Consider the following 115,343-nt stretch of genomic DNA (forward strand, 5'->3'; position numbering starts at 1 on the left):
GGTTTCGTCGTATTCGGCACGCTTGGCGTCGTCGGTCAGAACTTCCTTGGCTTCGGTCGCTGCTTTGTAGCGATCCTCGGCTGCCGGGTTGTTCGGGTTGCGGTCCGGATGGTTGTCGGCCAGCACCTTGCGCGCGGCGCGCTTGATCTCATCCTTGGTGGCGTCAGAGGTGACGCCGAGTTCCTTGTAGAAGTCCTTCTCGACCCATTCCCGTTGAGCCATGTCGCGTCACCTCCTCAGCGTCGCTCGGTTATTCGTTTGATTGTGGTTTCTGTTCAGTCGCAGCGGTGGCATTGGCGGGCGTGTCGGGCGCATCAGCTGCGGGTTCGGCGTCGACGACACCGACCATCGCGTGCCGCAGCACCTGCTCACCGAGCTTGTAACCGCGACGCATGACGGTGCCCAACACCGGGTTGGAGCCGTCGCCCTCGTGCTGAACGGCCTCGTGCAGCGACGGGTCGAACTCGTCGCCCTCGGCGCCGAACGCCGAAAGACCGAGGCTGTCGAGCGCGCCGGAAAGCTTGTCCGCCACCGACTTCAGCGGCCCGGACTCCAGATCTCCGTGGGCGCGAGCCCGCTCGAGATCGTCGAGCACCGGCAAGAACTGCTGCACGACAATGCCTTTGGCCCGTTCGGCCGCGGCCTGCTCCTGACGGATCGCCCGCTTGCGGTAGTTGTCGTACTCAGCCTTGAGTCGCTGCAGGTCGGCCTTGAGCTCTGCGGCTTCGTCGGACACCGGAGCCTCGGCTTCCTCAGCGGAGGCCGGGGCCTCCGGCGTCGACCCCTCAGGGGCCGACGCCGGAGCGCCCTCACGCTTTTCGCCGGTTTCCGGATCGATGCGCCGCTTGTCGGTGATGGTCACCGGCTCGTGCGAATCGTCTTGGCTCACTTGTGCTCCTGATCGTCCTCGACGACCTCGGCGTCCACGACGTTGTCGTCGGCAGCGGCGGCACCGGGAGCGCCCGCACCCGCGCCGGCGGCCTGCTCGGCCTGGGTGGCCTCGTAGATCGCCTGGCCCAGGGCCTGGCTCTCGACGCCCAGCTTCTCCATGGCCGTCTTGATGGCGGCGATGTCGGTGCCGGCGAGCGCGGTCTTGGCCTCGGCGATGGCACCATCGACCTTGGTCAAGGTGTCCTCGGGAACCTTCGAGCCACCCTCGGCTTCGCGCTGATCCTTGACGAACTTCTCCGTCTGGTAGACGAGCGACTCGGCCTGGTTGCGGACGTCAGCCTCTTCGCGACGCTTCTTGTCCTCTTCGGCGTGCGCCTCGGCGTCCTTGATCATCCGGTCGATCTCGTCCTGCGACAGGCCCGAGCCTTCCTGGATCTTGATCGTGTTTTCCTTGCCCGTGCCCTTGTCCTTGGCGGTCACGTGCACGATGCCGTTGACGTCGATGTCGAAGGTGACCTCGATCTGCGGCACGCCACGCGGGGCCGGCGGGATGCCGGTCAGCTCGAAGCTGCCGAGCAGCTTGTTGTGCGCAGCGATCTCGCGCTCACCCTGGAAGACCTGAATCTGCACCGACGGCTGGTTGTCGTCGGCCGTGGTGAAGGTCTCGGACCGCTTGGTCGGGATGGTGGTGTTGCGCTCGATCAGCTTGGTCATCACGCCACCCTTGGTTTCGATACCGAGGGACAGCGGGGTGACGTCAAGCAGCAGAACGTCTTTCACCTCACCCTTGAGCACACCGGCCTGCAGCGCGGCACCGACGGCCACGACCTCGTCCGGGTTGACGCCCTTGTTGGGCTCCTTGCCACCGGTCAGTTCCTTGACCAGTTCGGTGACGGCGGGCATACGGGTCGAACCACCGACGAGGACCACGTGGTCGATGTCGGAGACCGAGATACCGGCGTCCTTGATCACGGACTGGAAGGGCTGGCGGGTCCGGTCGAGCAGGTCCTGGGTGATGCGCTGGAACTCGGCACGGGTCAGCTGCTCGTCGAGGAACAGCGGGTTCTTGTCGGCGTCGACGGTGATGTACGGCAGGTTGATCGAGGTGCTCTGGCTCGAGCTCAGTTCGATCTTGGCCTTCTCCGCAGCCTCACGCAGACGCTGCATCGCCATCTTGTCCTTGGTCAGGTCGATGCCACTGGTGGCCTTGAACTTGTCGACCAGCCACTGCACGATGCGCTCGTCCCAGTCGTCACCACCGAGGTGGTTGTCACCGGAGGTCGCCTTGACCTCGACGACGCCCTCGCCGATTTCCAGCAGCGAGACGTCGAAGGTGCCACCACCGAGGTCGAAGACCAGGATGGTCTGTTCCTTCTCGCCCTTGTCCAGGCCGTAGGCCAGGGCGGCCGCGGTCGGCTCGTTGACGATGCGCAGCACATTGAGGCCAGCGATCTGGCCGGCTTCCTTGGTGGCCTGACGCTGAGCGTCGTTGAAGTAGGCCGGGACGGTGATCACGGCGTCGGTGATGTCCTCACCGAGGTACGCCTCCGCGTCACGCTTCAGCTTCTGCAGCGTGCGCGCGCTGATCTCCTGCGAGGTGTAGTTCTTGCCGTCGATCTCGACGGTCCAGTCAGTGCCGATATGACGCTTGACCGAACGGATGGTCCGGTCGACGTTGGTCACTGCCTGGTTCTTCGCGGGCTGGCCGACCAGCACCTCGCCGTTACGCGCGAACGCGACGACCGACGGGGTGGTCCGGGAGCCCTCAGAGTTGGCTACGACGACGGGGTCGCCGCCCTCCAGCACCGAGACGCAAGAGTTGGTGGTCCCGAGGTCGATACCGACCGCACGAGCCATAGTGATGCCTCCTGATAGACATTGTTGGGTGATCTGAGCGAACTGCGCTCAAGCTTGCTATCGGACGGGGCCGTCTGTCAAGCCGAACTTGAGCCTGGTGCACTCAACTTGTTGTCGGTGAGTCCAACCGAGGCAGTTCTCGATCTATTCCCGAGGTGCGGGTATGACGTGCGGCACACCTACCCTTTCGCGAAACTGATCACCTGATCTAATATCAAATCATGCGATCAGAAGGCGTCAAGCCGGCAACGTTCACCCAGTCGGCGCGACGGGCGCAGATCATCGACGAGGCAATTGAGGTGATCGCTGAGATCGGGTGGGCCCAGACGTCGATCCGCAAGATCGCCGAGCGGGTGGGTGTGGCGATGAGTGCGGTGCTGTATCACTTTGGGAACAAAGACAATCTGGTCGAGGCGATCATCGAGCGGATGTACCGGACGGCGCTGTCGGTCATCGTGCCCGCGATCGTTTCGGAGTCGACCGCGACGGACAAGTTGGCCGCCTACATCAGGGGCAGCGTCGCGTACTTCGATACGCACCGTTCGTATTTGGCGGCCCTGACACAGCTCAGCGCCGGGTACCAGCCGAGCGGCGGCCGCCGTTTCGACGAACTCGGCCTGACCCCGGACCTACAAGCAGAGCTGGCCGCTCTGGACCCGACCGCGATCTTGACCGCGGGGCAACAGGATCGCGAATTCGGGGATTTCCCGATCGCGTCGATGGCGCTCGCCATTCGCGGCTCGGTCAATGCGGTGGTGGAGAAGATCCTGCGCGACCCCGATTTCGACGCCCGGGCCTACGGCGAGGACCTGGTCGCGATCTTCAGTGGTGCCGTGGCGGTGACCAAATGAGCCGGGTCACAATCGTCGCAGTCGGTAGCCGCGGCGACGTCGCGCCGCTGACCGGGGTGGGAACGGCCCTGCAGCAGGCCGGCCACGAGGTCACCGTCACCGCCTACACGCCGTTCGAGGGCATGATCATCAACTGCGGCTTGCGGTTTCGCGAACTGCCCGCCGTTTCCCAACCCGCCACCGACGATGCCGACGTGTCCCCGGCAAAAGGCCTGGCAGCTTTCGCTTCACCGGCGGGCATGCGAGCCCTGGGCAACGACATCATCACCGCAGTCGCCGACGATTCTGCCGACATCCTGATGCTGTCGCCGTTCGCCGAGATGGTCGGGCACCCGTTGGCGGAAGCGAAAAACATTCCTTCACTGGGGGTTCGGCTGCAGCCACTGTCGCAGACGGCGTCATACCCGCCATCGATCATGGGCGCCTGGTCAGCCGGGACCATCGGCAACCGTGCCGCTGCCGCGGCGGGCGCCGCGCTCATCGACCGCCTCTACGGCGGCGTCGTGGCCGGTTTCCGCCGACAGCTCGAGTTGCCTCGGGTGCCGGCCCGCCGCCTACGCCAACAACGAACGGCCCGGCAATGGCCTGTCCTGCACGGATATTCGCCAATCGTGGCTCCCCGACCCATCGATTGGCGCCCCGGTCTCGATGTCACCGGGTATTGGTGGCCGACGAACACCGGCGCCTGGGAGCCGCCGTCAGACCTTCAGATGTTCCTCGACGCGGGACCCGCCCCGGTATTCGTCGGGTTCGGCAGCATGATGACCACCCCGGCGCGCGCAGAACGTCTCTCCGACACGATCCGGCGCGCTGCGCAGCTGGCCGGGGTGCGCGTCATCGTGCAGGCCGGCTGGACGAACCTGCACGTCGTCGGTGACGAAATGCTGACCATCGGGGACACCCCACACGACTGGCTATTTCCTCGGGTCGCCGCCGTGGCCCACCATTGCGGTGCCGGCACCACCGCGGCAGGTATCCGCGCCGGAGTCCCCACTATCGCACTGCCGACCTACGGCGATGGACCGTTCTGGGCCCACCGCCTCGCTGCGCTCGGTGTCTGCGCGGGTTCGATCAATCAACGGAAGCTCTCCCCTGAACGCCTTTCCCAGGCGATGCACACTGCTGTCAGCGATGCACAACTGGGCGACAACGCTCGTCAGCTCAGCAGGCGTATCTGCGCCGAGGACGGTGCTGGACAGGTTGTTTCACGCGTCAGTTCGCTCATCGGCCAATCCGCACCCGATCACTGACCTCCCCCGACGACCATCGCCCGCACCGACTCCGGCAACTCCGCCGTCGACCACTCCGCCCGCTGCGGTGCGCCGTAGGTGACAGAGAACGGCACGATGCCCGCCCAGGCGGTGGTTTCCTCGTCCGGTTCCTCGACCGGGCCGCCGTTGACCTTGTACACCCAGTCGCCGTCGACGATCGGCAGGGAGATGACGTTGGTCGCCGCAATCTCCTTGGGCAACATCGCACGCACCTCCGCTGTGCGTCCGGGGATCAGCAGCTCGCTGAACCGCTCGAGCAGGGCTTCGCGATCCTCGCGGCCGGCGGGTTCCGCCTCGCCGTACAGCACCGCCGAGCGATAGTGCACCGAGGAGTCAAAGGTGCTGTGCGCCACCACAAGTGCATCCATGGCCGTCACACAGAAGGCGACGGAGGCTGGCTTACCGTTGACCCCCAGCGCGCCCGCGCCGGTCGAACCGTGAATGAGAATCCGGTCCTCGTGACGGACGTACAGCGTCGGCACGGCGAGCGGCCTGACCTTGCCGTTCGGACGGGCCACTGCGCCGACGTTCAGCACGCCCCACCACTGTTCGTCGAGGAACTCTTCGAGAGCGGCGCGGGCCGTGGACTGCCGACCGTACTTGCGCGTGAGCTTTTCCATGATTCAAGATCACCATGATTGCGGACTGGTTGGAATAGCCGGAAACGCAATTTTCGAGAGGCCACTATTCTGGCGGGATGGCCCGCCACACCCGGGCGGTGCACCTGCCGCTCGACACCACCGACCTGAGCGCCAGAGCGATCGCGAGTCAGCTGGTGGCTCTGATCGCCGCCGGACAGGTCGGCGACGGGGACTGGCTGCCGTCGACCCGTGCGTTTGCCCACGAGCTCGGGGCCTCACGAACCATGGTCGCTGCCGCCTACGACGAGCTGGTCGCTGCCGGATTCCTCGAAGGTGTGCCCGGCGCCGGAACGCGGACGACGGCCGGCGCCACCGCGGCCGCCAGGGCCGGGCTGTCCAGCCGCGCGCCCCGCCTCGACGAGAGTGTCGGGCCGGCACCTCCTACCCCGGCGCACCAGACCGACTCCGTCGTTGATCTGCGCCCCGGCTCCCCGGACACCGGGCTCATCGACATGCGGGCCTGGACCCGCGCGTGGCGGACCGCGGCTTCGTCCCAACCCACGACGCTGTCCCCGTGGCAGGGCGCCGACGACGCCTTCACCGCCGCCATGTCCCACCATCTCCGCATCAGCCGCGGCATCGACACCGACACGGTTTTCGATGTTCCCGGGTCGACTGCCGCGTTTCAGACGCTGGCCGCCGTGAGCGGTCTGAACCGCTGCTATCTCGAGTCGCCCTGCTACCCCGCCGCAGCGGAGGAGTTCACCCGCGCCGGCCTGCACCCGATCTTCGTACCTGTCGACCACGACGGGCTGTGCGTCGACAGCCTCGGCGACGAGGCCGGCATCGTCTACACGACACCGGCACACCAGTACCCGCTCGGGCACCGGCTCTCGGTGAATCGCCGCGCCGAGTTGGTCGCGTGGGCCAAGCGGACCGGGTCGATCGTCATCGAAGACGACTACGACGGCGAGTTTCGCTACGGCGTTGCTCCCTTGCCTGCCATCCGGTCGATACCGGGCGCCGGGGAACACGTCGCCTACGTCGGCACCGCGTCGAAGATCCTCGCACCGAGCCTGGGCGCCGCCTGGTTGGTGCCGCCACTGCCCCTGCGCGACGCGGTTCAGACCTACCTCCGCGATCACCGGATCGCGGTATCCGCCATCACGCGCGGCGCCCTCACGGAGTTGATCACCGTCGGTGAACTGCAACGGCACCTGGCCCGGGCCGGTCGCGAATACCGTTGCCGCCGAGACATTCTGATCACCGAACTCGAAGCACGCTGCCCGCACCTCGAGGTGCTCGGCGTTCAGGCTGGTCTGCATGTCGCCATCCTGCTGCCGGGTGACCGTCGCGACCACGACGTGGCCGGGCGGCTCGGGGCCGACGGCCTCCTCGTCGCGCCGCTGTCAGACTTTCCCCAGCGGGCCGACTCCGTGATCAATGGCCTCGCGGTCAGCTTCGCGCAGATCGACCGATCGACTGCGAAGCGCTTTGCTGATTCCGTCGCCGCGGCGCTCAACTAGGGCGCACCATGGGCAGATGAATGCCGAACTGAGCACGGCAGTCGACGAGATTGCCCCCGATATCTACCGGCTATCCACCTGGATTCCCGGCATCACCGAGAACGGCTTCACGTTCAACCAATTCCTCCTGACCGGCGACGAGCCATTCCTCTTCCATTGCGGCCAACGGCAGCTGTTCCCGATGGTGTCGGAGGCGATCAGCCAGGTCATCCCGCTACCCAAGCTGCGCTGGATCTCGTTCGGACATCTCGAGGCCGACGAGTGCGGCGCGATGAACCTGCTGCTGGCCGCCGCCCCGCACGCCGAGGTTGTGCACGGCGGGCTCGCGTTGATGCTGTCACTGGTCGACATGTGCGACCGCCCACCCGTCGCCGCCCCTGGTGACACGCTGGATATCGGCGGACACCGGCTGCGATTCATCGCCACCCCGCACGTTCCCCACAATTGGGAGGCGGGCCTGTGGTTCGACGAGACCACCTCCACGCTGCTCGCCGGCGACCTCCTGACGCACACCGGCCGATGCCCGGCGTTGACCGAATCCGATTGCGTGGCACCGGCCTTGGAGGCCGAATCCATCTTCCACGCCACCGGGCTGACGACGAACCTGGCGCCAACACTCGAGCAGCTCGCCGCGCTGAATCCGTCGACCCTGGCGCTCATGCACGGCTCGTCCTATACCGGCGACGGCGCCGCCCAATTGCGGGCGCTCGCCGAGGGCTACGCCGAAATGGCAGCGACCACCTAGAACGGCACCGGTTCATCCCATTCCTCTGCGGCTAAGGCCATTTCGAGTTCACGACACCGGCGCCATTCCTCGGAGGCGATGCGTTCTTCGTTGACCATCCGGGCTTCGTTCGCCCATTGTTGGCGTTCCTGGGCTCGGGTGCGTTTGCGCTTGGGCATGCAGTATCCCCGCCCCGGTTTACGCACCGGCTCCCCAGTGATTTCGGGGGTTCCGGTCGGCTTGCCGAGTTGCGGGTACCAGTGCGCACCTTCAGGTTTGGTGACGTAGGTGTGCCCGGTCGGGGCGGTCCACACCACGGTCCCGTCCGGGAATTGGTGATCGGTCCAACCGTGGAACGTCTTGAGCAAGTGGTGAAACCGGCACAGGCACTTGAGGTTTGACGGGTGCGTCGGCCCAGCTGGGTAGGGCACGGTGTGGTCGATGTCGCAGGCCTCAGCCGGCCGGTCACAGTCCGGGAATCGGCACGTCAGGTCACGGCAGCGCACGAAGTCCGCGAGCTTGGCCGACGGCCGGTACCGCGGTTCGATGACATCCGGCGGGATGTGCACCTGCCGCACCGTCGCACCCTCGGCCAGCTGGGTCACCTGGTCGGCGGGGATCTGCCCGTACCCGGGCAGGAATCCCGGCGCACCACCGTCGAGGGCGTCGGCGGTGGCGATCACGTGGATCACCGAGCGGGTCCCGACCGTCGGCGCCGGCAGATTCCCGGTGGCCGCAGCCTCGCAGTCGGATTGCCCGCACTGGCACTGCAGCCGGTCACCCCGGGGCAGGGCATCAATGGCGGCGGCGCGCCGTTGATCATGGCTGCGCGGATCATTGCGGCACACACTCTTGGCCAGGTCATCGAGGGCGGCGTCCAGCACGGCAGCGGTCGCCGCGTCCAGAGTGCCGCAGACGCTGGCGCATCCCGGGCCGGATGCACGAATGTCGAGGTAGCGGGCCTGCGACGGGGGTTTGGGGGCGTGCACCCCTGCTTGGTCGGAGGCGGCGATGACCGCGTCGATGCGTTGTTCCATCTTCGGTTTCGACAACCGCCCCCAGGACACCATCTTGGCCGCAAGGTCAGCGTCGACCTGCTCGGCGACGTCGTCATCGATGATCAAGTCGGTGCGCGAGACGATCATCGCGACCAGCACCGCATCAATCAGACCTTTGGCATACACCGCCGCCACTTTCGGCAGCCGGGTGCGCAGCATCACCGCCCGGTCGACCTGCGCCTGCGCCCGCTTGCGGGACACCCCCAGAGCGGCGGCGACCTCGACCACCAGCCCGGAGTACCCGTCGATCGCCCAATACCGCTTCTCCACATCATCATCAGGAGCCCGCAGGGCCCACAGGTCACCGATCGCGGCCAGCCGGCGGGCACCGGCGGCGTTCTCTTCCCGGGTGGCGAGGGTGATCGCGTCGACCGCCGCGGGCGCGGCGTGGGAATCACCATTCGATTCGAACATACGTACTGCTTATCTGCTTAAGTGGACCCGGTGGCTAGAATTCGCCAAAGGTGTTGCTAGGCAACAACTCTTGATCGATCTCCGGTAGGCGTTCAATGTCATGCAGTGGGGCGTCGGTTCCACCGATGAGATCGGTCAGCGGATGCGGGTCCGTGTTCACGGCCTGTTGCAGTAGCCGGTAAAACAACATTCCTCGGGCCTTTGACCTGCGGCGATTGAACCGGAACGTGAATTCGTCGAGGTAGTACGGCAGGTGCTCGCGTTCGACTCGATAGTGGTGGGTGCCGGCATTCCAGCGTTTGAGCAGTGATGCGATGCGATGTGGACCCGGCAGGGTCACATGACCCGGCTCTGGCGAGCTGTAGCCGGAGATGTACTCGTGTCGGTAGCCCTCGCTGGCCAGCACGCGGAACATCCGGGCGCCATCGGTGCGGATCAGCGAGCCGGGTTCAGCAGTGCTGCGAGCGAAATCCACGAGCTGTTTGGAGCCGGGCGCATCAGCGACTCCTAACCGAATCCGGCCGAGACGCAGTTTCCGATTCACTTGCGTACCAATATTTTCCACCGCAATCATCACGGGAACCTTGGACGTGGACGCACCATCACGTCCGGCTGCGCGGCCGCCGATGAACGATTCGTCGACCTCCACCACGCCGGAAAGCAGCTCACGATCGGGACGCACCATCGCGCGCCGCAGTTTGTGCAGCCAGACCCACGCGGTTTCGTAGGACCCCAGGCCGAGCATGTCATGCAGGTTCTGCGCCGAGGCTCCGTTCTTCTGCGAGGTGACCAGCCAGATCGCTGCAAACCACGTGGTCAAGGGTGTGCGGGTGCGATGAAAGATCGTCCCGGCGGTGACCGACGTCTTACGGCCACAGGCCACGCACTTCCAATGCTGCGTCGAGGTCTGCCACGCCCGATCGCCATTACACACGGGGCAGCGAAATCCTTCCGGCCAGCGCAGATTCGCCAGATACTCCAAACACGCCGCTTCATCGGGAAACCAGCTCCGAAACTCCTGGAACGTGCGCGGATAGTCGACCCCGCCGACCGGCCCACCCTCTGCAGTACCCATGCTGACCAGCATAGGTCCAATTAAGCAGATAAGCAGTACATACGTGCGATACTACTCGCGCCCACCGACAAGAACCCGCGGAAAGTGCGGTCCCACATCGGCGACGGTTAGGCCACCTAAACACAAGGGCCGCAGCGAGATTGGACAGGGACGTGGGATGGCCACGCGATCGTCGACGCTTAGGTCACCTAGCCGCCGCAGCGCCCCGTTCAGCCCTTAGCCGATCTAATCGTCGAGGGTCCGCCGACGACGCCTCCACGAGAAGAGGCCGCAGTCGGAGGACCGGCACGCGGGGTCGCGGATTACCCAGCCCACCTAAGCATCGACGGTGCAATGCCGGCCCAGCCAAACCCAGCGTGAACAGGGCGTCACGGAATTACAGTCCAGGTACACCCGCCGGGCCGGCAAAGGAGTGCCCATGACCACCATCACCGCTCCCGTTGACGTTCTGGTCATCGGCGCCGGGATCTCCGGCATCGGCATGGCCTACCACCTCAAGACTTTTCGGCCGGGTACGTCGTTCACGGTGTTGGAGGGGCGGGACGCGATCGGCGGCACCTGGAGCCTGCACCAGTACCCGGGCATCCGGTCCGACTCGGACATGCCGACCTTCGGCTTCGGCTTCAAACCCTGGACGCACCGCAAGTCGATCGCCGACGGGCACATCATCCTGGACTACCTGCAACAGACGGTCGCCGAGAACGGCCTCGCCGACCACCTCCGGTTCGGCCACCACGTCGATTCGGCGAATTTCGATTCCCACCAAGGGCTTTGGACCGTCACGACCACCCACGACGGAAAGACCGAGACCTTCACCTCACGCTTCCTTTTCCTGGGCACCGGGTACTACGACTACGAGAACCCGTACATCCCCGACTTCCCCGGCCGCGACGACTTCGAGGGCCCGGTCATCCACCCCCAGCTGTGGCCGAAGGATTTGGACTACACCGGCAAGAACGTCGTCGTCATCGGCAGCGGCGCCACGGCCGTCACGCTGATCCCGAACATGGCCGACAAGGCAGCGCACGTCACCATGCTGCAGCGCTCCCCGAGTTACGTGTTCTCGATTCCGGCGTCCGACCCGATCGCCAATGTCCTCAACAAGGTGCTCGGCCACGAACGCGCGTACAAGATCGTCCGGCGCAAGAACATCTCGCTGAACCGCGGAATGTACAAGATGTGCATGCGCTACCCCAAGGTCATGCGAAAGCTGTTGATCGCCAACGTAGCTCGGCAACTGCCCAAGAATTTCGACGTCGACACGCACTTCACACCCAAGTACAACCCGTGGCAGCAGCGGCTGGCCATGGTGCCCGACGGCGACCTGTTCAAGATGGTCGCGTCGGGTAAGGCCTCGATCGTCACCGACCACATCGACCGGTTCACCAAGAACGGCATCGTGCTGAAGTCCGGACAGGAGCTGGCCGCCGACATCATCATCTCGGCGACCGGACTGAACATGACGCCCTTCGGCAAGATCGCGCTGAGCGTCGACGGGCACTCGCTCCACCTGCCCGACCTCACCGTCTACAAGGCGATGATGCTCTCCGGGGTGCCCAATTTCGCGTTCGCGGTCGGCTACACCAATATCGCCTGGACGTTGAAGGTCGATCTGGTGTGCGAGCACTTCTGCCGGATGCTCGATTACATGGACGAGCATGGCTACGGCAAGGTCGTCCCGATCTTGGAAGACGGCACGATGGAACGAGTTCCGTTGTTGGACATGACTTCCGGTTACGTCCAGCGGGCCGTGGCGCAGTTCCCGCGCGGCGGCACGTACGGACCGTGGGCGTTCAAACATGCCTACGAAATGGATCAGGAGCGGCTGCGCAACGGGCCTATCGAAGACCCGGCTCTCGTCTTCACGCCCGCTGCCGCACCCCTGCCCGTGGTCTGACCGAAGGAGCGATCATGACAACCGACTTCTTTTTCCTCAGCCACGGCGAGCGTTGTGCTGCTTGGCATCTGACCGCTGAGAGTGATGCGCTGGCCGGACAGAGCGGGCGGCCGTGCGTGGTCATGGCCCACGGCTTCGGCGGGACCCGCGACTCGGGCCTGCTCGCGTTCGCGGAGCCCTTCGCCGCCGCCGGGATGGACGTGGTGGTGTTCGACTACCGCGGCTTCGGCGATTCCGAAGGCGAACCGCGTCAATACATCTCGGTGAAGAAACAGCGGCAGGACTACCACGCCGCCATCGACGCCGCCAGAAATCTGCCGGGCGTCGACCGGGATCGCATCGCGCTCTGGGGCACCTCGTATTCGGGAGGGCACGTCATCGCCGTCGCCGCCGAGGACCAGCGGGTAGCCGCCGTGGTGTCGCTGTGTCCGGCGACCGACGGCCTGGCCGCCCTGGTGCAGGGCTACCACGAAGCCGGCGCCGGGCCGCTGGCTCGTCTGGTCGCCCACGGTGTGCTCGACGCCGCGGGGGCGCGCCTCGGCCGCCGTTCACACAACCTGCCGCTGACGGGGCAGCACGGCGCCGCCGCGGTGCTCACCACTCCCGGCGCCGAAGAGGCCTACCTGGCCATGGCCGGCCCCACCTGGCGCAACGAATTCACCGCCCGCACGGTGCTGGAAATCGCGTTCAACCGACCGACCGTCCACGCCAGCCAGCTGGAGTGCCCGCTGCTCGTCCAAGTCGGCACCAACGACCGCATCGCGCCGCCCGACGCCGCCCGCCGCGCCGCGAAAAAGGCCGGCTACCTGGCCCATCTGTGCGAATACCCGGCCGACCATTTCGACTTCTACTCGGGGCCGTGCCACGAGGCGGCCCTCGCCGACGAGCTGACCTTCCTGACCCGCGTGCTCGATCCGATCCGCTCCACCGACGTGCATTTGCGCTCGACGAACCCGCCATCACCCAGACTGGCGGTCAAACTGCCATGGTGAGCGCGTCCGCTTGGCATGATCTGCACCGAGTGTTGATCGAAAGGGCGGACCGTGATCTTCGACAGGGTTGTGGCAACGACTCGTAACTGGCTGGAAGTGGCCCGCTACGGCGGGTTGGAAACGGGCGAAGAGCCATCGCCGTACGACGTCGTCGCCCAGGGCCGGATCCACAAGCTGCGGCGGTACCGCACCGACGGCGAGATGGGCCGGCCCCAGGTGCTGCTGGTGCCGCCGCTGATGCTGACCGCCGACGTGTTCGACGTGTCGCCGCAGGCCAGCGGGGTGCGCACGTTGATCGAGCACGGCATCGATCCGTGGATCATCGACTTCGGTTCGCCGGAGCAGGAGCCTGGCGGGCTCAAGCGCACCCTGGCCGATCACGTGCTGGCCATCGACTCGGCCATCGACGAGATCGTCGCCACCACCGGAACCAAGGTGCACCTCGCCGGGTACTCGCAGGGCGGCATGTTCTGCTACCAGGCGTCGGCGTACCGGCGCAGCGAAGGCATCGGCAGCGTCGTGACGTTCGGCAGCCCGGTGGATCTGAGCAAGACGGCCCCGATGGGCGTCCCCGCGGAACTCGCCATCCCCGGCATGGGTTTCGTCATGGAGAACGTGCTGCGCGGCCGGTCAGTCCCGGGCTGGGCGACCCGGTTGGGTTTCCAGATGCTCGACCCGGTGAAGGCGGTGACAGGGCAGCTGCAGTTCCTGTTCGCGCTGCACGACCGCGACGCGCTGTTGCCCCGTGAGGGCCAGCGTCGCTATTTGATGAACGACGGTTGGGTGGCGTGGCCCGGGCCCGCACTCGCCGAGTTCTTGCAGCAGTTTCTGGTCCACAACCGGATGTTGACCGGTGGCTTCAGCATCGCCGGACGCCCGGTCACGCTCGCCGACATCACCTCGCCGATCCTGGCCTTCGTCGGGGAAGTCGACGAAATCGCCCCTCCCGCATCGGTCCGCGGGATCGTCGGCGCCGCACCGCGCACCGAGATTTTCGAAAGCACCTTGCACGCAGGACATTTCGGGCTGGTAGTGGGTAGCACCGCGACGAACCACACCTGGCCGTTGGTGGCCGACTGGATGCGGTACGCCGACGGCCTCGGCCCGTTGCCGGAGCACGTCGTCAAGGTCGACACCACGACGACCGTCGCCGAGACAGCGCCCGCGGGACCGGCCGAGGGCGTCCAGACCCTGATCGACGCCGGCCGCACGGTCGCCGGTTCGGTGGCCCGCTCGGTAGGCAACATGCGCGGCATGTTCGGCACGGTGGCACGCCAGATGCCGCGGTTGGCCCGCATCCGCAGCCTCGACGCGAACACGCGAATCTCGTTGGCCCTCTTGTTCGATGAGCAGGCCCAGCACGCTCCCGACGACGTCAGCTTCATGTACGAGGACCGCAGCTACACCTACGGCGAGAACAAGGTCCGCATCGACGCCGTGGTGCGTGGCCTGCTCGCCGCGGGCGTGCGCGCCGGTGAGCACGTCGGCGTCATGATGGGCACCCGCCCCTCGGCGCTGGCCGTGGTGGTCGCACTCAACCGCATCGGCGCAGTCGTGGTGATGCTGCGGCCCGATGCCGACACCGCGCGGGAAGTCGAACTCGGCAAGGTGAACAGGGTGATTGCCGACCCGGAACACTCCGAGGCCGACTTCGCCGGGCGCCCGCTGCACACGTTCCTGCTCGACACGCCCTATCTGCATCGCGACCGCACCCTCACCGCGCTCGAGATCGGCGAGACGAACGCCGTGCGCATCCCGGACTGGTACCGCCCCAACCCGGGCCGCGCCGGAGAGCTCGCGTTCATCTTCTTCGGCGGGCCCGACGGCGACCCCCGACCCATCCGAGTCACCAACGGCCGCTTCGGATTGTCGGCGTACGGCACCGCGACCTCGGCGGAGTTGACCAACTCCGACACCGTCTACTGCATCAACCCGATCTACCACACCTCCGGCCTGCTCACCGGCATCGGCGGTGCCGTCGCCGGTGGTAGCCGCCTGGCCATGGCGACCGACCTCGATCCGACCACGTTCTGGACCGAAGTGCGCCGCTACGGCGTCACCATCGTCTGCTACACGTGGGCGCAACTGCGACCGTTGGTCAACGCCGCACCGCAGCCAGCCGAGCGCAACCATTCGGTCCGACTGTTCGTCGGTTCCGGTATGCCCCGCGGACTTTGGCGCCGGGTGCTGGATCGCTTCGCACCCGCCGGTGTCCTGGACTTCTGGGCCACCAGTGAGGGCGAGGCCATCCTGGCCAACATCAACCCGGCCAAGCCCGGGTCGCTCGGCCGGCCGCTGCCCGGCAGCGCGACGGTGGCGGTGGTGCGCTGGGACCCCGAAGCGCAGCAAGTCATTTCGGGTGACGACGGCTACGCGATCCGCTGCGACGACGACGAGACCGGGCTACTGCTGGTGAAGATCGGATCGGCGACCACTGCCTCCGCGCCGCCGATCCGGAACGTGTTCGACGCCGGCGACGCCTGGTTCTCCAGCGGCAGCCTGGTCAGCCGGGACGCCGACGGTGACTACTGGCTGATCGACTCCGTCGACACGCAAATCCACACCGCCGACGGCGTGGTGGCGTCCCTGGTGAGCACCGCGGCCATCGGCAAGCTGCCGGCCGTCGACCTGGTCCACACCTACGGGGTTCGGGACGGCGATGACGACATCGCGGTGACGGCACTGTCACTCGTCGACGGGCGGGACATCTCTGTCACCGACCTGAACGAGGCGCTGGCGAACCTGCCGGCCGAGCAACGGCCCGCGTTTGTCCGCGTCGTCGACGAGGTGCCGATGACGCCGTGGCACCGCCCGGTCGCCGGGCCGCTGCGCCGCGACCCCCTGCCACCCCCGGGCCGCTACTTCACCCGGACCGACGACGGCAGTTACAAGGAAAACTGACACCAGCCTGACGAATTCGTCAATAATCTCCGTAGGTCGGGGCCGACGAAGGTAGATGACATGTTGAAGTCCGCAGCTGCAGTGCTTTTCCTGCTGGCGTCCGCAGCCGTACCGGCCGTCAGCACACCGGCCGCACACGCCGATGTGTGTGGCAGTGTCGGCGGCCGGCACGTCAGTGCCGGTGGGTGCACGAACGTCGCCGGCGACGCCGCGATGGCCGCCGCCGCTCCGGAGGACGCGGCCGCCCAGGCTGCCGCGGGCCGGCCGCCGTGTTACACCCCGGCCGGGGTGCCCTACTACACACCGGGCGACTTGCCTTGTAACTGAGCTTCGCTGCGCCGAATGTGAAGTAGATCGCGAAGATTCAGCGAAATCTCGCCATCTACTTCACGTTCGACGTCGTTATGGTGAGTTCATGCATAAATCTCTGCAGCGTGCCGCCATCATCGCCGCGGCCGCCTTGGCGCCCATGGCCATCACCGCGGCGATCACCCCTGCCGTGAGTCACGCGGACTGCGACAACGGCACCTGGTGGGACCCGGTGCAGAACCGGTGCCAGGCGCCGCTGGTGCAGAACTGTCCCGGCGGCTGGTGGGACCCGAACATCAACAGCTGCCGGCCGCCGGTCTCGACGACGCCGCTCGACTGCCGCGACGGCGCCTGGTGGGACCCGATCAACAACATCTGCCGGCCGCCGGTGCTGCCTCCGCAGTAGCAGGTCCCGTCAGACCAGGTAGTACAGCTCCCCGGCGCTGCTGACGCCACCGGGGACCAGCCGCGACTCCGCGTAGCGGACCGCCTTGAGCGTTGCCGAGAACTCCTTCTCTCCTTCGGGGAAGATACGTTCGTCCGGGAACCACTTTCGCAGCCCGACGTTGCCCAGGACGTCCAGAGTGTCGGGCCGAACGCCGGCCAGCAGGACTGTGATGCCCAGCTCGGTCAGGTCATGCAGGAACCGCTCGATACGCTCGATACCGACCGCGTCAGGATTGCGGGCCCGTTTGAGACGGAGCACCACGAATTGGGTGCCTTCGGCCTTGACCCGCTCGGTGAGCGCGTCCAATGCGTGCTCGATTTCCGGTGCGGCACCGAAGAACAACTCTCCTTCGATGTCGTAGATCAGCACCGCCGGATTGTCCGGCTCGTCGCCGACCCGTTCCCGGACGACTCGTTCCGGGGTGACCACGAGCTCGGCGATCTTGAGCTTGGAGGCCCGTGGGACGAACAGCAGGATCGACAGCAGCACGCCGAGCAGCACCGCCTTGTCCAGATCGATGACCACGCCGGTGATTGCCGTGACGATCACCAACCCGGCGTCGTAGCGAGATGCCCTGACCGTGTGCACCAGTCGTTGGAAATCGACCAGGCGAACCGCGGTCACCAGCAGCAGGCCGGCCAGCGCCGCCTTCGGAATGTAACTCAGCAGCGGCGCGAACAGCAGCAGTGCGCCGGCGACCGCCACCGACGCGATGACGCCGGAAAACCTGGTGGCCGCGCCGGCCTGGAAGTTGATCGCAGACCGTGACAACGAACCCGAACCGGGCAGGCTCTGGAAGAAGCCGCCGCTGAGGTTGGCCAACCCCTCCGCCAGAATCTGCCGGTTGTAGTCGATCTTCTGCTGCGTCTGGTGCGCAATGGCTTTCGCGATCGACAGCGCCTCGATCAAGCCGATGAAAGCTACCGCCAACGCGCCCTCCGACAGATGCGGCAGCCACTCCCAATGCACCACCGGAATGTGGAAGTCGGGCAGGCTGGCGGGAATCTTCCCGGTGATCGACACCGCGGTCTTGCCCCCGTGTCCGGGTGTCGACCAGCCCGAGAAGTAGGCGATCAGGGCCGCAATGACCAAGACGGCAAGCATGTCGATCTGCGGCCAGCCGTAGCGCTGCACCAACTTTCGGAGCACCACGGCTGCGACGACAGCTGTGCCGCTCAGTACCACGGCTCGATAGTTGATCGCGTCGCCGTGGAACAGCGTGAGGTAGGTGCGGTACAGCACCTGCATGTTGCCGTTGCCCCGGTCCTTGACGCCGAGCGCATTTCCCAACTGGCCCAAGGCAAGTAGGAACGCCGCTGCCGCCATGAACCCGACGATCACGGACTCGGAGATGTAGCGGGTCAGGTCACCCAGTTTGAACACCGCGATCAGGATCTGAATGGTGCCCACCAGCACCGCGAGCAGGAACAGCGCTTCGAACAGTTCGGTGCGGTTCTCGGGATCGATGAACGCCAATGAGCTGAACACCAGTAGCGAGATGGCGCTGGTGGGTCCGTTGATCAGGTGTGACGACGAACCGAATATCGACGCGATGAGCGTCACCACGATGGCCGAGAAGACGCCGTATTTGGGGTCGACGCCGGCGATCAGGGCGTAGGCCATGCCCTGCGGCAGCGCGATGGCGGCCACCGTCAGGCCGGCAATCAGATCGCGCCGGGCGAGGGTGCGGTCGTAGTTGTGTTTCAGGTTCGAAAGCAGGCTCACGATCCCACCACCGTTCGTTGCGCAGGAAGATGAATGGTGTCGACGATTCCGTTGTCGCCGAAGAACTTTTCGGCGGCGTCATCCCAGTCCTTGGCGATCGCGGACACCGGGAACAGCGAGATGTCCGGCAACTTGGCCCGATACTTGGCCTGGATCTGCGGGTTGATCGAGCGGTAACCGTACTGCGCAATGACGTCTTGGGCAGGGTCGGTGAACAGGTAGTTCAGGTAGGCCTTCGCGTAGGCCTCGGTCTTCTTGCCGGCCACGTTCGCATCTACCCAGGCCACCGCAGGTTCGGCCTTGATGCTCACTGGTGGATACACGATCTGCAGCTCGTTGGGTGCCGCAGCCACTTCCCGGATGGCTTCGTTCTCCCACGTCAGGTGCACATCGCCGATCTTCTGCACGGCGAAGCTGGTGGCCGCGCCGCGCGCGCCCTCATCGGCGACGGCGACGTGCTTGAACAACGCCGCCAGGTAGTCGTGGGCCGCCGCCTCGGAGCCACCGCGGGTCGTCACCGAACCCCACCCGGCGAGCACGCTGAGCTTGCCGTTGCCCGACGTGCGCGGGTCCGGGGTCACCACCGAGACATCGCCCTTGACCAGATCGGGCCAGTCATGAACGTTCTTCGGGTTGTCCTTGCGGACCACGAACACGATGGTCGACGTATAGGGGACCGAGTTGTTGGGTAGCCGGTGCTGCCAGTCCTTGGCGATCAGCCCGCGCTTGGCGAGCTTGTCGACGTCACTGACCAAGGCCAGTGAGACCACACCGGCTTTCGACGTGCCGTCGATGACGTTGCGCGCCTGCCGGCCGGATCCGCCGTGCGACTGCGCGATGTCGACGGTGACGCCGGACTGCTTGCGGTACTGCGCGATGAACTGCGGGTCCAGCGCCGCGTACAGCTCGCGCGTCGGGTCGTACGACACGTTCAGCAGTGCATCCGGCGATGAACCGTGAATGTTCTTGAACCCGATCAGAACTCCGGCCACCGCGATGGCGACGACGCCGACCACACCGAGCGGGGATATGTGTTTTCTGCTCATCGCCACCTCTGTTCACTACGGAAGATCGACGTTAGGCAGCAGGACGCGCCGGGGCAGCGGTCTGGATCAGCGCGATCGGATCTCCCGTAGCCTGATGGCCGATGAACCACACACGGCTCACCATGTCTGCTACCGCTGCGCTGGCGGTCGCGCTGCTCGCGGGCTGCGACAGCACCACCCCCGGCAGCCCGAAGTCGGGACTACCCGCGGGCGAATCGTCTGCCGTGAGCACCCCGACACCATCCGAGAAGGCCATCCGCCCGGTGCCGGTCAGCCCGATCCCGGCACCGAGCGCCGCGCCGCCTACCGCGCAGGCCCTTGCTCCGCAGAACGGCTACGTCTTCGTCGCGACGAAGTCCGGCCAGACCCGGTGCCAGCTCAACACTGACGCGGTCGATTGCGAGTCGGCCTTCGCCAACGCCCCGACGATCGATGGGGAGACCGCGCGCGGCGTCCGGGTCACCGCTGCCGGCAAATTGTCTTGGGGGGTGGGCAATCTCGGGGCCATCCCGACGGTCACCCTCGACTACCAGACGTACTCGGCGGTGGGCTGGACCATCCTCGCCGGAGCCGAAGGCACCCGGTTCACCAATGCCGGTACCGGCCACGGGATGTTCGTCTCGACCGCGGGCGTGAAGGCGTTCTGATTTCATTAGGCTAGGTGGCATGGACTTCCGGGTATTCGTCGAACCGCAGCAGGGTGCCACCTACGCCGACCAGCTTGCCGTGGCGCAGGCCGCCGAAAGCCTCGACTACTCGGCGTTTTTCCGGTCCGACCATTACCTGGCCATGGCCGGTGACGGGCTGCCCGGCCCCACCGATTCGTGGGTGACACTCGGCGGCATCGCCCGCGAGACCAGCACCATCCGGTTGGGCACCATGGTCACCTCGGCGACGTTCCGGCATCCCGGCCCGCTCGCCATCGCCGTCGCGCAGGTCGACGAAATGAGCGGTGGCCGTGTGGAATTGGGCCTGGGCGCCGGCTGGTTCGCCGAGGAGCACGAGGCCTACGCCATTCCGTTCCCGCCGCTGGGCGAGCGCTTCGACCGGCTCGACGAGCAGCTGCAGATCCTCACCGGCTTCTGGGACACCCCGGTCGGCGAACACTTCGACTTCGCCGGAAAGCACTACACCGTCAAGAACTCCCCGGCCCTCCCGAAGCCGGCGCAGGCCCACCCGCCGGTGATCATCGGTGGCGGCGGCGCCAAGCGGACCCCGGCGTTGGCCGCGCGGTTCGCGTCCGAGTTCAACATTCCGTTCGTCGATATCGACACGCTCACCACCCAGTTCGGCCGGGTGCGGGCGGCCGTGGCAGCAGCGGGCCGGGCACCCGAAAGCATCACGTACTCGGCAGCTTTCGTGCTGTGCGCGGGCAAAGACGATGCGGAGATCGCCCGCCGGGCCGCCGCCATCGGCCGCGAGGTCGACGAGATGCGCAGCAACTCCCCCACGGTCGGCACCCCGGCCGAGATCGTCGACAAGCTGGCGCCGTTCGTCGCCGCCGGGGTCGAGCGCATCTACCTTCAGGTGCTGGACATGGCTGACCTCGACCACATCGACTTCTTCAGCACGGAAGTCATTCCACAGCTACGCTGACCGGCCATGACCGAGCGGCCGTGGCACGAGCGCACCCCGCACGTCGTCGGCGCCAGCATCGCGGCGGTCGCCGCGATCGCGCTGCTGTATTTCGCGGGGTCATGGCTGACGCGGCACTACAACCAGCCGCAGCCCCCGCCGGTGCCCGTCATCGTGGACGACTCGAGTCACTCGGCCACGACCACAACGGCGACGGCCTCCCCGACGTCGACCAGCTACCCGTCGACGACGCCGACGACCACCGACATCGACCTGCCGCTCACGACTGACACGACGTCGACCACGACCGCGCCGTCGGGCGACAGCACGACCACCCGCCGCACCCCGACACCAACGACGTCGACGTCGATCACCCAGTCCCGGCGCACCCACCCGACGGGGCCGCGCCCGCACTAGTGCGTGAAGAACTCGATCATCAGGACCTGGAGTTCACCGACGCAGCCACCGAGGATGGCGCCGATGGCGATCATCAACGGCTCGTCGTCCTTGAACACCGGCCGCAGAATCGACTCGTACTCCTCGTTGGAGAGCTGATTCATCTTCTCGACGATCGTGCGCTCGAGGTCGATCTGGCTCATGGCGTAGTCCTGCGCGTCCAGCAGCGTGTCCGGCAGCCGCTCGACCACCAGGTCGACGATCTTGTCCTTCAGCGCGTTGTACTTCGACGTGCCGACCGCGAACTTCACGACGGTGCCGGTCAACCCGCCGACCTCGCTGTCGATGGCGGCCTCGACCTCGCGCGCGATCATCGCGAACAGCTTGTCGGCGCCCGGACCCTTGAGGATGCCGTCGAAGAGGATGTCGGGGGCGAACAGGTCCTCGGAGAGGATGCGGGCATAGTCCGCGGTGATCTTCTCCCGCTGGGCGTGCAACAGCCCCTGGAACTTGATGAAGCCCAGGTACTTCGTCGGCTTGACCGGACGGAACAGCATGTTCAGCGCGATGTAGTCGCTGACCAGACCGATACCGAAACCGAACGCCGGCATGATCCACGGCAGTTTGAAAATGGCCCAGACGAACATCTGCGCGGTGCCGATGATCAAACCGAAGTAGATGCCACTGCGCCGCACGAACGCCATGGCGTCGTCGCTCAGGCCGCGCATCAGCTTGTTGAGCTTCTCCTTGTTGCGCACCAGCGTGGTGACCGAGAGGAACTGCAGGTCGACGAACCGGCTCAGGTCCGACTGCATCTCGTTCAGCATCTTCTCGGTGATGCGCGGGGCCTGCGAGTGAATGCGGTTCAGGATGGCCTGCCGCCCGGCCTCGGGCAACGAATTCCACAGGCCCGGGCGGATCTCTTCGGCGACGTCGCGGGCGATGTCGTTGATCGACGCCGCCAGGGGTTCGCGCAACGCCTCGACGGCCTCTTTGGCGTCGATCCGGGACAACAGCTCCTCGGGTTTGAGCAGGTTCGCGGTGAGCAGCTCGATGGTTGTGGAGCCGACCTTGCCGGCGCGCCGCGGGATGATGCCCTGCCAGCCGATGGGACCGATGCCCTTGAACTCCAGCGGCCGGTAGATCATCTCCATCGCGACGATCTTGGTGCTCCAGCCGACGAACGCGGCCACCAGCGGCATGGAGAAGTAGATGATCCAGTGCTCGCGGAAGTCGAGAAGGATCTCGGTCAAAGACATCAGTGCCACCCGTCTTGGTTGTCCTCCGCGGTGGCGGCGGCCCACAGCGATCGGCCCAGCGGCGACAACGTCAACGTCAGCTTCTCCACCTTGGCGGGCAGCGGACCCTTCGACGCGGCCTTGATCGCGTTGAGGACGATGGTCTCAGCCATCAACACCTCATACTCGGTTTTCAGCGCAGAATCCTCCGGCCCGATCTCCACGAGGCGCAGCGCCAGCAAATGCCCGACGTACTGCGGCGTCATCTGCGGGAGCGCGACGTTCGCGGTCCGGCCGACCAGTGCCGCGTTCTCCAGCACCGCCTTGCGGGTCCGGTCGAACACGTTCACCAAGGGAGAGACGGAGCCGTCGGACAGCGCTCCGACGATGCGGGCCTCGTCGGCGACCAACTGATCGAGCAGGTGGTGGTACAGCTCGGTCTGGCTGCCGGCGGTGTTCTGGTCGAGCGCCCGATTCAGCAGCTGGCTCATCTTGGAGTTGAGCGAGTCGTCGCTGTCTGCCTGTTTGGACGTATCGCCCGCCGAGACGACGTCGTCGTCGCCTTCTTCCGGTTCCAGTTCGTTGAGGCCTTTACGCAGCGCGCCGACGATCTGCTGTTCGGTCCAGCTGTAGACGTCGAGCCCGAGTCGAGCGGCGTCGACCGCGCGTCCTACCAGTCCAAAGGGGTCAAACGATTGAGCCACCCGCAAACGGTAGCTGCGCGGAGTACCAAATGGCGAACGATCTCGAATATCTCACCTTCCCTGCGCCGCGTAGTCGGCGACCAGGGCCTCGGCACTGCGCACAGCGGCCTTGCAAGCGCGTGCGGTGAAGGGGTCGTTGAGCGGATGATCGGCCCGTCGGCGCCACCGCTGCACCGCCGCGAACGCCGCCCGCGGGCCGTCATACGGTGCATCGTTGCTCAACCCCAGCCGGCTCGCCGCGTCGGTGCCCGACCCACCGATGATGCGGCGCAGTGAGGCCATCTCATCGGAGTTCAATGTGGTTGGACGGGAACGCAGTTGACCGAGCAGGCGCAGCTCTTCGAAGGCGTGGGTATCGGCCAGCAGCGGATCGATGTCGGCCAGGATGAACGGCGTCGCGTAGATGGGATTGGCTTCCACGAAGCGGCGCAGCGAGCGCAGCGCCGTGTGCGCCTTGAGCATGTCGGCGCGCTGCGCGAACTGCTGGTCGATGACGTCGCGCAGGGACACCAACCCGCTGCGTTCCAGCAGCTCGTCAGCCAGCCCTTGCGAGTCGGTGACGCCGGCGCGCAGCACCGCGATCGCGATCCGGATGCCGAACATGCCGAACCGGTCCAGCAGCGCGGCCCGGGTGATGGCGTCCACCGGCAGCGAATCATCCTGTCGGGCGAAACGATCCGCCGACAGCATGGCCTTGGTCAGGGCGGTGGCGCCGTCACCGTCCAGGGCAGCCAGCTTCTGCAGTGCCGTGAACTCACTCTGCTGCAACGTGCGCGCGGTCAGCGCCAGTAGCCCCGATACCGGGACGACGGCCTGGCAGACTCCGGTCCGGTCCAGCTCCGTTGTGAACCGGGTGGCCACCTCACGGGCCGACATCATCGCGTCGATGCGTCCGGCCCCGATCTCGTCGGCGCGCGAGGCCACCCCGATGACGCCAAGGGCACCCGAGCCGCTGCCGACGAGTTCGCCGATCTGCTTGAGCAGCGCGATGTCTGGCGCGTTGAGGGTGCGTAGCAGGAACACGACGGCGTCCACGCGCGGGACGCCGTCCCGCGGCACCAGCAGTTGCAGCGTCCGGTCGGACACGTCACGCGACAGCGACGATGTGCCCGGGGTGTCGATGATGGTGGTGTGTTCCAATTCGACTGCGGGCCACTGCACGTCGAGGTCGACGATGTCTCCCACGTTGGCGGCGCCCTGCGCCCCGGAGTACCTCGCGAGGTCGAACGTCAGGCCGTCGGCACGGGTGATCGGCACGTCGGTGCGGCGGCCGTCCCGATGGTTCGCGGTGACGCGGGGCGCCGTGCCGTGCCGGAACCAGGTGACCAGGCGGGTGGCCTCGGTGGCGTCGGTGGGCGCAATCTCCTCGCCCACAAGCGCATTCACCAGTGTCGATTTGCCGGACTTGAGGGTGCCGGCCAAGGCGATCCGGATGGGCTGATCGAGCCGACGGGCGATCCAGTCCAGTTCGGCCAGGGCCTGCGGCCGGTGCTGGAAAACGGGGTCGGATCGGTAGGCAGAGGTGACGCCGCCCAGGATGGCGCGGACGCGGGCGCTGGTGCTCACTGGGCCAGCGACGGCGTCAGTTTCACCGCATTGTCGAGGACCTGGCGCAGAATGTTCAACTGCCGCTCCAGTTCCCGCACGCGGTTGTCGCGCTCGCCCGCCTCGATCTGCGCTGAGGCGAGCATCGCCTGCAGCGATTCGTTGAGCGATCGGGTGGTCTGGTTGGCGATGCCACGGTAGTGATCACGCAAGTGGCGCTGGATGTTTCGCAGCCGGTCGCGCGACTCTTTACCGACGGCGAACGACACGTCATCGACGAACCGGCGGACGTTCATCTTCGCCTCGCCGCGCACGCGCAGCATCCGGTTCTCCATGTCTTCCTTGTATGCCTTGCGGCCCAGCACAAGTCCGGCACCCAGCGACAGCGGGTTGAACATGCCCAGCCCGGCGAACGAGGTCAGCATGCCGAACATCAGCACACCACCATACGACCCGCGCATCCCGGTGATCACCTTGTGCCCGGCCCTGATCGGCTCGGACTCCAGCCGCGCCACGGGGTTGAACTCGCCCAGGCCGGCGCCCATGTCGCGGGCCCTGACCTCGGCCAATTCCACCGAGTCCAGCCCGGCCTGGACGAAGTTGCGGGCCACCTCGGCGGCCAGCGCCTCGGCGCGTTGGTGGGCCCAGACGAAGTTGTCGCCGACGGCGGTGGCGACCACGTTCTCCAACTCGGCGCCGATCTCGGCCCAGTGCTGGGTGGGATCGCAGCCGTCGATGATGCGCTCGGTGTGCGAGGTGATGTTGCGGAACCGGTTGCGCAGGTCGTGGTCGACGTCGGCGGTCAGGTCGGCGATACCGTCGTTGAGCACCTGCTGCCACAATGCGGTCTGCTGCAACGCCTCCTGCGCTTCGTCCTTCTTGCGCTCCAGCTCGGCTTTGATCCGCTCGATCTTGTCGGGGTCGTTGATCGCGGCCAGCTCGGTGGACAACGCCAGCGTGAGATGCTCGGCGGCCGCATGGATTTCGGTGACGACCTCGTCCTTGATCCGGTCGTTTTCACGGCTCAGCACCTTGTCGGTGAGGAACTTGATGATCGCCGGGAAGTTGGACTCGTCGTTGAGTTCCTTGTCACCCAGGGCCAGCGCGTGGGTGCGCAGCGCCGAAGAAACGGGAGTCACCGGGAGCGACAAGCGCGCCCGCTGCAGGTGCGCATCGTTGGCCGCGACGATCTCCCGCCAATGCGGGTACAGGTCGGTCTTGGTGGCGACAATCGTTGCCACCGGACAGATTTCGACGGCCTGGCGGATGAACGTGAGTTCGGGGGCGGTGAACTCCTGGCTGGTGTCGCTGACCATCAGGAGGGCATCGGCGTCGGGCAGCAGTCCCAGCGTCGCCGACAGGTGGGGCTGTCCCAGCCCGCCCACACCGGGGGTGTCGACGAAGGTGAGTCCGCCTTTGAGCATCGGGCTCGGCGCCGCGACCTCGACGCGCAGCACCTGACGGCCTTGCGCTTGCGGAGCCTGACGCAGATCGGTCGACAGCTGGTTGGGCGGGATGGCGACGACGGACGGATCGCCGCCTTCCTGGGGCGAGGCCAGCACGAGTTCCGCGGCCGCCGCGTCGCCGTAGTGCACGACGGTGGTGAGCACGGTGCTCTCGTCGTCGCCGACCCGCGCGACCGGCATGTTCAGCAGCGAGTTCAGCAACTGGCTCTTGCCCTGCTTGAGCTGGCCGGCGATGACCACCCGGATCTGTGGATCGCTGATCCGGGTCTTGGCCGCCAGCAACCGCTGCGCCAGGTCGTCGCGGTCGCTGAGGCCCGCGATCCGGCTGGTGTGGTCGATCAACTCGACGATCACCGCGACCGGGCGCGGATTCGCCTCGTTCGGTTGCGTCACTGGGCTCTCCTCGACTGCATTCTCGCTGACTAACGGTATGCGCAAACGACCGGCGGGGCCTGTAAGTGGCCCCGCCGGAACGGTTTGTCGCGATCGATCAGTGCATGTGCGGATCGATGTGGGTGTTGTGGCTCATGTCGGTGGTGGTGTGGGTTTCGACCGGTGCGTAGGTGTTCATGCTGGCCTCGTGCACCGAGTTGTCGGCGACCGTGCTGTGCACGGAGTTGTCGGCGGTCAGATCGGTGTGGGTGGTGTTCCCGCTGCCGATGTTGGTGTGGGTGCTGTTGCCGCTACCGATGCTGGTGTTGGCCGTGTTCCCGCTGTTCAGGCTGGTGTTCACCGTCGAGGAGTGCGACGAGTCGTCGATGACGCTCTTGTTGCCGCTGCCCAGGTCGCCACCGACCGTGGTCTGGCTGCCACCGACGTGCGTCGACGTGGTGTTGCCGTCGTTGATGACGATGTTGCCACCGCTGCCGCCGCTGCCCGCGTTGGCGTGGCCGCCACCGATCAGGCCGCCGCCGGCGCTGGCGCTGCCGCCGTTGCCGCCACCGGTGTTGACGTCGCTGATGACCGGGCCGTGGTTACCGGCGATGACGTTGCCGCCCGCGGTGGTCGAGCTGTCGCTCGCGTGGTTGCCGGTGCCGACGATCACCGGGGAGTGGCTGCCGGTGAGGATGTCGCCGTTGGTGACGGTGTTGCCGTCGCCCTGCACCGCGCCCTTGCCGCTGGCGATGTCGCCGTGGTTGTTGCCCGCGATGTTGACGCCGCCGTCGCCCTGCTGGACGTGGCTGCCGCCGAGGGTGATGTCACCGAAGCCCAGGTTGAAGGCACCCTGCTGGGCGTTGGCACCGGCGTGCTGGTCGGGGCTCAGCACCGGGATGTCGTTGCCGCTGGCGATCGGCACGTTGTTGTGGCTCGCGAAGTCGGTCTGGTTGCGGCTGGCGAACTCGGTCTGCGGGGCGAATGCGGTCTGCGGGGAGAACGGCGAGGACATGCTGTAGTAGTCCGAGACCGCGTTCTGCAGGCCGACGACCGGGTCGCCGCCACCGAGCACCACACCGGCCGGGACGGCGCTGGCGGCGACTGCGGCGATCTGCGCGGAGGTGACACCGGCCAGGCCGGCGTCGCGCATGGTCTGCTCGGGGTTCGCGACGAACGAGCTCGCGACGGTGGGGAAGCGGAACAGGTCGATGATGAATTCGATCAGGCTGGTCATTGGAGTCCCTTTCGTTGGGGTGTTGCTCTTGAAGTTTTCTCGCCGGCTGTCCGGCGAACTGAGAACAACGTTAGGGGCCGTCAAGGGCTCTGCAAACGGGGCAACCACCCCTACCCCCAACGGAACGTAGTGGGGTGTCGCCACTCCCCCAATTAGGGGATTAGGGGATAACTAGGGTGTTTGCTGAGTATGCGGTGAGAAAACGCAAAACGCCGGTGGCCACAGTGGCCACCGGCGTTTGTCGGGTGTGAGCTGGTCAGCTGAAGAAGTCGAAGCCCTGATGGTGCTCGATGCCGGCCGACGGGTCTGCGGTGTCGATCGGATGCCAATCGAGCGCGCCAGGATCCGACAGCTGCCCGGAGTCGACGACCGGCACATCGTCGTGCAGGCCCAGGTCGTCGGACACGGCCAGGTCCGGCACGGTGTCGTGGACCGGCAGGCCCGGTCCGCCGTCGAATCCACCCAGGTCAGGATCAGAAATCACGTGCGGGGACACGACCGTCGGCACGTGGGTGTTGACGGCGTCGAAGGCGTCGAAGGCCGCGGTGGCAGCACCACTGGTCCATACGTTGACGCCCGGATCGTCGAACCCGACGGTCGGTACACCACCGGCCATGGACGACACCGTCCCCAGGGACTCGGACACCACCGGGATCAGGTGCGCGACGTCCGCCGTGGTGACGCCGCTGAGGTTGGCGTCGGCGATGGCACCGGCGGGGTCGGCGGCGTAGTGGGCTGCCACGTCGGGATCGCGGACCACCGACATGACGAAATCCAGTAGCGGATTTGCCACGGCACCTACTCCTTCCGTCGATTCGACATTTCGGGTCTCACACCAGGTAGACCCCTCGATAACTATTTTGATGCTATCGCCGATATAGCTCCTGGAGATCGGTGCTGACCCCAGCACCCGACACCTCCTGTTAGGGGCACTCCCATTAGGGATTCACCAATCGTTAGGGGATTGTGTCCCGCCCCCAGGCCGCCAGCGCATAGGGTGGCCACAGTTCGAGAGCGCGTCAAAGGAGTGGACTTCATGAGCAACGGGCTCGGTTTGTCGATCGGCCAGACCAACCTGGTGGCGGTGCCGGCCGGGCGACCGCCGGTGAGCCGTCGCGCCATCCTGGCCCTGTACCCGGATCGGCCCGCTGAAGTCGGCATCCCCACGCAGTCCGGCGGCCTGGTGCTGACCGGGTTCGTGGAGCGGGTCGGCGACCCGATCCCGCTGATCGCCCCGGACGGCTCGGCGCATCGCGGTGAAGCCGTCCTGGCCGAGGCCCTCGACTCCATGGCCCGCACCGCGGGCGGCGGCGCCCCGATCGTCATCGCCGCGCCCGCGCACTGGGGCATGTCCACCATCGGCGCACTCTCCGCGGCGCTGCGCGGCAAGCCCGGCCTGGCGGCCGCACCGGTGGTCTCCGACGCGGCCGCAGCCCTGGCCGGCCTCAAGGCCGGGTCCGGGCTGCCCGATCACGGTGTGGTGGCGCTCTGCGATTTCGGTGGCAGCGGCACCAGCGTCACCATCGCCGACGCCGCGACCCTGAGCCAGATCGGCGAGACCGTGCGCTACCCAGAGTTCTCCGGTGACCTGGTGGATCAGGCGCTGCTGAACCACGTCATCGCCGGCATCACCGAGTCGGCCGACGCCGACCCAGCCGGTACCGCGGCGGTCGGCTCGTTGTCCCAGCTGCGCGACCAGTGCCGGCAGGCCAAGGAGCGGCTGTCGTCCGAGACCGCGACGTCGGTCAACGCCAACCTGCCCGGCTTCGCGTCGGCCCTGCGCATCACCCGCCCGGAGCTGGAGCGGCTGCTCGAACCGGCCCTGGCGGGGCTGCTCGCCGTGGTCCAGGAAACCCTGCAGCGCAACCAGATTCCGGCCGGTGTCCTGACCTCCCTGGCGACCGTCGGCGGCGGTGCCTCGATTCCGATTGTCACCCAACGGCTTTCGGAGTATTTCCGGGTTCCGGTGGTGACCTCGCCGCAACCCGCGCTGACCGCGGCCGCCGGTGCCCCCCTGGTGGACCCGAGCACCATGAGCGCCGATGCACCGACGGGCATGGCTCCCACCATGGGCTGGGCGGCCGGCCCCGCGGGCTGGTCGGGTGGCCCCGCAACCATGGCCGCTCCGGTGCCGCCCGCGGACGCGAACCCGTCCTCGACCGTCGGGCCGTCCCTGGCCTGGTCTGACGACGAAGAGCCCGGTGCCGCGGTAGGTCTCCCGGACGACGGTGTCGAGCCCTACTCGGGCGGCGAATACCCGTCGGATTTCGCGACCGGCTACGCCGACGGCACCACCGCCCGGCCGGCGATGGACTTCGCGCATGAAGAAGAGGACAACCTGCCCGACGTGGCGCCGATGCCCTGGTACCGGCGCCCACCGCTGCTCTTCGGCGCGGCCGCGGCGGCGTTCCTGGTCGCCGGCGGCAGCTGGGCCGCGGTGGGGCTCACCAGCAATGACACCCCGTCCGGTCCGGTGACCGTCGACGTCACGACCACCATCACCGGCCCCGACGGCTCCATCACCACGAGCACCTACAAGGCCACGAAGTCCGTTGTGACGCAGACGAATCAGAATGGCCAGGTGGAGACGTCGACGGTGACCAACCCGGTCACCACCACTGACACACCGACCACCACGACCACCACCGATCCGTCGACCACGAGTTCGACGACCAGCTCGACGACCACCACCACCACGACTACGACGACCACCACCACCACGCCGACGACCACCACCACGACCACCACGACGCAGCCGCCCACCACGACCACCACCCAGCCGCCGACGACAACGACGCAACCGCCGACGACCACGCAGCCGCCCACCACCACGCAGCCGCCGCCGACGACGACGAAGCCGCCGACGACGCAGCCCAGCACGCAGACGCCCACGGCTGCGCCGACGACGCAGGCGCCGACCACGCAGGCCCCGGTGGAGCAAGCCCCCAAGACGGCCTCGGCATCGGTGGAAACCGGGTCGGCGCCGACAGCGTCGGTGGCCACCGCGTCAGCACCGATCACCGCGCAACCCTCGGCTTCGACCAGCCAATGACCGCGGCAGCCGGCACGTCGCTGGTGCTCGGCGGAATCGGCAGCGGCAAGACCACCGCGCTGGAAGCGGTGCGAAAGACGTTGCGGGCCAACGGCACGACGATGCTCGCTCGGGTACCGAAGTCCGGTGAAGCACCGGACGCGGCCATCGTCATCGACGACGCCCAGCTGCTCTCCCCGGCAGAACTGGATGTGCTGACCGAGCTGGCCGGCGATCCGGGCCGCACCGTGGTGGTCAGCGCCGAGCCGCTCGCGCATGAGCGCGCGCTCAACGCCCTCACCACCACGCTGAGCCGGCAGCATCCGCCGATTCAGCTGGCGCCGATGACGCCCCGCGACATCAACGAGGCGCTGGCCCGCGCCGGCGTCTCCGGCGCCCAGGTGCCCGGGCTGATCGCCGGCACCGGAGGCATCCCGCTGCTGGTGTATTCGGCGCTGTCCGCCCTGGCCGCGGGCGGCGATCCGGTCCGGGCCGCGTCTGTCGCGTTGAGCGAGCGGTTGCGCCGGCTGGACGAGCACCTGCTGGACACGTTGTTGTTGTGTTCGCTCAGCCCCGAACTGGGGGCCGACGACATCGCCGCCGCCCTGCAACTGCCCGGCGACGCGGCAGCGGTGCTGATGGACCGGGCCCGCGCGACTGGCCTGCTGTCCGCGGCGCTGCACCCGCGGTTCACCGACACGCTGCACCGGTGCCTCACCCGCCTGGTCGGCGCCGCGCGGCATCGCGAGACCGAGTCTCGGCTGCTGCGTTCACAGATCGAATCATCCACGCTGTCAACCGAATTGGCACTGAAGTTGGCGGAGCACGGCGCGGTCGACGACCTGCTGGCGGCAGACCTGATCCACCGCGCCGCGACCGCCGAGCCCCGGCAGGCAGCTCGCCTGTACCGCGCCGCGGCCCGCGCCGGCACCGCCCCGGCGGACGTCCACCTCGCTGATGCGCTGGCCGTGACCGGCGACTGCACCACCGCAGGCACCTTGGCCGACGAGCTGCTCACCGCGGCAGACGCGGGCGTCCGCGCCCAGGCCGTGCGCATCGCGGCCAGCGTCGCCATGCACGACGGTGCCGCCGCGCATGCCGCGGACCTGTTCCGGTGGCTCGGCCCTGATCCCGACCCGTTCGTCGCTGCCGCGGGTGCCGTGGTCGGTGTCGCCACGGCCGACGCGGAGCTGGCCCGGTCTTGTCTGCAGGCCGAAAACTCCATGCCACCAACGTCTTCCGCGCGTGCGGCGCGGGGCATGGCGGAGGGCCTGCTGCTGACGCTCGACCAGCCGTTCGCCGTGGCGATGGCGCGCCTGACGCAGGCCGTCGGATCCACCAACGGTGTCCACTCCGTCGCACCCGACAGCCCCGCCGCGCTGCTGAGCCTCGTCGCGCTGCACGGCGGCGACGCCGTCCGCGCGCGCAGCGTCATCGGCCGGGCGGTCCGGACCGGCACCGACCAGGGGTTCTCCGGTCTTCGTCACCGACTGCTGCTCGGCTGGATCCGGATGCTCGACGGCCAACTCGATTCCGCGGTCCCGGCATTGGGCACAGCCGAGATTGCCGACCTGCACCGCCGCGACGCCTTGTGGTTCAGCGCGCTGCAGACTGCCGTCGCACGGCGCAGCGGCGACACCGGCGCCTTGCAGAAACACTGGTACACGGCCATGGAGGTGCTGGCCGAATACTCGCTGGACCTGTTCGCGCTGCTGCCGCTGGGCGAGTTGTGGGTGGCCGCGGCCCGGCTGCAGCAGGTCGATCAGCTGCGCCAGCCCCTGGCCGAGGCGTTCGGGCTGCTGCGGGCCGCCGGCAATCCGGCACTGTGGTCGGTTCCGCTGCACTGGGCGGGCGTGCACGCCGGCATCCTGGCCAACGCGCCCGAGGCCGTCGCCCCGCACGGGCAGGCGCTGGCCGCGGCCAGCCGGGCCGAGGGCGCGCACGGCGCGTACGCCACCGCGCTGGCCGGCGCCGGTCGTGCCTGGCTGCGGGTGCTGGCCGACGGCGTCGACGCCGCGGAGGTGACGACGGCCGCCCGCGGGCTGGCCCGCTTCGGGTTGACGTGGGATGCCACGCGCCTGGCCAGTCAGGCGGCGTTGCATTCGGCGGACGGCCGGATCTCGGGTGCCATGTTGCAGCTGGCGCGTGACCTCAAGCAGGACGCAGCCCTCGAGGCCGCAGCCGACCCCGTCGAGCCTGCGGCCCCGGCTATTCCGCGTCCGAACGCAGATGTGCGCAACACCACACCACCTCCTGCCTCGGGCGACGCTCGGGCCACATCCGCCGCAACACCGGCCTGGACCCGGTTGTCCGACCGTGAACGCGAAGTCGCCGAGCTGGTGCTGCAGGGCATGCCCTACCGCGACATCGGGGCTCGTCTACTGATCTCAGCGAAGACCGTCGAACACCATGTCGCCCGCATTCGCCGCAGGTTGGGGGCCGAATCACGGTCGGAGATGTTGTCGATGCTGCGCGCGCTGCTCGTCGAAAGGGCCTGACGCCGGGCCTTATATATAGGGCCGCGAAGCGCGCGCCCGGCGAACGCCGGTTCATGGCAAAAAGCCGGCCCGAACCCGCAGCTCAAGTTAGGACAGCCTTGCTAGCGTCCGTTCTACCCAGGATGCGACTATGAGCAGGCATCTAGCTTAAGTTACCGATCAGTAACCTCAACAAGTTACCGGTTGGTAGCTACATATTTGGGAGAGGCGCGGTGGAGAATCTCGAACACACGCTCGACGTGGCCAGACTGGTCATCGGGCTGTTGGCAACGGTCATCGTCCTGGGGTTCGCCGCCAAGCGCGTCCTGTGGCTGACCAAGCTGATCAGCTCCGGGCAGAAGCTCGGCGACGAACGTGGCCGCAAGGACGATCTCGTCCGCCGGTTCCTCAACCAGAACAAGGAAGTCTTCGCCCAGTCGAAGCTCCTGAAATGGTCGATCCCCGGCATCGCGCACTTCTTCACCATGTGGGGCTTCTTCGTCCTGGCATCGGTCTACCTGGAAGCCTATGGCGTCCTGTTCGATCCGAAGTTCGCCATCCCATTCGTCGGACACTGGGCCGTCCTGGGCTTCCTGCAGGACTTCTTCGCCTTGGCCGTGCTGGCCGGCATCATCGTCTTCGCCATCATCCGGTTGACCAAGAACCCCGACAACATCGGTCGTGAGTCGCGGTTCTACGGATCGCACAACGGTGGCGCGTGGGAGATCCTCATCATGATCTTCCTGGTCATCCTGACCTACGCGATCTTCCGCGGTGCCGCCGTCAACGTCCTCGGTGAGCACTTCCCGTACCAGAACGGCGCGTTCTTCTCCGACGGCATGGCCGCCCTGCTGGCCCCGCTGGGCCACACCGCCAACGTCTGGATCGAGACCATCGCACTGATGGGCCACATCGGCGTCATGCTGGTGTTCCTGCTGATCGTGCTGCACTCCAAGCACCTGCACATCGGTCTGGCCCCGATCAACGTCACCTTCAAGCGCCTGCCCGACGGCCTCGGCCCGCTGCTGCCCATGGAATACCAGGGCGAGAACATCGACTTCGACGATCCCGCCGAGGACGCGGTGTTCGGCCGCGGCAAGATCGAGGACTTCACTTGGAAGGGCAACCTCGACTTCTCCACCTGTACCGAGTGCGGTCGTTGCCAGTCGCAGTGCCCCGCGTGGAACACCGGAAAGCCGCTGTCTCCCAAGCTCGTCATCATGAACCTGCGCGACCACCTGTTCGCCAAGGCGCCGTACATCATCGAGGGCAAGCAGATTCCCGAAGAGGGCTCGGTCGACTTCGCCGCGCTGGGCGACAGCCTGCACGGCCACGGCGTCCCCGAGGACGGCTTCGCCCGCATCGAAGGTTCCGGCCCCGAGCAGGCGCTGCGCCCGCTGGTCGGCACTGCTGAGCAGGGCGGCGTCATCGACCCCGACGTGCTGTGGTCCTGCACCAACTGTGGCGCCTGCGTCGAGCAGTGCCCGGTGGACATCGAGCACATCGACCACATCGTCGACATGCGCCGCTACCAGGTCATGGTCGAGTCCGAGTTCCCCGGCGAGCTGGGTGTGCTGTTCAAGAACCTGGAGCTCAAGGGCAACCCCTGGGGCCAGAACGCCAAGGAACGCACCACCTGGATCGACGAGCTGGACTTCGACATCCCGGTCTACGGCCAGGACGTGGAGAGCTTCGACGGCTTCGAGTACCTCTTCTGGGTCGGCTGCGCCGGCGCCTACGAGGACCGCGCCAAGAAGACCACCAAGGCCGTCGCCGAGCTGCTCGCCACCGCGGGCGTGAAGTTCCTGGTGCTCGGCACCGGCGAGACCTGTACCGGTGACTCGGCCCGCCGCGCCGGTAACGAGTTCCTGTTCCAGCAGCTCGCCGCGCAGAACGTCGAGACCATCAACGAGCTGTTCGAGGGCGTCGACCCGGCCAAGCGCAAGATCGTCGTCACCTGCCCGCACTGCTTCAACACCATCGGTCGCGAGTACCCGCAGCTGGGCGCCAACTACACCGTCGTGCACCACACGCAGCTGCTGAACCGCCTGGTGCGGGACAAGAAGCTGATCCCGGTGTCGTCGACCAGCCAAGAGGTCACCTACCACGACCCCTGCTTCCTCGGTCGCCACAACAAGGAGTACGAGGCCCCGCGCGAGCTGGTCGGCGCTGCCGGCGCGAAGCTCACCGAAATGCCTCGCCACGCCGACCGCGGCCTCTGCTGTGGTGCCGGTGGTGCCCGCATGTGGATGGAAGAGCACATCGGCAAGCGCATCAACACCGAGCGCGCCGAAGAGGCCGTCGACACCGGCGCCTCGGCGATCGCGACCGGCTGCCCGTTCTGCCGCGTGATGATGAGCGACGGCGTCGACGACGTCGCCGCGACCCGCAGCATCGAAAAGACCGAGGTGCTCGACGTCGCTCAGCTGCTGCTGAACTCGCTGGACACCAGCAAGGTGACGCTGCCCGAGAAGGGCACGGCGGCAAAGGCTTCCGCTGCACTGGCCGAGAAGAAGGCCAAGGAAGCCCCGAAGCCGGCTCCGGCTCCGGAGCCTGTCGCTGAAGCCGCTCCCGCGGCCGAGGCACCTGCCGCCCCGGCCGCCGGTGGCGCAGCCGCCAAGCCGGTGACCGGTCTCGGCATGGCCGCCAAGCGTCCGGGCGCGAAGAAGGCTGCGGCTCCGGCTGCTCCGGCTGCTCCGGCTGCTGAAGCTCCGGCCGCGGCCGCCGCTCCGGCTGCCGGTCTGGGTCTGGCTGCCGGCGCCAAGCGTCCGGGTGCCAAGAAGGCCGCTGCTCCGGCAGCTGCCCCGGCTGCTCCCGCGGCTGCTGAGCCGCCATCGACCGCCACCGAGCCTGCCTCGACTGCGGTCGAACCGGCCCCGGCGGCCGAGGCCAAGCCGGAACCGCCGGTCGTCGGACTGGGCATGAAGCCGGGCGCACGGCGCCCCGGTAAGCGGTAACGCGAAGTACACCGCAATGGCCAGCTACGACCCGCCTCCAGGAGCGTCGTAGCTGGCCATTGGCATATGTGGCCCAGATCGCAGATGGGCAAAAGAATTCGACACCGATGAGAGCATGGAAACCGTGACCACCCACCAGGTACCAGCTGACCGCACATGGCATAGCGGCCACCCTCGTAACCAGCGGACGTTTGCGCAGTCGACCAAGCTGCAGGACGTCCTCTACGAGATCCGTGGCCCGGTACACGAGCAGGCCTCCCGGCTCGAGGCCGAGGGCCACCGGATCCTCAAGCTCAACATCGGTAACCCGGCGCCGTTCGGCTTCGAGGCGCCCGACGTGATCATGCGCGACATGATCGCCGCCCTGCCCCACGCCCAGGGCTACTCCGACTCCAAGGGCATCGTGTCCGCGCGCCGCGCGGTGGTCACGCGCTACGAACTGGTCGAGGGCTTCCCCCGGTTCGACGTCGACGACGTCTTCCTCGGCAACGGCGTCTCCGAGCTCATCACCATGACGCTGCAGGCGCTGCTCGACAACGGCGACCAGGTGCTGATCCCGGCCCCGGACTACCCGCTGTGGACCGCGTCGACGGCGCTGGCCGGCGGCACCCCGGTGCACTACCTGTGCGACGAGACGCAGGGCTGGAACCCCGACATCGCCGACCTGGAATCGAAGATCACCGACCGCACCAAGGCGATCGTCGTGATCAACCCGAACAACCCCACCGGCGCGGTGTACAGCCGCGAGACGCTGGAGTCGATCGCGAACCTGGCCCGCAAGCATCAGCTGCTGCTGCTGGCCGACGAAATCTACGACAAGATCCTCTACGACGAGGCCAAGCACATCCCGATGGCGTCGGTCGCGCCGGACATGCTGTGCCTGACGTTCAACGGCCTGTCCAAGGCGTACCGCGTCGCGGGCTACCGCTCCGGCTGGCTGGCCATCACCGGCCCCAAGGAGCACGCGTCCAGCTTCCTCGAGGGCATCAGCCTGCTGTCGAACATGCGGCTATGCCCGAATGTGCCTGCGCAGCATGCCATTCAGGTGGCGCTCGGTGGACACCAGAGCATCGAGGACCTGATCCTGCCCGGCGGCCGACTGCTCGAGCAGCGCGACGTCGCATGGAACAAGCTGAACGAGATTCCCGGCGTCTCCTGCGTCAAGCCCGAAGGCGCGCTGTACGCGTTCCCCCGGCTGGACCCCGAGGTGCACGAGATCCGGGACGACGAGCAGTTGGTCCTCGACCTACTACTGCAGGAGAAGATCCTGCTCACCCAGGGCACCGGATTCAATTGGCCCACACCGGATCACCTGCGCATCGTGACGCTGCCGTGGGCCCGGGACCTGTCCAACGCCATCGAGCGGCTGGGCAACTTCCTGGCGAGCTACCGCCAGTAATCTCTGGGATTTGTGCACGATTTTCCGCGGTGCGCGCGGAAAATCGTGCACAAATCACTGTTGCAAGCCGGCGATGAAGGTCCGCAGCAGCGCGACGAGAGTGTTTTCGAGTTCGGTGCCGGGTTCGGGCTGCTTATCGGAATCGATTGCGGCCCAACCCCATACCGAGCCGACGAAGGCATGGATCGCGGCCGTGAGCAACACCAGGCGCTGCCGGTCCAACGAGAGCCGGGGCTCGAGGGTCTCGCGTAGCCGGTCTTCGATGTCGCGCGCCTGACCGCGCACCGTCTCGGCCGCCTCAGGTGTCAGCCGGTTCATCAGCACCGGGGCGGCACTGATCAGGTCGCACAGCACCGGGTGCTGGGCCAGCGTGTGCGCCAAAGCCTTTGCCAGAGTGCGTCGTTCGTCTTGTAGCTGAGTGCGCAGGTCCTCCAGCCAACCCAGGTGCTCGTGGTACATCACCAAGAGCAGCAAGGCCTCCCGCGAACCCGCGTACCGCAGTACGCCCGACTTGGCCAAGCCAGCCGCGGCCGCGATCTCACCGAGCGTCAGCTCGCTGGCCCGGGTGTCGTCCAGCAGAGTGCGGGTCACCTGGGTCAGATGACGCACCCGATCCTCGCGCTGCTGCGGGCTGCGGGCCCGCGCAAAAGGCAGCGCCACTGCGGAATCCGACAAATCCATTGCTTAATGGAACACTGTTCCGTTAGCTTGGTCAACATGACACACCGCTACGAAGTCCTGGTCACCCGGCATACACAGGCCACGCCGAGCACGCTGTTCGACGTGGTGGCGGACGGATCTCGCTGGTCCGAGTGGGCGCGACCGCTGATCAACTATTCCGTCTGGGAGACCCGCGGACCGGCCGACGACGGCGGCGTCGGGGCCATCCGCGCCGTGGGGACACCGCGTTTTCCCGCCCGGGAGCAGACGACCATCCACGAGCCCGGGCACCGGCACGGGTACACCATCATCTCGAAGACCCCGGTGCGGAACTACCAGGCGCAGGTCACTTTCACCCCAGAGCAGGACGGCACCCGCATCGACTGGCACGGCACGTTCGAAAGCCGTTGGCGCGTCGTCGGTCTGGGCTACCGCGCCGTCGTGAAGTACGTGTTGACCACGCTGGCCACCAAACTGCTGATCGAAGCCGAGCGACGGGAAGCTCTCAGGCCGACCCCCTAGGCTGACTCGGGTGGCGCACTCCCATTCCCACTCGCACAGTTCCGGCCCGGCGCCGCTGAGCCCCCTGGCGGCGAAGATCGTCGTCGGGCTGCTGGCAGTGATCGGACTGGCCACCGTGATCGGCGCCGTGCTGCTCTGGCCGCACGGCAAGGCCGTCGACATCCCGCTGCCGTTCCAGAACGCCCACGGCGGCGCCGTGAGCACCGAGGCCGGGCACGTCGTGTCGACCGGCATGAACAACTGCGGCAGCCCGTCCGTCGGGGCCGTCCTGACCTCGGCTCCGGTCACCGCACCTCCCGGCGCGGGGAGCTGCGTGCAGTCGCTGATCGGCATCGACTCCGGGCCGAACTCCGGAGCCAACACGCTGCTCGAGTTCAGCACCGGCCCTGGCCAGCCGCATCTCGCCGCCGGTGACCACATCCGGGTGACGCGACAGGTCGACGACTCCGGCACCACCACCTATGCCTTCTTCGACTTCGAGCGCACCTGGCCGCTGACCGCTTTGGCTGCCGTCTTCGCGGTGGTCGTCGTCGCGGTGGCCCGCTGGCGCGGGTTGCGGGCCCTGGTCGGTATCGCCGTCGCGTTCGTCGTGCTGACGGTGTTCCTGCTACCGGCGCTGCGCGACGGCGGCCCGGCCATCCCGGTCGCCCTGGTCGCGTCGTCGGTGATCCTGTATGCGGTGATCTATCTGGCGCACGGAGTCAGCCTGCGGACCAGTGCGGCGCTGCTCGGCACATTGAGCGCGCTGCTGCTGTCCGCGGTGTTGTCCTGGGGTGCAATCGAATTGGCGCACCTCACCGGGTTGTCCGAGGATCAGAACAACGAGATCGCGGCCTATATGGGGTCGGTGTCGATCACCGGGCTGCTGCTGGCCGGGTTCATCATCGGCTCGCTGGGTGTGCTCAACGACGTCACCGTCACGCAGGCGTCGACGGCCTTCGAGCTGGCCGAGCACGGCGCCTCGCGACGGGCCATCTTCACCGGCGCCATGCGCGTGGGCCGCGACCACATCGCCAGCACCGTCTACACGCTGGTGCTGGCGTACGCCGGCAGCGCGCTCCCGCTGCTGCTGTTGTTCAGTGTGGCCAACCGGTCGCTCGGCGACGTGCTGACCAGCGAGAGCGTGGCCATCGAGATCGCCCGATCAGCGGTCGGCGGCATCGCGCTGGCATTGTCGGTTCCGCTTACCACCGCCATCGCCGCGGTGTTGGCTACCCCGCGGCCCGCTACGGATTGACCTGGTTCCCTTCACATGTTTGATCTGGACCCGTCAACTTTCCTTGACGTCAAGGAAAGTTGACGGGCTCAGATCGCAAGTGCCATAGGAGAGCCGACACGCCCGACTGCGGCAACTACACCGCGTCCGACTCAATGAGCTCCGTCGCGGCCAGCGCCGACGCCAGGTCGTCGTGCCGGAATGCCGAGGTGACGTGGTCGTGGACCACCCGGAATGCTGTCGCAGCCTGACGGTCGGCGCCGGCACCGGTGATGGTCTGCTCGGCCACCACGACACCGTCGTGCACGAACAGCCGGCCGACCGTCGACTTCTCGTCGAGGTCAGTTGCCCAGGCCCGCAACGCATTCCGGCCCTGAGTTGCCCCGCTGGGGTCGCCGATCTCGATGTCACCGCTGGACAGCTTGTCCAGGGTGTCCAAGTCCCGGTCATTGAGGGCGTCGATCCAGGCGAGGACCGTTGCGATCTCGGAAGTCGTCATGGCTGAAACGCTACTCCCGCAATCAGAAGGCGGAGTGATCCACCCAGCGCTGCCACACGGCCGCGTCGCCGATCACTTCCAGGCCGGCTTCCTCGACCGTCTGCCTGCGGTTGACCGCCAGCAGCAACCCGGACGCCGGACCACGCACTGCCGCATCACCTTTGGCGTGCTGGTGCGACCAACCCAGGCCGTCTTCGTCGTTGACCACCAGCCACTCGCCGGTCGGGCCCAGCTCGGACTCTGCGGCATGCAGATGCAGCGACCGGCCCCGCTCCAGCGGCGGATCGGCAGCGGGGGCCATCAACGCCACCCGCTCCAGCGTCTCGGTCACCCCGTCGGCCGCGAGCTCCGGATCGAGTACGAACGGAAGACCCAGCGCCAGAACGGCATCCGCGCGGTGCACGGTCTGCTCGTGCAGCCGGCGCCGGATCCACCACCCCGCGGGCTTCGACCCGACGAACGTCCACACCTTGGCGTCCGAACCGACGTGCTCGACGGCGTCGATGAGGGCCTGCGCGCCGGCGTTCAGCCAGTCGATGGCGCCGTCGAGATCCTCGGGCGGCTTCCCGTCGCGCACGTCGCGGGGATCGAGTGGCTCCTTCATGTGATCGGCGACGATCTGCGCGCACCAGCGGTTGCCGCGTCCGACGTGCTTGAACAACTGCTTTAGCGTCCACCCCGGACAGCTGGGTACCTCGGTGGTGAGATCGGCAGTGCGAATGATTTCGCCGAAAGCGGCAGTTTCCTCGATCAGGGCTGTGCGGAAGGCCATTTCACGACGGTACCGCTGCGCGCGCCTGCCCGAGTGCGATCGGCAATGCCGCCCAACCGCGGAGCACCCGGGTGTCGCGCCGGGTACCGGGACCCGCGAGTTGCGCATCGGGGAACCGCTCGAAGAACGTCCGCAGGCCCACTTCGCCCTCGGACCGGGCCAGCGCCGCACCGAGGCAGAAGTGCCGTCCGCCGGAGAACGAATGGTGCTTGCCCGCGTTGTCGCGGGTGACGTCGAAGCGGTGCGGATCGGGAAAGACTGCCGGGTCGCGGTTGGCGCCGGCGAGGTAGATGACGACGGGCTCGCCGGCCAGCACCTGGTGCCCGGCGATGTCGGCATCGACCTTGGCGATCCGGGCCGACAGCTGGACCGGCGAGTCCAGCCGCAGGATCTCCTCGACCGCGTTGGGCCACAGCTCGGGCTGCGCCAGCAGCAGCGCCAACTGATCCGGGTGCTGCAGCAGCAGCCGAATGCCGTTGCCCAGCAAGTTCACCGTGGTCTCGAACCCGGCGGCCAGCACGAGCCCGGCGGTGGCCCGCAGCTCCTCGTCGTTGAGCCGGGCGCCACCGTCGCTCGCGGCGATGAGCTGGCTCATGAGATTGTCGCCGGGATTGGCCCGCAGCGCGCGGAGGTGGTCGCCGAGCCAGGTGTTGAACCCGTCCAAACCGTCTTCCACGCTGAGGTACTGCTGCCAAGTCAGCCCGATGTCCAGGCTGGGTGCGGCCAGCTCGCCGAATTCGAGGATGCGCGGCCGGTCGTGCTCGGGCACCCCGAGAATGTCCGCGATCACCGTGACCGGCAGCTGCGAGCAGTAGCTCTGCACGACGTCAACGGTGGCACCCGCCGTCAGCTCGTCGATCAGCACGGTCGCGGCCTGCTGCACACGTTCGCGCAGTGCCGCGACGGCGCGCGTCGTGAACACCGCCGAGACGGTCTTGCGGTAGCGCGTGTGCTGTTCCCCGTCGACCGACAGCAGCGACGGCGGCAGCAGCGGATGCAACCGGCCCTTGACGGTGGTCTTGCCCTCCAGCCAGCCGAGCGCGCCCGGCAGGGTGCCGCCGATCTGCGTCACGGTGAAGTCGTCCGAACGCAGAATCTGGTGCACCAGAGCATGATCCGCGGTGATCCAAGCGGCGCGGCCACGGTACATCCGGCCGTGGCTGCGCAGCTCGTCGGCGAACGCGCCCGGGTCGGCCCGCACCGCGGGGTCGGCGATGAGCCGTCCCTGCAGGTCTCCGTGCCGCGCGCCGTAGCCCGCGAGCTGACGGATGACGGCATGTAGCGCGAACCAGTTGAGCCGTTGCCTCAGCGTCATGACGCCGAGCTTAGGCACGCCCGGCGGGGTCGGGCTACATACTGCAGTCGGATATCAGGCCGACAGATTGCGCCCCAGCGCGTATACCCGCCAGCCCGCGGCCTGCCATTTCGCGACGTCCAGGCAATTGCGGCCGTCGACAATCACTTTCGCGCGGACCGTGCCGGCCAGCTGCTCGGGGTCCAGGTCCAGGAACTCCTGCCACTCGGTCAGGACCAGCACGGCGTCGGCGCGGTCGCAGGCCTCGAGGACGGAGGTGGAGTAGTTCAGCGTCGGGAAGACCCGGCGCGAGTTGTCCATGGCCTTGGGGTCGTAGACGTTGACGGCGGCGCCGTTGAGCTGCAGCATCCCGGCCACGTTGAGAGCGGGCGAGTCGCGCACGTCGTCGGACTCGGGCTTGAATGCCGCGCCCAGCACCGCGATGTTGGCGCCCAGCAGCGTGCCGCGGCACGCCTTGGTGGTCAGCTCGACCATGCGGGTGCGCCGGCGCATGTTGATGCTGTCGACTTCGCGCAGGAAGGTCAGTGCGGGATCGGCACCGAGTTCACCGGCCCGGGCCATGAAGGCGCGGATGTCCTTGGGCAGGCAACCACCGCCAAATCCCAAGCCGGCGTTGAGGAATCGCCGCCCGATGCGGGGGTCGTGGCCCAGCGCGTCGGCCAGCACGGTGACGTCGGCGTTGGTCGCTTCGCACACCTCGGCGATAGCGTTGATGAAGGAAATCTTGGTGGCCAGAAAGGCATTCGCGGAGACCTTGACCAGCTCCGCGGTCTGCAGGTCGGTGAGCAGGAACGGCACTCCCCGTTGCAGGATGCGTGCGTACAGTTCACGGACTGCCGCTTCGGCGCGCTGCGAATCCGCTTGCACGCCAAGCACGATGCGGTCCGGGTGCAGCGTGTCCTTGACGGCGAAGCCTTCGCGCAGGAACTCAGGATTCCACGCCACCTCGACGTCGACGCCCACCGGCGCCAGCTCGCGGGCGCGGGCCACGAGTTCGGCGGCGGTGCCGACCGGAACCGTGGACTTGCCGACGATCACCGCGGACCGGCGCAGCCGCGGCACCAGGGTGTCGATGACGGAGTGCACGTGCCGCAGGTCGGCGCCGTACTCCCCCTTCTTCTGCGGGGTGCCCACGCCGAGGAAATGCACGTCGCCGAACTCGGCGGCTTCGTCGTAGTCGGTGGTGAACTGCAGGCGCCCGGCTTCGATGTTGTCGCGCAGCATCTTTCGCAGCCCGGGCTCGTAGAACGGGATGTCGCCGGCGGCCAGCTTCGCGATCTTGCCGGGGTCGATGTCGATACCCAGGACCTCATGACCCAGCTCCGCCATGCCTGCGGCGTGCGTCGCGCCCAGATAGCCAGTACCGAACACGGTGCATCTCATACTGCCTTGATAGGCAGCCTCGATGAGCGCGTCGCTACGCGACACTGAGCGTCAGGCCAACGGCAGGTGACTACTTCGGAGCGCAGAAGATCAGGAAGCAGGTCTGCTTCGGCTGCTTCTGCTTCTTGCCGGAGTCACCGGGGTAGTCGCCCGGGTACCCGTTCGAGCCACCCGGGTACTGGTTGCCCGGGTAGCCGTTGCCGGGGTACTGGTTTCCGGGATAGCCATTGCCGGGGTAGTTGCCCGGGTAGCCGTCGTCGTCGTGGCCACGGCCGCCGCGACTCGGATAGTCCGGGTAGTTGTTGCCCGGATTCCACTGGGGCTGCTGCGGACGCGGCACCCACGGGTTCCAGGCCGGTGGCTGCGGACCCGGGATCGCGATGACCGGAGGCGGCAACACCACGGGAGCCGGGGCGGGAACCACCGCGGGCGGCTCGACGGGAGCGGCCGGCACGTCAGGCATCGACACCGGGACGGGGGCCGGAGCCGGAGCTTCGGGCGCCGGCACATGGACCTGGGGCGCGGATTCCTTGACAACCTGCGGCGCTTCGACGTGGCGCGGCGCCGGGGCGACCACTTCGGGTGCCGGTTCGGGGACCGCGGCGGGTGCGGGCGGCGGGACGGCCGCCGGGGGCGGCACGGGTGCGACGACCGGAGCGCTGGGCACGATGGCGGCCTGCGCGGGCGCCGGCCGTTGATCGACCGTCGGGCGGATGCTCACCGCAAGCGAGATGGCAAGGGCCACAACGCCGACCACGAAGATCGAGGTGAGCGCGCTACCGACCAGCAGGAAGGGTTTGCGGCCCTGGTCGGCGACCACCGGGGCGTCGCCCAGCTCGTCGAAACCGAACTCGTCGGCGGTCAGCAGCGGAGCCGCGAGCGGGGCTGCGGCAACGGCGCCACCCGGCGCGGCCGAGTAGGCCAGACCTGCGGTGGCAGCGTCGAACATCGGCGCGTTGGCCGAGGCGAGGGCGGCACCGCGAGCCAGCGCCAGGTCAGCGTCACCGGGCGCGTTCACGGGGATGTCGAGCAGCTCGGCCAGGTGGGCCTGCACGGCGGTGACGTCGACGCCGGCGCCGACGACGAACATGCCCTGCGGCGACGAATCCGCACTCGCGACGGCGGCGGCCATATCGCCGAGTACGGCCATGGCGTCGGTGCTGTGCAGGCTGCGGCTCAGCACCTTGGAGATCGAACCGTCGGGATCGACGACGGACATGGTGGCGGTGTCGCGGTCGACGAACAGCAGACCGGTGCTCGAGTAGCCGACCGCCTGCCCCGCGGCCTGCGCCAGAGAGCCGGCCGCGTGCAGCTCGGAAACCATCATGACGTCCTTGACGCCGGCGGCGTCCAACGCGTCGCGCAACCGCGCGGCAGCGTCGTGGTCACTCCAGGCGACACCCACCGACTTCAGGTGGTGACCACCCTCCGCGGCGCTCTCCCGGGTACCCAGGATGGCGCTGACAACCTGCTCGACGGGCGTTGCTGAACCGTCCGCCGTCTGTGTTTCGAAAATATCGTGGTCGACGATTTCACCGTCGGCCTTATCGCCCTCAACCAGCGCCATACGCACCGTCGTTGGCGTCATAGACACGCCCAGAACGATGTCCACTGACCCTCCAATAGTGTTCGCTACGCTATCTAGGCCGACACCGAGAAACCCCTGACGCGCAGGCCACAACTAGAAACTTCATCGTGGCGGGCGGCGGAGTCGTTACCGATTACCCCAGCTCAATGTGCCCGATGCAGTTCTGGCCGCGGCGCTGGCTGACAGAGTCCCGCCAATGCCGGTGGTTCAACCCTACCCGCGTTTGGCGTAGATGACCTAAGCAGTTTTAGGCGTCTTCGGCGTCCGGGCGGGGCTGCTTCAGCAGATCGGTGAGCGAGCTGGAACCGGACGGCCGGCGGGTGCCCAGGTGGCCGTGCACGCCCTCGGCGTAGGCGGTTTCGGCGTGCTGTGTGAAGTCGACGCCGGCGGTTTCGTCTTCCGCGCTGACCCGGAAACCCATCACCTTGTCGATGATCTTGCCGAGCACGAAGGTCGCCGTGAAGGCATATGCCGCGACGACGGCCATGGCGAGCAGCTGCTTACCCAGCTGCGCGAAACCGCCGCCGTAGAAGAGGCCGCGGGCGCCGCCGGTCATGACGTCGGTGGCCAGCAGACCGATCAGCACGACGCCGACGACACCGCCGACGAAGTGCACGCCGACGACGTCGAGCGAGTCGTCGTAGTTGAGCTTGAACTTCAGGCCGACCGCGAACGAGCAGACGACGCCGGCCAGCAGCCCGACGATCAGCGCGCCGAGGGTGTTGACCGTGCCGCACGACGGGGTGATCGCGACCAGGCCGGCGACCACACCGGACGCGGCGCCGAACGTCGTCGGCTTGCCGTCGCGCACCTGCTCGACGGTGAGCCACCCGAGCATGCCGAGACAGCCTGCGACCAGCGTGTTGAGGAAGATCGCGGCGGCGGTGCCGTTGGCGGCCAGCGCCGAGCCGGCGTTGAAACCGAACCAGCCGAACCACAGCAGACCGACGCCGAGCAGAACGAACGGCAGGTTGTGCGGACGCATGGAGTCCTGCTTGAAGCCGATGCGCGGGCCCAGCACGATCGCCAGCGCCAGCGCCGAGGCACCCGACGCGATCTCGACGACCAGGCCGCCCGCGTAGTCCAAAGCGCCCATCTTGGCGAGCCAACCGTCCGGACCCCAGACCCAGTGCGCGATGACGCTGTAGACGACGATCGCCCAGACCGGGACGAAGACCATCCACGCCGAGAACTTGGCGCGGTCGGCGATGGCGCCGCTGATCAGGGCGGCGGTGATGATCGCGAAGGTCAGCTGGAAGGTGGCGAACAACAGCTCCGGGACGGCGCCGTGGTTCGTGCTCGGGCCGATGCCGAGCATGCCGAAGTGTTCGAGGTTGCCGAGGAAACCGTCGCCCTCCGAGAAGGCCAGCGTGTATCCCAGCAGCAGCCACGCGACCGTGACCAGCGGAATCGAGATGAAGCTCATCATGATCATGTTGAGCACGCCGGTTGTTCGGACCATGCCGCCGTAGAAGATGGCCAGGCCCGGGGTCATCAGCAGGACCAGGGCGGTGCTGGCGAGCAGCCAGGCGGTGGCGGCGGGATCGATGCCTTGCACGTGGGTCTCCTTCGACAATCTTGACGAGGATGTATCGGCGGAGTTTCCGGCGCGCGGCGACTGCGTTTCCGCCGTGTTACACCAGCCTCACATGGGCGTTCGGAGCGTGGTTTCGCGTGAAACAACCGGCGATTAGACAGTGGTCGTTCGGGGTATTCGGCTGGGATGTTGAACCGCGCAACTGCCGCTGCTGCCCTGCTCACCGCGCCGGTCTTTGTGCTGGCGGGCTGCACTTCCGGCCAGGTGTCGAAGCCGTCGACCTCTGCGCCGCCCACCACCTGGACCCAGGCGAATCCGTCAGCACTGAACGTCGTGCTGAAGACGTCCGACGGCAGACCCGTCGCCAACGCCGCCATCGACTTTTCTGACGGCTACGCCACGGTGACCGTCGAGACCACCGGCGGCGGCATCCTGGCCCCCGGCAGCCACGGCATGCACATCCATTCCGTGGGCAAATGCGAGGGAGACTTCGCGTCCGCCGGCGGCCATCTGCAGGTCGCCGGGCATACCGGGCACCCGTCGAGCGGCGATCTGACGCCGCTGAACATCCGCGGCGACGGCACCGGGAAGGTCGTTGCGACGACCGACGCGTTCACCGAGGCAGCCTTGAAAGGGCCGCAAGGCAGCGCGCTGATCATCCACCAGGGGCCGGACAACTTCGCCAACATCCCGCCGCGGTACACGCATGACGGTGTTCCTGGTCCCGACGCCGAGACGCTGGCCACCGGCGACGCCGGCGGGCGCGTGGCGTGTGCGGTGCTGGCTCCGGCTGGTTCTTCTTCGGCCTCGACTTCTACGTCGACGGCGACCGCGACTGTTACCGAGACCACGGGCGTTCCGGTGGCGCCGCCTGCTACTCAAACGACGACCACTACTTCACCGACGACAACTACTACTTCGTCTTCGGCGAGCACCACCACTACTTCGACCACAGCGCCGACTACGTCGACCACCACGGTGCCCACCAGCTCAGCTGGGCCGACGAGCGCGACCCCGAGTGGCTAGGTTTCGTTGACTCTCACGTGAGGGCGCAAAAGTGTGAGTAGTGAACGCCCTGGTTACCGGATCAACGTCGGACACCAGCCGGTGGCCGTTGACCCTGAATCTATGGCTGAAAAGGCCCGAGTAGTCGACGCCGCCAGAGCAGACTCAGCCCCGGCAGGCATTGACTGCGAATCTACGCAGTTCGCTACTCGCAAAAGTTCTGCGTCAGTTCGCAGTCAATGCAGGTCAGGGCTTGGCGAAGTTCAGGTACGAGCGCGAGGGCGTCGGGCCGCGCTGGCCCTGGTACTTGGAGCCGACCTTGTCGCTGCCGTAGGGGTGCTCGGCCGGGCTGGTCAGGCGGAGCAGGCAGAGCTGGCCGATCTTCATGCCGGGCCACAGGGTGATCGGCAGGTTGGCGACGTTCGACAACTCCAGCGTGATGTGGCCGGAGAACCCCGGGTCGATGAAGCCAGCCGTGGAGTGCGTCAGCAGGCCAAGCCGGCCCAGTGAGCTCTTGCCTTCGAGGCGGCCTGCCAGATCGTGTGGGAGCGTGCAGGTTTCGAGCGTCGAGCCCAGCACGAACTCGCCCGGATGCAGGACGAAGGGCTCACCTTCGTCGGGCTCGACCAGCGTTGTCAGCTCGTCCTGCTGCTGAGCCGGGTCGATGTGCGTGTAGCGGGTGTTGTTGAAAACCCGGAACAGGCTGTCCAGCCGGACGTCGACGCTGGAGGGCTGCACCATGGCGTCGTCGAACGGATCGATGCCGAGACGCCCAGCGGCGATTTCGGCCCGGAGATCGCGGTCGGAGAGGAGCACCCGACGAGACTAACGGCCAGCTTGATATCCTGCGTCAGCACCACCGTGCCGATGTAGTTCAATGGCAGAACATCAGCTTCCCAAGCTGAATACGCGGGTTCGATTCCCGTCATCGGCTCCACGTCTGGCAGCGGAAACACTGTTCGAAGCGGTTCAAACCGTGATGCCCCACTCCGGCCGTACCTCCATTCAGCAGGCAAGGGTGCCGCGCCCTTGGAACGAACCGCCAAGTCGGGCCAGCACGAGTTCATCGTTCGGAACTGTCACCCGCGGCCCTCAGGAATCTTCGACGCCATAAGCCGGGTGGAGCATATCCGCACGAACGAAACCGCTCTGGTCATAGCTGATCCGGTACCAGCGGGTGCCGTCGGGCGCTAACCCCAAAACAGCGAACGGGAACGCTCTGGCCTCCCACGACGTGATGAAGGGAAAAGGTCGGCGAGCTCCCCGACAGGTCCGATTCGTAGATCACATCTACATCTGGAAGATCCACGTACACGGCAGCGATGTGCGGTTCGCGATCCACGGGTCAAGCCACTGGTGATACAGCCACGCGCCGACCGGAATAGCTAATGCGAATCCTGTAGCCCCGCGCGTCCAACGGATCTGGTCCGGCCGGTCGGTTGCCCGCAATGCTTCCACGGCCGCGTATTGCAACCCGCAAGGAGCATCGCCAACATCGCAAAGCCCCACCAGGGATTTGCGCAAGACCGGCGAGACCGATAGCCGCCGTGAAGACCGCTGCGATAATCAAGGCGGTCGACAATCTGGGCCTGTCCGCCACTCGTGACGGTTAGCTGATCAGTTCATACGGAAGCGGCGCGCTGAGCGTGTAGCGATCTTGAAATCATGTCGCCGCAGGAAGTACGCGGCATACCCGCGGTCCATAGAAGTTCCCCGCCATGTAGTTTACCCAGCCAACACTCCAATGCCGCCAACTTGCAGGAACCTTAGCCCAGCAACTCTCCAATTTTGACGCCGTTCGGAGTAGCGGGACGGCCGACCGCTGATGCGCTTGGCGCAATCAACAGGCTACCGACTCACGCCGGTCGCACAATCCCGTCTCCGATTACGCGGCATCGCGGGATCGAAAATTGCCGACACCAGTGCATACTAGTAGTGCTGCCTGCTGCGTGCGGGAGGGTTTGACTGGCAATGGAGTAACGAGAGGATGATTGCGCGTTGGCTAGGAATTCAGCTCGAGATCGCGAAATAGCTAGACAATTCGAGCAGGCACAATTGAGCCTCGTTCTCCAGTCATCGGATCTCTCGCTCGAATCCATATCGGGAATGGTCGAATCTGGTGCGATAGACGTCAAGCCCGAGTTCCAACGACGAGAGCGTTGGAACCCGGCACAGTCGTCAGCCCTAATCGAATCATTCTTGCTAAACATCCCCGTCCCTCCCGTGTATCTAGCTGAAGAAGAATTCGGCAAATATTCGGTAATCGACGGCAAACAGCGCATTACATCCATCAGCCAGTTCATGACTAATAGCCTTGCACTGACAGATCTCGACCGATTCAATGAGATCAACGGCTATCGCTTTGCAGATCTGCCCACCGAGCTAGCGAATTCATTGCGAGTCCGACCCTACCTCCGAGTTGTTACACTGCTACGTCAGTCCGATCCGGAAACTAAGTATGAAGTATTTCACCGGCTAAATTCTGGTGGCGATGAGTTGAACGCCCAAGAAATCCGCAATGTTCTTTTCAGGGGAGCATTCAACGATTTACTCATACAGCTTTCCAAACATCACTTCCTTCGAGACAGACTAAAGATAACCAGCACCCGCTCTGGCAGTTACAAAACGATGCAAGATGTCGAATACGTGCTGCGATTCTTCACCGTCGAGGAATACTGGCAACGTTTTAGCGGTGACTTCCGAAGCTCTATGAATTGGTACATGCGGGACCATCGCGACCCAGGAGACGACTTTCTTCGAAAAAAAGCGACACAATTCACGACCACTATCGACACTTGTGAGCAGATTTTCGGCCGCACAGCATTCTGGAGATTCGATCGCGGCCAATGGCGTAACCAAATATTGAGCGCTTTATACGACGCCCAGATGGTGGCAGTGAGCACGTTTTCCCTCCGCGAACAGCGCGCGATGATCGCGCGGCGCGACGATCTAATGGAAAAATACAAAGCCCTATTTAGCGATGAACGCTTCAACACCGCGGTTAGAACCGGCACAAATACTCCGGCGCGCCTCGAATATCGCATCGAGCGTACGATTGAATGTCTCTCCGAGTTCGCTTCGCGGAGCTAAACACTGCAATGCCAAACGCTCGTGATGAATTGCTCGATAACATAAACGGAGCCAGAGCAGCTGCCATGTCTCAGGTCCTGCAGAGAATTGCACCACTGCCTGCAAACGCATTAGCAAACAAGACAGCCGATCTTCTACGGCGAGGCCTTTACGTCGTTACGTTCAATGCAATGGAAGATTACTTGAAGAAGCGAACGGCCGAGCACTTCCAAAACTTGCCAGCCATTTGCGGCCTCGACTTCGATCACCTTCCTCCCGGCCTACGGAAAGCGGCAGTCGTCGACGCAATCAAGAACGGCGTTCGGGAAGCTGGATATGACAAAGCTAATCAGATGCAAATTATCCGCGCCGTCGCAGGCGCTGTCGCAAGCACTGACAGCAGACAGCAATACAGCATCCATGAATTCTCGGTGTTACGGAGCGGTTCAAATGTATCAGCTGACGACATAAGGTCGGCGATTGCCAGTCTTCACATAACTGACCCATGGGGTCAAATGCAGAGCCTATTGGACGAGATAGGAAATGTCGGTGCGCCAATAAGGAGTCGATTTGATACGTGCCTAGTAAAGCGTAACGCTGCAGCCCACGACGGACAGCCGATCGAGTATAGCGACCTAGTCGAAATTGCCGATCTCGCGGTGCCGCTTTGCTTCGCGTTCGATGTAGTTTTTAGTGCCGGAATGACGCGGATCGGCGACAATATACAAACCGGCGACAATGACGCCAGGATCGCGGTGTCGGACCGCATAGATGTGCGCTACGTAAGCCACCGCACACAGGGATGGTGCAGACTCAACCGCAATCGGCAACCGCTCAAATACTTCACGACCCTCAACGAAGCGGTGCAGCATTCGCTCCAATCGTTGCCAAAAATGGGAGTAGTCGCGATCCTTGGACCACTCGGCGAGATCGCGGGTTGGCATCTAGCCGACCTGAGGCATCCGCACCCATAGACTCCGGACGAGGCGCCTACGCGCCGCAGCCCACACTGTCCTGACTGGCGACATTTAAAAAATCAACGTAACTAACTAAGTAAATCGTCCCTGCGAACGCAGAGACTGCCCGCCACGCGCACCTGCGACGCCAACCCGGATAGGAGTTCGGGCTGCCCACTTCACCGTGCGTCGCGCCCGTCCGCACCCCTGACCCGACCGCACCGGAGCCGCACGGACTCCGAGCCGGGAGCGCACCCCAACCGTCCGAAACCGCAGGGTACGCGCAGGGAAATTGACCCGAGCATCAATGTCGCCAGCCTTCTACACCAACGCACGAGTACTTCCGGGTGACGCGAAAGGCCGAGGCGAAACAATCGGGCGAAATCAGAAACGCCCAGGTCAGGCGGGAGCGCCGACTCGGACCTCATACTCGACGTAGTTACCCGAGCCATCGTCGACACGCACGATCGCCCAGTCTGCATCCACCGGCTCGATGCCCTTGATGGGGCTGGGTTCGTCCTCGACTAGGTCAGCTGCTGGTGCGGGCATCCTCAAGCACTCCTGTCGCGCGCCCCGTCGGGCGCTAGTAGACGTCGAACTACAGGATAGATGGCATAAGAGTAGCAAGCACCGAGAGGTACATCACTGAGTTGAACAAAGGCTCCGGCTCTCGGCGTGTCGACACACAAGAATGCAAGAGGCTGATCGACGCGATTTGTTCCGCGAAGCCGGCCCTCGGATGACTTAATTGGCCAGACTATTGTCGAGCGATACGGAAATGAATCGTCATCAATCATTGCTGGGTTCCACTTCGTGTTCTCGTACTTGCGCGCCTCGTAAGCCTTGCCAAGATCGTTGTGAAAAAATGGCTTCTGCGTCTGGAGGATCCGCAAGAAATCAGAATTCCCGTCTACTGGCTGCGCAGTCTCAGCCTGCAACCCCTCTTGTTCTCCGCTCCGAAAGACTACTCGTGCGACGAGAGCCTCTTCAGGAATCGCCTTTGTCGCATCTACGTAGAGTTCAGCGATGCAGACCCGGCAGGTGGAGCCAGTGAGAAGCGTGAATCCCTGAGCCAGAGCATCGATCGACTGGCCTACCTTCGCTTCAAGTAAATCGAAGTTTTCGTCATCGAACAGAGCAGAGTCAGCGGCTTCCTGAATGTTGCGGTAGGCCTTCTCGAGCACCGCCGGAACCTCGGCGTAGCGGCCTCGCCGCTGATGCACCGCGAACCACACGACTAGTACGGCCGAGAGCGCGCAAACATAGGCAATCGGGATGACGACTTCAGTTATCAGCTCCTTCTTTACGATTGCAATCACCGCGACAACCAACCCGAGAATCGAGCCCAGTATGCCGAAGAAATTCAGCACGCTGCTGATTGAGGTGGAAATGGCTCGGTCGTACAGCCTGCGCACCCGCCTTACCCTCGTGTGAATTCTCCGACTTGTGGACATCAAACGCGCCTCCGCCCCTCATCTGGTGAAACTGAGAAAGAACAGCCGCAGCGTACTTCGAAGCGCTCCAGCATGAAGCATTGTCAACAGACCTGGTCAGATCAAAGTTCGCGATAGCGCGATTGGCCTGGATGCCCGTTTGGTACTGATGGTTGACATGTAGGGCGGTTTGGGGGCACCGCGGCTGTTCAGACCAACATCGGTGATTCATCGTGAGTCGAACGGGGTCAATTCCCCGTCATCGGCTCCACGCCAACTAGCAGTTACCCCTGCTGGCCGACACCGCCATGCGGACCTACCCCTACTTCTACTGCCGCATCTCGTAAGCACCGTCGTAGGCGGCCACCTGTTCCCAGACCCGATCGAAACGCGCGGCATCGGCGACGGGCTTACGTATCGCCGACAACGCCCACTCTTGTTGCGCCACAGTGGAACTCGGCTTTCCATGCAGCGCAACCGCATACGACGAGAAGTCACGGATTTGGAAGTCGAAGATCTGATCCACCAGGTCACGGTCGAGCCCGGTCAGTTCGGCCTGCTCGAGGATCAACTGCCCGTAGACCACCAGGGTGAACAAGTGCCCGACGACGAGGACGAAGTCGAGGTCGCGTTGTTGGTCGGCGTCGGGCGCCGCTGTGGCCAGTAGGTCCTTGAACGCCACCACCTGCTCGTAGAAACGCTCCACATTCGGAACCGAGCGGTTTCGCTCGTACACCGGCGCCCAGTCCGCGAACTGCACCTTGGACGCGCCACGCGCCGGCCCCTGCGCCCAGAAGAACACGTCGTCGGCCGCGTCGTCGCGGGTACCGATCTGCGGGTAGCTGCCCGGGTTGAACATGTAATTCGGCATGAACTTCAGGATCTGCGCGACGTTCACATGCACCGTGCCCTCCAGCCGGGGCAGGGCTCCGATCAGCCGGTTCACCTCGTTGAAGTAGGTGTTCTTCTCAAATCCTTTGGCGGCCAGCACATCCCACAACAGGGTGATGACGCGCTCACCTTCAGAGGTGACCTTCGACTTGGTGACGGGGTTGAACAGCAGGTAGCGGCGGTCGTCGAGGCCGGCACTGCGGAAGTAGTCGATGGAGCGATCGCTGAACAGCTTCATCGCGATCAACCGGGAGTAGACGTCGACGAATGACGCACGCACATGCGGAAAGTCGGTGACCGGGTTGCCGTAGAGGATCCGGTTGTTCGCGTGCGTGATCGCCTCGTAGAAGGCGTGCTCACACATCCCGATCGAGCCGCTGCACAGATTGAACTTGCCGACGTTGACGGTGTTCAACGCCGCCGAGAAGGCCTCCGGCCCGGTGCACAGGATGTCCTCCTCATGCACCGGATAGTCGTTGAGCCGGAAGGTGCTGACATACATCTGGCCGTGCACCACATTGTCGATCAGCTCGTAGTTCTCATGGCCGCTGTCGGCGACGAACCAGACGTAACCGTCGGGCCCGTCGACGTCGGTGCGGCGCGAGAACACCGACACCATGCCGGCCACGTTGCCGTTGCCGATGTAGTACTTCTCCCCCGAGGCCCGGAACACCACGCCCTCGTCGGTCGTCGGCGTCAGCAGCAGGTCGGTGTTGTAGATGTCGGCGCCGTGCTCACGCTCGGACAGCGCGAACGCCATGACGCCGCCCGCCTCGAGCTGCGCGGCGGCCCGCTCCTTGGCCTTGATGTTGTCGCTCTGCCAAATCGGGCCGAGGCCGAGGATGGTGACCTGCTCGGCGTACCAGTACGCCAGCCCGTAGAAGCCGAGGATCTCGCTCAGCACAGCATTGCGCGAGGTGTCCCAGCGCTTGTTGGGATCACCGTCGGCGAACTCCGACGGCGTCAGGAACGTCGCGAAAACCTTCTCCCGCTTGATGAATTCGAGAAAATCGGTGACCCAAGTCGCGTCCAGGTCGTCCTGCAGCAATCGAACCTTACCGCGATCTTCGAACCATTCGATCAGCGCACGCAACTGGCGCCGCGACTCCGGATCGAGGTGTTGAGGGTCGAAATCGTTCGGGTTGAGCAGCAGTCCGCGGGCGTTCGGCATGGGCGCACCTTCTTCGGTCCGGATTTGGCACCGAATCTAGCCCTCAGACGACGACGGGACGGCAGATTCCGATTGGCGACTCAGAGGTCGCCCCAATGAGCGAGGTGTGCACCCTTATTGGAGCGCTACCCCAAGCTCCTGGGCGAACACCCTGATCATGTGTTGCACTCCGATTTCGTTGCGGCCGATGATCATGTGGTCGTGCTGGCCGTGCCTGACACCTTCCCCGCACTGGGGCAACATGGCGAAGTCCTCGTCGACGACCGCGGCGTGGACGTTGTCGTACACCTGGTCATAGACCGCACGCATCTCGTCATCGGTGGCCGGCACGCGCCCCATCCAGCTGTGGCGCACCGAGCATCGGGTTGGCTCCCCAGCCGGCAGGATGTCGATGATCTCCACACCAATCGGGCTGTTCGCCAGGATCAGATTGGGATAGATCCAGTAGATGACGCCCATGTTCTGGTGCGGGTCCCAGGAGCCGGACGGGTCGTCAGCGAGATTGGCGACCCAGTTGAAGGGAAAGCCGATCCGGTGGTGCTTGCCGTATTCGTCGTACACCCCGGTATTGGGCAGGGTGTTCTGTCCAATCACGCTCTCGCCGTGGACAAATGGGAAGTGGTATCCCTCGGCGAACGCTTCGAGGGCTCCCTTCCACGACACTTGCGACTGGAACTCCTTCTCGGTGTGATACCCGTACGCGGCGTAGTTCATCAGCTCGAGTTCCGGACCTATGGGCCCGAGGTGGCTGTCGACGTCGATGGCGGCACCGGCGGTCAGGACGGCCCAAATGAAGCCGTGGCGCTCCTCGTTCGGAAGCTCAACAAGTCCGTAGTCGGCCTTGTCCATCGAATCGAAGCCTGCCTTGCCGGGAACGGTGAAAAGTTCGCCGGTGTTCTTGTAGCTCCACGCGTGGTACGGGCAGGTGAATCGCGCGGCGTTACCAGCTCCACACGCGGGTTTCGCGCCGCGATGGCGGCAGTAGTTGAGGAACACGTGACTGACACCGTCGCGATCTCGGGTCACCAGTAGCGAATCACCCAGCACCGAACGCACGACGTAGTCGTTGGCGTTGGGAATCTGGGCCGACGGCACGATCGCAAGCGGCACGCGCCGCAACACCTGCGACTCCTCGATCTCAGTGATCTTCGGATCTCGGTAGTAGTGCAACGGCACCCGCAGTTCGCGGTCGGCCATATCCGTCGTCTTGTCGACTGCATGGCGCAAGGCACGCCTCGTCAGTGCCTCGTTCTGACTACTGACCGGTCCTTCGGCGATCGCCGTCATGGCTGACCTCATTTCACACTCGGGAGTAATCGGACCATACAGTAGAGACACTATGTATGGTCAAGAGTGGATGGGGTCCGCCGGGGAGCAGCGGGATGGAAGTATGCGGTGATGCGCAGACACGGCTGGTCTGGTGACATCCCCGTCGACGACGACGAGGCGGTGCGCCGCATCGTCAGCGCGGCCCGGTCATCGATCGACGAGCGGGGTTCGGTGAGCGTGTCCGATGTGGCCACCGAACTCGGGATCACCCGGCAGACCGTGTACCGCTACTTCCCCACCCTCGACGCGCTGATGACCGGCACCGCATTGTCGGCAGTCGAAGGCTTTCTGGACCGCTTGGCCGAAGACCTGCAATCGATCACCGACCCCACCGAGGCCGTGATCGAAGGCATCGCCTACACATTGGAACAACTCCCCAACGATCGCTATCTGAGCTTGGTCATGAACCCCGGCAGGGCGAGCGCCTTCGCCGCCGGCGTCACCTCCGAAACGTCGATTTCGTTCGGTCGGTCGATCCTCGAGCGCTTCCAAGTCGACTGGCCCGCAGCCGGTTTCAGCGGCAGGCAACTCGACGAGCTCGTCGAGTTCATGCTGCGGACACTGCAGTCGTTCATCTTGGATCCCGGTGGCCCCGAGCGGCACGGCGAGGAACTGCGCGCCTTCCTCCGTCGTTGGGTCGCGCCGGCAGTCCAGATGCATCACGACTCGGTCGCCAACACAGCTCCCTAACACACCAGAAACTCTGTCGACCGATTCCGCTCCGCCATGAAACCATGCCCCTATGTCCAAGCAGTTCCCGGAGATCACCGACAGATTCAGCGCATTCATTGCCGCGCAAAGCATGTACTTCGTGGCGACGGCGGCGAGCGACGGCCGAGTGAACCTCTCCCCGAAGGGCCTGGACTCGCTCCGGGTCCTCGGCCCGAATCGGGTGGCCTGGCTGAATCTGACCGGCAGCGGCAACGAGACCTCGGCGCATCTGCTCGACAACCCGCGGATGACGCTGATGTTCTGCTCGTTCGACCGCGAGCCCCTGATTCTGCGGCTATACGGCACGGCTCGCGAAGTCCAGCCCGAAGACCCTGACTGGGACGAGCTCTACCGCGAGTTCCCGCCCCACATCAGCGCCCGCCAGATCTACGACATGACCGTGGACCTGGTCCAAACCTCGTGCGGCTTCGGCGTGCCGCTCATGTCGGTCGAGTCCGAGCGCGTCCTGCTCGACACCTGGGCCGAGAAGAAAGGCCCGGAGGGCGTCGCCGAGTACTGGCAGCAGAAGAACCTGTCGAGCATCGACGGCATGCCGACGAAGCTGGCTCTGGATTGACGAGTGGCACTTACGGTTTCGGCTACGCGACCATGACGTCGACCGACAGGCGCTCCCCAAGGGCGTACACGGTCGGCCAGTCTTGACTCTGCGCGGCCGTTTCCAGCGCGTCGATCAGCGGGCTCTCCACGCCCAGTTCGGCGAGCCACGTCGAGACCGTCGCCGCGATCTGTTCGCCGGGCACCTCTTCGGCGCGCCGGCCATGCAGACGGTCGACCACCACGAAGGTCGGCGCTGCGGAGCGCCGGCGGCGGAAGTCGATGATGCTCATACCAATTGAACGAAGCGGCCGTCAAAAAGGTTCACCGCGGCCGAAGCACCTAACGTGGTTCTATGGATCGTTCGATGCGCGACCGCATGCTCGCTGGTGACCTCTACATTGCCGACGACCCCGAACTGATCCGCGACTCGCAACGCGCACAGCAGCTCACTCACCGGATCAACGCCCTCGATCCCACCGACCTCGAGGAACGAAACCGCCTGCTTCGCGAACTCCTCGGCACATTCGGCGAGGGCAGCGAGATCCGTCCGCCGCTGCAATGCGACTACGGATACCAAACCACCATCGGCGCGCGCACTTTCGCGAACTTCGGCCTCATTCTGCTCGACGTCGCCAAGATCAGCATCGGTGACGACGTCCAGATCGGCCCCAATGTGCAGCTGTTGACGGCCACCCACCCCTTGGAGCCGAGCGTCCGCAGGGACAAGTGGGAAGCAGCCGAACCGATCACGATCGGCGACAACGTGTGGCTGGGCGGCGGCGTCATCGTGTGCCCGGGCGTCACCATCGGCGCCGACACCGTCGTGGGAGCCGGTTCGGTGGTCACCCGCGACCTGCCACCTCGCGTCCTCGCGGTCGGCTCGCCGGCGCGGGTGATCCGCGAGTTGTAGGTCGGGACTACACCCGAACGGTCAATTCCATACCCTTGTCGAGGGGAATCGGGACACTGACGTAACCACTCGCCGGCGCGTTGACGTAGTCGCGGTAGACGTGGTCAGGGTCGAGCCTGACGTTGTCTCCGAGAATCAGCGCGCCGGGCGCCAACACCGGCTCCAGGATCTTCAACACCGGCAAGTCCAGATCGGGCCAGCCGTCGAGAAGCACGAATTGCACTGGGCCCGTGACGGTCTCGAGGGTCGTACGCGCGTCTCCTTCCAGAATCGTGATCAAGTCCGCAACGCCCGCCTCGGCGAACGTCGCGCGGGCTGCGGATATCTTCTGCGAACTCATCTCCGTGGTGATGATCCGTCCGACACCGTTGTCCCGGACCGCAGCGGCCAGGTGCAGGGTGGAGATGCCATAGGACATCCCGTATTCCACGACGGTCGAGGGCTTCAGTGCGCGGACCAGGCTGTAAAGCAGCCGGCCCGAGTCAGGGGCCACAGAAAGGTAGAAGTCCTGGCAAATGTCGGCACGTTCGACGATGGCATAGTCGGTCGGCGAAAGCCCTTGCCGCGCACATCTGCGCGATACCGCGCACTTCCTCACCACTGATGACGCGGGCGTCGTCTACCGCGCACTCATCGGACAAGCCCAACACGATTCGGAATTGGCACAGACCTTTCGATCCCGCTACCTCGATGATCAGCGCACCCGCGACCAGAAACCGTTCCTCCGCGCGATCGAACGCAATGAGCTGGCCCCCGAGACCGACGTGGCCGCGTTGGCCGAGTGGCTCGTCGGCCCGATTCACCATCGCGTGATCGTGACGGGCGAACCGATAGACGACACGTTCCTCGACGCCGTTGTCGACGTTGTCCTGACGGTGTCGGCATCGAGTCGCAAGAAGGTGTCATCCAACCCAGAGCCGGCCAGCTAGGCCCGCGAGCCGAAGGCCGCCATGCAAGGCAATTTACCGTGGTGTAAATATGTCTCTTGTGACTGAAGATGCCGATGTGGCACAGGCTCGGGCATTGCGCGCGGAGCTACGCAGGCATGCGTGGGACCTGGCGTCCAGGCTGTCCCGGGTTGAGTCGCTACCGGATGCGTCGGCGTGGTCTGAGCGGGCGCGATCGATGCGGCGACGCGCCCGCGACCTCCGCCGCGACCTCGACGAGGCCAGGTTCCTGATCGATCGGTTGCATGCCCGGTTCCCCAGCATCGACGCAGCGGGCGCCTCGACGGATACGCCGTCCCCGAGTTATTGAGAACCCTCATTGACAATTGCTCCTAGATGATTAACAGTGCTAAGCGTCTCCGATGAAAGGCGCCCATGAGCACGCCAGACCAGCTCAACGAGCTCGGCTACTACGCCGTCACCCGGCACCCCGCCGACACCCGGGTGGTGCTGCCCGAGGCCCGGGCCGCCGAGGCGCTCGGGCTGGGCTCCTGCCACATCGGCGAGCGCTTCACCGTGAAGGACGCCGGCGTCCTCAGTGGCGCCGTGGCGGGCGCCAGCACGACGCTGGGCATCGCGCCGTCGACCAATCACCACACCCGCCACCCCACCGTCACCGCGACCATCGGGTCGACGATGCACGCACTGACCGAAGGCCGGTTCGCCATGGCGTTCGGCCGCGGGATGGGGCCCTACTGGCAGGCGATCGGCCTCCCGGTGGTCACCGAAGCACGGTTGCGCGACTTCTTCGGCATCCTGCGCCGGCTCTGGGCCGGCGAGATGATCCTCAATCACGATGGCCCGGCCGGGAAATGGCCCATGCTGCGCCACGTGAACGGCCTGGACGACGGACCGCCGATCGGCCTGGTGGCAGTCGGCCCGAAGACCATGGAACTCGCCGGCGAGATCGCCGATTTTGTTGTCCTGCATACCTTTTTCTCCGACGAAGCGACGGAGAAGTCGGTTGCCGCGGTACGCCGGGGCGCCGAGAAGGCGGGCCGGGACCCCGACAGCGTCCGCATCTGGGCATGTCTGGCGACGGTGCCCGACGCGTTGTCCGAGGACGACCAGATCCGGCGTGGTGTCGGGCGGCTCGCGACCTATCTGCAGGCCTACCCGGATGTGCTGGTCTCGGCCAACGGCTGGGATCGAGCGACGTGGGACCGCATCCGCCAGTCCGACCTGTTCACCGATGCGGCCACCGCCGGACCCATCGATGCCAGTGCGTCGTTCGAGACGCTACAGCGGATCGCCGAGTTGATCCCCACCGAATGGCTGGACGCCGTCGCCAAGGGCTCGCCGCAGGACTGCGCGAAAACCATTGCCCGCCAGTATGATCTGGGCGTGCACTCGGTGATCATGCACGGGGCCGGCCCGCACGAGCTCGCCCCGGTGGTCGAGGCCTACCGCGCCAACCGGCCGATGCTGCACCGTGCGGTCGCGGCGAACCCCGGTCGATTTGCCTGAGCACGCGGCCCGGGATTCCCCGCAGGCGGCCCTGGCCCGGGAGCAGTGGCAGGCCGTCGTCACCCAGTCGGGCGCCGGCACCAAGCTCAACAAACGCGGCCTGGAAACCAGGGCGCGCCTGCTCGACGTCGCCATCCGTTGTCTGGCCGACAGCGGTGGCGAGCCGGTGTCGGCGAACCGCATCGCCAAGGATGCGGGCGTCACCTGGGGCACGGTGCAGCACCAGTTCGCCGACCTCGACGGGCTCTGGGTTGCGGTCATCACCGAAATCCATTCCCGCAGTTGGTCTTCTGGTCCGGAAACGCCGCGCAGCGGCACCTTGCGGGAGCGGGTGGAAGGGGCCATCGAATCCGTCTGGCGCTACTTGGATACCGCGGAGGGACGAGCCCTGACCGCACTGCGCACGTCACTGCCGGCGCGGCGTTCCGATATCGCCGCCGAATACCCGCGCACCGCAGCGGCTTTCGCGGCCCGTGAGCTCGACTGGATTCAGGGTTTCGACTATCTGATGGACGGGCTCGACGTCGACCCGGACCAGTTGCATCGCGTGCGATGCCTGCTGCCCGCCGCGATCCGCGGTCTCAGCAACGAACGGCAGATCGGTTTCACCTCGGATCTCGACGTCGCCCGCGCGGCGCTGACCGATGCCGTCGTCGCGTTGCTGACCCCGCCGCGACGGTAGCGGCAAACCATACGGAGATATTTTCCTAGGTCCGCCGGACTGTTCGCTGATAGCATCTGACCTGCATGTTTTTGCACCGTGTGGCTAATCGGAGGCTGCCATGGCTAGCGAAAAGTTGAACCGGACCGTGACGTTGTCATTGGTGGCGCTGGCGGCGACCACGGGTGTCACGTTGGCCACCGCCTCGTCGGCTGCGGCTGCGCCGGCAACCTGCGAAACGGGTTGCGACGTCGGTGGCATCAATACCGCCCCGCCCCCGTTCCTGAAGCTGAACGCACCGTTCATCAAATTCTGGAACATGCAGAAGGTGAACTTCCCGTTCATGAAGTTCGACAACCTGCAGAAGTTCGACAACTTGCAGAAGGTCAACGTCTTCCAGAAGTTCAACGTGTTCCAGAAGATCACTGGCGCACCATCGCTTTCGATCACCAACCCGTTCCACAAGTGACCGAAGCCGGCGCACGACTGGTCGATTGCGCCGCAGACCTCGGCAAGGTGCTCGCTGCCGCGCGCTACTCACCGAGCGGGCTCGGCAGCGGCCGCATCGCGCCGAATCCCCTTGAGGCGGTTGTGCTGGCGCACCGCCTGGGCTCCGATCCACTGGCCACCCTGGTCAACCTGTTCCTGGCCGGTCTGGCGGTGCCCACCGCCGACGCAGCGGGGGCGCTACACCCACTGAACATCGACGACCTGGTCGACGCCTGCCTGCTCACCCGCAGCGACGACCATGTGCAGGCGACGATGTGCATCGGGTGGGCCGACGACATGCTCGTCGCCCACGATTGGCAGGACGGGCGCCCGACCGGCCGGGAACACGTCGTCGCCGTCGCGCAGGCGTCCATGACGTTGGCCGACCTCACGGTGCGCCTCCCCGACGTCGATGCGCTCGACGTCGGCACCGGCGGTGGTGTGCAGGCGTTCCAAGCCGCCGACCACGCTGCCCACGTGACAGGTACCGACGTGAACACCCGAGCATTGCGGCTGGCCGAGTTCGGCGCAGGACTCAACGGCCTGTCCAATGTCAGCTGGCGCGAAGGCAGCCTGCTGGAACCCGTCGGCGATCAGACTTTCGACCTGATCACGGTGAATCCGCCATTCATCATCTCGCCCGACAACACCTACCTGTGGCGCGACGCCGGTCAGGCGGCCCGCAAGCCCGGCAGCCTGGGCCAACAGCTGGTGCACGACATCGTGCCGCGGCTGCGCACCGGGGGCTGGGCCACCATGCTGGCGAGTTGGCCGCATCCGGCGGACGGCGATTGGGTGGCGCCGGTCCGCTCGTGGTTCGCGGAATCAGGTTGCGACGCTTGGGTTCTGCGGTTCGCGACGCATGATCCCATCGAGCATGCCGAGACCTGGCTGGTGCAGAGCGTGCACGCCACCGCCGATTTCGCGGCCGCCCTCGATCGCTGGCTGGCGTTCTATCGCGACCAGGGCATCGAGGCGCTGACGACCGGCGCAATCATCATGCAGCGCAATGACACTCGGACCGAGCACCTGTGGACCGACGAAATGCCGGGCTCCCCCACGGGGTCGGCCAGTGATCAGATTCAACGGGTGTTCGCGCACCGGCGACGGCTGGCCCAGCTGACCGACGAGGACCTGCTCGACGCGGTGCTGACCCCGCTGCCCGGTAACCGGTTGGACCAGACGTTGTCCCGTGGGGACGGCGGCTACGAACCGGCGCCGACGCAGCTGTGGACCCTACCGGGGCTCAGCGTGTGCGCCACGGTATCTCCGGTAGCGCTCCCTGTGGTGCTGGAGCTCGACGGCCGACGGCCGCTGCGCGACCTCATTGTCGCAGCAGCGGACGCCACGGGCTTCGCCCCCGATCAGCTCAGGACCGACGCCCTCAGTACTGCCACCCGGCTGATCGAACTGGGCCTGGTCGACTGGAACTGACTGTCACTCAACGCGATCGGTAGTCGCCGGCCCGAAGCACTTGGCGCACTGACCAATTCGACGATGCGGTTCAGGGTCTGCTGGTACAGCACCGCAAGTTCGGATTCATCGCTCACAGGAGTCGCACCCTTCTTCGCGCGGCGGACGGGGATCATTGGGCTTGCTGGGGTCGGGGTCGCCGAACCAGCGGGAGGGTTGGTGCTCGCCGTAGGTGTCGTGCCAATCCCACCATTCGTAGGCCGCGTCCTGCGGGTATCCGGGTGGAGAGTCTTCCCAGGTCTCCTGCCGGCCCAGCGCCGTCATGTCGAGGTAGCTCCACGAGCTGCCCAGTGCTTCGTCGCCGCGGCTGTTGATGAAGTAGGTGCGGAAGACGGCGTCGCCATCCCGGATGAAGGCGTTGGTGCCGTGCCACTCGTGCACGCCGAAGTCGACGTCGAAGTCGTCGGCGATGGTGTACCAGGGCATCTTCCAGCCCATCCTGGCCGTCATCCGCGCGATGTCGGGCTGCGGTGCACGTGACGCGAACGCCAGCGTGGTGTCGCGAGCGTTGAGATGCGCGACGTGTCCCACGTTGTCGGCGATCATCGAACAGCCGCGGCACGCATGCTCGGGCCAGCCTTTCACGCCTTCCTCGAAGAACGCCCGGTAGATGACGAGTTGCCTTCGCCCACCGAACAATTCGGTCAGGCTCAGTTCGCCGTCGGGTCCGATGAACGTGTAGTCCTTGGTGACCGGCGTCCAGGGCATGCGGCGGCGCATCGCGGCCAGTTGGTCCCGCTGCCGGGTCGATTCTTTCTCCGCAACGAGCATTTTCTCGAGCGCGGCGTCCCACTCGGCCGCTGTCACGATTTCGGGTTTCTGCATGGTGTTCCTCCTCTACAGAATCATTAAACAACTTTGTTGAACATTTCTATTCCAGCAGAGCATGATCCATCGCTATAGTCAACAAGATGGTTGAAGATCAACTGCTGGACCGGACCTATGCCGCCCTGGCCGATCCGACGCGCCGATGGCTGCTGGAGACGCTGCGGCAAGGCGATGCGCGCATCACCGACCTGGCCGCACCGCTGCCGATGACGTTTGCCGGCGTCTCCCGCCATATCGGCGTGCTGGAATCGGCGGGCCTGGTGCAACGCGATGTTCGCGGCCGGGAACGCTGGGTGTCCCTGCGTCCCGATGGGCTGACCGTGGCGCAGCAGTGGATCAACGAACAATCCAACTTCTGGTCGGTGCGGGCGGATGCCCTCGCTGACCGCTTGCGTCGCAAAGGAAATGGTCAATGACAGAGCCCGTCACCGTACGCGTCCAACGCATCATGCCGGCAGTGCCGGACGTGGTGTTCGGCGAATGGCTGGATGTCGAGTCACTGGCGGACTGGATGTGTCCCCGCCCCGACCGCTGTGTCGCCATCACCGTCGAGCCGCACGTCGGGGGCAAGCTGCAGTTCGACGTCGAACACTCCGGCAGCCTCGTCCTGATCATCGGGCGCTTCCTCGAGATCGACCGCCCGCGTCTGCTGCGTTTCACGTGGAGCAATTCGAACTGGCCCGATCCGACGATGGCCAGCGTCGTCAACGTCACCTTCGAACCCCACGGCGAGAGCGAGACGCTGATGGCGATCGAGCACTCCCTGTTGCCGGCTCACGAGCAGGAGAATTTCCACAATGGCTGGGAGCTCACCGCCGCACAGTTGGAGACGGTGCTGCGAGGGCATTGACCGTCGTCCGCCGAATCTAGGCTGACCCAAGGTCAATATCAGCTGCCGTGCTACGGCGAACGCGTCGCTTGTCGTCCACGAATTGGCTGGCTGAAGGCTTCGTTAGGCAGTCCACTCAGGCGCGAACATCTCCAACTGTCCGCGCTGAGGTTCGCTGACCACCAGGTCCAGATTGTTGGCGCGTGGGTATATCTCCGCCGCCTCCCACTGGGCCGCAAGCACACTCGATGCAACCCCGAGTTTCACACCTCGCTCGAGCAGCTCAGCATGCAGACGCACAGCGTCGAACAAGAACACAGACTCGATACAGAACGGCCGGAGGGAATTGCGCGACGACGCTGCCGCAGCTTTTGGACCCGTGAAAACCAGGTAATAGTCAATGGGCACAGTCGTGTTCACATCGAGTAGTCCCTCGCGCTTTCCATACGCCTTTACGTTAACGGTGCGACCGGACAGCTCGCCCGTCGTGAAGTGGCCGTCGTAGCCCGAGGCGTTCGCGGCCTGCTCCAGCTCGACATCGAAAACCCGGGACGCGATCCATTCGCCGATATGTCCAGTAAGTGCAGGCCTGCCCAACAGCCGTCCCAGTCGAGCATCGAGCGCATTCCGTTCACGAAGCAGCGCCGCAAGCTCGGCGAGGTCAATATCGTCACGCTGATCCATTCGATGACGATTGCATAGGCGTCAAGTCCCCGAGGTGTCCCACTGCTACCGTCGCCCCGTGGATCTGACGGACTCGTACACCCGCGTGCTGCCGCCGCACATCCGTGACCGGTACGAGTTCATCGAGACCCGCAACGCCGCCGCGATCCTGGCCGCCACCAACCCGCAGCGGTTCGACGAACTCCTGAGCGCCCTGCACGAATTTCAGCTGCGCACCGACGACCTCGTCCAACCCGGGGGTCAGGAGACCGAGCTGGCGGCGCGGCTCAACACCGCATTCCGCGACAAGGGCTGGCGCGAGGCACGCGTCGACACGCGCATCCGCCTCGAGCTGCGCAAGATGCCGCACAAGCCCGCCGGCGAAGCGCACCCCACCCTGGCGGACACCGAGGTGTTCAACGAGGGCTACAAGGTCGACAACTTCGTCGACCGGCTGGCACTCGATGTGGAGTGGAATGCCAAGGACGGCAACCTCGATCGCGACCTGAGCGCCTACCGCGCGCTATACGACGCGGCGCTGATCGACGTCGCCGTCATCATCACCCGCACCCAGACCGACCTACGCACCCTCGGCCACCGGCTTGGCATCGAAGCCGGCATGGACGACGAGCGCGCCCGCCGGATTCTGGCCACCACGACCACCACCAACACCGAGAAACTGCGGCCGCGGATGCAACGCGGCGACAGTGGCGGCTGCCCGCTGCTGGCGGTCGCGATCTGCGCCCGCACCTGGGTTGAGCACACCCCGGTCCCGGACGCCCCGATCCAAGAAGATCCGGACACTCCAAACGACATCGGCCTCTGGGAGGCCTGACCTGTCGGTGTCATCGCCTACGATTTCGTGAAGATCTTCTCCGTTCGAAAAGATCTAATTCGAAGGTAGGAGTGTCAACGTGGCGAAACGCAGCGACCAGGAACAGGCCGCTCCCCTGCGCGATATCGCCGCGCCGCCGCCGCTGCCCACCGTCGACGGCGGCTGGAAAACCGTATTGGCCGATCCCCCTTGGCGTTTCACCAACCGGACCGGCAAGGTCGCGCCGGAACACCGGCGCCTGGACCGCTACTCCACCCTCGACCTCGACGCCATCTGCGACATCCCGGTGTCCACCGTCGCGGCCCGCGACTCGCACCTGTACCTGTGGGTGCCCAACGCGCTGCTGCCCGAGGGGCTCCGCGTCATGGAGGCCTGGGGCTACCGCTACGTCTCCAACGTCATCTGGGCCAAGCGGCGCAAGGACGGCGGGCCCGACGGCCGCGGTGTCGGCTTCTACTTCCGCAACGTCACCGAGATCATCCTGTTCGGCGTGCGCGGCAGCATGCGCACGCTGCCGCACGCCCGCAGCCAGGTCAACATGATCGAGACCCGCAAGCGCGAGCACTCCCGCAAGCCCGACGAGCAGTACGGCTTCATCGAGGCCTGCTCCCCCGGCCCGTACCTGGAGCTGTTCGCCCGGCACCCCCAGCCGGGCTGGACCGCCTGGGGCGACGAGTCCGCCGACGACGTCACGCCGCGCGGCCAGGCGCACAAGGGCTACGCCGGCGGTGCCATCGACGTGCCACCCGTGACCAAGCACGTTCGGCTGGACCCGACGACGTCCGAACGCATCGGCAAGGAACTGCGCATCCGCTACGAGAACGGCGAAAGCATCCGCCAGCTCGCCGAGGAGACCGGCTACGGCATCACCCGCGTGCGCGGACTACTGGAGCGGGCCGGCACCACGTTCCGCGGCCGCGGACCCCAATAAGACCCCCGACAAAGAATGGGCCCCGCCGAAGCGAGGCCCATTCTTTTGAGGCTATTGGCGGTCTACCAGACCCGCACGTAATCGACGAGCATCTCGGCTGGGTAGCTGCCCCCCTTGGGGTCGCCGCCACCGGAACCGGACACAGCCAGGTTCAGCACCGGGAACACCGAGTAGCCGGGCAGGTTGAACGGCCAGTCGTCCAGCGAGTTCGCGGGCACGAAGAAGTACGGCTGCATGCCCTCGGCGTAGTCCTGCCAGAACGACATACCGGCGTCGTTCCAGGTGACGCGCCAGGTGTGCCAGCCGCCGTCGATGGGGTGCGGGTGGGTATCGAACGACGTGCCGTCCGACCGCGCGTGCACGGTGGTGCCCGACGGCCATTCGCCGTTGCCGTACCACTCGGCCAGGTCGATCTCGCCACCGACGACGGGGTGATCGTTGGACAGCCACCAGGCCGGCCAGCAACCGTTGGTCAGGCAGTTGAACTTGATCCGGGCTTCCCAGGTGGTGTTGATGCCACCCCAGAACGTGCCGAAGACCTTGCCGCTCGTGTACCTACCGTTGGCGTCGCGCGTGGCGCGGATGACCAGGTTGCCCTTGCCGTCCAGGAAGACGTGCTCCCGGTCGTCGCGGTACTGGCCCATGTTCTCCGGGCGGTCCCAGAACACCGGGTTCTTGATGGTCTCGCGCTGCGGGGAGATGTTCCACTTGCCGGGGTCGGGCCGCGAACCAGCGGGGCCGTCGAACTCGTCGTGGAAGATGTAGGAGGGCGTTTGCGCGGCCGGCGGCGGGGCCAGCGGCGGCGTGGGCGAGCTGCCCGGTTGAGGATCCGCCAGAGCGGCGGGGGACGGCATCGCGGCGGCGGCCAACAGGCCCAGCCCCGACGCGCGCATCAAGTTACGACGATCCATTTCCGGCACAGTGGAATATACAAGCCGCTCAGGCAGACTTGACGCAACTTGCGACACGCTTGAAATCACCTGTCAGAGCGGCATTCTCATCGTCTTCGGGCATGCGGCAGCACGCCATCAGCAAAACATGGTTCACGTGAAATATCCGTGCCAGCCAGCGAGTCCATGGCGAACTCTCCGAATCAGCAATGTCGAGTACCCGGTTTTGCAGTCAGCCGGGTATTCGACACCGCCGAAAAAAACTGAAACCGTCCGGTAACAAGCCGTTCAGGTTCAGCGTCCGGACTGTTGGCCCTCCCAGACCTGGCCCGCTTCGGCAGCCGCAGCCGCCTCGGCAGCAGCTGACGACGACGCCGCGGCGGCAGCTGCCGATGCAGACGCAGAGGCGTAGGCCTGCGAGCCCGCCGGGCTGCCCAGAGAGTTGCCCGGGCTGCCCGGGGTGGCGAACGCGGCCTCACAGTTCAGCGACAGCAAAACCTGATTGCTGCTCGAACCGCCACTGTTGGCCGGTGCCGAGACCGTGCGGGCGACCTGATTGGTCACCACACAGCTCGGCCACTGGAGCTGATCGCCCACCGTCGTCGACACCAACGGCTTGAAACCCGCGCTAGCCAGCGCAGATCGTGCGTCGCTGAATTTCTGGCCGACCACATTGGGTGCAGAGCCGGCGGAAGCCACGCCACTGCACATCAACGCAACAGCACCCAGCGACGTTGCCGCAGCAACACCCCATGCAGTTTTCATAGGCGCCTATCCTGCCTTAATTGCCGGCGCGGCGCTCATTGTCGGCGCAGTTGAAGTCGCCGGAGCCCACGTCTGCGTCGCGCCGATGTTCACATCCGGCACTTCAGGCTTGTTGAAAACGGTGTTGGTCGGAGCATGGTCAGAACCTGCGACCGCGCCGCCATCAGTGACTCCGGCGGCAACCGCGCCGATCACACCGACCGCTACCATCGCCGCGGCGCCAACGAGGCCCACCAAACGAGTTCTTGCCAGATTCATAGAACAAGGTTCCCGCATTTCGTGATATGCGGGCAAGTTAAATTCCTGTTCACGCCATAGTCTGACGCCTGCGTCAATAGCGATTTACGCAGTTCAAATCATCAATATGGGTACTGCTGTGGGTATTGCTGCGGGTACTGCCCGTACGGATATTGCTGCTGCGGGGGGTAGTACGGGTTGGCCGGCGGCTGGGATTCCACTGGCTGATCGGGCCCCTTTGGCACCTGGATCGGGATCGGCACGGGGACGAACGGCAGCCGGATATAGCTCGTCGTCATGGTCGGCGTCGCCGAGGTCGTCGTCTCCGTCGTAGACGGTGCCGGCGGAGGCGGCGGCTCGGTCGTGGTGGGCGTGGTGGTGGTCGACGGCGGCGGAGTCGTCGTCGGGGCGTGCGTCGTGGTGGTGTGCGTCGGCGCCGGCGCATGGGTCACCGGCGGCTGGTACGTCGGGCTCGGCGGCGGCGGTGGCGGCGCAGGGACTTCGTTGGTGACGGTGACCGTGCTGGGCGGCGGCTCGACCGGAGGCGGCGCAGGAGGCGGTGTCGGCGACTCGCTCATCGACGGCGGCGGGGTGGTCGGCGGGGCGACCGGCTTGCGGTCGCCGGTCAACGCGATGGTCACGCCACCGACGGCGGCGATCGCCGCGAGGGCTGCGACGCCGAAGACGATGAGTGGCAGCCGCTGCCAGGCCTTGGACGGTTCGGCGTCCACCGGCGCGGCCGGTGCCACGTACTGGGCGATCGCGCGGGTCGTCGTGGTGTCGCCGAAGGCGTCGTCGCCCGTGTAGGGCAGCAGGTCGCCGCCGCCGTCGGAATCCTCGGACCAGGCCAACGACGGGCCGGTGGCCTTGACCACGCGGTCGGCCGCCGTGTCGGCGGGCAGCTCGAGGTCGGTGACGAGGGCGGCCGGCGCTGTGGCCGAGCCGCCGTCGACGGCGGCGGTCGGCGCGGTGCCACTCAGCAGCGCGGCGGGAGCCATACCGGTCTGGGCGTCCGCGTCGGCGCCGTACACCGCGAAGAGAGCCGCGCCCACCGCGGCATCCAGCGCGGGCTGTGGGGTTGTGACGAGAGTGCCCGCGGCACCACGTGCCGCGACGTGTTCCGCGAGCCGCGTGCCAACCATCGGGATCCGGGCGCCGCCACCGACTGCGACCACCGAGCTGATGGCCTGCCAGGTAATCTTGTTGCGCTGCAACAGATCATCGAGCTCGGCCAACACCCCGGTCAGCGGTTCGTCCAACAGGCCGGTCAACTCGGCGCGGGTGACCTCGACGTCGCCCTGGTGCTCCGGAATGTCCACCGGCACCGTGGCCGTCGCGGCTTCCGACAGGTGTTCTTTTGCCGCACAGCAGGATTCACGGAGTTTCTCCAGTGAACTCACAGCCGAGGTGCCCGCGGTATCCACTCCCCCGGAACCGCTGACCTGGGCGAGCACGTGTGACAGCAGCAGCTGATCGACGGCCTCGCCGGAGAATTCGGTGTACCGCACGGTCTCGATGGGCTCGAACGATGAGTCCGCCGCGGCCAGCGTGATGCTGGTGCCGCCGCCACCGAAATCGAGCAACGCGGCGGTACCGGTGGCCGGCAGACCCGGGTTGGCGTGCAGAGCCGTCAGCGACGCCACCGCATCGGACACCAGCCGCGCCGGTACGCCGTTGGGCGCCAGACTCGGATTGGATCGCATCACGGCCCGCATGGCCCGCAGCGTCGCGGTATCCCAGTGCGCTGGAACGGAAATCGCCAGCTGCCCCGTCGGCGGCTCCCCGCCGGACGCCTCGATCATGGCGTCCAGGGCCTCGGCGACCAGCTGATCGGCGTGATACGCCGTGCCGTCGGACGCCACCATCGGCACCGGATCACCGACACGTTCGACGAAGCCGCGGAGCGTCACTCCATCGTCGACGGCATCCGCGGGCAGCCCGACCTGCGGCGCGCGGTCGCGGAACAGGCTCAACACGGCGCGCCGCACCATGGGCGGTTCACCGACGCGCGCCGCGACCAGGTTGGTCGTCCCGATCGACAACCCCAGCTGGTGGCTCATAACCCCACCACCCTAACGCGCGACCGTGTCAGCGCAGCTTGTGACACGTACGAACGGCGTTCTCGCAGATTACTTTTCGTCCGCTGTGACCACCCTGTGGACCAAACCGGCTGAGCCTGTGCACCCGGTGTGTTGCAATGTCCAATATGGGCGAGGACGCGACGAGGCCGCTCGAAAACTTGAATTTCAAGCCGAAAACCGTTGCTGCTCTTCATATCTGATTACTTGGCAACGGCGATCAGCGCTCCCGGTTGCAGCCATCGCATGACCTTGACCAAGGTGCCCTCGTCGATCGCCACACATCCGGCCGTCGGGCCATCACCGATGTGCACGAAGAACGCGCCACCGTTACCGGGCGTCCGCTGCGGGTTGACGCCCATGACGACGGCATACTTGTAGGGCGTGATGTCGAGGTTCTCGGTGCCACTTGCCGGATCGGTATCGAAGCGGCACTGCGCTTGCTTGCAGACCTGCATGGTGTTGTAGGTGGGGCTCTTCATATCGCCGTCCCACCAGTGATCCGGTGTGGTCTGGACGTATTGCAGACCCGTCCCCGGGTTGGCCGCGGTACCGAACGCGAACGGCAGCGTGAAGATCCCCATCGGGGTCTGCAGGTTGCCGTCGTGGCTCTGCGGCACCATGCCCTTCGAGCCCACGTGCGCCGGGATGCCGACGGCGACGGCGTCCCACCCGGCGGGCCCGCGCTGGTACACGTCCATCTTGGCCGACGAACCGCCCACGCCCACAACCGAAATCACCTGCGTGGCCGAACCCACCGAGTTGGCGAACCACGGCGTGACCACCGCGTTGCCGACCGGAGCCAGTGCCACCGCCAGCGCGGCAGCACACAGCAAAGCGAACAGTCGGCGCACCCGTCCATGGTCGAGAACGGTCCGATGGCTGGTCAAGCCAGGGCGGGTCAAGGTTTGGGCACGATAGGGCTTCGGCTTGAAAACCCGCTGGGTGCAAGCAGTGGCAGGCACACCAGGAACCACACACCGCCCAGCAACCACCCCGCGAGGACATCCGTCGGGTTGTGCACGTTGAGCACCACCCGACTCACCCCGACGACCACCACGATCACCGCGCAGAGCACCTCGATCAGCCGGAGGCGGGCCACCTGAGCCATCCGGAACACCGCGCACAGCCCCAGCGCACCGGCGATGGTGCCCAGCGCATGCCCGGACGGGAACGACCAGGACGGTTCGTGCGCCAGCGCGGTCAGCGGCCGTGCCCGTTGCGCGATGTCCTTGGCGACCTCGGTCACCAAACCCGACAACGCGACCGCGACCAGTAGGAAGATCGCGGTGCGCCGCTGCCGCCGGGCCAGCGCGACGAACGCGACCAGCACGGCAGTGATCTGAAAGGTCCACGGACCGAATACGAAGGACAGCCATCGCCAGCCCAGCACCCAGCCGGGGTGCGCCACGCCGTAACGGTGCGCGGGTTCGAGCAGCGACTCGTCGAGCGTCGTCACCCAGGACCACTGTGCGACCCAGCCCACCCACAGCAGGGCGTAGCCGATCGCGGCCGCGGCTACGATCAGCCAGCGGTTGCGGTTCGTCACCGGTCTCCTTCTCAGTTCCGTTCCTGGCGAGAAATTCGCTACGGGCCGGAACATATTTGTCACGGCCACGAAACAAACTGACCATAGCTTCGCTAACCATGACCCAAGACCTCAGCCAGGAGCCGTTGCCGGCCACAGCTGTACCAGAAGTCGATCAGGACCGGTTGACCGCGACGCGAGAGACCTTGGAGGACTACACCCTTCGATTCGCGCCGCGCAGCTACCGGAAATGGTCGACGCGCGTGGTCGGAATCTCGGCGTTGGGTGGCATCGCCTACCTGGCCGACTTCGCGATCGGTGCCAACATCGGCATCTCGTACGGCACCACCAATGCGCTCGCCGGAATCGCGATCTTCGCGGTCGTCATCCTGCTGACCGGGTTTCCCGTGGCCTACTACTCGGCCCGCTACAACATCGACCTGGATCTGGTGACCCGCGGCAGCGGCTTCGGCTACTACGGCTCGGTGGTCACGAACGTCATCTTCGCGACGTTCACGTTCATCTTCTTCGCGCTCGAAGGGTCGATCATGGCCCAGGGCCTCAAACTGGGCCTGGGCGTACCGCTGTGGCTCGGCTACGCGGCGTCGACGCTGGTGATCTTCCCGCTGGTCATCTACGGCATGAAGGTGCTCTCGACACTGCAGGTGTGGACCACCCCGCTGTGGCTGGTCCTGATGGTCCTGCCGTTCGGCTACCTGCTGATCTCGCACCCCGAATCGATCCACGACTTCTTCGCCTACCAGGGCGCCAACGGGGCGCAGGGCTTCGACATGGGTTCGACGCTGCTGGCTGCCGGTGTGTGTCTTTCGCTGATCGCCCAGATCGCCGAGCAGAACGACTACCTGCGGTTCATGCCGCCGAAGACGCCCGAGAACAAGCGGTCGTGGTGGACCTGGATGATCCTGGCCGGCCCCGGCTGGGTGTTCTTCGGAGCCATCAAGCAGATCATCGGCCTGTTCCTGGCCGTCTACCTGATCGGGCACGTCGCCGACAGCGCCGGCGTCGCCAACCAGCCGGTGCACCAGTTCCTGGAGATCTACGACAACTTCCTGCCCAAGTGGCTGGCGCTGACCCTGGCCGTGATCCTGGTCGTCATCAGCCAGATCAAGATCAACGTGACCAACGCCTACTCGGGCTCGCTGGCCTGGACCAACTCCTACACCCGCGTCACCAACCACTACCCGGGCCGGATCGTGTTCCTCGGCGTCAACCTGCTGATCGCGCTGGTGCTGATGGAAGCCAACATGTTCGACTTCCTGAACACCATCCTCGGCTTCTACGCCAACTGCGGTATGGCCTGGATCGTGGTCGTGGCCAGCGACATCGCGATCAACAAGTTCCTGCTGAAGCTCTCGCCGATGCAGCCCGAATTCCGCCGCGGCATGCTCTACGCCTTCAACCCCGTCGGATTCGGATCCATGCTGATCGCGGCGGGCCTGTCGGTCATCGCGTTCTTCGGCGGGCTGGGTGAGGCCCTGCGGCCGTACTCGCCGCTGGTGGCGATCGTGCTGGGCCTGGTGCTGCCGCCGATCTTCGCCATCGCGACCAAGGGCAAGTACTACCTGCGCCGCACCGACGACGGCATCGACCTGCCGATGTACGACGAGTACGGCAACCCGTCCGACGCGCACCTGCTGTGCCAGAACTGCCACCACGAGTACGAGCGGCCGGACATGCTGGCCTCGCCCCAGGGCGGCTACATCTGCTCGCTGTGCCTGGCGACCGACAAGACCGGAGAGCACGTCCTGCCCGCGCAGGCCTGACGGCGACACGGCCCCAGACGGCGCCGAGCGGGACAACACGTCCACGCTCGGCGCCGTTTCACGTGGTGGATTCACCCGCGAGGCCTACGCTGGAGGCATGCCCGTTCTGCTGCGCAAGATGCTCGGCATCGGAAACGTGCCCGACGACATCCGCGAGCAGCTCCAGGCCGAAGGCATCCTGCACGTGGCCGAGTTCGTGCCCGTGACCTTCCGGTTCTCCGGCCACATCCCCGGCAAGGTTGCCAAGAGCACCCTCCGCAGCCTGGTCGGCGCGCTGATCGTGACGGAGAAACGGCTCATCGGCACGCTGTCGTCGGCCCCCAAGAAGGGCGTCAAGACCGTCAACCACGCGTGGGACGCGCCGGCCGGGACCATGGTCCAGGCCGAACTGGACGACTCCGGGCTACTGCTCGACGCCACGGACATCTCCGCCATCGATCCGACTTTCGAGGGCTCGATGTCGCTGCGCTACAAGACGCCGCTGCCGGCCGAGGTGCTGGCGGCCCTGCCGGCCCGCAAGTTCACCTTCGATGTGCCGAGCAAGTACGTCTACCTCGCCTGTGGGATGCCCACCACCACCTGACCTGGCCAGGGCGTAGCGTCGGGCCGATGACGATCCGGTACGACGAAGCACTGCGCGAGCACGTCGGGACGCACCTGGCCGGGCACCAGCGGCGAGTGGTCGACGACCCGAGCAAACGCCACGCTGCGGTGGCCATCGTGCTGGTGGACTCCGAATCCGGTGAAGACCGCATCGACCCGGCTCCGGTCGACGAGTGGATCGGCGGGCGGCCGCTGCCCGACCAGAATCTGGACGGCCGCATGGTCGACGTGGCCGGCGGCGCGGCGTTTCTCTTGTGCCGCAGGACGTCCCGGCTGAACTCCCATTCCGCCCAGTGGGCACTGCCCGGCGGGCGCCTCGATCCCGGCGAAACGGTGGTGGACGCGGCGCTGCGGGAGCTGCACGAGGAGGTCGGCATCAAGTTGTCGGACGAGTCGGTGCTGGGCCTGCTGGACGACTACCCGACCCGCTCCGGATACGTCATCACGCCGGTGGTGCTGTGGGGTGGCGGCCGCCTGGACCCGCAGCCCTCCCCGGACGAGGTGGTCGCCGTGTACCGGGTCGGGCTGCACCAGCTGCAACGGCCGGACTCGCCGCGGTTCATCACGATCCCGGAGAGCGACCGTCCGGTGGTGCAGATTCCGCTGGGCAACGACCTCATCCACGCACCGACGGGCGCGGTCCTGCTGCAGATGCGCTGGCTCGGCCTGGAAGGCCGGCCCGACCGCGTGGACGAGCTCGAGCAGCCGGTGTTCGCCTGGCGGTGAGGGATTTATGCACGTCCGGTAACGCTGGCCGTTACGGAACGTGCACAAATCGCGCAGCGTAAAACCCTTGTCCAACAATCCAACACAGGGTGGCATGGCTGGTTCGGCAGCAGAATCGTAGGAGGTGGCCGACTCGTGTCCCAATCGCCGGGCCAGAACGTACTTTTCGTCCACTGGCACGACCTCGGGCGCTATCTCGGGGCATACGGCCACTCTGACGTCAGCAGTCCGCGGCTGGACCAACTGGCCGCCGAAGGCATCCTGTTCACGCGGGCCCACGCCACCGCGCCGCTGTGCTCGCCGTCGCGCGGTTCCATCTTCACCGGGCGCTACCCACAGAGCAACGGGCTGGTCGGGCTGGCGCACCACGGCTGGGAGTACCACGCCGGCGTCCAGACGCTGCCGCAGCTGCTGTCCGAATCGGGTTGGCACACAGCGCTGTTCGGCATGCAGCATGAGACGTCCTTCCCGTCCCGGCTGGGTTTCGACGAGTTCGACGTGTCGAATTCCTACTGTGAGTACGTCGTCGAACAGGCCCTGCGGTGGCTCAGCGAGCCGCCGCAGAAACCATTCCTACTCACGGCCGGGTTCTTCGAGACCCACCGGCCGTACCCACGGGAACGCTACGAGCCCGCGGCCAGCGACACCGTCACCGTCCCGGACTACCTGCCCGACAGCGACGCCATCCGCGACGACCTGGCCGAGTTCTACGGCTCCATCGCCGTCGCCGACGCGGCGGTGGGCCGGCTGCTGGACGCACTGCAGGCGGGAGGGCTGGACCGCAACACCTGGGTGGTGTTCCTCACCGATCACGGGCCGGCCCTGCCGCGGGCCAAGTCGACGCTGTACGACGCCGGGACCGGGATCGCCATGATCGTGCGGCCGCCGCGCGACGCCGGAATCGAGCCGCACGTCTACGACGAACTGTTCAGTGGGGTGGATCTGCTGCCGACGCTGCTCGATCTGCTCGGCGTGCCGGTTCCGGTTGAAGTGGAAGGGCTTTCACACGCGGAGGCGCTGGTCCGCACGGCGGCGGGCCCCGAAATCCGTACCGAGGTCTACACCGCCAAGACGTATCATGACTCGTTCGACCCTATTCGCGCAGTGCGAACAAAAGACTTCAGTTACATCGAGAACTATGCTTCGCGTCCGTTGTTGGACCTACCGTGGGACATCGCCGACAGCCCACCGGGCCGGGCAGTGCAGCCGGCCATTTCCGACCCGCGTCCGGCCCGTGAGCTCTACGACCTACACGCCGACCCCACCGAGCGGCACAACCTGCTCCTCGACGTGCAGCCCGAATACCATGCAGTGGCAGCGCAATTGGCACTCAAGCTCAACACCTGGCGGCAGCAGACGGGCGATGTGATCCCCTCGGATTTCACCGGAACACAGATTTCGAACCGCTTCACCGGGACCTATCTGAGCCTACATGGGCGCCCCGCCTCGAGCCGGTCTGCAGCGGCGTCCGACCGCGGAATCGATCTGGAATCCACCTCGCAAGATTAATACTCAGTGTGCGAAAAATCCGCTTCTGCAAGGGATTTCGACGCAAGCTAGGCTCTTGCGCCATGACAGCATCGACGGCCTATCTGGTCCTCGCATCCCAGCGCAGCGGCAGCACACTGCTGGTTGAGTCGCTGCGCGCCACCGGTGTGGCCGGCGAACCGCAGGAGTTCTTTCAGTACCTGCCACACACCAGCATGTCGCCGCAGCCCCGGGAATGGTTCGCCGACACCGAGGACGAATCGATCCTGCGGCTGCTCGATCCACTGATCGACGGCAGGCCCGAACTGGCGCCCGCGACGATCTGGCGTGACTACATCCAGACCGCCGGCCGCACGCCCAACGGCATCTGGGGCGGCAAGCTCATGTGGAACCAGACCGCGCAGCTGCAACGTCGGGCCGCGGATCTGCCGGACCGCTCCGGTGACGGGCTGCTGGCCGCCATCCGCGACGTCGTCGGCTCCGATCCAGTCCTGATCCACATCCACCGGCCCGACGTGGTGTCTCAGGCGGTCTCGTTCTGGCGGGCGGTGCAGACCCGCGTGTGGCGAGGCCGCCCGGACCCGGTGCACGACGCCCGCGCCGAGTACCACGCCGGAGCCATCGCGCACGTCGTACGGATGCTGCGGGCCCAGGAGGAGGGCTGGCAGAAATGGTTCCTCGACGAGAACGTCAACCGGATCGAAGTGCCCTATCCGGTGTTGTGGCGCAACCTCACCGAGGTCGTCGGCGACGTGCTCGAGGCACTCGGCCAGGACCGCAGGCTCGCACCGAGACCGGTGCTGGAACGTCAGGCCGATCAGCGTTCGGACGAATGGGTGGAGCGCTACCGCGCCGAAGCCGAACAGGAAGGACTGCCGGTATGAGCACCGAAAGTATCCATGTCGACGAGCTCCGGCTGCTCGAGGCCGAGGCCGTGCACATCATCCGCGAGGTGGTCGCCGAGTTGGAGCGCCCCGTGCTGCTGTTCTCGGCGGGCAAGGACTCGATCGTGCTACTCCGATTGGCGGAGAAGGCTTTCCGCCCCGGGCCGCTGCCGTTTCCGGTGCTGCACGTCGACACCGGCCACAACTTCCCGGAGGTCATCGACTTCCGGGATCGCCGCACCACCGGCGTCGGGCACAAGCTGCTCGTCGGGTCGGTACAGGAGAGCATCGACACCGGACGGGTGGCCGATCCCGGGCCGGGGGCGTCACGCAACCGGCAGCAGACCCGCACCTTGCTCGACGCGCTCGAGGCGGGCGGCTTCGACGCCGCGTTCGGCGGGGCCCGCCGCGACGAGGAACGCGCCCGCGCCAAAGAACGCATCCTGAGCTTCCGCGACGAGTTCGGCCAGTGGGACCCGCGTGCGCAGCGGCCCGAGCCGTGGTCGCTGTACAACGGCCGTATCCGCCGGGGCGAGCAGGTCCGGGTGTTCCCGCTCTCGAACTGGACCGAGCTGGACATCTGGCGCTACATCGAGCTGGAAGGCCTTGAGCTGCCGTCGATTTACTTCGCCCACGAACGCGAGGTGTTCGAGCGCGACGGCATCCTGCTCGCGGTGTCGGAGTACACCCAACCGACCGGCGACGAGACCGCCGCCGTCGAATGGGTGCGCTATCGCACCGTCGGCGACCTCACCATCACCGGCGCCGTGCGGTCGAAAGCCGTTGACATCGCGAGCGTGATCGACGAAATCTCCGCTGCCACAGTGTCGGAACGCGGCGAGACCCGCGCCGATGACCGGACGTCCGTGGCGGCAATGGAAGACCGCAAGCGAGAGGGCTACTTCTGATGAGCACGAGACAGCTGCTTCGGATCGCGACGGCCGGCTCCGTGGATGACGGCAAGAGCACCCTGATCGGCCGGCTGCTGCACGACACCGACAGCCTGCCCCTGGACCACCTCGACGCGGTCACCGACGACGACGGGGTCGCCGACCTGGCAGCCCTGTCCGACGGTCTGCGCGCCGAACGGGAACAGGGCATCACCATCGACGTGGCCTACCGCTTCTTCTCCACCGAGGCGCGCAGCTACATCCTCGCCGACACCCCGGGCCACGAGCGGTACACCCGCAACATGTTCACCGGCGCGTCCAACGCGCATGTGGCCATCCTGCTCGTCGACGCCCGGGCCGGCGTGCTGCGGCAGACCCTGCGCCACGCCCGCATCGCAAAGCTGTTGGGGATCAAGCACTTCGCCGCCGCCGTGAACAAGATCGACCTGGTCGATTTCGACCAGGCGCGGTTCGACGCGGTGCACGACGAACTCGGTCAGGTCGCCGCCCGGCTCGGCGCGGTGGATCTGACGGTGATCCCGCTGGCCGCCAAGCACGGCGACAACGTCGTGAACCGCTCGGAGCACACCCCGTGGTACGAGGGCCCGACGCTGCTGGAGTATCTGGAGGGCATCGAACTCAGCGCGCCCCAGCCCGAACCGGCCAAGCTCCGGCTGCCCATCCAATGGGTGTCCCGGCCCACCGCCGAACAGCGGCGCCGCTACACCGGCCGACTGAGTGCCGGCACGCTACAGGTCGGCGACACCGTGCTGAGCCTGCCCGCCGGCACCAGCTCGACCGTCACCGCCGTGGACACCCTCGACGACGACCGCGCCACTGCCGTTGCCCCACTGTCGGTTTCGATCGAACTGGCCGACGACATCGACGTCGGCCGCGGTGATGTGCTGGTCAGTAGCGCCGACAACGCGTCACTTCCGGTATTGGCCCGCGAACTCGACGCGACGGTGTGCTGGTTCGCGGAGACCCCGCTGCGAGCCGGTGACCGGCTGGCGCTCAAGCAGGGCACCCGCACCGTGCGGGCCACCGTGCAGGCGTTGCACACGCGGCTCGATCCCGAGACGCTCGACGACATCGATCAGCCGGTCGAGTTGGTACTCAACGACATCGGCGCCGTCACGCTCCGGACCAGTTCGACGGTGATCGCCGACCCGTACCGCGACAACCGCGAAAGCGGCGCCTTCATCCTGATCGACGAGACGTCCAACGACACCGTCGGCGCCGGCACCATCACCGAGCCGCGCGAGGTGAAGCTCGGTACCCACTCACGCAGCGACATCCGTTGGCACCATTCGTCATTGGACCGGTCCTACCGGTGGGCCCGGACCGGGCAGCGGGGCGCGACCATCTGGTTCACCGGGCTGCCGGCATCGGGGAAGTCGACGCTGGCCGTCGCGGTCGAGCGGGCGCTGGTGGAGTCCGGGCAGGTGGCCTACCTGCTCGACGGCGACAACATCCGGCACGGACTGTCCGACGACCTCGGGTTCTCCGCGGGCGACCGCGCCGAGAACATCCGCCGGGTGGGGCATCTGGCCCGGCTCCTGGCGGACTCGGGTGTGGTGGCACTGGCCTCGCTGGTGTCGCCGCTCAAGTCGGACCGCGACACCGCGCGCGAGCTGAGCAGCGTCGCCAAGCTGCCGTTCATCGAGGTCTACGTGTCCACCCCGCGAACCGAGTGCGAGCGCCGCGACCCCAAGGGCCTGTACGCCCGGGCCAAGGCCGGTGAGCTGCGCGGTCTGACCGGGGTGGACGCCCCGTACGAGCCGCCGGAGAACCCGGACCTGGTGGTCGACACCACCGGCGCCGACATCAACACCCTGGTGGCCCAGGTGCTGGGGGCGCTCAACACCCTGCGCTGACCCGTGATTTGTGCACGTTCTGTCGCGCTGAACGAGACAGAACGTGCACAAGTCGCGCGGCTGTCCCCCAATCGGGGGACAACGAATTCATCCTGTACGGGGCCCACCTGGCGGACATACATCGGGGCCCAGCTGCGGGACTCTTGAGTCAACACCGGATCACTCCGGAAACGACATCAAAAGCCCACAGCAGCAGGAGAATTCAAATGAGCATCGTCACCCGCTGGGTCAGCTACTTCATCATCGTCATCGGTCTGACCGTCGCACCCGGAATGATCGCCATCGGCCTGGCCACGTCCGCTCACGTCTAGTTCAGCAGTGATTTGTGCACGATTTTCCGCGGTCGGCGCGGAAAATCGTGCACAAATCACACCTGGGCAACCACGAAAATCCGGCGGAACGGGAAGAACGTGGTGCCGTCGGGCTGGGGCGGGTACGCCTGCGCCAGCAGCGGGATGATCGCCTGGCGGTACTGCTCCCAGGCATCGTCGGTCAGCCGCGAGCGGACGTCGGTCAGCGCGGTACCCGTGATCCAGTCCAGCACCGGGGTTTCGCCGGTCAATTGATGCAGGTATGTGGTCTCCCAGGCGTCGACGGTGCAGCCTTCGGCCGTCAGCAGCGCGGCGTAACCCGCCGGGTCGTCGACCACATTCGTCTCCCGGAATCGGATATCGGCCAGCGCGTCGGCGAACTCCGGGCGCCGGGCCACCTCCCGTACGGCCTGATGCGACGGCGAGTCGAAATTGCCGGGTACCTGGAACGCCAGCCACGCGCCTTTCGGCAGCTGAGTCACCCACCGCCGCAGCAGCTCACGATGTTCCGGAACCCATTGCAGCACAGCATTACTGACCATCACGTCGGTGTCCGGCGCGGGCGACCAGTCGGCAGCGGCGACCACCCGGGCGTCGACGCCGCGAGCCCGGGCTGCCGCCACCATCTCCGGTGAGTTGTCCACTGCTTCGATCACTGCGTCGGGCCAGCGCTCCGACAGCGTGGCGGTCAGGTTTCCCGGCCCGCAACCCACGTCCGCCACCCGCCTCGGTGTCTGGGCACCCACGCGCGCCAGCAGGTCGTAGAAGGGCCGGCCGCGGTGGTCAGCGAAGGCGAGGTAGATGTCTGGATTCCACACAACCCCATCCTGCCGCCGGAGGCTGATGAGTGCCTGCCATTCTGGTAGGCGATGGACGAGTCAGTACGCGACCTGTGGCAGTCGCTGGGCCTCCCCGGCCTGATCTACGTGCACACCCATTTCATGCCCAAGTCCGTGATGGACAAGGTGTGGAAGTACTTCGACAGCGCCGGGCCTCTCACCGGCCGGACCTGGCCCATCACGTATCGCACCGAGGAGCAGCACAGGCTGGAGACGCTGCGTGGTTTCGGGGTGCTGGCGTTCACCTCCCTGGTCTATCCGCACAAGCCCGACATGGCGGCCTGGCTGAACCAGTGGGCCGCTCAGTTCGCCGCGCAGACTCCCGACTGTCTGTCCACCGCGACGTTCTACCCCGAGCCCGGCGCACCCGCCTACGTGGCCGAGGCCATCGCGGGCGGCACTCGGGTGTTCAAGGCGCACGTTCAGGTCGGCGACTACAACCCGGCCGACCCACTGCTCGATGACGTGTGGGGCACCATCGCCGACGCCGCCGTCCCGGTGATCATCCACTGCGGTTCCGGTCCGGCGCCCGGTACTCATACCGGCCCTGACCAGGTCCGTACCGTGCTGGACCGCCACCCCGATCTGAAGCTGATCATCGCGCACCTGGGTATGCCCGAGTACAGCGAATTCCTGGACCTCTGCGAACAATTCGACGGCGTCCATCTGGACACCACCATGGCATTCACGCCCTTCGTCGAGGAAAACATGCCGTTCCCGCCCGCCGAATTGCCGCGTCTGGGTGAGCTCGGTGACCGAATCCTGTTCGGCAGCGATTTCCCCAACATCCCGTACCGGTACGCCGAGTCCCTCGAGGTGCTCACCAAGGTAGCCACCGACGACGATTGGCTGCGAAAAGTGCTGTACCACAACGCCGCCAGGCTGTTCGATCTGGAGGATCAGCTGACGGGGGCCGAGAACCGGGGTTAGCATCCGAACGTGACCAGTCCGCCAGGCGATGCGTTCAACCCACCCGTCCCCGTTCCCGACGTAGCGGGTGCGGATGCCACCGCGCGCGGATTGCCACGACGGGCCGACCTGACCTGGCAACAGAAGCTGATCGTCGACTCCTCGGCCGTGGCCGACCTGGGGCTTCGCACGGCGCTGGCCTCGGTGATCGGCGCCGGCATGATTCCGCGGATGGCCGCCTCGGCGGTACGAAGCCGGGCCGGCGACGACCCCGACGCCCTGCGGTTCTACGCCGAACTCGCCGCCACCAAGGACCCACAGCAGTGCTTCCCGGCGCCCAGCGGTCCCCCTCTGGTATCCGCTCGTCCTGCCGGCCCGGTCGCGCAGTGGGTTGCACACGGCCAGGTGGACAACATCTGGTTCCCAAGCAGTTACGACGCCGTGTATCCCGGCATCCGAGAGCGGCGCCGCAGCTACACGCGCAACAACGTGGTGCATGCCCAGCACTGGCGGCACGACGACGGACCGCGCCCGACACTGTGCGTGATCCACGGGTTCATGGGCTCGCCATACCTGTTCAATGGCCTGTTCTTCTCGCTGCCGTGGTTCTTCCGGTCCGGGTACGACGTACTGCTGTACACCCTGCCGTTCCACGGCCCCCGGGCCGAGAAGGGCTCTCCCTACAGTGGATACGGCTTCTTCATGGACGGTGTCCCCGGCTTCGCCGAGGCCATGGCGCAAGCGGTATACGACTTCCGTTCCGTCCTCGACTACCTGGAGGACGCCGGAGTCGATCGCATTGCGCTGACCGGAATGTCGTTGGGCGGGTACACCTCATCATTGATCGCCTCGGTCGACGACCGCATCCAGGCCGTCATCCCGAACGTTCCGGTCGTCACACCGGACCGCACGGTCGACGAATGGTTCCCGGCCAACCTGCTCGTCAGGCTGAGCAACCGGTTGGCGCATATCGATGAGGATCTGGTTTCAGCGGCCGGCCGGTACCACTCACCGCTGAACTACGCGCCGCTGGTGCCCCGGGATCGCCGATTGATCATCACCGGCCTGGGTGATCGCCTGGCGCCGCCGCAGCAGGCCGAATTGCTCTGGGAACACTGGGATCGCTGCGCGTTCCACTGGTTCCCGGGCAACCACATCCTGCACGTCAGCCAGCCGGACTACCTGCGCCGGATGACCAAGTTCATGAGCCCGTTCATGTTCGACGGCAGCGACTGCCCGGCTGACCGGGCACGCCCTGCCCGTTGATCCTGCGTGCAGGGCCGCCGCTACTCGACCTTCTACGCCCGAGCCGCAGAGTCGACGGCGGACTCAGCCCCAGCGCCGAACGTCGACAATTCCGCAAGCAGCGCGGTGGTCAGCACACCCGCGCGTGTGGCGAGGCCACCGGCCGATGCCGGGGCCATCGCCGTGAGCAGCGGGCCCTGCCGACCCGCCTCGCGCGTCAGGCCCGCGACTGCGGCCGCGGCAGGCGCATTGGCCGTGCGCACTGCACAGGCCGCGGAAATGGTTGCACCAGGAGAGAATTCGAGCACCGTCCACAGCTCCGTCGTCGAAGCCAGGGCAGCCAGGCATTCCGGCAGGCTCATATCTGCGGGCAATCCGTAGGCGGTGAGGTAACCGTCCCCGTCGCGGACCGCACGCCACGTCTCGCGCGCGTCGGTTGCGATGGGCGTGGGCGCTACCTCGGTGACCGCGACCGGCACCCCGGCCTCCCTCAGCTGGTCGGCCAGCCGCCGGGCCACCTTCTCCGCCGTGTCCGCGAGCGGCAGATCCGACGACCGTGCCTGCAGTGCAGCAAGATTCGACGCCGCCGTCACAGTGACGCTGACCCACGCACTGCGCGTGCCGTCGAGCTGACGTTCAGTGACGCGCACGGAGTCGCACCGAACGCCGTAGCGGTCGACGTAAGAAGCCACGAGAGGCAGTGCGTGGTACGGGAATCCGTCGGCTTCCAGTACCACCGTGACCTGATCAGCCGCCGGGGCCGCCGCACCGCGCCGGTTCCGGCGCCACACCGCGAATCGGCGGGCCACCATCGTGGTCAGGAACATCCCGCGCCACCAGGCGAACACCAGCAGCACCACGGCGACCGCGATGCCCAGGATCCACTTCTGTGGCGTCGTATGCCACGGGTACGTCATGGCCGCCGGGATGATCGCCAGCAATGCCAACGTGATTCGGGCCGTCATCGGGCGCCGTCCTTTCTTCGGTACGCGATCAGCGCGATCAGCGCGGCGATCGCCAGCACTGCCGCACCGGCGAACGCGATGGTCCGCGGCGTGGTGTCCTTCGGGGCCGGCTCGGGCGGCATGGCAACAGACACGGCTTTCGGTGCCGAACCGGTCGCCGGCAGGTCCCAGGTCAATGCCGCAACCGGGTCGACGACGCCGGCGCCCACCAGGTTCGACGGCATGCGCGCGGCACCGTGCGCGGTGGCGGTCAGCCGGTGCGTCACGTCAGCCGCGTTGAGCGCGGGAAATCGACTGCGCACCAAGGCTGCGACGCCTGCGACGTAGGCCGCCGCGTAGCTGCTGCTGCGCAACGGGAACAGGTCGCCCCGCTCGTTGGGCAGCGCGTTGGCCAGACCGTTCACACCAGTCGACGCGATGTGCTCGCCGGGCGCAGAGATGCCGACCCACGGGCCGGGAGTGGTGAAGTCCGACGGCTGTCCGGCGGCGTCCAGCGACCCGACCGACAGTACGTACGGCTGCCACCAGGACGGGATCGACACCGATTTGACGCCGGCCCAGTTTCGCGGGTCGGCCGCATTCCCGGGGTTGTCGAGCGGGTTGGCCTCGCACGACGGGCCGCCGGCCAGGCCGGCCCGGTCATTGCCTGCGGCGGCGACGATCACCGCATCCTTTTCCTGCGCAGCGTATTTCAGTGCCGCACCCAGTTCGGTCTGATCGACGGGCCGATCGGCGGGCAGGCAGGTGACCGCCGTGATGGCGATGACCCTGGCGCCGCGGTCGGCGGCATGCACCACGGCCCGGGCCAGTGATGTGACCGCGATGGTGGCCTGCGCCGCAGCCGCGTCTCCCCCGTTGCCACGCGGGGCGTAGCGCTCGGACGTCTGACGGATGGCCAGGATGCGGGCGCCCGGCGCGACGCCGGAGAACCCGTCCGCGCCCGGCTGACCGGCGACCAGGCCGGCGACCAGAGTGCCGTGGCCATCGCAATCGGTAAGTCCGTCAGTGTTTTCCACGAAATCACCGCCGGCCTCCACATTGGGCAACCGCGGTCCGGGATGCACGCCGGTGTCGATGACCGCCACCGTCTGTCCGTCACCGCGGCTGAAGGCCCAGGCGCCCGGCACGTTGAGCAACGTGTGGCCCGGACCCGGTGCGCCCGGGTCGGTGCCGGGCAGCACGCCGGCGGTGACGCACTGTCCGCGTTGGCCCATCGCCGCGACGGGACCGACGCTGCCCGACGGCGGTGCCGCATGCTCGTCGACGTGCGGCGGCACGACGGCACCGGCGGCCGGCAACATCGCCGTCGGCAGTACTGCGGATGAGGCGGCGAAAGCGACTGTCAGGACGGAGATTCCGCGCCGGATGGCCACCATCACCGGTTGATGACCCAGGCGAACAGGCCCACCAGGTAGGCCAGCACCGGGATCAGCGAAGCGTCCAACGCCGTCGCGGCGAAGCTGACCAGGCGACGCATCGGCAGCGAATAGGTCTGCGGGTCGGCCACCTGGGGGTTCAGCGCGGCCACCACGCCCACCGTGACGAGCACCGCGAGCACGCCCAGCGACCACCACGCGTTGGAGTAGTGCCCGCCGGCGGCGAACATCGTAAGCAGCACGGCCGCAACCAGATACGGCTGGCTCAGCAGCCACACCTTGCACGGCACCGAGTCCCAGATGCGGGCCCGCAGCGCCGTCGCGAGGGCGGCGGCCACGACCACGTACCAGGCCCACGCCGACGGGTGCGTTCCCGCCACCAGGACCACCGACCCGGCGGTCAGGGTGAGCACGGCACCGGCGAGGAAGCCGGTCTGGTGCGCGTCGCATACCCGGACGCGGCGCGGCAGATCGGCCAGCACGGACAGCGGCAGGGCCGACGGCGTCGGGTCACCCGGCGCCGGGATGTTCGGCACCGGGAACCGGGCCCACAGCGTCGACAGCTGAGCGGCCTGGACCACGACCAACAGCGCGAAAACGATCAGCACAGCGCCGATCACGGTGTTGCCCAGCTGCCAGATCGAAGCGGCGCCACCGACGGTCATGCCCGCGATACCCAGGACGGTCGTGGCGGTGAAGGCCGCGATGGCCTGCCCGCCGACGGCGATGCTGACGATCGACCAGGCGGCGACCGCCGCGGCACCGAGCAGCAAGCCGGCGGGACCGGACGCGCCGGGGACCGCCAGCGTGAAGGCCGCGCCGACCGGCAGCAGGGCGGCCAGACTCAGAGCCGTCGCCAACTTCGGTAGGGCGGGCCGGGTCAGCAGGGCTGCCGCAACGGTCAGCACCGCCACGCCCACGACCGTGAACAGGCCGGCGGGCTGGCCGGTGCGTACCCGCACCAGCGTCGCCAGCGCGGTGGCGAGCACCGTCAAGACCACGACTGCCCAACCGGCCAAGCGGCGGATATGCGCGTTGCCCCAAGGGTTTTCGCGAGCGGCGGAGAAGATGGCGGCGGCATCGGCGATGTCCTCGACGATGCGCGGCGCCGGCGGACCGGCGGGCACCGGCTGCAGCGCCAGCAGATCACCGTCGACGATGCCGACCGTGTCGAGCGTCGCGTCGAGGCTGTACGCCGCGCCACCCAGCGGGGCCAGCGACAATTCAGCGCCGCTCGCGGCGTCGGGCGCGACGATGCGCCGCACCGCGGGCACGATCTCGCGCAAGGGCAGGCCCGCCGGCAGTGCGACGTCGGTGAGTCGCCCGCGACCAGCCTGCTCGTCGCCGGCGGCGAGCACTGCGACCCGCACAATCGGCATCGCGGTACTACCAGACGTGTTCTGGGACATTTTCTTTCCGTTCTCCAGTCGAGGTCTCGAAGTCTCGGGTCGGGTTCACTGTGGGGAACCAGGGACCGTCGGGCAGGGTCGCGGTCAGTCGCTGCACGGCAGCGGTGACGGCAAGATCCGTACCCGGGGCAAAAGTTGAAATCCAGGTGCCGTCAGCGGCTTTCACCGGGGCCACGACGACGCGACCCGCGGAGGTGTCGACGATGCTGACGCCGACGTCGGTGCTGATCCGGTGGCCGTCACGGTGGTCGCCCGCCACGATCTCCACGTAGCTGCGGCCGGGCGCGAACGCGGCCCGCACCACCGCGTGCGCGGTCGGCGGGATGCCGAGGTGATCCATCACGTCGTCCAGCGAATCGCCACGGCGCAAGCGCTCGTCGGCCTTGGCCCCGATGTGGGCGGGCATGGCGAACTCGTCGAACCGAGCGGCCGCGCGGCCGGACAACCCTGCCGTGAGCACCGGCACCAGCGCGTCCGGGGACGCGACGGTCAGTTCGGTGCAGGTCATCAGGTGCTCGCTGCGCAGGACCGCCACGGTGGTGTCGGCCCTGCGCGCGAGAATCCCGCGCAACATGGCGCCCGAGCCGGACACCCATCGCAGTTCCAGCCAGCGGCGGGGCCGGCACACGGTCCGAATCCAGTGCGCGACAGCGGGATGCACGGAGCCGTCGGCAGACAGCACCCCCATCCGCGTCAGCGCGGTGACCTGGTCCGCATCGAATCCGGCCTTGGCGGAGGGCTCGCTGTAGGGCTGCGTGATGGCCAGCACCCACGGAAAGCTCCCAGCGCCAAGACGATCCGCGAGGAACCAGGCTTGCTCCGCGGTCAGCTCGACTGCGGAGACCGGGATTTCAGCGCGTTCCGGGGTGCCTGACACCCCGGAACGCGCCGAAACCGTTGGACTTAAACCCACTTGGCGCCTTCGGCGCTGTCGCGTGCGCTCATCGACAGCGTGTTGGTCTCGTGGGTGGTCGCCATCGCGCGGTACGCGTGGACGAGTTCTTCCATCGCGGTGTTCCACTGGGCCTGCCACGCCTGGTAGCTGGTTCCGGTGTCACCCTGCCAGGCGCCGGCCAGCGCGGCCTGCTCGCTGGCGATGTCGAGCCCGACGGCGTGCAGGGCACCCGAGTAGGCGGTCATCTCACCGGCGTGGGCCAGCATCGCCGGGTAGTTGTACATGATCTGGGACATGGGATTTCCTCGCTCCTGATTGTCGGGGTCGGCGTGCGGCGGCTAGACGGACGTGTACGTGCCGGCTGCGGCGGTGTCCTGCGCGACGTAGGTGCCTGCCGCGTCGCCCAGGTTGGCCTGCGCGATGTCGAGCAGGGTGTTGACCTTGGCCGCAACTTCCATGAAGCGCACGTGTGCGGCCTGGAACGCGACTGCCGAGTCACCCTGGTGGAAGCCCTGCGCCGACTGCGCAGCCTGTTCGGCCTGGGCGATGGTGCTGCGCATCAGCGCGGCCTTGGCCGAGAAGGCCGACTCGGAAGCGACCAGCTGGGGGATGTGTGCGTCGAGCATGCTCATTGTGATTCCTCTCGGGGTACGTCCGGATTGTTTTGGTGGTCAGGTCTTCTGGTCTGCAGGTTCAGCGGTTGGCACCGCCTTCCGAGCCCCAGCTGCCGGGCAGCATGGGGTCGGTGACGCCACCGCCGAAACCGTTGCCGGTCAGGCGGTTCAGGCCTGTCGCCTGCTGGTCCTGGCGGTTCACCGTGCCGGTGAAGCCGATCGGTCCGGCACCGCGGGCGGAAGCCAGAACATCGGTGCGTGGGGCCCTGTCCGCTCCAGCGTCATCGCCGAAGTCCGGATCGACTTCCGAGTTCATGTCCATGAACTCGTCGCGGACACCACGCTCTTTCGCCGCGCGCCGGCGACGAGCGCGCCGCCGCTCGGTCGCGGCGGCAGCGGCAGCCGCCGCGGCTGCGGCAGCGATACCGGACGCCGGGGCCGGCGCGGTGGCGCCGTCCCGCAGGGTCGGGGTGAATCCGGGACCCGGGTCGTCGACGGCCACCGCGTAGGCCATCATCGGCGCCGGGGCCGCCGGCGCGGGAGCCGCCGCCGAAGCCGGTGCGGGCGCAGGCGCGCTCGCCGGGGAGGCGGGGGTGGCCGGCACCGTCGGGGCGACGCTGACCACCGGCATCTGGTGATCGAGGACCTGCAACTGCGGAGGCGGTGGGAATGCATCGGCGACTTCGGGATCCGGCACATAGTCGGGTTCCAACAGCGTCAACAACCCGAGGCTGGACAGACCGACCGCAATCAGAGCCGGCCCCCACAACGGTGCAGACAGCATCAAACCCCAAGAGCCCCAGCCGACGGGCTGGAAGAACGCCTGATAGCCGAGCGCGAAAAGCAATGGCCCCCAAGTGGTCAGCGCTTGCGACGGGTTGGTCAGGAAGTCGATGATCATCTGCCGGATCTGGCCCAGCGGGTCCTGCAGGAACTTCACGATCAGGTCGCCGCCGGGCAGCGTCTTGATGTAGTTGTACAGGTAATCGGTGATCGCGTTCGACGCGTTCAACGACGTGCCCGCATCGGCCGCCTGCAACTGCGCGCCCGCCTGCGTGGCACTCGCCGTGGCGGTACCGGCCTCGCCGACGCCGGCCGCCAGCATCATTGGGGCTGGCGCAGTCGTCGGGGCTGTCGCCACCGCGGCACCCGACACCGCCTGATAGGTACCCATGACGGTCGCGGCCTGCAGCCACATCCGGGCGTAGTCGGCTTCGTTCAGCGCGATCGGAATGGTGTTGATGCCAAAGAAATTCGTCGCGAGCAGTGCCGCGTTCACCACGTGGTTGAGAGCCAGTTCGGGCAGCGACGGCATCGCGGCCAAGGCGGTGCTGTAGGCAGCCGCGGCGGTCTCGTGCTGTACCGCGTTGGCGGCGCTGTTGGCGCTGGCCTGGGCCAGCCAGGTCAGGTACGGCGCGTGGGAGGCGATGTACTGCTCGGCGCTCGGCCCCTCCCATGCGCCCGCCTGGACCTCACCCAACAGTGCGGTGAGTTCAGCTGCGGCCGAGGCATATTCGGTGCTCAGCGACTGCCAGGCAGCCGCCGCGGCCAGCAGTGAACCCGGACCGGGTCCACTGGACAGCAGCGTCGAATGAACCTCCGGTGGCAGCGCCATCCAGACGGGGGCGGTCATATCAGCCCAGCACCGTCACGTAGGTGGCGGCGGCTTCGGCATCGCCCGTCGCGTAGCTGATGCCCGCTTCGGTGACACCCCCACCGGCACGGCCGAGTTCGGTGACGCCCTGCGTCGCGACGGCCTCGTGCTCGGCGCCGTGGGCGCTCAGTCCGATCGCCGTCTGCAGCGACACGGGGTCGGCGGCGGGCGGCATCACCGCGGTGACCGCCGGAGCGGCTGCGGCGTGGGCGGCGGCCAGGCGGGCGGTCAGTGCTTCGACGGCCGCCCCGGCTGCCGTCAGTCCTTCGGGAACAACGCGCAAGGTCATCAGTGGAACTCCCCTCGTTGTGGTCCGGTGGGTCGGCCCGTAATCGGGTCTGCCACCAGCGGATTGATCAGCTGGACATACGTGGCTTCATCGCTGTCGCCGACCACCATGGCGCGGCCGGCGGGCAGGCGGTTGAACCGGTGGCCGCGGATCCGGCCGCTGTCCTGCGGGTTGCCGGACAGCATGACGGTGGTGGCCTGCAGCTCGTTGAGCCTGCGCAACAGCGGGGCCGTCATCACCGCGTGGGCCGAGCCGGCGGCCCGGGCGGTGACGATCACCCGCAGACCCAGTTCGGCCGCCTGGGCCAGCAGCCCCAGCAGTACCGTCCAGGGCCGCTGGCCGACGAACGGACCGCTGACCGCGGGTGCATCCGGGATCTGGTCGACGTCGTCGATGATCAGGTAGTGCAGGTGGTTGCCCTGCCCGTTCCGGTATGTCCACCCACTCAGCTCCGCGGACGACATACCCGCTGGGGGCCTGCGCTTTTCGAGCAGTGCAGCCAGTCCGAGCATCGCCGGGGTGACCCGGTCGACGTTGGGGGTGTACTCGTTGTCCGCGAACAACGGCTCGTCCACCAGATGCAGCCTGCGGTCGATCACGGTGAACGCCACCGACTCCGGCGTCGAGTTCTCCCGGATGGTGCGGATCAGATGCCGCAGCAGCGTGGTCTTGCCGGACTTGGCGTCGCCCAGCACCATCAGCAGCGGGTTGGCCGAGAAGTCGACCGCAACCGGTGCCAGGTCCTGCTCGCGCTGACCGATCACCACCGACTCGGGGTTCCGGTACAGCGGCGCAAGGGTTTCCGGCGCCAGGTCCGTCGGCAGCAGACGCACGGGCGGCGCCGTCTGCCCCGGGTAGTGGTCGTTGATGGCAGCGATCGCGCCGAGATCGGGTTCGGCGAACAGGAAGTGCTCGGCTGCCATGGTCAGGCCGCGGCCCGGCTGGTGGGCGGGGACACCGTCGGCGGGGCGAGACAGGGCCGCCACACCGGGGGTACCTGGCGACCGCACATTGCTGTCGCGCGAGTCGGCCAGCTTGAGCTCGAGCCGCAGACCCAGCCCGTCGCGCATCGCGAGCGGCACCTCGAGCCAGTTCGGCGTCGTGAGCACCACGTGGATGCCGTAGGCCATGCCGGTGTTGACCAATTCGGTCACCTTGGACAGCAACGGGTTACGGGTGTTGAACGTGTCGGTGTTGTCCCGGCTGAACGCATACAGGTTGTCGATCACCAGGAACACGTCGCCGTAGCCGTCATCGCGCAGGTCACCGTCACCGGCGGCGGCCCGGGCCTGGCGGGACGCGAGCAGCTGCTCGAGTTCACCGAAGGTGCGACGGATGCGTTCGGGCTCCAGCGGCGACGCGACGCTGCCGACATGGGCCAGTGGCTTGAGCGAGCGCAGCCCGCCGCCGCCGTAGTCCAGGCAGTAGAACGTGACAGCGCGCGGCGAGTGCGTCGCGGCCGCGGACAGGATGAACGTCTGCAGTGCCGTCGATTTCCCGGACTTCGGCCCACCGTGGATGACCAGGTTGGCGGCCGCCGAACCGGCGTCGAAGACCAGCGGATCGCGACGCATCTGGAACGGACGGTCGATCTCGCCAAGAGGCCAACGGCCACGGCCCGCGGGAATCTCGGTGCCGGCCAACAGCTCCGGCAACGCGATCGGCTGGTCCAGCGGCGCCAGCCACAGCCGCGGCGCCTGCGGACCGTACTGGGCCAGCTGCTCGCCGACGGTCGCGACCAGCTTGCGCGGCGCCCGCAGATCCGGAGCCGTGTCGGTGACGATCACCGTGTCCGGAGCCGGGGTGACGTGGCCTGCCGGGAACAGCTGCGGTTGCGGAACCGCATGCACCACAACGGCTTTCTCGACCCGCGGCGGGTCGTAGATACCGTCCACGTAGGTGCTGCGGAACTTGACCGGCACGGCGCCGGGGGTGGGGACCAGGAAGCCCTCGCCCTTGTGTTCCGGACCGGCCTCGATGTGGTACGCGTCCTCGACACCGATGATCTGCCGACTGATCGACGGGCTCGCGACCTTCAGACCGATGCGGTACGAGGTGTTCTTGTCGATGTCCTTGATCCGGCCCACGTCCAGCGTCTGGGACGCGAACAGGATGTGGATGCGGAACGAACGGCCCTTGCGGGCAACGTAATCGAACAGCTCGGCGTATTCGGGATGGTCGGCGAGCATCAGTGAGAACTCGTCGGCGACCACCAGCAGCGTCGGGATCGGGGGCAGGTCGTGCCCAGCCGCCTGCGCCGCCTCGTATTCGAGCACCGAGTTGAAGGCACTGCCCTGCACGCGGCGGCCGGCCTCCATCAGCAGCTGCTCACGCCGCGCCACCTCACCGCGCAGGGTGTCCGCGAACCGGTCGGCCAGCGACCGCTTCTCGGCCATGTTCGAGATGACGGCGACCACCTGCGGGAAATCCCGGAAGATGTCGGCGCCGGCCTCGCCCTTGAAGTCGGCGTAGATGACGATCAGTCGTTCGGCCGAGTGAGTCGTCAACAGCGACAACAGGATCGACATGAGGGTCTGAGACTTGCCGGAGCCCGTCATACCGATCATCAGACCGTGCGGCCCCATGCCGCCTTCGGCCTCGTCCTTCAGGTCGAACATCAACGGTTCACCGGTGGCGGTGACGCCGATGGGTACCCGCAGCTCGTCGGCCCGCGTGCGCGGCGCCCAGAGGCCCGCGACGTCCAGTGCGGCCGCATCCGGAATCCCCAGCAGGGTGCCGAAGGTGGTCAGTCCGGCACCGGTGCTCCGGGCCCGGTTCGGGTTGGAGTCCCAGCGCGCGAGACTGCGCGCCAGGTGCGCGGCGGCCCGCGGCGAAAAGCCGTCGGCGGCATCGAAGTACGACTGCCAGCCGGCTGCCGCCCACCGCTCGATGCGGCCGTCGGCCACCCGCAGCACCGGGCGGTCGGGGTCCGCGTACTCCGGCTGTTCCATGCCGCGCTGCACCACGGTGACGCCGGCCAGTCCGGCCCGCGGCAGGAGCTCGTTGATGTCGGCGTCCGGGTCGTCCACCACGATCAGCAGGTGCCGCAGCGGCGCGATGTCGGAGGCGCCGAACGGCTGCCGGTCCGCGAGTTCAGCGGACAGCATGCCGGCGAGTTCGGGAACGCCGGCGGCCAGGTAGCGCGCCGGGCCGACACCGTCGATCTGGCCGGGAATGTCGCTGTGCGGCAGCCACTTCAGCCAGGACCAGGACTCCGATTCGAGAGCCTCGGCATCCGCGGCTGCCAGGCCGACCCCGAGCAGGGCCGGGTCGTGCCAGGTCACCGCTTGCGCGATCCAGGCGCGCAACGCGCCCCGCACCTCGTCGGCATCGCCGAGCACGGTGATCCGCGAAACCTTGGTCAGGTCGATACCACCGGGAACCGCTGGGACCGTCCGCTGGACGTCGAGCAGTCCGCGCAATGCGCTGTGCGACACCGGCTCCAGGTCGATCTCTGCCGCGGTGTCCTTGACCTGCAGCACCGTCTCCAGGCGCGCGTCATGCAGCCCGGCGCGCACCACCAGGTAGTCGGCGTCGTGCGGGTCGCGCTCCCACTGGCGTCGGGTGCCCGCGACGGCGGCCAGCTGCTCGGGTGCGGGGTGGGACCATTCGCGGGCCGCGCGCTGCTCGGCCGCCTGGGCCCGGACGTTGTCCCGCACCACCGACAGGTAGCGCAGGTAGTCGGCGCGCTCGGCGTCGACCTCTTCGGTCCGGGTCTTGTTGTCCGAACCGCGGTAGAAGGCGGTGGCGGCCAACAGGAGCACGAACGGGAAGAACAGCGTCTGCGGCGAGATGACGCGCATGCCGGTGGCCACCAGAGCCACGACCATGCCGACGATCAGGATGACGATCAGGTAGGGCAGCACGCGGCGCAGCAGCGACGGTGGCACCAGCCGCGGCAGCTCGGGCGGCGGCTCGATGGTGATGACGCTTGCGCGGGTCGCCGGGACGGGCAGCCGGCGCCGCGCTTCGAAGATCAGACGGCTCACGGGTTCTCCCTCAAAACGGTGTCGACAGCTGGGCGAACCAGTGCCGGAAGCTGCAACGCGTCACTCCGCGACAATGTCGGGCCGGGCGCGAACTGGCTGAGGATCGACCACGGCACCGGCAGCGGTGACGCGGTAAGCCCCAGCGCGGCAGGGGTTTTGCGATTTGCGTTGGTGGCGTCGCCTTCGGTGGAGATGCCGTAGCGGACGCCGGTGTCGCTGATCCAGTAGCCGGACAGCGCCGGGGTGCCGGCTTGTCCGGTGGCCTGGACGAAGTAGCCGGTGCCCGGGGCCACCGCCACGCGCTGCGCGGCGCCGGCGGGGCCGGCCAACGCGACGGGGTGCTCGTCGGCGGGCAGCGGCAACATCGCTCCGGACAGCAGAGTGAGCGAATTGGTCGTGGCGCCATCGTGTTTGGTCCAGCGGGCGCAAGTCAGTGGCGCCTTGGTGACGTCGACGACGGTGAGCGGGCGCTCCGGGTACGCCGCGGTGTTGATCGCGGTGGAGACCGGGATGCGGGCGACCTGGTCGGCGGACAGCCGCGGCGGCTGCTCCAGACCGTACGAGTCGGTGTTGCGCAGAATTGCCGCGACCACCTGTGAAATCGGTTGCAGGCCATCATCGAGGACCGCGTAGTACTGGAGGCCGTTGCCCGCGTTGTCCGAGCCGGTTCCGGTCGCGATGGCGGTGACCACCGCGCCGACGGGTGCGGCGAACGGCAGTGGGTACGGCGCCGGCTGGCCGGCGTTGACGATCGCCGGGGCAGCCAGCGGGGCCGATTCCGGGATCGCGTTGAACAGACCGTCGGCGATGGCGCGCGGCGCGGGCAGCGCAGTTCCGTTGGCGCCCAGGCCGAGTGCCGCCGTCACCGCGCGGTTGTTCAGGTCGACCGCACTGCGCTTGCCGTTCCACAACAGCCAGCTGCCGCCGTTGACCCCGGCGGAACCGACGCCATCGTTGCGAACCAGCACAGCGTCATTTGCGCCCAGTGCGCCGGCGCGGGAGGCGCCGTCGGCCAGCGGACCCGTGATCAGGGTGACGCCCACGACGTCACCGGTGGCCGCGTCGCAGACGGTCCAGTCGGCATCGCGAGAAGTGTTGGGCACCATGCGTTCCGGCGCACCCGGGATGCCGATGAGGCTGCCGCGAGCGAACTTGTCCAGTTCGGCGCTCGGCACTGTGGTCGGATTGTCCGGCCGTCCGGCGATGAGCCGGGCCGAGGTCAGGTTCAGCACCGGGTGCAGTTGGTCACCCACCCGGACGTACAGCGCGGAGGTCTCCCGGTCGGCCAGGATCACGTCGTTACCCGCGACACCGGCGGGCCGGATCAGGGAGAAGACGAAGCAGCCTGCCAGTGCGGTGACGAGCACCAGCCCACCGACCAGGACGGAGCGGCTCTGGGTCCGCAACGGGTCGACCAGCATGCGGGTGTCATGCATGGCGACGCCAGAGGCGATGCGCCGCATGAGGAATCGCCAACCGGACACCTGGTGCCGGGTGACGAAGCCGCGGCGGTACTCGACCTGCTCCGGGTTGTCGTTCACCGGAGTACGGGAACTGAAAGTCTTTCGGTCGTCACTCACTGTGCGGGCACCACCAGTCCGAGACCACGCAGCAGCGGCGCGGCCGAGTTGCCGACGTCACCCGCGGTGATCGTCATGAGTTCGTCGTCGGTGAAGTCGTGTGCGGCAAGGTGATCCAGCCGGTACTCACGTTCCTCTTCGGAGCGCTCCACCAGATTTCGCACAAAACGGCCGTTGCCCGCGATGTCGAGGCTGCGGCGCGCGACACCTGCGGCGTCGGGCGTGGTCGCCGTCGCGAGGTGCGCGAACAGCTGCTCCATCTCGGTCTGCGCCGCGGGTTCGAAGACGCTGTCCCGCTTTTCGGCCATGCGCATGGCGATCTCGGTGAGTTCAGTGGCCGAGTACGACGGGAAGTCGATGCTCCGAGTGAAGCGCGACCGCAGACCTTCGTTGGTGTCCAGGAACATGTCCAGGTCCTTGCGGTAGCCGGCAATGATCACGACCAGCCGGTTGCGGTCGTTCTCCATGCGTGCCAGCAGGGTGTCGATGGCGACCAGGCCGAAGTCGTTCTTGGCGCCGGTGGACACCAGCGCGTACGCCTCGTCGAGGAACAGCACGCCGTCGAGCGCACTGTCGATGACGGCGTTGGTCTTGGCCTCGGTTTCACCGATGTGCTGGCCGATCAGGTCGGCACGATGCACTTCGCGCACAGTCTCTTTGCGCAGCAGGCCCAGACCGCAGTAGATCTTGGCGACCACCCGGGCGATGGTGGTCTTACCGGTTCCGGGAGGCCCGGCGAACACCAGGTGGTTGGTGCGCTGGGCGACGGTCAGGCCCCGCTCCTGGCGCCGAATCGACATGGCCACAGAGCTTTTCAGCCGGGCCACCTGGTACTTGACCTCTTCCAGGCCGATGAACTCGGCCAGCTCGGCCTCCGCCTCGACGAGCAGGTGCGCCTTGCGCGACTTGGCATCCGGGTCGACGAAGTCGGCCTCGGTCGGCTCGGTCTCGGGATCCCACGGGTTGTGCCGGGCCTCGATGCGGGCCGCGGTGGTCGGGTCGATGCCGAAGCTGGTGTCGGTCAGCGCATGTTCGGCGGCGGTGTTGTCGGGGTGCGCGGCGTACAGCTCGGCCAGCACGTCGGTGGCCTCGTCGTCCTCGCCCTGCGCGCGCAGGGACAACGCCTTGACGAAGGTGCCGTCGACCACGGCGACCGCGACCGGCCCCTCCGGGTCTTCCAGGTGCGACAGCGCCGGCGCGAACATGCCCAAGTGCGCCAACGCAATACCCAGCGCCACCCGCGCGGCATGCGCGTAGGACGCGTCCAGGTTCGGGTCGCTCACGATGGGGGTCAGTTGCCGGACGACGTCCGACCAGCGGCGGGTGCGGTGGTACATCGCCACCCGCACCCAGCGGGCCGGCAGCCAGCCCGGCTTGCGGTCGAGCAGGTCGCCCACCAGCTGATCAGCCTCTTCGTAGGCGCCGGCGCCGGCGAGCGTTGCGGCATAGGCCAACTGGAAGCCGTCGCGGTCGGTCGCCCGGAACTGCAGGTACAGACCGCTGTCGTAGCTGAAGCCGAGATCGCCGTCAGCGAGGTCGAGGGCCCGCTGCAGCACGCCCGCCGAGGACACCGTGCGCCAGATCGCCTCGATCACATCGGGCGTTGCCGCACCCGCGGCAGCCAAGCCGGTCCAGGCATCGCAGTGCTCGCCGGCAATACGCGTCAAAGTCAGGAAGCCACCCAGGGCGGCGTCGAGGTCGGCCGGGCGACGGCGACCGTCGACACTCAGGCCGAGCGCCAGACAGCTGCTGGAGAACCGGGTCAGCACGTCGCGATCGACGCGTGATGCCCGCTGCGCGGCGTCACCATCGGCGACCACTGTGTTACTGCCCGCGTTGCTCGGTCGCACGTGGGTCCTTTCCGTCATCGACACGCCAGAGGACGTTCCACCACTCATGCGGCGGCCGTCCTAAGAAGGAGTCGGCACCCGGAACGGATTGGTTCCCGGCGGGCCGCGAGACGGGCACTGTGCCGCGCGGGCGCGGTTTGCTCGAAATGCACCGCGGCGGATACCGCAAATGTGTCAGTGCCCATGGTGGTGTTCGCGGGATATTAGAGTCCCCGCATATCTCCTTAAGTATGCCTAAGCTAACCCTGCGAAGTTAGCATTGCATAACTTAAGTTGTCGAGACGTACCCCTCCGCCGGAGCAGGTGACGACGCTCACTCCTTAACGGCAGTGACCAGGCTGTTCGAGGCGATCATGGTTGCTGCTTCCGGATTCGTCGGCACCGGACGCCCGACCGCGCGGAAATAGTCGGCGAGACCGGTGGCCTCAGCGCGCCACCCCCGCGAGCCGAACCAATCGGCCGCCGGCGCGATCTGCTCGTTGTAGATCAGCTTGAAAAAGCCGTCCGCCATCTCGTCCGATGCCGCACGCTTTGCCGCGAACACATCGGCCGGCATCGGCTTGCCCTCTTCGACCGCCACCCAACTGCCGGGCGCTGCCAGCGCATCGATACCGGCGAACAGCTGGCCCTGCGCGGTGGCCGGCAGATAGATGAGCAAGCCCTCGGCGATCCATGCCGAAGGCTGTGTGGGATCGAAGCCGGCGTCCGTGAGCGCCGTCTGCCAGTCGTCGCGCAGGTCTACGGCGATCTCCCGGCGCTCGGCTTTCGGTTCGTCCCCGATGCCGGCCAGCACCTCGCGCTTGAATTCGAGTACCTGCGGTTGATCCAGTTCATAGATGGTGGTGCCGGCGGGCCAGTCCAGCCGGTAGGCACGCGAGTCCAGACCCGCGGCCAGCAGCACGATCTGGCGCACGCCCGCGGCCGCGGCACTCTGGAAATAGGTGTCGAAGTACTTGGTCCGCGAGCCCTGGAAGTCAATGAACGGTTCGCCGAACTCGGACGTCGCCAAGGGATGCTCCGGGGCCTCGCCGTCCAACACGTCGGCCCACACACCGCCGACCGCGCGCGTGAACACCTCGGCATATTGGTCCACCGCAAGCGGATTGGGCTTTACCGCTTCTAAGGCCCGCGCCGCTGCGACCATCACCGCAGTCGATCCGACGCTCGTGTTGATGTCCCAGGTGTCATTGTCGGTCCGCACCCGCGCGAGGGTACGCCGACAATCTGACTGCCGACTGAGACCAGACTCAGACCAGCGGACGCCCGGTACGGATGCGCCAGTCCAGGTCCCGCAACATCCAGTTGAAGGGGAAACGCCGCAGCGGCCCGGGCAGTACCCCGTTGACCACCTTCACCAGTTTCATCAGCGAGTTGAAGCGCTTCTGCCGCTTGGCATCCCACGGCAACCGCATCTCGTCGCGGAAGCGTTGCGGCAGAAAGCCGGTGGTGAGCAGCAGCGAGAACGCCTCGAACCAGCGCTGCAGCGGCCCCGGGAGTTGCAGCCCCTTCATCCGCACCGCGGCGATCGGATACAGGTAGTCCCGCACCGTGTCATCGATGTGGACCTGGTCCAGCGACTCTTGCCAGTACTTGTCGAACGCCGCCCGGTCGGCCGGCCACATCTCCGGCGTCACCTGCAACGTGGTGCCCATCGTCATGCCCTGCCGGTAGAACTCCTCGGCACTGTCGTCGTCCAGCTCTCCGACGACCATTCGGTATACGTCCAGGGCGCCCTTGAACAAGCACGCTGCCACCCACAGCTGCAGGTTCTTGTCCATGGCGCTGTACTTCACCGGGCTGTCCTCAGTCGAGTAGACCTGCCGGTGCGCCTTGTTCACCGCGCTGCGGTACGCCGCTTTCTGGTCGTCAGATCCGAGGATCGCGACAGCCAGGTACGTGAAGGTGGTGCGGGCCCGCTTAATCGGGTGCAGGTCGGTCCGGCCGCTTTCGACCCGGCTCTCCACGACGCCGTATCCGACGCCCGGCCGGGCCAGCTGCATGATCACGTTGGCCGGGCCCGCCAGCAGCGCGGCGCCGACCAACCCGTCGGCGTACTGGACATTGCGACGCACCCGCCGGCCCGGCGCGCACGCGTTGACCGGCAGTTCGACCAGATCGACCGTCATTGGTCACTCCTCGCAAAAGTGAGAACGATTGATTCCTGATATTGCCTGCGCCGCGGTGGGGTGTCAAGATGGCGGGGTGCCTCAGGTACGCCCGTACCGCGGGATCGACGCGACAGAACGCCTGGCCCAACGACGGGCCCGGCTGATCGAGGCCGGACTGGAGATTCTGGGTGCCGCGCCGCAGGCGCCGGAACTCACCGTCCGAACCATCTGCGGCGGCGCCGGTGTCGCGATGCGCTACTTCTACGAAAGCTTCACCGACAAGGACGTTTTCGTCGAGGCGGTGTACGACCACGTCATCGCCGACCTGGCCGCCACGACCCAGGCGGCGGTGGCCGCAGCGCCACCCGACGAGCAGAGCCGTGCCGGCATGGCCAACATCGTGCACGCGATCGCCGACGACCCCAGGGTCGGCCGGCTGCTGTTCAGCACCCAGCTGTCCAACGAAGTGGTGGCGCGCAAACGCAGCGAGTCGACTGTCTTCTTCGCTGTGCTGCTCGGCCAATACGCCGGTGACGCGCTGCAGTTGCCCGCCGGGGATCGGCGCCGGGCCGGTACCCATTTCGCGGTCGGCGGGGTCGGGCAGACCCTGAGCGCCTGGCTGGCCGGCGAAATCACCTTCAGCCCAGACGAATTGGTCGATCACCTGGCACTGCTACTCGATACGCTCGGTAAGCGGGCCGTCCGCCGGTGACCGGGCCACGACAGCGCCGACCCCGGCCGCCGCTGAATCAGCACATCGACTTCTTCGGCTACTGGTCGCACGACGGCGAGGTGTCCGACCGCAGCAGAGCCCTGCCCCGCGGCGCGGCCACCGTCGTGATCGACGTCGGCGGGCGGGAGCGGGTCGACTTCTACTCGGCCGACGGGACCACCCGCATGCCGGCGGAACCGGCGTTCCTCACCGGCCCGGGCACCCTGTCGTACGTCACCCGCATCGACCCGGGTGAAGCGGTACTGACCATCCACTTCCGCCCCGGCGGCGCACTCCCGTTCTTCGGAATTCCGTTGGCGGACCTGGAGAATTCCTGCGTCAACCTGACCGACCTCTGGGGCGCCGATGCCGCGCTGCTGCGTGAGCGACTGATCGCGACACCGGCCTGGCCGCGCCGCATCGAGATCGTCGAAGATTTTCTGCTCGCCCGACTGCGGCCGACACCCCTGACGCTCATGCCCGTGCTGCACGTCGCCGAACACCAACCGTCCCTTCGGGTTTCCGAGGCAGCCGAGCTGACTGGTTTGTCCCCCAAGCGATTGATCGCGACGTTCCGCCACGAGATCGGCCTGACCCCGAAGGCGTATCTGCGCGTGCGGCGGCTCCAATCCGCCCTGCGCCTGCTCGATGCCGGCACCGGCGACGGCGCCGACGTCGCGGCCACGCTCGGGTACTTCGATCAACCCCACTTCGTGCGCGAATTCCGTGGGTTCACCTCGGTCACCCCGACGCAGTACGCAATTCAGCGCAGCGCGCTACCGAGCCATGTGGGGCTGCCGGGCTGATCGAGCCGCGGCAAAAATATCCAAGCGTCGCGCTCGGCAGACCGGCACCATGGTGGGATGCACGAAGGAGCCAAGGCCGTGGCGAATACCGGCCTGCTGGTCGCCGCCATCCGCGCCGACGAATCCCGCCGTCCCGACCGGCTTTTCACCGATCCGTTCGCCGAACGTCTGGCAGGCGAGACCGGCCACCGGCTGCTCGCCGAGGCTGTCGCCGAAGCCGGAGACCGACCGACTCGCCAGATCGTGGTGCGCACCCGATTCTGGGACGAGGCCCTGCTCCGCGCCACACAGTCGGTCCGCCAGGTCGTCATTCTCGCCGCGGGCATGGACGCCCGCGCGTTCCGGCTGCCGTGGCCCGCCGGCACCACGGTCTACGAACTGGACCAACCCGAGGTGATCGCCGCCAAGGCCGCGGCGCTCGAGGGCGAGCAGCCGTCGTGCACGCGGGTGGCCATCGGCGCCGACCTCACCGGCGACTGGACAGACAGTCTGCGGTCCAACGGCTTTGACGCCCGTCAGCCGACGGCGTGGTTGATCGAAGGGCTGCTGCAATACCTCGACGAAGCCGCGGTCGGCACGGTGTTCGCACGGGTCGAAGCGCTGTCGGCGCCGGGTTCGGTGCTGCTGTACGACATCGTCGGCAAAACGCTGCTGGACGCGCAGCTGTTGGCCGCGGTGCGGCAGTCGATGGCGCGCAACGGCGCACCGTGGCTGTTCGGCACCGACCAACCGGGCGAACTCGCCGAGCGCCACGGCTGGTCGGCGGTGGTCACCGACGTGGCCGAGCCGGGCAACGCCTGGGGCCGGTGGTTCGCACCAGCCGTCCCCATGGACGTGCCCGACGTGCCACGCGGCTACTTCGTCGAGGCGACGAAATAGCCTGTCAATACCTGCGGTCCGAGAGTGCTTCCAGCCAGGGATGGCCCGGATGCACCCGCGATAGCCATTCGGACAGTCGGGTTCGCCGGGCACGGTCCATCATGGGGAGTGCGTGCAAGAAGTCCGATTGGTCTTTGGGGCGCGGCGCTTTCGCCTTGAACAGGAGCACGACCTCAGGGATCACATACGGGATGCCGTCGTCGGTCCGAAGAATCAGCTCGCTGTAGGGCAGGGTGATCGAGGCGTCGCGGCGGCACACCCACTGGTCGCCATGGTGCGGTTCGCGGAACACGTCAAGGCGATAGTGCCCGGTCGCCGGTTCACGCAACCAGGTCTGATGCATGTTGTCCGCCTCCTCGGGGAACGGCCAGGCGTGGCTGTTCCCGACGACGTCCCATTCGAAGCCGGGGAACGCGGCCACGACCTCGGCGAATCGTTCACGCGGAACTCCGATTTCGAGATCGTCGTGCTCACGTCCAAGCCCGCCGACGAACAGATCCAGCGCCCACCCGGCCGCGACGTACCAGCATGCTGAGGTGCCGGAGAGGCGTTCGGCGACTTCCGCCGGTGTCCAGGCCTGCCAGAGCCGGTCGCATTCCTCGACCGATAGCGGACGTCCGGTCATCGACCACCGCCCTTCACCGGCCCCGTATCAGTATCCCGGTCAGACCGCTGCCACTGCGGGCCGCCGGTCGGCCGCGGTCCGCGGCTCGGTCACCGTGTCGGCCGAGGTGAATTCCTTGGTCCAGCAGGCGAACTCCAACGTGATGCCGTCGGGGTCCTGGAAGTAGAACGACCGCACATACACGCCCGGATGCACCGTCGGTGACGCCTGCATGGGGCTCTCGTCGTGATTGAGCACCGGGCCGACCCGGACACCCTTTTCCTTGAGCCGTTTCCGGTACTCGTCGAATTTCTCAGCAGGCACGTGAAAGGCCAAGTGGTTCAACGAACCAACGGCACTCATGAACTCCCCGATCCCGGGCAGCGCCGCCGGCTGTGAGATGCCCGGCGCACCGTCGGGCGCCTGGGTGAACCAGAAGAACGCCACGCAGTCCCCGTTGCCGGCGTCGAAGAAGAAGTGCTGACCCATGCCACCCGGCAGGTCGACCGACTTCACCAGCGGCATACCCAGCACGCCCGAGTAGAAGTCGACTGTCCGCGCCATGTCCGCACAGACCAGGGCGACGTGGTTGATGCCGCCCAGTTCGAATTCAGTGTTGCGGTTGTCCGGCTTGATCATCGTGCCACTCCTGACGCCAGGGTCTGGTCAATCACCGAATCTGAATCTAACATCAGGTTCAGGTTTGATCAATGACGTTTCGAAAGGACGCCACCGTGACTGTCGCGCCCCGCGAGCAGCTGCCCACGGCGCGGGGCCGCCAGACGCAGGCGGCCATCGACAGCGCCGCCCGCGCCGTCATCGCCCGCAAAGGCATTCTGGCGACCACCATTTCGGACATCGCGGCCGAAGCCGGCCGGTCCACCGCGTCGTTCTACAACTACTACGACTCAAAAGAAGCGATGGTCCGCGAATGGGCTGAGCGCTTCCGCGACGAGGCCCGTGACCGGGCGCTGGCCGGCACCGGTCCCGAGCTGACCAACTGGGAACGCTCCCATCAGGCCGCCGCCGCGCACTGGGACACCTACCGGCACCGGTTGGCCGAGGTCATCGGCATCTCCCAACTGGCAATGGTCAACGACGATTTCGCGCAGTGCTGGGCGGAAATCTGCGAACTGCCCATCTCGCTGATCATGGCGATGGTCAAACATGCTCAGCAACAAGGCTTCTGCCCCGACGACGAACCACGCCTCGTCGCGGTGGCTCTGGTATCGATGTTGAACCAGTTCTGCTATACCCAATTGTCAGGCGATGGCGCCACCACCGCAGACGACGACGCCTGCGTCACCACCCTGGCCAACATCTTCTACCGGACCATCTACCACGAGGGGAATCCGCGTACATGAACAAACCCGGAAGTTCGTCCGCCGCGGGAGTCACCCGAGAGTTCATCGGGATGGATTCGCCGACCGCGCTGCGCGCCGGGTCCGGTGGACATCCCTGCCAGGGCATCTACTACCGGGGCATGGGCCGCAAGCCCAAGGTGGCGATGATCGCCGCGCACTACCAGATCGACTTCGCCGAGCACTATCTCGCCGATTACATGGCGACCCGGGGTATCGGGTTCCTCGGCTGGAACACCCGATTCCGCGGCTACGAGTCGAGCTTCCTGCTCGATCACGCGCTTGTGGACATCGGTGTCGGGGTGCGCTGGCTACGCGAGGTGGCCGGCGTGGAAACCGTTATACTGCTGGGCAATTCAGGGGGCGGATCGCTGATGGCCGCCTACCAGGCCCAGGCGCTGTCCCCGCACATCACCCCGCTGGACGGCATGCGCCCGGCCGCGGGCGTCTTCGACCTGCTGCCGGCCGACGGCTACATCTCCAGCGCCGCCCATCCCGGCCGACCGGACGTACTCACCAATTGGATGGACGGCTCGGTGACCGACGAATCCGACGCGCTGGCAACCGATCCCGATCTCGACCCGTACGCCGAGCACAACGGCCCACCCTTCTCCCCCGAATTCGTCCAGCGGTACCGCGACGCGCAGGTCGCCCGCAACCACGCGATCACCGACTGGGTGGAAACCGAGTACGCACGCGTCCGCGCCGCAGGATTCCGGGACCGCCCGTTCACCGTCATGCGGACCTGGGCCGACCTGCGCATGATCGATCCCACCCTCGAACCCACCAAACGCCCGGCCAATCAGTGCTACGCGGGCGTCCCCGTCCAGGCCAACCGGTCGGCCAACGGCATCGCCGCCGCCTGCACGCTGCGGAGCTGGCTGACCATGTGGAGCCTGCGGCACGCCCAGACCAGGGCCGAGCCACACCTGGCCCTCATCGACAATCCCGCGCTGGTGATCAACGCCGAGCAGGATTCGGGGGTGTATCCGTCTGACGCACAACGCATCTTCGACGCGCTGGCCACCACGGACAAGACACTGCACGCCATCGACTCCGACCACTACTTCACCACCCCAGGTGCCCGCAGTGAGCAGGCCGATCTCATCGCCAAATGGATCGCCAAGAGATGGCGGTGACGCCACCCGTTCGGGTGCTGGCGCACTTCACCCCTGGTCCGCGAGTCACCGATTTCCTTGCCCCACTGCACGACCTGATCGACGTACGATTCTGCGCGGCGGACGACGACGCGACGTTCTACCGGGAACTTCCGGTCGCCGACGTGCTCTGGCACGTCCTGCGGCCGGTCAGCTCCGATGACCTGAAACAAGGCCGCCGGCTCAAGCTCGTCCACAAGATGGGTGCGGGCGTCAACACCATCGACGTCGAGGCGGCGACGCGACTCGGTATCGCGGTGGCCAACATGCCCGGCGCCAACGCCCCCTCGGTCGCCGAGGGCGCCGTGATGCTGATGCTGGCCGCACTGCGGCGGCTCCCGGAACTCGACCGCGCCACCCGCGCCGGCGATGGCTGGCCGACCGACCCGACCCTCGGCGAGACGGTGCGCGACCTCGGCAGCTGCACCGTCGGCCTGATCGGCTACGGCAACATCGCCAAGCGGGTGGAAACCATCGTCACCGCGATGGGCGCGACCGTCGTGCACACCAATACCCGTGGTGCACAAGGCCACCCCGGCTGGCGCACGCTCGCTGAGCTGCTCGCCACCAGCGACGTCGTCTCGCTGCATCTGCCGCTCACCGAGCACACCGAAGGACTGCTCGACGCCGACGCACTGGCGGGGATGAAACCGGGTGCGGTCCTGGTCAATACGTCACGCGGCGCGGTCATCGACGAAGCCGCGCTGGTCTCCGCCCTGCGCGGCGGGCCGTTGCAGGCCGCCGGCCTCGACGTCTTCGCCACCGAGCCCGTCGATCCGGGCAATCCGCTGCTGACGCTCGACAACGTCGTCGTCAGCCCGCACGTCACGTGGTACACCGCTGACACGATGCGTCGCTATCTGGAAGAAGCCGTCGCCAACTGCGAGCGACTCGCCGCTGGACACCAGCTGGCCAACGTAGTCAACGAAGTCAACCTCTAGACACCCGTCAAGTGGGTTACTCTCGAAACCAACCGACCAGTTATTTGGTCGGGTGCGCCGAACCACGCCCATAGCCGGTCACAGGAGGCAACGATGCCCATCGCGATCATGTCCGAGCACAACGATCTGGCCGATTCGGTCCGATCCCTGGTGGCGCGCGTCGCGCCGTCCGAGGTGCTGCACGAGGCCCTCGAGACCCCGATCAGCAACCCGCCGCCCTACTGGAGCGCGGCCGCCGACCAGGGCTTGCAGGGCCTACACCTGTCAGAAGCCGTTGGCGGACAGGGCTTTGGCATCCTCGAGCTCGCGATCACCCTGGCCGAGTTCGGCTACGGCGCCGTCCCCGGACCGTTCGTCCCCTCGGCCATTGCCAGTGCCCTGATCGCCGCGCACGACCCCAAGTCGCCCCTGCTGCCCGGCCTGGCCTCCGGCGAGACCATCGCCGCGTACGCCTTGGCCTCGGGCCTGACCGCCACCACCCAGGGCGACGGACTCGTCGTCAGCGGCGACATCCGCGCCGTCCCCGCCGCGGCGCAAGCCGCACTGCTGGTCGTCCCGGTCGACGGCGGCGCTCAGTGGGTGGTACTCGATACCGCGACGCTGCAGATCGACCCGGTCCAGACCGTCGACCCGCTGCACCCGGCGGCCCAGGTGCGCGCAGACGACGTCACAGTCGGTGCCGACCGGGTTCTCAGCGGACTGACACCGGCGCATGCCCGGGCCCTGATCACCACACTGCTGTCGGCCGAATGTGTCGGTGTCGCGCGCTGGGCCACCGACACCGCCGCCGAGTACGCGAAGATTCGTGAACAGTTCGGCCGGCCGATCGGCCAGTTCCAGGCCATCAAACACAAGTGCGCCAACATGATTGCCGAAACCGAGCGTGCCACCGGTGCGGTCTGGGACGCCGCCCGCGCACTCGACGAGCACGCATCGGGCGACGCCGACTCCGACTACCAGTTCGCCGCCGCCGTAGCCGCCACCCTGGCGCCCGTCGCCGCCCAGCACACCGCACAGGACTGCATTCAGGTGCACGGCGGCATCGGCTTCACCTGGGAGCACGACACCAACGTCTACTACCGGCACGCCATCGCGCTGGTAGCCGGCTTCGGCCGCGCCGCCGACCACCCACGGCAGGTGGTGGACCTGGCCACGACCTCCGGCATGCGGTCCATCGACATCGACCTCGATCCGGACACCGAGAAGCTGCGCGCCGAGATCCGCGCGGAAGTGGCTGCGCTGAAAGCCCTTCCGAGCGGGCCGGAACGCAACACCGCGATCGCCGAAGGCGGTTGGGTGCAACCGCACCTGCCCACGCCGTGGGGCCGGGCCGCCGCGCCGATCGAGCAGATCATCATTGCCCAGGAGTTCAGCACCGGAAAGGTGCGGCGCCCCCAGATGGGTATCGCGGCCTGGATCATCCCGTCGATCGTGGCGTTCGGCACCAGCAAGCAGCAGCAGGATTTCCTGCCACCGACGTTCCGCGGCGACATGATCTGGTGCCAGCTGTTCTCCGAGCCGGGTGCCGGCAGTGACCTGGCCAGCCTGACCACCAAGGCCGTCAAGGTCGACGGCGGCTGGCGCATCACCGGCCAGAAGATCTGGACGACGGGGGCCCAGTTCTCCGCCTGGGGCGCCCTGCTGGCCAGGACCGACCCGAACGCGCCGAAGCATCAAGGCATCACGTACTTCCTGCTCGACATGAAAAGCCCGGGCGTCGAGGTCAAGCCGCTGCGCGAACTCACCGGCAACGCGATGTTCAACACCGTCTTCATCGACGACGTGTTCGTGCCCGACGACATGGTGCTCGGCGAGGTGAACCGCGGCTGGGAGGTCAGCCGGAACACCCTGACCAACGAGCGGGTGTCGATCGGCAGCAGCGAACCGCCCTTCCTGGCCAGTCTCGAACAGTTCGTGGAGTTCCTGCGCGGCGGCGAGTTCGACGAGCTGCAACGTCACGAGGCCGGCAAGCTGATCGCCGAGGGCCACGCGGCCAAACTGCTCAACATGCGGTCGACGCTGCTGACCCTCGCCGGCGGCGATCCGATGCCGGCCGCCGCGATCTCCAAGCTGCTGTCCATGAAGACCGGTCAGGGTTACGCGGAGTTCGGGGTCGCGTCATTCGGCAGCGACGCGGTCATCGGCGATCCGCAACAGCCCTCGGGCCGGTGGGACGAGTACCTGTTGGCCGGCCGCGCGACGACCATCTACGGCGGCACCTCCGAGGTGCAGCTGAACATCATCGCCGAACGGCTGCTGGGCCTGCCTCGCGACCCGTAACCGCTTCGCGCGAGCGCACGTGAAAACCCCCATTTCGAAGCAGAAATGGGGGTTTTCCCGACTGTTCGCAGGTATGGACCAGGCGTACGGTTGACGTAAGCGGAAGATTTGGTTGGTGGTGACGATCATGACCACAAACGGGCTGACAACACGTGCGGCGCGGGTGCTGCGACTGGTGTCCATCGGGGCCATCGCGATCTCGTTCACGGTCGTCCCGACTGTCCTACGCAGCCCGGCCACAACGCTGCAGGCGGGCGGTGACCCGTGCGTCAACGGCGTCGTCCCGTGGAACCCGTACGTCGTGAACTGCAACCTGCCCGCGCGGAACAGCCCAAAGGTGCGCGGTGCGGCTCCCGACGCGGGTGCCATCATCGCGTGCCACGACAAGCCCGGCTGCCTGGCCTGGTACGTCAACGGTGACTAGAGGTCCATCTCCCGCAGCGCACGCTTGAGGATCTTGCCCGTCGGGTTGCGCGGCAACTCGTCGAGGAAGACGACCTCGCGCGGAACCTTGTAGCGCGCCAAGTGATCTCGGACGTAGGTCTTGATGTCGTCCTCGCTGACCGTCGCGCCCTCGGTTGTGACGACGAACGCCCGCAGGCGCGCCCCGAAGTCCTTGTCATCGACTCCGATCGCGGTCGCCTCCACCACCTCGGGGTGCCCGCTGATCAGATCCTCGACCTCGGCGGGGAAGACGTTCTCACCACCGGAGACGATCATCTCGTCGTCCCGGCCACTGACGTACAGGAGTCCGCGCTCGTCGAAGTAGCCGACGTCGCCCGACGAGAGCATCCCGTCGATGATCTCCTTGCCACCGCCGCCGGTGTACCCCTCGAACGGGAAGGTGGTGCCGACGAAGATGCGCCCGACGCTGCCCTGCGGCAGCTCCTTGCCGTTGTCGTCGAAGATCTTCACGCGGACGCCCTTGACCACCGGGCCGACCGTCGCCGGGTTGATCGACAGATCCTGCGGGCGCGCGATGGTGGCGAACGAGATCTCGGTCGACCCGTACAGGTTGTAGATCACCGGGCCCAGATCCTTGAGTGCCCGTGTCGCCAGCTCGGACCCCAGCTGCGAACCCGAGATGAAGACGATGCGCAGGCTCGACAGGTTCGGCTTCGGCGACGTCTTGTCGAGTTCGTCGAGAATGCGCGACAACATCACCGGCACCACCACCATGGCGGTGACCTGGTGGCGTTCGATGTCGGCGAGCACGGTCGCCGGCTTGAACCGGCGGCGCAACACCAGCGTGCTGCCGAGCAACATGGCGATGGTCGAATGCAGGTACCCCAGCGCGTGGAACATCGGCGCGGGCAGGCTGGTCACCTCGCCGGATTTGAACGGCACCGAGGACAGCACACCACCCACCGGGGCCAGCGATGGCGGGGCACTTCGATTGGCGCCCTTGGGAGTTCCCGTCGTACCACTGGTCAAGATGATGATGGAAGCCGCCTTCGCGACCTTCGGCGGCGCGAGGCTGCTGGTCCGAGCGATGACGTCGGCCAGTGATTCGTCGACGCTGCCCGACGGTTCCGGCTTGTCCGGGTTGTGCCCCAGCGCCCGCAGCTTGCCCAACGGCGGCTCCGAAAGCTCGACGGCGTCGGCGTATTCGTCGTCGTAGATGATCAGCTGAGCACCCTCGCGCTCGGAGACCTCTTTGATCTGCGGACCCGAGAACTCGGTGTTGAGCAGGATGATTCGCGCACCGACACGCGCCGCGCCGTACACCGCCACCAGGAACCACCGGTGGTTGCGGGCGAGGATCGCGACGCCTTCGCCGGCCTGAACGCCCTTGGCGCGCAACGCGTTGGCCGTCGCGTTCACGGCGTCGTCGAACTCCTGGAAGGTGATGTCGCCGTCGTCGTCGATGACGGCGGTGCGGTGCGGAGTGCGGCGCGCATTGAGCGCCGGGACCATGCCGATCTCACCCCAGCGGACGATGTCGGCCAGCATGGCCGCCATGTGCTGCGGCGACTCGAGCTTGAGGGCGCCGGCCTCGAACATCTTCCTGGCGTAGTGGAGTTCGGCGGCGCCGCGGTCGACGTATTTACCGACCGACTTCTCCAAAGTTTCCTGAACCTTGTTTGCCACCTGCGACGGGAGGTCAGTCAGCTTCGCCATGAGCCAACCATATGTGACACCCCGGGTAACACGGCCGGAACTCCCGCCCCAATTATCGAGCCGATTACGCTGTCCATATGGGTGACTCGCGGTCCCTCGAGGTAGGCGGACGCGAGGTTGCCGTGAGCAACCCGGACAAGCTGATCTTCCCGGAACCCGGGGTGACCAAGCTCGACCTGGTCAACTACTACCTGTCCGTCGCCGACGGCGCGCTGCGCGGCGTGGCCCGGCGGCCCATGATCCTGAAGCGGTTCGTGAAAGGCATTGCCCAGGAAGCGATCTTCCAGAAGCGCGCGCCGGAGAAACGGCCGGACTGGATCGATGTTGCCGAGCTGAAATACGCCTCCGGCACCTCAGCGAAAGAAGCCGTGATCGATGAGGCCGCCGGGCTGGTGTGGGCGGTGAGCCTGGGTTGCATCGACTTCAACCCGCATCCGGTCCGGGCCGACGACCTGGAGCACCCGGACGAACTGCGCGTCGACCTGGACCCGATGCCGGGTGTCGAGTGGCCGCAGATCGTCGACGTCGCCATCGTGGTGCGCGATGTGCTCACCGACTACGGGCTGACGGCATGGCCCAAGACCTCCGGCTCGCGGGGATTCCACATCTATGCCCGGATCGAGCGGAACTGGTCGTACAAGGAGGTGCGGTTGGCCGCCCAGACGGTGGCCCGCGAGGTGGAGCGACGCGCACCCGACCTGGCGACCAGCCGATGGTGGAAAGAGGAACGCCAGGGCGTGTTCGTCGACTTCAACCAGAACGCCAAGGACCGCACGGTCGCGTCGGCGTACTCGGTGCGGTCGCGGCCCGACGCCCGGGTCTCGACACCGCTGTTCTGGGACGAGGTCCCGGGCTGCCGTCCCGAGGAATTCACCGTGGCGACGGTGCCCGGCCGGTACGCGCAATTCGGCGACCCGTGGGCCGGGATGGACGCCGCTGCAGGCGGTCTCGAGGGATTGCTGGCGCTGGCCGAAGAACTGGGTCCGATGCCCAGGGCGGAGAAACCCGAGGGCGGCACATCGGCCGACGGGCGGCGCGCGTCACAGATGCCGCTCATCGAGGTTGCCCGCACCAAGACCCGCGACGAGGCGATGGCCGCCCTCGAGGTGTGGCGATCCCGTCATCCCGAAGCGGCATCTGCCCTGGAAGCCATCGATGTTCTGGTCGACGGCATGCGTGGACCCAGCTCGATCTGGTACCGCATCCGGATCAATCTGCAGCATGTGCCGGAGCAGTTGCGGCCGCCGCAGGAGCCGCTCATCGCCGACTATTCGCCGTGGGTGGGCTATCAAGGCAACCAGTGGCGCCGTCCGTGAGCGTTACCCCGCCGAGACCATGTTTGCTAGCTGGAGCTATCAGACTTCTTAGCGATGATTTAGGACTTACTCCCCGGTACCTTAACTTGGGCACATAACTTCGATCTTGAGCCGAAGAAACGACACAGCAGTCGGGCGTTCGGCAACATCGAAGGGAGGCATCACATGGCTATGGTCACCAGCGACTCGGCATCGACAGCCGCTTTCCGCTATGGCAATCCGGCGGTCGCCTGCGGCGACGCCGAGGTGCGCGCCCAGTGCCGCCAACTGGCGACGGTACTCACCGTCACCGGAGTCATCGACGAATCCGATGTGGACCTGGTAGCAGCGCAGGCACGGCGCTGCGTCCTTCCCGAGAAGCCGTTCATCCTGGACCTGAGCGGGGTCACCTCGTTTGCAGTGTCCTGTGTCGAACTGCTCGACAAGGTCAACGACAGCTGCATCGCAGCAGGTAATGAGTGGTCCCTGATCGCATCCCAGCCGGTTTCGACCGCACTGCTGGCCTGCGGCGCAGAGTCCGCCTTCCCGACCGCAACCTCCGTCTCCGAAGCGCTGCACCATTTCTCGGACAGCATGTACGAGCGCCGTCGGTTGCTGCCGTTCCTCACCAAGAAGTCCGCGTAAGACAGGAACTGAACATGTTGATCGATCTCCGCTGGCTGAGTGCCCTGCTCCACCACCACCGTCGTAAGACGCATCTCGCGACGCCGGCTTTCTGACACCTTCGACCTCCAACACGGTGCCGACACCAATCCTGGTGTCGGCACCGTGT

Annotated in this window: 106 protein-coding genes and 1 tRNA gene; 53 read left to right on the plus strand and 54 right to left on the minus strand. The window is 66.7% G+C overall.

The window, feature by feature from the left end; translation table 11 throughout:
* The 3 genes from A7G45_RS03830 to dnaK all read right to left on the minus strand — a co-directional run.
* On the minus strand, positions 1-222 hold a 222-nt coding region (locus tag A7G45_RS03830), incomplete at its 3' end, for a DnaJ domain-containing protein (RefSeq protein ID WP_260933900.1).
* A gap of 28 nt (positions 223-250) precedes the next feature.
* On the minus strand, positions 251-889 hold the full coding sequence (gene grpE, locus A7G45_RS03835) for a nucleotide exchange factor GrpE (protein ID WP_043390225.1): 639 nt from the start codon (positions 887-889) through the stop codon (positions 251-253).
* On the minus strand, positions 886-2,748 hold the full coding sequence (gene dnaK, locus A7G45_RS03840; RefSeq protein WP_043390223.1) for a molecular chaperone DnaK: 1,863 nt from the start codon (positions 2,746-2,748) through the stop codon (positions 886-888). Before dnaK ends, grpE begins: the two co-directional genes overlap by 4 nt.
* Before the next feature lie 221 nt (positions 2,749-2,969).
* Here dnaK and A7G45_RS03845 point away from each other — a divergent pair, with 221 nt between their 5' ends.
* Together A7G45_RS03845 and A7G45_RS03850 are read left to right on the plus strand one after the other, a co-directional pair.
* Positions 2,970-3,599 carry a TetR/AcrR family transcriptional regulator gene (locus A7G45_RS03845; RefSeq protein WP_260933904.1) on the plus strand — a complete coding sequence of 210 codons (630 nt, stop codon included), beginning with the start codon at positions 2,970-2,972 and terminating at the stop codon, positions 3,597-3,599.
* Positions 3,596-4,849, plus strand: a complete 1,254-nt coding sequence (locus A7G45_RS03850) for a glycosyltransferase (protein WP_260933907.1) — start codon at positions 3,596-3,598, stop codon at positions 4,847-4,849. The genes A7G45_RS03845 and A7G45_RS03850 overlap by 4 nt, the downstream gene beginning before the upstream one ends.
* Here the strand turns inward: A7G45_RS03850 and A7G45_RS03855 are convergent.
* The gene (locus tag A7G45_RS03855; protein ID WP_260933910.1) at positions 4,843-5,490 is read right to left on the minus strand and encodes a pyridoxamine 5'-phosphate oxidase family protein; all 648 of its coding nucleotides are present in this window, start codon (positions 5,488-5,490) and stop codon (positions 4,843-4,845) included. The genes A7G45_RS03850 and A7G45_RS03855 overlap by 7 nt on opposite strands.
* Before the next feature lie 77 nt (positions 5,491-5,567).
* On the opposite strand from A7G45_RS03855, the gene A7G45_RS03860 reads away from it, so the two are divergent.
* Positions 5,568-6,977: an aminotransferase-like domain-containing protein gene (locus A7G45_RS03860; RefSeq protein WP_260933913.1), complete on the plus strand. Its 1,410-nt coding sequence runs from the start codon at positions 5,568-5,570 to the stop codon at positions 6,975-6,977.
* 28 nt (positions 6,978-7,005) lie between these two features.
* A complete protein-coding gene (locus A7G45_RS03865; RefSeq protein ID WP_260937938.1) occupies positions 7,006-7,722 on the plus strand; it encodes an oxygen-binding di-iron domain-containing protein in 717 nt (238 codons plus the stop codon).
* Here A7G45_RS03865 and A7G45_RS03870 read toward each other — a convergent pair.
* Both A7G45_RS03870 and A7G45_RS03875 read right to left on the minus strand, forming a co-directional pair.
* Positions 7,719-9,173 carry an HNH endonuclease signature motif containing protein gene (locus A7G45_RS03870; RefSeq protein ID WP_260933917.1) on the minus strand — a complete coding sequence of 485 codons (1,455 nt, stop codon included), beginning with the start codon at positions 9,171-9,173 and terminating at the stop codon, positions 7,719-7,721. The two genes, A7G45_RS03865 and A7G45_RS03870, sit on opposite strands and share 4 nt — an antisense overlap.
* A gap of 34 nt (positions 9,174-9,207) precedes the next feature.
* On the minus strand, positions 9,208-10,248 hold the full coding sequence (locus A7G45_RS03875; protein ID WP_043988452.1) for an IS1595 family transposase: 1,041 nt from the start codon (positions 10,246-10,248) through the stop codon (positions 9,208-9,210).
* A 418-nt stretch (positions 10,249-10,666) separates the two neighbouring features.
* Between A7G45_RS03875 and A7G45_RS03880 the strand changes: the two genes are divergently transcribed.
* The 5 genes from A7G45_RS03880 (at position 10,667) to A7G45_RS03900 (ending at position 16,753) form a co-directional block, all read left to right on the plus strand.
* A complete protein-coding gene (locus tag A7G45_RS03880; protein ID WP_043390211.1) occupies positions 10,667-12,145 on the plus strand; it encodes a flavin-containing monooxygenase in 1,479 nt (492 codons plus the stop codon).
* A gap of 14 nt (positions 12,146-12,159) precedes the next feature.
* Positions 12,160-13,137 (plus strand): alpha/beta hydrolase, encoded by a 978-nt coding sequence (locus A7G45_RS03885; protein ID WP_260933923.1) that lies wholly within the window; start codon positions 12,160-12,162, stop codon positions 13,135-13,137.
* Positions 13,138-13,188: 51 nt separating this feature from the next.
* Positions 13,189-16,038 (plus strand): AMP-binding protein, encoded by a 2,850-nt coding sequence (locus A7G45_RS03890; RefSeq protein WP_260933926.1) that lies wholly within the window; start codon positions 13,189-13,191, stop codon positions 16,036-16,038.
* Between the two features lie 60 nt (positions 16,039-16,098).
* Entirely contained in the window at positions 16,099-16,365 is a 267-nt protein-coding gene (locus A7G45_RS03895; protein WP_043390206.1) for a hypothetical protein, read from the plus strand.
* A gap of 88 nt (positions 16,366-16,453) precedes the next feature.
* A complete protein-coding gene (locus A7G45_RS03900; protein ID WP_260933929.1) occupies positions 16,454-16,753 on the plus strand; it encodes a hypothetical protein in 300 nt (99 codons plus the stop codon).
* A 9-nt stretch (positions 16,754-16,762) separates the two neighbouring features.
* Here the strand turns inward: A7G45_RS03900 and A7G45_RS03905 are convergent, their stop codons facing one another.
* Positions 16,763-18,520 carry a SulP family inorganic anion transporter gene (locus tag A7G45_RS03905; RefSeq protein ID WP_260933931.1) on the minus strand — a complete coding sequence of 586 codons (1,758 nt, stop codon included), beginning with the start codon at positions 18,518-18,520 and terminating at the stop codon, positions 16,763-16,765.
* The gene (locus tag A7G45_RS03910; RefSeq protein WP_260933935.1) at positions 18,517-19,566 is read right to left on the minus strand and encodes a sulfate ABC transporter substrate-binding protein; all 1,050 of its coding nucleotides are present in this window, start codon (positions 19,564-19,566) and stop codon (positions 18,517-18,519) included. The genes A7G45_RS03905 and A7G45_RS03910 overlap by 4 nt, the downstream gene beginning before the upstream one ends.
* Before the next feature lie 101 nt (positions 19,567-19,667).
* On the opposite strand from A7G45_RS03910, the gene A7G45_RS03915 reads away from it, so the two are divergent.
* Genes A7G45_RS03915 through A7G45_RS03925 form a run of 3 tightly spaced genes read left to right on the plus strand, consistent with a single transcriptional unit; the run spans position 19,668 to position 21,558 of the window.
* Positions 19,668-20,213 carry a hypothetical protein gene (locus tag A7G45_RS03915; RefSeq protein ID WP_260933938.1) on the plus strand — a complete coding sequence of 182 codons (546 nt, stop codon included), beginning with the start codon at positions 19,668-19,670 and terminating at the stop codon, positions 20,211-20,213.
* Between the two features lie 19 nt (positions 20,214-20,232).
* Entirely contained in the window at positions 20,233-21,162 is a 930-nt protein-coding gene (locus A7G45_RS03920) for an LLM class F420-dependent oxidoreductase (RefSeq protein WP_260933941.1), read from the plus strand.
* Between the two features lie 6 nt (positions 21,163-21,168).
* Positions 21,169-21,558, plus strand: coding sequence for a hypothetical protein (locus A7G45_RS03925; RefSeq protein WP_260933943.1), 390 nt, complete (start codon positions 21,169-21,171; stop codon positions 21,556-21,558).
* Here the strand turns inward: A7G45_RS03925 and A7G45_RS03930 are convergent.
* From A7G45_RS03930 to A7G45_RS03955, 6 genes are all read right to left on the minus strand, one after another.
* A complete protein-coding gene (locus A7G45_RS03930) occupies positions 21,555-22,796 on the minus strand; it encodes a DUF445 domain-containing protein (RefSeq protein WP_260933946.1) in 1,242 nt (413 codons plus the stop codon). The genes A7G45_RS03925 and A7G45_RS03930 overlap by 4 nt on opposite strands.
* Positions 22,796-23,479, minus strand: a complete 684-nt coding sequence (locus A7G45_RS03935; protein WP_260933948.1) for an Abi-alpha family protein — start codon at positions 23,477-23,479, stop codon at positions 22,796-22,798. The genes A7G45_RS03930 and A7G45_RS03935 overlap by 1 nt, the downstream gene beginning before the upstream one ends.
* A 51-nt stretch (positions 23,480-23,530) precedes the next feature.
* Positions 23,531-25,045 (minus strand): dynamin family protein, encoded by a 1,515-nt coding sequence (locus A7G45_RS03940; protein ID WP_043390187.1) that lies wholly within the window; start codon positions 25,043-25,045, stop codon positions 23,531-23,533.
* Positions 25,042-26,928 (minus strand): dynamin family protein, encoded by a 1,887-nt coding sequence (locus tag A7G45_RS03945; protein WP_390892786.1) that lies wholly within the window; start codon positions 26,926-26,928, stop codon positions 25,042-25,044. Before A7G45_RS03945 ends, A7G45_RS03940 begins: the two co-directional genes overlap by 4 nt.
* A gap of 52 nt (positions 26,929-26,980) precedes the next feature.
* Positions 26,981-28,099, minus strand: coding sequence for an IniB N-terminal domain-containing protein (locus A7G45_RS03950; protein WP_043390182.1), 1,119 nt, complete (start codon positions 28,097-28,099; stop codon positions 26,981-26,983).
* Between the two features lie 256 nt (positions 28,100-28,355).
* Positions 28,356-28,892 (minus strand): Rv0340 family IniB-related protein, encoded by a 537-nt coding sequence (locus A7G45_RS03955; protein ID WP_260933954.1) that lies wholly within the window; start codon positions 28,890-28,892, stop codon positions 28,356-28,358.
* Positions 28,893-29,135: 243 nt separating this feature from the next.
* Here A7G45_RS03955 and A7G45_RS03960 point away from each other — a divergent pair, with 243 nt between their 5' ends.
* From A7G45_RS03960 to A7G45_RS03975, 4 genes are all read left to right on the plus strand, one after another.
* Entirely contained in the window at positions 29,136-31,151 is a 2,016-nt protein-coding gene (locus A7G45_RS03960; RefSeq protein ID WP_260933956.1) for an Hsp70 family protein, read from the plus strand.
* The gene (gene iniR, locus A7G45_RS03965; protein WP_260933958.1) at positions 31,148-33,628 is read left to right on the plus strand and encodes an isoniazid response ATPase/transcriptional regulator IniR; all 2,481 of its coding nucleotides are present in this window, start codon (positions 31,148-31,150) and stop codon (positions 33,626-33,628) included. The genes A7G45_RS03960 and iniR overlap by 4 nt, the downstream gene beginning before the upstream one ends.
* A gap of 212 nt (positions 33,629-33,840) precedes the next feature.
* Positions 33,841-36,564 (plus strand): heterodisulfide reductase-related iron-sulfur binding cluster, encoded by a 2,724-nt coding sequence (locus tag A7G45_RS03970; protein WP_260933960.1) that lies wholly within the window; start codon positions 33,841-33,843, stop codon positions 36,562-36,564.
* 115 nt (positions 36,565-36,679) lie between these two features.
* On the plus strand, positions 36,680-37,963 hold the full coding sequence (locus A7G45_RS03975; protein ID WP_260933962.1) for a pyridoxal phosphate-dependent aminotransferase: 1,284 nt from the start codon (positions 36,680-36,682) through the stop codon (positions 37,961-37,963).
* 54 nt (positions 37,964-38,017) lie between these two features.
* On the opposite strand, the gene A7G45_RS03980 is transcribed toward A7G45_RS03975, so the two are convergent.
* Entirely contained in the window at positions 38,018-38,644 is a 627-nt protein-coding gene (locus A7G45_RS03980; protein WP_260933964.1) for a TetR/AcrR family transcriptional regulator, read from the minus strand.
* A 36-nt stretch (positions 38,645-38,680) separates the two neighbouring features.
* Here A7G45_RS03980 and A7G45_RS03985 point away from each other — a divergent pair, with 36 nt between their 5' ends.
* Positions 38,681-39,145 (plus strand): SRPBCC family protein, encoded by a 465-nt coding sequence (locus A7G45_RS03985; protein WP_260933966.1) that lies wholly within the window; start codon positions 38,681-38,683, stop codon positions 39,143-39,145.
* A 10-nt stretch (positions 39,146-39,155) separates the two neighbouring features.
* Positions 39,156-40,382 (plus strand): YibE/F family protein, encoded by a 1,227-nt coding sequence (locus A7G45_RS03990; RefSeq protein ID WP_260933969.1) that lies wholly within the window; start codon positions 39,156-39,158, stop codon positions 40,380-40,382.
* A gap of 115 nt (positions 40,383-40,497) precedes the next feature.
* On the opposite strand, the gene A7G45_RS03995 is transcribed toward A7G45_RS03990, so the two are convergent.
* The 6 genes from A7G45_RS03995 to A7G45_RS04020 all read right to left on the minus strand — a co-directional run bounded on the left by A7G45_RS03995 (position 40,498) and on the right by A7G45_RS04020 (position 47,476).
* A complete protein-coding gene (locus A7G45_RS03995) occupies positions 40,498-40,860 on the minus strand; it encodes a nuclear transport factor 2 family protein (protein WP_043390162.1) in 363 nt (120 codons plus the stop codon).
* 22 nt (positions 40,861-40,882) lie between these two features.
* Positions 40,883-41,632, minus strand: a complete 750-nt coding sequence (locus tag A7G45_RS04000; protein ID WP_260933974.1) for a maleylpyruvate isomerase family mycothiol-dependent enzyme — start codon at positions 41,630-41,632, stop codon at positions 40,883-40,885.
* Position 41,633: 1 nt separating this feature from the next.
* Entirely contained in the window at positions 41,634-42,941 is a 1,308-nt protein-coding gene (locus A7G45_RS04005) for a cytochrome P450 (RefSeq protein ID WP_260937940.1), read from the minus strand.
* Between the two features lie 60 nt (positions 42,942-43,001).
* On the minus strand, positions 43,002-44,330 hold the full coding sequence (locus tag A7G45_RS04010; protein ID WP_260933977.1) for a UDP-glucose dehydrogenase family protein: 1,329 nt from the start codon (positions 44,328-44,330) through the stop codon (positions 43,002-43,004).
* Positions 44,331-44,400: 70 nt separating this feature from the next.
* Positions 44,401-45,942, minus strand: a complete 1,542-nt coding sequence (locus A7G45_RS04015) for a DUF7159 family protein (protein WP_456094102.1) — start codon at positions 45,940-45,942, stop codon at positions 44,401-44,403.
* Between the two features lie 223 nt (positions 45,943-46,165).
* Entirely contained in the window at positions 46,166-47,476 is a 1,311-nt protein-coding gene (locus A7G45_RS04020) for an ammonium transporter (protein ID WP_071289615.1), read from the minus strand.
* Between the two features lie 165 nt (positions 47,477-47,641).
* On the opposite strand from A7G45_RS04020, the gene A7G45_RS04025 reads away from it, so the two are divergent.
* Positions 47,642-48,481: a superoxide dismutase family protein gene (locus A7G45_RS04025; RefSeq protein ID WP_260933982.1), complete on the plus strand. Its 840-nt coding sequence runs from the start codon at positions 47,642-47,644 to the stop codon at positions 48,479-48,481.
* A 225-nt stretch (positions 48,482-48,706) separates the two neighbouring features.
* Here the strand turns inward: A7G45_RS04025 and dcd are convergent, their stop codons facing one another.
* Positions 48,707-49,276, minus strand: coding sequence for a dCTP deaminase (dcd, locus tag A7G45_RS04030; RefSeq protein ID WP_043390152.1), 570 nt, complete (start codon positions 49,274-49,276; stop codon positions 48,707-48,709).
* A gap of 47 nt (positions 49,277-49,323) precedes the next feature.
* On the opposite strand from dcd, the gene A7G45_RS04035 reads away from it, so the two are divergent.
* Positions 49,324-49,397, plus strand: a tRNA-Gly gene (locus tag A7G45_RS04035).
* A gap of 1,118 nt (positions 49,398-50,515) precedes the next feature.
* The gene (locus A7G45_RS04040; RefSeq protein WP_260933987.1) at positions 50,516-51,550 is read left to right on the plus strand and encodes a DUF262 domain-containing protein; all 1,035 of its coding nucleotides are present in this window, start codon (positions 50,516-50,518) and stop codon (positions 51,548-51,550) included.
* A 614-nt stretch (positions 51,551-52,164) separates the two neighbouring features.
* Here A7G45_RS04040 and A7G45_RS04045 read toward each other — a convergent pair.
* From A7G45_RS04045 to A7G45_RS04065, 5 genes are all read right to left on the minus strand, one after another.
* Complete coding sequence (locus tag A7G45_RS04045) at positions 52,165-52,473, minus strand: hypothetical protein (protein ID WP_260933990.1); 309 nt, start codon at positions 52,471-52,473, stop codon at positions 52,165-52,167.
* A gap of 411 nt (positions 52,474-52,884) precedes the next feature.
* Positions 52,885-53,034, minus strand: a complete 150-nt coding sequence (locus A7G45_RS04050) for a hypothetical protein (RefSeq protein ID WP_260933993.1) — start codon at positions 53,032-53,034, stop codon at positions 52,885-52,887.
* Positions 53,035-53,036: 2 nt separating this feature from the next.
* Positions 53,037-53,900, minus strand: a complete 864-nt coding sequence (locus A7G45_RS04055; protein WP_260933996.1) for a hypothetical protein — start codon at positions 53,898-53,900, stop codon at positions 53,037-53,039.
* A 346-nt stretch (positions 53,901-54,246) separates the two neighbouring features.
* On the minus strand, positions 54,247-55,980 hold the full coding sequence (locus tag A7G45_RS04060) for an acyl-CoA dehydrogenase family protein (protein WP_260933999.1): 1,734 nt from the start codon (positions 55,978-55,980) through the stop codon (positions 54,247-54,249).
* A 114-nt stretch (positions 55,981-56,094) separates the two neighbouring features.
* A complete protein-coding gene (locus A7G45_RS04065; protein WP_043390126.1) occupies positions 56,095-57,267 on the minus strand; it encodes an aromatic ring-hydroxylating oxygenase subunit alpha in 1,173 nt (390 codons plus the stop codon).
* Positions 57,268-57,378: 111 nt separating this feature from the next.
* Between A7G45_RS04065 and A7G45_RS04070 the strand changes: the two genes are divergently transcribed.
* Entirely contained in the window at positions 57,379-57,999 is a 621-nt protein-coding gene (locus A7G45_RS04070) for a TetR/AcrR family transcriptional regulator (protein WP_043390124.1), read from the plus strand.
* Between the two features lie 52 nt (positions 58,000-58,051).
* On the plus strand, positions 58,052-58,597 hold the full coding sequence (locus A7G45_RS04075) for a pyridoxamine 5'-phosphate oxidase family protein (RefSeq protein ID WP_043390122.1): 546 nt from the start codon (positions 58,052-58,054) through the stop codon (positions 58,595-58,597).
* A 22-nt stretch (positions 58,598-58,619) separates the two neighbouring features.
* On the opposite strand, the gene A7G45_RS04080 is transcribed toward A7G45_RS04075, so the two are convergent.
* Entirely contained in the window at positions 58,620-58,868 is a 249-nt protein-coding gene (locus A7G45_RS04080; RefSeq protein WP_043390120.1) for an Rv2628 protein family, read from the minus strand.
* Positions 58,869-58,930: 62 nt separating this feature from the next.
* On the opposite strand from A7G45_RS04080, the gene A7G45_RS04085 reads away from it, so the two are divergent.
* Positions 58,931-59,488, plus strand: coding sequence for a sugar O-acetyltransferase (locus tag A7G45_RS04085; protein ID WP_043390118.1), 558 nt, complete (start codon positions 58,931-58,933; stop codon positions 59,486-59,488).
* Between the two features lie 7 nt (positions 59,489-59,495).
* Here A7G45_RS04085 and A7G45_RS04090 read toward each other — a convergent pair whose 3' ends face one another.
* Complete coding sequence (locus tag A7G45_RS04090; RefSeq protein WP_407667527.1) at positions 59,496-60,086, minus strand: O-methyltransferase; 591 nt, start codon at positions 60,084-60,086, stop codon at positions 59,496-59,498.
* On the opposite strand from A7G45_RS04090, the gene A7G45_RS04095 reads away from it, so the two are divergent.
* The 6 genes from A7G45_RS04095 (at position 60,061) to A7G45_RS04120 (ending at position 64,486) form a co-directional block, all read left to right on the plus strand.
* Positions 60,061-60,417 (plus strand): TetR-like C-terminal domain-containing protein, encoded by a 357-nt coding sequence (locus A7G45_RS04095; protein ID WP_260937943.1) that lies wholly within the window; start codon positions 60,061-60,063, stop codon positions 60,415-60,417. The genes A7G45_RS04090 and A7G45_RS04095 overlap by 26 nt on opposite strands.
* Before the next feature lie 49 nt (positions 60,418-60,466).
* Entirely contained in the window at positions 60,467-60,745 is a 279-nt protein-coding gene (locus A7G45_RS04100; RefSeq protein ID WP_131630815.1) for a hypothetical protein, read from the plus strand.
* A 65-nt stretch (positions 60,746-60,810) separates the two neighbouring features.
* Entirely contained in the window at positions 60,811-61,902 is a 1,092-nt protein-coding gene (locus A7G45_RS04105) for a TIGR03857 family LLM class F420-dependent oxidoreductase (protein WP_260934014.1), read from the plus strand.
* Positions 61,895-62,584 (plus strand): TetR/AcrR family transcriptional regulator, encoded by a 690-nt coding sequence (locus tag A7G45_RS04110; protein WP_043390841.1) that lies wholly within the window; start codon positions 61,895-61,897, stop codon positions 62,582-62,584. The genes A7G45_RS04105 and A7G45_RS04110 overlap by 8 nt, the downstream gene beginning before the upstream one ends.
* Before the next feature lie 100 nt (positions 62,585-62,684).
* Positions 62,685-63,032, plus strand: coding sequence for a hypothetical protein (locus tag A7G45_RS04115; RefSeq protein ID WP_043390114.1), 348 nt, complete (start codon positions 62,685-62,687; stop codon positions 63,030-63,032).
* Positions 63,029-64,486: a methyltransferase gene (locus A7G45_RS04120; RefSeq protein WP_260934019.1), complete on the plus strand. Its 1,458-nt coding sequence runs from the start codon at positions 63,029-63,031 to the stop codon at positions 64,484-64,486. The genes A7G45_RS04115 and A7G45_RS04120 overlap by 4 nt, the downstream gene beginning before the upstream one ends.
* Before the next feature lie 105 nt (positions 64,487-64,591).
* Here the strand turns inward: A7G45_RS04120 and A7G45_RS04125 are convergent, their stop codons facing one another.
* Positions 64,592-65,350: a DUF899 domain-containing protein gene (locus A7G45_RS04125; protein WP_043390111.1), complete on the minus strand. Its 759-nt coding sequence runs from the start codon at positions 65,348-65,350 to the stop codon at positions 64,592-64,594.
* Between the two features lie 86 nt (positions 65,351-65,436).
* Between A7G45_RS04125 and A7G45_RS04130 the strand changes: the two genes are divergently transcribed.
* Positions 65,437-65,769, plus strand: a complete 333-nt coding sequence (locus tag A7G45_RS04130) for an ArsR/SmtB family transcription factor (RefSeq protein ID WP_260934021.1) — start codon at positions 65,437-65,439, stop codon at positions 65,767-65,769.
* Complete coding sequence (locus A7G45_RS04135; RefSeq protein WP_260934023.1) at positions 65,766-66,203, plus strand: SRPBCC family protein; 438 nt, start codon at positions 65,766-65,768, stop codon at positions 66,201-66,203. Before A7G45_RS04130 ends, A7G45_RS04135 begins: the two co-directional genes overlap by 4 nt.
* 102 nt (positions 66,204-66,305) lie before the next feature.
* Here A7G45_RS04135 and A7G45_RS04140 read toward each other — a convergent pair whose 3' ends face one another.
* Positions 66,306-66,866, minus strand: a complete 561-nt coding sequence (locus tag A7G45_RS04140) for a hypothetical protein (RefSeq protein ID WP_260934026.1) — start codon at positions 66,864-66,866, stop codon at positions 66,306-66,308.
* A gap of 58 nt (positions 66,867-66,924) precedes the next feature.
* Between A7G45_RS04140 and A7G45_RS04145 the strand changes: the two genes are divergently transcribed.
* Positions 66,925-67,680, plus strand: a complete 756-nt coding sequence (locus A7G45_RS04145) for a BglII/BstYI family type II restriction endonuclease (RefSeq protein ID WP_260934029.1) — start codon at positions 66,925-66,927, stop codon at positions 67,678-67,680.
* Positions 67,681-67,759: 79 nt separating this feature from the next.
* Positions 67,760-68,611, plus strand: coding sequence for an MT-A70 family methyltransferase (locus A7G45_RS04150; RefSeq protein ID WP_260934032.1), 852 nt, complete (start codon positions 67,760-67,762; stop codon positions 68,609-68,611).
* Positions 68,612-68,673: 62 nt separating this feature from the next.
* On the opposite strand, the gene A7G45_RS04155 is transcribed toward A7G45_RS04150, so the two are convergent.
* The 6 genes from A7G45_RS04155 to A7G45_RS04180 form a co-directional block, all read right to left on the minus strand.
* A complete protein-coding gene (locus tag A7G45_RS04155; RefSeq protein WP_081936485.1) occupies positions 68,674-69,522 on the minus strand; it encodes a glycoside hydrolase family 16 protein in 849 nt (282 codons plus the stop codon).
* Between the two features lie 273 nt (positions 69,523-69,795).
* Entirely contained in the window at positions 69,796-70,266 is a 471-nt protein-coding gene (locus tag A7G45_RS04160; RefSeq protein WP_260934041.1) for a PASTA domain-containing protein, read from the minus strand.
* A 6-nt stretch (positions 70,267-70,272) separates the two neighbouring features.
* Positions 70,273-70,524 (minus strand): hypothetical protein, encoded by a 252-nt coding sequence (locus A7G45_RS04165; RefSeq protein WP_156127068.1) that lies wholly within the window; start codon positions 70,522-70,524, stop codon positions 70,273-70,275.
* 101 nt (positions 70,525-70,625) lie between these two features.
* Positions 70,626-72,563 (minus strand): Hsp70 family protein, encoded by a 1,938-nt coding sequence (locus A7G45_RS04170; protein ID WP_260934046.1) that lies wholly within the window; start codon positions 72,561-72,563, stop codon positions 70,626-70,628.
* Positions 72,564-72,784: 221 nt separating this feature from the next.
* Complete coding sequence (locus A7G45_RS04175) at positions 72,785-73,435, minus strand: L,D-transpeptidase family protein (protein ID WP_051954405.1); 651 nt, start codon at positions 73,433-73,435, stop codon at positions 72,785-72,787.
* A 47-nt stretch (positions 73,436-73,482) separates the two neighbouring features.
* Positions 73,483-74,130, minus strand: a complete 648-nt coding sequence (locus A7G45_RS04180; RefSeq protein WP_260934051.1) for a phosphatase PAP2 family protein — start codon at positions 74,128-74,130, stop codon at positions 73,483-73,485.
* A 98-nt stretch (positions 74,131-74,228) separates the two neighbouring features.
* Here A7G45_RS04180 and A7G45_RS04185 point away from each other — a divergent pair, with 98 nt between their 5' ends.
* The 7 genes from A7G45_RS04185 (at position 74,229) to cysC (ending at position 82,361) form a co-directional block, all read left to right on the plus strand.
* Positions 74,229-75,893: a purine-cytosine permease family protein gene (locus A7G45_RS04185; protein ID WP_260934054.1), complete on the plus strand. Its 1,665-nt coding sequence runs from the start codon at positions 74,229-74,231 to the stop codon at positions 75,891-75,893.
* 97 nt (positions 75,894-75,990) lie between these two features.
* Entirely contained in the window at positions 75,991-76,476 is a 486-nt protein-coding gene (locus tag A7G45_RS04190) for a hypothetical protein (RefSeq protein ID WP_260934056.1), read from the plus strand.
* 26 nt (positions 76,477-76,502) lie between these two features.
* Positions 76,503-77,222 (plus strand): NUDIX hydrolase, encoded by a 720-nt coding sequence (locus A7G45_RS04195; protein WP_260934059.1) that lies wholly within the window; start codon positions 76,503-76,505, stop codon positions 77,220-77,222.
* Positions 77,223-77,357: 135 nt separating this feature from the next.
* Positions 77,358-78,731: a sulfatase family protein gene (locus tag A7G45_RS04200; RefSeq protein ID WP_260934064.1), complete on the plus strand. Its 1,374-nt coding sequence runs from the start codon at positions 77,358-77,360 to the stop codon at positions 78,729-78,731.
* Between the two features lie 62 nt (positions 78,732-78,793).
* Positions 78,794-79,594 carry a trehalose 2-sulfotransferase gene (stf0, locus tag A7G45_RS04205; protein WP_260934067.1) on the plus strand — a complete coding sequence of 267 codons (801 nt, stop codon included), beginning with the start codon at positions 78,794-78,796 and terminating at the stop codon, positions 79,592-79,594.
* Positions 79,591-80,502 (plus strand): sulfate adenylyltransferase subunit CysD, encoded by a 912-nt coding sequence (gene cysD, locus A7G45_RS04210; RefSeq protein WP_260934070.1) that lies wholly within the window; start codon positions 79,591-79,593, stop codon positions 80,500-80,502. The genes stf0 and cysD overlap by 4 nt, the downstream gene beginning before the upstream one ends.
* Positions 80,502-82,361, plus strand: a complete 1,860-nt coding sequence (gene cysC / locus A7G45_RS04215; RefSeq protein WP_260934073.1) for a sulfate adenylyltransferase subunit CysN — start codon at positions 80,502-80,504, stop codon at positions 82,359-82,361. Before cysD ends, cysC begins: the two co-directional genes overlap by 1 nt.
* A 367-nt stretch (positions 82,362-82,728) precedes the next feature.
* On the opposite strand, the gene A7G45_RS04220 is transcribed toward cysC, so the two are convergent.
* Positions 82,729-83,490 carry a trans-aconitate 2-methyltransferase gene (locus A7G45_RS04220; protein WP_260934075.1) on the minus strand — a complete coding sequence of 254 codons (762 nt, stop codon included), beginning with the start codon at positions 83,488-83,490 and terminating at the stop codon, positions 82,729-82,731.
* Positions 83,491-83,541: 51 nt separating this feature from the next.
* Between A7G45_RS04220 and A7G45_RS04225 the strand changes: the two genes are divergently transcribed.
* Together A7G45_RS04225 and A7G45_RS04230 are read left to right on the plus strand one after the other, a co-directional pair.
* Complete coding sequence (locus A7G45_RS04225) at positions 83,542-84,441, plus strand: amidohydrolase family protein (RefSeq protein WP_260934077.1); 900 nt, start codon at positions 83,542-83,544, stop codon at positions 84,439-84,441.
* 9 nt (positions 84,442-84,450) lie between these two features.
* Positions 84,451-85,686, plus strand: coding sequence for an alpha/beta hydrolase family protein (locus A7G45_RS04230; protein ID WP_260934080.1), 1,236 nt, complete (start codon positions 84,451-84,453; stop codon positions 85,684-85,686).
* A 32-nt stretch (positions 85,687-85,718) separates the two neighbouring features.
* On the opposite strand, the gene eccE is transcribed toward A7G45_RS04230, so the two are convergent.
* The 13 genes from eccE to A7G45_RS04295 all read right to left on the minus strand — a co-directional run bounded on the left by eccE (position 85,719) and on the right by A7G45_RS04295 (position 102,412).
* Positions 85,719-86,630 (minus strand): type VII secretion protein EccE, encoded by a 912-nt coding sequence (eccE, locus tag A7G45_RS04235; protein WP_071288413.1) that lies wholly within the window; start codon positions 86,628-86,630, stop codon positions 85,719-85,721.
* A complete protein-coding gene (gene mycP, locus A7G45_RS04240) occupies positions 86,627-88,006 on the minus strand; it encodes a type VII secretion-associated serine protease mycosin (RefSeq protein WP_407667528.1) in 1,380 nt (459 codons plus the stop codon). Before mycP ends, eccE begins: the two co-directional genes overlap by 4 nt.
* A complete protein-coding gene (eccD, locus tag A7G45_RS04245; protein WP_276554719.1) occupies positions 88,006-89,415 on the minus strand; it encodes a type VII secretion integral membrane protein EccD in 1,410 nt (469 codons plus the stop codon). Before eccD ends, mycP begins: the two co-directional genes overlap by 1 nt.
* The gene (locus A7G45_RS04250) at positions 89,393-90,265 is read right to left on the minus strand and encodes an ESX secretion-associated protein EspG (protein WP_260937950.1); all 873 of its coding nucleotides are present in this window, start codon (positions 90,263-90,265) and stop codon (positions 89,393-89,395) included. Before A7G45_RS04250 ends, eccD begins: the two co-directional genes overlap by 23 nt.
* Before the next feature lie 53 nt (positions 90,266-90,318).
* The gene (locus A7G45_RS04255) at positions 90,319-90,606 is read right to left on the minus strand and encodes a WXG100 family type VII secretion target (RefSeq protein ID WP_043390023.1); all 288 of its coding nucleotides are present in this window, start codon (positions 90,604-90,606) and stop codon (positions 90,319-90,321) included.
* 42 nt (positions 90,607-90,648) lie between these two features.
* On the minus strand, positions 90,649-90,942 hold the full coding sequence (locus tag A7G45_RS04260; protein WP_260934090.1) for a WXG100 family type VII secretion target: 294 nt from the start codon (positions 90,940-90,942) through the stop codon (positions 90,649-90,651).
* Positions 90,943-91,003: 61 nt separating this feature from the next.
* Positions 91,004-92,557, minus strand: a complete 1,554-nt coding sequence (locus A7G45_RS04265; protein WP_260934093.1) for a PPE family protein — start codon at positions 92,555-92,557, stop codon at positions 91,004-91,006.
* Between the two features lies 1 nt (position 92,558).
* Positions 92,559-92,867: a PE family protein gene (locus A7G45_RS04270; RefSeq protein ID WP_260934095.1), complete on the minus strand. Its 309-nt coding sequence runs from the start codon at positions 92,865-92,867 to the stop codon at positions 92,559-92,561.
* Positions 92,867-96,856, minus strand: coding sequence for a type VII secretion protein EccCa (gene eccCa, locus A7G45_RS04275; RefSeq protein ID WP_260934099.1), 3,990 nt, complete (start codon positions 96,854-96,856; stop codon positions 92,867-92,869). The genes A7G45_RS04270 and eccCa overlap by 1 nt, the downstream gene beginning before the upstream one ends.
* Entirely contained in the window at positions 96,853-98,397 is a 1,545-nt protein-coding gene (gene eccB, locus A7G45_RS04280) for a type VII secretion protein EccB (protein WP_308204003.1), read from the minus strand. Before eccB ends, eccCa begins: the two co-directional genes overlap by 4 nt.
* A 35-nt stretch (positions 98,398-98,432) precedes the next feature.
* A complete protein-coding gene (gene eccA / locus A7G45_RS04285) occupies positions 98,433-100,256 on the minus strand; it encodes a type VII secretion AAA-ATPase EccA (protein WP_204354846.1) in 1,824 nt (607 codons plus the stop codon).
* Positions 100,257-100,599: 343 nt separating this feature from the next.
* Positions 100,600-101,487, minus strand: a complete 888-nt coding sequence (locus A7G45_RS04290; RefSeq protein ID WP_260934104.1) for a class I SAM-dependent methyltransferase — start codon at positions 101,485-101,487, stop codon at positions 100,600-100,602.
* Positions 101,488-101,533: 46 nt separating this feature from the next.
* Entirely contained in the window at positions 101,534-102,412 is an 879-nt protein-coding gene (locus A7G45_RS04295; RefSeq protein ID WP_260934106.1) for an oxygenase MpaB family protein, read from the minus strand.
* 76 nt (positions 102,413-102,488) lie between these two features.
* Here A7G45_RS04295 and A7G45_RS04300 point away from each other — a divergent pair, with 76 nt between their 5' ends.
* From A7G45_RS04300 to A7G45_RS04310, 3 genes are read left to right on the plus strand one after another with little or no spacing between them, the layout of a single operon-like run.
* The gene (locus A7G45_RS04300) at positions 102,489-103,106 is read left to right on the plus strand and encodes a TetR/AcrR family transcriptional regulator (RefSeq protein WP_260934109.1); all 618 of its coding nucleotides are present in this window, start codon (positions 102,489-102,491) and stop codon (positions 103,104-103,106) included.
* Positions 103,103-103,912: a helix-turn-helix domain-containing protein gene (locus tag A7G45_RS04305; protein WP_260934112.1), complete on the plus strand. Its 810-nt coding sequence runs from the start codon at positions 103,103-103,105 to the stop codon at positions 103,910-103,912. Before A7G45_RS04300 ends, A7G45_RS04305 begins: the two co-directional genes overlap by 4 nt.
* Positions 103,913-103,969: 57 nt before the next feature.
* Positions 103,970-104,791 carry an SAM-dependent methyltransferase gene (locus tag A7G45_RS04310; RefSeq protein ID WP_260934115.1) on the plus strand — a complete coding sequence of 274 codons (822 nt, stop codon included), beginning with the start codon at positions 103,970-103,972 and terminating at the stop codon, positions 104,789-104,791.
* Between the two features lie 4 nt (positions 104,792-104,795).
* Here A7G45_RS04310 and A7G45_RS04315 read toward each other — a convergent pair whose 3' ends face one another.
* Positions 104,796-105,416, minus strand: a complete 621-nt coding sequence (locus tag A7G45_RS04315; protein WP_260934118.1) for a nucleotidyltransferase domain-containing protein — start codon at positions 105,414-105,416, stop codon at positions 104,796-104,798.
* A gap of 39 nt (positions 105,417-105,455) precedes the next feature.
* On the minus strand, positions 105,456-106,034 hold the full coding sequence (locus tag A7G45_RS04320) for a VOC family protein (protein WP_043985878.1): 579 nt from the start codon (positions 106,032-106,034) through the stop codon (positions 105,456-105,458).
* 95 nt (positions 106,035-106,129) lie between these two features.
* Between A7G45_RS04320 and A7G45_RS04325 the strand changes: the two genes are divergently transcribed.
* The 5 genes from A7G45_RS04325 to A7G45_RS04345 all read left to right on the plus strand — a co-directional run bounded on the left by A7G45_RS04325 (position 106,130) and on the right by A7G45_RS04345 (position 111,558).
* A complete protein-coding gene (locus A7G45_RS04325; protein ID WP_043390816.1) occupies positions 106,130-106,759 on the plus strand; it encodes a TetR/AcrR family transcriptional regulator in 630 nt (209 codons plus the stop codon).
* Complete coding sequence (locus A7G45_RS04330; protein ID WP_043390003.1) at positions 106,756-107,895, plus strand: alpha/beta hydrolase; 1,140 nt, start codon at positions 106,756-106,758, stop codon at positions 107,893-107,895. The genes A7G45_RS04325 and A7G45_RS04330 overlap by 4 nt, the downstream gene beginning before the upstream one ends.
* Complete coding sequence (locus A7G45_RS04335; protein ID WP_260934127.1) at positions 107,871-108,854, plus strand: 2-hydroxyacid dehydrogenase; 984 nt, start codon at positions 107,871-107,873, stop codon at positions 108,852-108,854. Before A7G45_RS04330 ends, A7G45_RS04335 begins: the two co-directional genes overlap by 25 nt.
* A gap of 93 nt (positions 108,855-108,947) precedes the next feature.
* Entirely contained in the window at positions 108,948-111,134 is a 2,187-nt protein-coding gene (locus A7G45_RS04340) for an acyl-CoA dehydrogenase family protein (RefSeq protein WP_260934130.1), read from the plus strand.
* Positions 111,135-111,261: 127 nt separating this feature from the next.
* Positions 111,262-111,558 carry a hypothetical protein gene (locus tag A7G45_RS04345; protein WP_043390814.1) on the plus strand — a complete coding sequence of 99 codons (297 nt, stop codon included), beginning with the start codon at positions 111,262-111,264 and terminating at the stop codon, positions 111,556-111,558.
* Here A7G45_RS04345 and fadD2 read toward each other — a convergent pair.
* Entirely contained in the window at positions 111,555-113,255 is a 1,701-nt protein-coding gene (gene fadD2, locus A7G45_RS04350; RefSeq protein WP_260934135.1) for a long-chain-fatty-acid--CoA ligase FadD2, read from the minus strand. The genes A7G45_RS04345 and fadD2 overlap by 4 nt on opposite strands.
* Positions 113,256-113,332: 77 nt before the next feature.
* Here fadD2 and ligD point away from each other — a divergent pair, with 77 nt between their 5' ends.
* Entirely contained in the window at positions 113,333-114,571 is a 1,239-nt protein-coding gene (gene ligD / locus A7G45_RS04355; RefSeq protein ID WP_260934138.1) for a non-homologous end-joining DNA ligase, read from the plus strand.
* Positions 114,572-114,736: 165 nt separating this feature from the next.
* Positions 114,737-115,195, plus strand: a complete 459-nt coding sequence (locus A7G45_RS04360; protein ID WP_043389992.1) for an STAS domain-containing protein — start codon at positions 114,737-114,739, stop codon at positions 115,193-115,195.
* Positions 115,196-115,343: the final 148 nt, after the last annotated feature.

The sequence above is a fragment of the Mycolicibacterium llatzerense genome (assembly GCF_025331195.1).
GTDB lineage: Bacteria > Actinomycetota > Actinomycetes > Mycobacteriales > Mycobacteriaceae > Mycobacterium > Mycobacterium llatzerense.

Bases quoted from the DNA above. Each gene is read 5' to 3' on its own strand.
- A7G45_RS04335 (WP_260934127.1), top strand. From the start codon at position 107,871: ATGGATCGCCAAGAGATGGCGGTGACGCCACCCGTTCGGGTGCTGGCG.
- eccE (WP_071288413.1), bottom strand. From the start codon at position 86,630: ATGACGGCCCGAATCACGTTGGCATTGCTGGCGATCATCCCGGCGGCC.
- fadD2 (WP_260934135.1), bottom strand. From the start codon at position 113,255: ATGGCGAAGCTGACTGACCTCCCGTCGCAGGTGGCAAACAAGGTTCAG.
- A7G45_RS04190 (WP_260934056.1), top strand. From the start codon at position 75,991: ATGCCCGTTCTGCTGCGCAAGATGCTCGGCATCGGAAACGTGCCCGAC.
- cysD (WP_260934070.1), top strand. From the start codon at position 79,591: ATGAGCACCGAAAGTATCCATGTCGACGAGCTCCGGCTGCTCGAGGCC.
- A7G45_RS03845 (WP_260933904.1), top strand. From the start codon at position 2,970: ATGCGATCAGAAGGCGTCAAGCCGGCAACGTTCACCCAGTCGGCGCGA.
- A7G45_RS04185 (WP_260934054.1), top strand. From the start codon at position 74,229: ATGACCCAAGACCTCAGCCAGGAGCCGTTGCCGGCCACAGCTGTACCA.
- A7G45_RS04265 (WP_260934093.1), bottom strand. From the start codon at position 92,557: ATGACCGCCCCCGTCTGGATGGCGCTGCCACCGGAGGTTCATTCGACG.
- ligD (WP_260934138.1), top strand. From the start codon at position 113,333: ATGGGTGACTCGCGGTCCCTCGAGGTAGGCGGACGCGAGGTTGCCGTG.
- A7G45_RS03930 (WP_260933946.1), bottom strand. From the start codon at position 22,796: ATGTCTTTGACCGAGATCCTTCTCGACTTCCGCGAGCACTGGATCATC.
- A7G45_RS03855 (WP_260933910.1), bottom strand. From the start codon at position 5,490: ATGGAAAAGCTCACGCGCAAGTACGGTCGGCAGTCCACGGCCCGCGCC.
- A7G45_RS04135 (WP_260934023.1), top strand. From the start codon at position 65,766: ATGACAGAGCCCGTCACCGTACGCGTCCAACGCATCATGCCGGCAGTG.
- A7G45_RS04195 (WP_260934059.1), top strand. From the start codon at position 76,503: ATGACGATCCGGTACGACGAAGCACTGCGCGAGCACGTCGGGACGCAC.
- A7G45_RS04140 (WP_260934026.1), bottom strand. From the start codon at position 66,866: ATGGATCAGCGTGACGATATTGACCTCGCCGAGCTTGCGGCGCTGCTT.
- A7G45_RS04025 (WP_260933982.1), top strand. From the start codon at position 47,642: ATGTTGAACCGCGCAACTGCCGCTGCTGCCCTGCTCACCGCGCCGGTC.
- A7G45_RS04010 (WP_260933977.1), bottom strand. From the start codon at position 44,330: ATGAGATGCACCGTGTTCGGTACTGGCTATCTGGGCGCGACGCACGCC.
- dnaK (WP_043390223.1), bottom strand. From the start codon at position 2,748: ATGGCTCGTGCGGTCGGTATCGACCTCGGGACCACCAACTCTTGCGTC.
- A7G45_RS03870 (WP_260933917.1), bottom strand. From the start codon at position 9,173: ATGTTCGAATCGAATGGTGATTCCCACGCCGCGCCCGCGGCGGTCGAC.
- A7G45_RS03880 (WP_043390211.1), top strand. From the start codon at position 10,667: ATGACCACCATCACCGCTCCCGTTGACGTTCTGGTCATCGGCGCCGGG.
- A7G45_RS03920 (WP_260933941.1), top strand. From the start codon at position 20,233: ATGGACTTCCGGGTATTCGTCGAACCGCAGCAGGGTGCCACCTACGCC.
- A7G45_RS04000 (WP_260933974.1), bottom strand. From the start codon at position 41,632: ATGGCCTTCCGCACAGCCCTGATCGAGGAAACTGCCGCTTTCGGCGAA.
- A7G45_RS04255 (WP_043390023.1), bottom strand. From the start codon at position 90,606: ATGTCCCAGATCATGTACAACTACCCGGCGATGCTGGCCCACGCCGGT.
- A7G45_RS04315 (WP_260934118.1), bottom strand. From the start codon at position 105,416: ATGACCGGACGTCCGCTATCGGTCGAGGAATGCGACCGGCTCTGGCAG.
- A7G45_RS04100 (WP_131630815.1), top strand. From the start codon at position 60,467: ATGTCTCTTGTGACTGAAGATGCCGATGTGGCACAGGCTCGGGCATTG.
- eccD (WP_276554719.1), bottom strand. From the start codon at position 89,415: ATGTCCCAGAACACGTCTGGTAGTACCGCGATGCCGATTGTGCGGGTC.
- A7G45_RS04310 (WP_260934115.1), top strand. From the start codon at position 103,970: ATGCACGAAGGAGCCAAGGCCGTGGCGAATACCGGCCTGCTGGTCGCC.
- A7G45_RS04125 (WP_043390111.1), bottom strand. From the start codon at position 65,350: ATGCAGAAACCCGAAATCGTGACAGCGGCCGAGTGGGACGCCGCGCTC.
- A7G45_RS03850 (WP_260933907.1), top strand. From the start codon at position 3,596: ATGAGCCGGGTCACAATCGTCGCAGTCGGTAGCCGCGGCGACGTCGCG.
- A7G45_RS03910 (WP_260933935.1), bottom strand. From the start codon at position 19,566: ATGAGCAGAAAACACATATCCCCGCTCGGTGTGGTCGGCGTCGTCGCC.
- A7G45_RS04270 (WP_260934095.1), bottom strand. From the start codon at position 92,867: ATGACCTTGCGCGTTGTTCCCGAAGGACTGACGGCAGCCGGGGCGGCC.
- A7G45_RS04105 (WP_260934014.1), top strand. From the start codon at position 60,811: ATGAGCACGCCAGACCAGCTCAACGAGCTCGGCTACTACGCCGTCACC.
- A7G45_RS03985 (WP_260933966.1), top strand. From the start codon at position 38,681: ATGACACACCGCTACGAAGTCCTGGTCACCCGGCATACACAGGCCACG.
- A7G45_RS04165 (WP_156127068.1), bottom strand. From the start codon at position 70,524: ATGAATCTGGCAAGAACTCGTTTGGTGGGCCTCGTTGGCGCCGCGGCG.
- A7G45_RS04155 (WP_081936485.1), bottom strand. From the start codon at position 69,522: ATGGATCGTCGTAACTTGATGCGCGCGTCGGGGCTGGGCCTGTTGGCC.
- A7G45_RS03875 (WP_043988452.1), bottom strand. From the start codon at position 10,248: ATGGGTACTGCAGAGGGTGGGCCGGTCGGCGGGGTCGACTATCCGCGC.
- A7G45_RS04060 (WP_260933999.1), bottom strand. From the start codon at position 55,980: ATGCCGAACGCCCGCGGACTGCTGCTCAACCCGAACGATTTCGACCCT.
- stf0 (WP_260934067.1), top strand. From the start codon at position 78,794: ATGACAGCATCGACGGCCTATCTGGTCCTCGCATCCCAGCGCAGCGGC.
- A7G45_RS04130 (WP_260934021.1), top strand. From the start codon at position 65,437: ATGGTTGAAGATCAACTGCTGGACCGGACCTATGCCGCCCTGGCCGAT.
- A7G45_RS03860 (WP_260933913.1), top strand. From the start codon at position 5,568: ATGGCCCGCCACACCCGGGCGGTGCACCTGCCGCTCGACACCACCGAC.
- A7G45_RS04330 (WP_043390003.1), top strand. From the start codon at position 106,756: ATGAACAAACCCGGAAGTTCGTCCGCCGCGGGAGTCACCCGAGAGTTC.
- A7G45_RS04225 (WP_260934077.1), top strand. From the start codon at position 83,542: ATGGACGAGTCAGTACGCGACCTGTGGCAGTCGCTGGGCCTCCCCGGC.
- A7G45_RS04360 (WP_043389992.1), top strand. From the start codon at position 114,737: ATGGCTATGGTCACCAGCGACTCGGCATCGACAGCCGCTTTCCGCTAT.
- A7G45_RS03925 (WP_260933943.1), top strand. From the start codon at position 21,169: ATGACCGAGCGGCCGTGGCACGAGCGCACCCCGCACGTCGTCGGCGCC.
- A7G45_RS04045 (WP_260933990.1), bottom strand. From the start codon at position 52,473: ATGCCAACCCGCGATCTCGCCGAGTGGTCCAAGGATCGCGACTACTCC.
- A7G45_RS04340 (WP_260934130.1), top strand. From the start codon at position 108,948: ATGCCCATCGCGATCATGTCCGAGCACAACGATCTGGCCGATTCGGTC.
- A7G45_RS03885 (WP_260933923.1), top strand. From the start codon at position 12,160: ATGACAACCGACTTCTTTTTCCTCAGCCACGGCGAGCGTTGTGCTGCT.
- cysC (WP_260934073.1), top strand. From the start codon at position 80,502: ATGAGCACGAGACAGCTGCTTCGGATCGCGACGGCCGGCTCCGTGGAT.
- A7G45_RS04260 (WP_260934090.1), bottom strand. From the start codon at position 90,942: ATGAGCATGCTCGACGCACACATCCCCCAGCTGGTCGCTTCCGAGTCG.
- A7G45_RS03980 (WP_260933964.1), bottom strand. From the start codon at position 38,644: ATGGATTTGTCGGATTCCGCAGTGGCGCTGCCTTTTGCGCGGGCCCGC.
- A7G45_RS04345 (WP_043390814.1), top strand. From the start codon at position 111,262: ATGACCACAAACGGGCTGACAACACGTGCGGCGCGGGTGCTGCGACTG.
- A7G45_RS04085 (WP_043390118.1), top strand. From the start codon at position 58,931: ATGGATCGTTCGATGCGCGACCGCATGCTCGCTGGTGACCTCTACATT.
- A7G45_RS03960 (WP_260933956.1), top strand. From the start codon at position 29,136: ATGAGCAACGGGCTCGGTTTGTCGATCGGCCAGACCAACCTGGTGGCG.
- mycP (WP_407667528.1), bottom strand. From the start codon at position 88,006: ATGGTGGCCATCCGGCGCGGAATCTCCGTCCTGACAGTCGCTTTCGCC.
- A7G45_RS03950 (WP_043390182.1), bottom strand. From the start codon at position 28,099: ATGACCAGCCTGATCGAATTCATCATCGACCTGTTCCGCTTCCCCACC.
- A7G45_RS03895 (WP_043390206.1), top strand. From the start codon at position 16,099: ATGTTGAAGTCCGCAGCTGCAGTGCTTTTCCTGCTGGCGTCCGCAGCC.
- A7G45_RS04320 (WP_043985878.1), bottom strand. From the start codon at position 106,034: ATGATCAAGCCGGACAACCGCAACACTGAATTCGAACTGGGCGGCATC.
- A7G45_RS04115 (WP_043390114.1), top strand. From the start codon at position 62,685: ATGGCTAGCGAAAAGTTGAACCGGACCGTGACGTTGTCATTGGTGGCG.
- A7G45_RS03915 (WP_260933938.1), top strand. From the start codon at position 19,668: ATGAACCACACACGGCTCACCATGTCTGCTACCGCTGCGCTGGCGGTC.
- A7G45_RS04080 (WP_043390120.1), bottom strand. From the start codon at position 58,868: ATGAGCATCATCGACTTCCGCCGCCGGCGCTCCGCAGCGCCGACCTTC.
- A7G45_RS03900 (WP_260933929.1), top strand. From the start codon at position 16,454: ATGCATAAATCTCTGCAGCGTGCCGCCATCATCGCCGCGGCCGCCTTG.
- A7G45_RS04065 (WP_043390126.1), bottom strand. From the start codon at position 57,267: ATGACGGCGATCGCCGAAGGACCGGTCAGTAGTCAGAACGAGGCACTG.
- A7G45_RS03995 (WP_043390162.1), bottom strand. From the start codon at position 40,860: ATGACGACTTCCGAGATCGCAACGGTCCTCGCCTGGATCGACGCCCTC.
- A7G45_RS04295 (WP_260934106.1), bottom strand. From the start codon at position 102,412: ATGACGGTCGATCTGGTCGAACTGCCGGTCAACGCGTGCGCGCCGGGC.
- A7G45_RS03975 (WP_260933962.1), top strand. From the start codon at position 36,680: ATGGAAACCGTGACCACCCACCAGGTACCAGCTGACCGCACATGGCAT.
- A7G45_RS04070 (WP_043390124.1), top strand. From the start codon at position 57,379: ATGCGCAGACACGGCTGGTCTGGTGACATCCCCGTCGACGACGACGAG.
- A7G45_RS04160 (WP_260934041.1), bottom strand. From the start codon at position 70,266: ATGAAAACTGCATGGGGTGTTGCTGCGGCAACGTCGCTGGGTGCTGTT.
- A7G45_RS04075 (WP_043390122.1), top strand. From the start codon at position 58,052: ATGTCCAAGCAGTTCCCGGAGATCACCGACAGATTCAGCGCATTCATT.
- A7G45_RS04170 (WP_260934046.1), bottom strand. From the start codon at position 72,563: ATGAGCCACCAGCTGGGGTTGTCGATCGGGACGACCAACCTGGTCGCG.
- iniR (WP_260933958.1), top strand. From the start codon at position 31,148: ATGACCGCGGCAGCCGGCACGTCGCTGGTGCTCGGCGGAATCGGCAGC.
- A7G45_RS04050 (WP_260933993.1), bottom strand. From the start codon at position 53,034: ATGCCCGCACCAGCAGCTGACCTAGTCGAGGACGAACCCAGCCCCATC.